The organism is Altererythrobacter sp. CAU 1778, from assembly GCF_054482795.1.
The window spans coordinates 284,257-396,137 of the sequence record NZ_JBTLRP010000002.1 but is presented as its reverse complement, the minus strand read 5'-3'; the positions used below and the strand labels follow the sequence as shown (position 1 = coordinate 396,137).

The window sequence follows — 111,881 nt, the reverse complement described above, 5'->3', positions numbered from 1 at the left end:
CGCTTCAAGTTGCCGCGCAGCTTTGCTTTCGTCGACGAACTGCCGCGTCTTCCGAACGGCAAGCTCCTGAAGCGCCAGCTGCGGGACGGCTACTGGAGGGAAACGGCGTGACCCGCGCGGTGGAAGGCAGTTTCAAAGGCGCTGGCGGTCGCAGCATCGCGACTTATCTGTGGACACCCGAAGGGCCTGCACGCGACCACCTGATTTTGTTGCACGGGCTGGCCGAACATGCCGGACGGTATGAGGATTTCGCCGCCTACATGACGCAGCGCGGCTACGCGGTCCACGCGCTTGACCATCAGGGGCACGGCAAGTCGGAAGGCGCGCGGGCGGTGATAGCCAGCTACGAAAGCGCGCGGGCGGATATCGACCATCTGGTCGGCAAGGTGCTGAGCGCGTCCGGCCTGCGAGGCGTCAAGCTGGTCGGCCATTCGATGGGCGGCTCGCTCGCGCTGGATTACGCTCTGCATCATCAGAACAAGCTGTCCGGGCTGGTCCTCAGCGGCCCCGCCATTGGCGGTGGCGTCAACCCGGTCAGCGCTGCTGTCCTCGGCTTGCTGGCAAAGGTCGCTCCGGAGGCTGGAACGGTGGAACTCGACCCGGCCTTCATCAGCCGCGACCCGGCCGTGGTTGCTGCCTATCGCGCCGATCCGCTCGTCCCGAACGGCAAGGTAAAGGCGCTGACCGCGCGCAACATGATGAAAGCGATCGATCAGTTCGCCCGCGAGGCGAACACGCTCACCGTACCCTGCCTGCTGATGCACGGCAGCGAGGACAAACTGGTTCCGCTGGCTCCGGTCAGACCAGTCTTCGATGCCATCGCATCGCCAGACAAGACCGTGCGGATATACGACGGCCTCTACCACGAGATCTTCAACGAGCCGGAGCGCGAGGAGGTTCTTCGCGAGGTATCAGACTGGCTCGGCGCGCACCCGCCGGAAGGCTAGAGCCCGAACGCCTCCGCCAGTGCAAGAGTGCGCTGCGCCGCTTTCAGATGCGGCACGTCGAACATCTTGCCGTCGATCCCGACCGTGCCCGTGCCCGGCTGCGCGGCGAATGCCTCGCTGACGCGCGCGGCGAAAGCGATCTCCTCCGCCGAGGGCGTGTAGGCCTCATTGATCGCAGCCACCTGCGCGGGATGGATCGCGAGCCGACCGCTGAACCCTTCACGGCGCGATTGGCGGCTATCGGCCAGGAGTCCGTCGGCATCGCGGAAGTCGGCGTAGAGCGTGTCGATCGCGAAAACCCCACAGGCGTGCGCGGCCATTAGCGTCAGCGAGCGGACCAGTTTGTAAGTGAACGAAAACTCGCCATCCGGACCTCGATTGCCCATCGCGCCGAGCGCCGCGGAGAGGTCTTCCGCCCCCCAGCTCATGCCGTAAAGGCTCGGCAGGTCGGCAGCGGCGTACTCCCCCAGCCGGAACGGCGCGATGGGTGTCTCCGTGACGAGGGGCAGGATCGGCGTATCGCCAAGCCCTTCATGCGCGGCCAGCCTGGACACGCAGTCCGGCCCGTTGGCCTTCGGCTGCATGATACCGTCGGGCTGCGCGCCCAGCACCGCTGCAAGATCTTCTGCCACCATTCCGCTGTCGAGGGGATTGACCCGCACCCACAGCTGCATCCCGCGCTGGCCCTTCGGACGTTCGGCGAGGAAATGGGCAACCAGTTGGCGCGCTGCTGCCTTTCGCTCCGGCGCGACGGCGTCCTCCAGGTCGAGGATTACCGCGTCCGCGCCGCAGTCGTCCGCCTTGGCGAGCTTCTTTTCGCTGTCGCCGGGTATGAAGAGGAAAGAGCGGACGGGCTTCACGCGGCGGGCCGTTTCAGTTGCAGGCCCGACCGTTTGCAGGATGCCACCAGCGTCTCGTCCTGATTGTAGGTGCGGTGGAGGAACGTGACGATCCCGGCGTTCGGGCGGGATTTGCTCTCGCGCAATTCCAGCACCTCAGTCTCGATCCGCAGCGTGTCGCCGATGAAAACCGGTGCGGGGAAGCGCACCTCGTCCCAACCGAGGTTTGCCACCGCCGTTCCCAGCGTGGTGTCGCCTACCGACACACCGACCATGAGCGACAGGGTGAAGCAGGAATTGACCAGCACGCGGCCATAATCGGTGCCCTTCATGTATTCCGCGTCGAGATGCAGAGCCGCCGGATTGTGCGACAGGGTGGTGAAAAGGACGTTGTCCGTCTCCGTGACCGTGCGCCGGATGGCGTGGTCGAATAGCTGCCCCACCTCCAGTTCGTCGAACCACACGCCTGCCATGCCCGCATCCTTGTAATTGCAATCGCAACCGCTTTGCACACAGCGCCGTGCCGGTGCAATCTCGGCAGGTGACATTTGGCCCGCGATGCCCGACAGTCCGCGCAAATGGAGAGAGGACACAGACGCCGATGAAGGAAGGCGCCATCGAGATCGCCCCGGGGCGCTACCGCGAAAGTTTCGGCCGCTGGTTCGAGGATTTCGCGGTCGGCGATATCTACGAACACCGACCGGGTCGCACCATCAGCGAAGCTGACAACACCTGGTTCACCCTGCTGACGATGAACACCCACCCGCTGCATTTCGACGCCGAATACGCGGCGCAGACAGAATTCGGAAAACCACTCGTGTGCTCCACGCTCACCGTCGCGATCATGACCGGCCAAAGCGTATCCGACGTCAGCCAGAAGGCGGTCGCCAATCTGGGCTGGAACGACATCCGGCTGACCGCGCCGCTGTTCGCAGGGGACACGTTGACCTCCGAGAGCGAGGTGCTGGCGAAGCGCGACAGCGAGAAGCGGCCGACGCAAGGCGTAGTCACCATCCGCACCACGGGGCGCAACCAGCGCGGGGAGGCGGTCTGCTCCTTCGAACGGACAATGCTCATCTGGAAGCGCGGGCACGGGCCGGAGGCGGTATCAGCGTGAATACGATCGACCGGGAGGAAGAGCAGGCTCTGCTCGACACGATCGACCGCTGGATCGCACGCGACGTTGCCCCGGTGGCGCAGCGGCACGATCACGAGGACATCTGGCCGGAAGACCTCGTCCATCAGATGGCGGAACTCGGACTGTTCGGCGCGACGATCGCGCGCGAGCATGGCGGACTCGGTCTGCCAGCGACGACCTATGCCGAGATTTGCCTGAGGATCTCGCGCCACTGGATGGCGATTTCGGGCATCTTCAATTCGCACCTGATCATGGCCGCCGCGATCGAACGGTTCGGCACGGCGGAACAGCAGGCGCAATGGCTTCCGCGCCTTGCCAGCGGCGAACTGCGCGGCGGGCTGGCGCTGACAGAGCCGACCGCAGGCACCGACCTGCAGGCCATTCGCACCACTGCGCGGCGCGAGGGCGACGGTTACGTTCTTAACGGCACGAAGACATGGATCACCAATGCCATCCACGGCGACTGCTTCGCACTGCTTGCGAAGACCGATCCCGATGCTGAGCCGCGATACAAGGGCATGAGCCTGTTCATCGTCGACAAGCGCGAAGGGGACCGCAGTTTCCGCGCAGGCGCGAAGTTCGACAAGCTGGGTTATCGCGCGGTTGAGGCGGCGGAACTCATTATGGAAGATCATCTCCTGTCCGCCGACCGGCTGATCGGCGAAGAAGAAGGACAGGGGTTCTTCCAGGCGACCGGCGGGCTGGAACTCGGGCGCATAAACGTGGCCGCGCGCGGTGCTGGCATGGCCGAAGGCGCGCTGAAGCTGGCGGGCGACTACGCCCAGACCCGCGAGACGATGGGAAAGCCCATCGCGCAGCACCAAGCCATCCAGACGAAACTCGGTGAAATGGCGACCCGCGCCCGCGCCGCGCGGCTGCTGACCATGGACGCGGCCGCTGCCTACGACCGTGGCGAGCGCTGCGACATGGAAGCCGGCATGGCAAAATATTTCGCCTCCGAAGCGGCGGTCACCAACAGCCAGGAGGCGATGCGAATTTTCGGCGGCTACTCCTACTCCAAGGAATACGAGATCGAGCGTTTCTATCGCGACGCCATGCTTTTGTGCATTGCGGAGGGCACGAACGAGATGCAGCGCATCGTCATTGCCCGCAACCACCTCCGCCGCAATCCGGCCTGACCCCACCAGAGAGACCCGCTCTTGCCCCTTTACGTCTTCCACTGCCGCGACGGCGAAAACGGCCCCGCCCTGCGCGCGCGCCATCGCGAAACGCATCTGCGACACATCGCCGACAATCCCCAACGCTTCGCGCTGGCCGGACCGCTCGAGCGCAAGGGTGAAGCGGTCGGATCGCTGGTGGTGATCGCGGCATCGGACGAGGATGACGCGCGCAAGTTCTTCGAAACCGATCCCTACTTCATCGCTGGCGTGTGGCAGGCGATCCGGGTCGACGGCTTTCGCGCCCTGGCAGGACAATGGGCAGCCAGCGCCGATGTATGACCTGCTTTCAGGCCTGTCGATCATCGAGGCGTCGTCCTTCGTCGCCTCCCCCACGGCAGGGCTGTATTGCGCGCAGATGGGCGCAGAGGTCATCCGCGTCGATCACAAGCTCGGCGGGCTGGATTACGACCGCTACCTTCTGACGCGAGAGGGGCGTTCGCTCAGTTGGGAAAACCTCAACCGCGCGAAAAAGTCCGTCGCGCTCGACCTGCGGAGCGCGGAAGGCCGCGAACTGCTCGTCGAACTATCCGCCGCGACCGGCAATCTGATCACCAATTTGCCCGAGCAGAGCTTTCTCTCCCACGCAGCGATTGCGGCGAAGCGCGCCGACCTCGTCTCGTTGCGGATCATGGGCTGGCATGACGGAAGGCAGGCGATGGATTTCACCGTCAATGCCGCTTCCGGCTATCCGCTGATGTGCGGGCCGGAGGAATGGGATCCGGCCACCGCGCCGCCGGTAAACCAAGTGCTGCCCGCATGGGACTTCATCACTGGCGCTTATTCCGCTTTTGCACTGCTCGCCGGCATCCGCCGGCGCGAGCAGACCGGGGAAGGCAGCGAACTGCGCGTTCCGCTGGGCGACGTGGCGATCGGGACCATGGCAAATAGCGGCGCATTGGCCGAAATGCTCTATCGCGGCGGCGACCGCGAGCGGCTCGGCAATGCGATCTGGGGCGCCTTTGGACGGGATTTCCGCAGCCGCGACGGCAAGCGGTTCATGGTTGCGGCCCTGACCCCCAAACAATGGGAGGGACTGATCGCGGCTTTCGATCTCGGCCCGGAAATCGCAGCGCTCGAGGACGATCTCGGCTTGCGTTTCGCCGATGGCGACCGCCCGCGTTTCGAGCATCGGCACGCTCTCTTCGAAATCTTTGCACCGCGGGCCGAAAGTCTCGACTGGGCGGAGCTGGAAGCGCGCATGACGGCGCATGGCTGCACCTTCGAACGCTATCGCACGATGCACGAAGCGGCGCAGGATCCGGTGCTGGTGGGCAGCAACCCGCTGTTCGGGCCCTCGCCCGCCAATCCCAGCGGCTTCGCCTATCCGGCGACCCGCAGCTTCGCCAATATGCCGGGCGAAGACGCAGGCGATCCCTTGCCCGCGCCAGATCTGGGACAGCACACGGAAGAAGTGCTGGCCGAGCGGCTGGGCCTCGGCTCGGGCCAGATCGGCGATCTGATCGACCGCGACGTCGCGCGCGTCAGCGGTTGAGCGGCTGGCGAGGCGCGCAGCCCCCGCCAGCCTGTCATCCTCAGGCAGCCTTAGCGTAGAGCTGCTTGCCGTCCCGCGCCATGTCGCGGAACATCTGCGGCACGTGGAACCGCTCTCCGTGGCGCTGGGCCAGACGGTCGGCGGCAGCGACGAAACTGTCCGCGCCGATGGTGTCGATGTGGCTCAGCGGCCCGCCCATGTACGGCGGGAAGCCCCAGCCCAGGATCGCCCCCAGATCCGCGCTCTGCGGGTCGTGGACCACGCCATCGGCAAAGCAGCGCGCGGCAGGCACGAGCTGTGCGTAAAGCAGACGCTCCTTGACCTCAGCCGGGGTCGGTTGATCGTCCAGCAGCGGATAATGATCCGCCATGCCCTGCCACAGGCCGAGCCGCTTGCCGTCTTCGGCGTAGTCGTAGAACCCCTTGCCGAAGCGACGGCCCGATCGGCCCAGTTCGTCCACCATAAGTTCGTAGAATGGCTCGGCCCCGCTCGGCTTGTAGGCATCGCCCAGTTCCTGCTTGGTCGCCTTCATGATGTCCGCACCCAGCTTCAGCGTGGTTTCGTCCATCAGCGCCAGCGGGCCAACGGGCATGCCCAGATCGCGCGCGCAATTCTCGATCAGCGCGGGCGCGATGCCTTCCATCACCATGTGAACGGCTTCGCCAAGATAAGGCGGAACAACCTGATTGGTGTAGAAGCCGCGCACGTCTTCGACCACGATCGGCGTCTTGCGAATGCGGCTGTTGTAATCGAACGCCGCAGCCAGCGCGGCATCTCCGGTGCCTGCGTGCGGGATGATCTCCAGCAATGGCATCCGCTCCACCGGCGAGAAGAAGTGCATTCCGATGAATTGGTCCGGGCGCGAGGAGAACCTGGCGAGGTTGCCGATCGGTATGGTCGAGGTGTTCGATGCGACGATCACGTCCTTGCCGATCACTGCCTCGATCTTCTCGATCACGTCCTTCTTGACGTCGGGCAATTCGAACACAGCCTCGATCACGAGATCCACATCCGCAAGGTCAGCATAATCGGACGTCGGCGTGATGCGGGCGAGGAAGGCGTCGGCCTTCTCCTGCGTGGTCTTGCCGCGGGCAATGTCCTTTTCGAGGATCTTGCGCGTGTAGGCGACAGCCTTGGCAGCGTCTTCGTCCGACCGGTCGAGCACGACCACGTCGATTCCGGCCTTGGCCGTGACATGGGTGATGCCAGAACCCATCAGGCCTGCGCCAAGCACGCCGACCTTGCGAAGTTCAAGCTTCGGCACCCCTTCGGGCCGCGCGGCGCCCTTCTCCAGGGCCTGCTTGTTCAGGAACAGGCTGCGGATCATGTTGCGTGAGACCGGGCCCTGCAGGAGCGTGATGAAATACTTCACCTCGACCTCGAGCGCCTTGTCGAACGGCAGCGTCATCCCTTCATAAAGGCAGGACAGGATCGCCGGGACCGCGGGGAAATTGCCCTTGGTCTGCGAAAGGCCCATCGCGTTCGCGCCGGTCATCAGCTGCGCGACCTGCGAGTTGAAGATGCCAGAGCCGCCGGGGAACTTGAAGCCGGGCTTGTCCCACGGCTGAAGCACGGCGGGATTGGCTTTCACCCATGCCTTCGCTGCGTCGATGGTCGTGCCGGGCTCGACCACTTCGTCCACCAGCCCCTGTGCCTTGGCAGCCTGCGGATTGGTCGGCTTGCCTTGCATGATCATCATGCCTGCGGCCTGCAGGCCGATCAGGCGCGGCACACGCTGGGTGCCACCCGCCCCTGGCAGCAGGCCGATCTGAACTTCCGGCAGGCCAAGCTGGATCTTTGGATTGTCGGCCACGACCCGGTAATGACACGCGAGCGCCAGCTCCAGCCCCCCGCCGAGTGCCAGACCTTCAAGCGCGCAAGCGACCGGCTTGGCCTTTTTGCCTTCCTTCGCAATGTCCTTGGCGGAGTGGCCTCCGGTTTCCAGTTTGCGGAGCAGCTTGCTGAGGCCGAACGCAGCCTCGAAAGCGTCGTCCGCATCGCCGGATTGCCGCGCACCGAGCATCTTGATGTCGGCTCCCGCAAGGAAGCCGGAGGGCTTGCCGCTGGTGATCACGGCGCCCTTCAATTCATCATTGCTCACGAAATCGTCGACGAAGGCGTTGAAATCGCTGATCAACGCCTCGTTCCAGACATTCATGCTCTCGCCCGGGACGTCGATGGTGACAGTCGCGATGCCATCGGCATCGGTGGCGACCTTGATTGCGGTATAGCTCATAGGATTTCCTTGAGTTCGTATAAGGTTGTCGGGCGAGGCTCAGACGCGCTCGATGATCGTCGCGGTTGCCATGCCGCCGCCGATGCACAGCGTGGCCAGCGCGGTGGCCTTGTCCGCACGCTCCATCTCGTCGAGCACGGTGCCCAGGATCATTGCCCCGGTCGCGCCCAGCGGGTGGCCCATCGCGATCGCGCCGCCGTTCACGTTGATCTTGTCGTGATCGATGTCGAGCGCCTGCATGAAACGCAGCACCACGCTCGCGAATGCTTCGTTGAGTTCGTACAGGTCGATGTCACCGGCGGCCATGCCCGCGCGCTTCAGCGCCTTGGCCGCGCCGAATTCCGGCCCGGTCAGCATGATCGTCGGTTCCGATCCTGTGGAAGCCATGGCCCGGATCCGCGCACGCGGTTTCAGTCCCGCGCGCTCGCCCGCTTCCTTGCTGCCGATCAGCACCGCCGCCGAACCGTCGACGATGCCGGAGCTGTTGCCGGGCGTGTGGATATGGTTGATCTTCTCGTGCTCGGGATAAACCTGCAGCGCGATGTTATCGAAGCCGTAACCTTCGCCCATCTGCGCGAAACTGGGCTTGAGCGCGCCGAGGGTCTGCATGTTGCTGTCGGGCCGTACGATCTCGTCCCGCTCCAGCAGCACCTGCCCGATACGGTCGCGCACCTTCATGACGGAACGGTCGAAACGGCCTTCGTCCCATGCACGCGACGCGCGCTTGTGGCTTTCCACGGCATAGGCATCCGCATCGTCGCGGCTTATGCCGTACTTTGTCGCGATCAGGTCAGCGCTGATGCCTTGCGGTACGAAGTAGTTGTGGAACGCACTCTGCGGGTCGGTGGCGATGGCGCCGCCATCGCTGCCCATCGGCACGCGGCTCATGCTTTCGATGCCGCCGCCGATCGTCATGTCGGCCTCGCCCGACATCACCTTCGCCGCCGCGATGTTGCAGGCTTCCAGCCCGGAGCCGCAGAAGCGGTTGACCTGAATGGCGGAGGTCGATTGCGAATAGCCCGCGTTGAGCACGGCGGTACGCGGCAACACGGCACCCTGTTCCGCCACCGGGGAAACACAGCCGAACGCGATGTCGTCGACCAGTTCGGTGTCCAGATTGTTGCGATCGCGCAACTCGCGCAGAACCTGCACGGAAAGTTCGAGCGGCGTGACTTCGTGCAGCGCACCGTCGGCGCGGCCCTTGCCGCGCGGGGTGCGCACGTGGTCGAAGATATAGGCGTCGGTCATGGGGGGCTCCCTTTGAAGTCCGAAGGTCTGAGTTTACGTTTACGTAAACAGGAACGCGCGTGCGATTGCAAACCCATTATGGATTGCAACCCATGCCGTAACGTCATCGTTCCGAATTGCCGGCCGGGGGAAACCCCCGCAGCGAATCAGCCTTCGATAGCGGCAGCCAGCGCGACCAGCCGCCTCGCCTGCTCCAGATGCAGCAGTTCCGTCATCCGGCCATTGACCGTGATGACGCCCTTCCCCGCGTTTTGCGGCTCCGCAAAGGCAGCAATGACCGCGTGGGCCTGTTCGACTTCTGCGGGATCTGGGGCGAAAACGCGATTGGCAGCTTCGATCTGCGATGGGTGAATGAGTGTTTTTCCGTCGTAGCCGAGCGTTCGCCCTTGTCGGCATTCGTTTTCCAGCCCCTCCGCATCGTCGATAGCGTTGAAGACACCGTCGATGGCGGCAAGGCCGTGGCTTCGCGCGGCCACCAGCGTGAGCGAAAGCGGGGTCAGGAAGGCCATGCGATCCGGTGTCGGCTCGGCTCCGAGGTCTTTCGCGAGGTCATTCGTACCGACGATAAAGCCGGCCAGCCTGGTGCTTGCACCTGCTGCTGCAATCTTTCGCAGGTTGAGAATGGAAAGCGGTGTCTCGATCATTGCCCAGAGCGCCATGCCCGGTCCTGCTCCCGCTTTCGCCAGCGCCGCATCGCAGGCGGCGATGTCGGCCGCATCGTTTATTTTGGGAAACAGCACGCCGTCTGGCGCGGACGGCAGCACGGCGGCAAGATCGTCCTGCACCCAATCGCTGCTGAGGCCATTGACCCGCACCATGACTTCGCGGCGGCCATAGCCTCGGCTGGCCACGGCCTGCGCTACTGTCGCCCGCGCCGCGATCTTGCCTTCAGGCGCCACCGCATCTTCAAGGTCGAAGATCAGCACATCGGCTGGCAACTCACGCGCTTTCTCATGCACGCGAGCCTTGTCGCCGGGTAAGTAGAGGCACGACCGGCGCGGGCGGATGGCGGCGGAGGACATCAGCGCATCAGCACCAGTTCTTCGGCCATGGTCGGGTGAATCGCCGTCGTCGCGTCGAAGTCGGCCTTGGTCAGCCCAGCCTTCACCGCGATGGCCGCCGCCTGCATCATTTCCGGCGCATCGGGCGCGATCATGTGAATGCCGACGATCTTGCCGCTGTCGCCGTCGCAGATCATCTTCATCAGGCTACGCTCGTTGCGGTTCGCGAGCACGTTCTTCATCGGGCGAAAGTCGCTCAGATAGACTTTCACGCTGCCAAGCTTGTTCTTCGCTTCACCCTCCGTCATCCCGACGGCGGCAATCGGCGGATGGCTGAACACGGCGCTGGGAATGCAGCTGTGATCGACTGCCACCGGCTCGCCCTTGCCGAATACCGTGTCCGCAAAGGCCTGCCCTTCCCGGATGGCGACCGGGGTCAACTGCACGCGATCGGTCACGTCACCGACCGCATAGATATGGTCGATGTTGGTCTGGCTGAAGCGGTTGACCTTGACCTCTGCGTGTTCGCCCAGTTCGACGCCCGCCTTGTCCAGACCCAGCCCCTCGGTATTGGGAATGCGACCGACGGCGAACAGCACGAGGTCTGCTTTCTCTTCGTCGCCGTCCGTCAGCTTCACGAAGTAGCCACCTTCGTCGCATGGCTTGATGTACTCGAAGGTCGTGTTGAAGCGGAACTTGATGCCCTTCATCGTGGAAATCTGCAGCAGGCGGTCGCGCACCGCTTCGTCATAGCTTCGCAGAAGCCTGTCACCGCGATTGACGATATGCACTTCGCAGCCGAATTCGTTGAAGATCCCTGCAAATTCGTTCGCGATATAGCCGCCGCCTGCAATGATGATTTTATTGGGCAGTTCGTCGAGGTGGAAGACTTCGTTCGAACTGATGGCGTGCTCGGCGCCCTGGCATTCCGGCATCCGGGGTCGCGCGCCGGTGGCGATCAGGATCTTGTCGGCAGTCACCTTCCGCCCGCTCGCCAGAGTGATTTCGTGCTCGCCCGTTATCTCGGCACGCTCGTGGAAGATCGTGACGTCGTGATTTTCGAGCGTCTCGGTGTAGGCACCCTCCAGCCGGTCGACATCAGCAAGGACATGGTCGCGCAGGGTCTTCCAGTTGAACCTCTTGCCTTCGATCTCCCAACCGAAGCGGGCGCAATCCTCCAAATCCTCGGCAAAATGCGCGCCGTACACCAGCATTTTCTTCGGCACGCAGCCGCGAATGACGCAGGTGCCGCCGACGCGGTGCTCTTCCGCGATGGCGACCTTCGCCCCGTGCGAAGCCGCCACGCGGCTGGCGCGCACGCCGCCCGATCCGGCGCCAATGGTGAAAAGGTCGAAGTCGTAAGCGGCCATGAGGGGTTTCCGTCGATCAGGGGAAGCGAATTGCAAGCGGGCTATCGCCGCACGTGGCGGGCCCTGTCAAACCCGCCACGCCCCGAGACCTAGGAAACCTACCAGCCGAAAGTAACCCCTACGCGCGCGGCGGTGTCGCCGCCCCTGTTGAAGCCCGACGAAACACCGGCATTGAGCGCCACGCTTTCGCTGACCAGCGCCCCCAGTTGCAACGCCCCCGCGTGCGCGCCTTCGTAGGTCGCGACGTTAGCGGTGAGGTTGAAGCTCTTGTCAGGAAGGAACGCCGCGCCGCCCATGGCGGTCGCGACCGCGGCGGAACTGCTGATGCGATCGTCGAACTGCTCAAGCTGGCTCTCGATCGCGCCGACCCGCCCGGTCAGCGCTGCGAATTGCGCGTCCGACACGGCGGCGAGCGAAGCGAAGTTGGTGCGGATGGAATCCATCGCCGCGACACTCGCGACCTCCTGCGTGCCGAGCGTCCCGTTGGCATCGACAGTGACGACCTTTTCCGTCCCCACCTGCGCCGCGTTGGAAGCGACGATGTCGCCAAGGCGCACCGAAGAACTGGCTCCGCCCAGCGTGACCTGGTTAGAAGCGGTGGAACTGGCCTGATAGCCGACCGCGGTCGAGTTGGCGTGCGTCACCTTTGCCTGCCGACCCACCGCCGTTCCGAACTGCGCGGTGACGCTGGCCGCCGCGCCCACCGCCGTGCCTGCACTGCCGCTGACATTCGCCTGGTATCCCATCGCCGTTGCCGAGTTGCCGCTGATCACAGTCGCTGCGCCCAGTGCCGAGGAATAGGCACCGGTCACATTGGCCGAGTTGCCGATTGCCGTCGCATTGGTCGCCTGCGCCCGCGCCACGGCACCCAAAGCTGCGGCCCCGTTCGCGCTCGCGACCGAGCGTGTGCCGATGGCGCTCGCCAGATTGCCGTTGGTCCGCGCCTTCGATCCCAGCGCGGTGCTGTCGGTGCCGACAGCGCTGGTGCCTTCGCCCAGCGCAGTCGAACCGGCCGAGGAGGCTACGCTCGATGCGCCGAGGGCCAGGGCAGCCTGATCGTTCGCGCTTGCGCCGGCGCCCAATGCAATCGCCCTGACCGCGTTCGCCCTACTCAATGCGCCGACTGCGACAGCTTGAGAGGGGATCGCCTCGGCGTCGAAGCCGATGACTGTCGCCTGCACGCCGCCATAGGTCGATGCGCCCAGCGCGACGGCTTCGAGATCGGCAATCGCCTCTTTCCCCATCGCCACGCCAGACCCGGCAACGGCGGCTGCGTTCTTGCCGATGGCGACGCCATCATCTCGGGCCACACTGAAGGAACCGACGGCGGTCGAATGTGTCGAAGCTTCCGCGCTCAGGCCCAGGGCAGTTGCATAAAGCCCGGTCGTTCGACTGTCCGAACCCAAGGCGGTCGAATATTGATTGGCGATTGCTGCCGGCCCTATCGCCACGGAATGCAGCCCGGCGCTCGCGAAATGGCCCACGGCGAGCGAATCTCTTCCGACGGCGCGTGCGCCGGCTCCAAGTGCGGTCGAGCGTTCTTCGTTCGCGAGTGCCGAAGCACCTACCGCAGTTCCGCCGGTATTGATGGCCCGCGCACCGAAGCCCATCGCCGTCGACTGTTCGCCGCTCGCCCGGCTCTTGGCTCCCACTGCGGTCGCATTGTCGGCTGCGGCAGTGGTGTAGACCGGCGATCCGAATTCAATCAGCATCCCGCCGAATGCAATGCTGCCGGTGCCCGTGGCACTGGCCCCGCGACCGATCGCAACGCTCGCTTCCGAATTGGCATTGGCCCCGTTGCCCAGCGCCGTGGCCTTCGCGCCCTCGGAACTCGCAAAAGCGCCCACCGCGCTCGACGCGTCTCCATTCGCAGACGCGTTCGCACCGACGGCGGTAGTTCCCCCGTTGCCCGACGCCACCGCCGCGCTGCCGAGGGCCGTTGCATTCTCACTGCTCGCGATAGAATCGGTTCCGCACTCCAGCGTCGTCGTATCGTAATTGACGATGTTGCAATCGGCATCTTCATCCGCCGCTGCGATCGACGGCGAGAAAACCGCGGCAACGCACATGGCAATTTGCGCGCAGTTTCTTGCGCGCACCAAATCGTTCGAACTCATGAATTCCCCCTAAACCCCGTAAAGCGAGCGAAATCAGCTAACTACATCGCGCCCGCTAAAGGCAAGCCATCTTTGCGCCGGGACACCTCCCGCGCGATATTTGCAGGGGCGGCAACTTGTGCTTAGACCCCGGTCGCTTCGGAAGCCCATGCATCCGAACGTTTTGCTATTTCAGAGGATCGAAAATGAAGAAAACCCTCCTTGCCGTCGCCGCCACCTCCGCAGCTTTCGCGCTTAGCGCTTGCGGCGGATCGGAAGCTGAAACCGATGAAAACCTGGCCGAAACGGTCGAAATGCCTGCCGAGGAAGCCGTCGCCGAAATCGACGAAGCTCCCGTGGCAGACGACGCTGCCGGCGCTCCGGCGGCAAATGCCTCGGCCAGCACCACCACCAGCGCGGCTGCCAACAACGGCGTCGACCAGGACGCCGCGGCAGAGGCTGCGTCCGCTGCCGCCGCCGACGTCGCTGCAGAAGCTGCCCGCGCAGCGGAAGCGGCCGAGGCCGACACGGCAAACTGATCTTTCGAACAGGCGAAAATTTCATGGGCGGGGAGCGATCCTCGCCCATTTCGTTTTGCGACGGAAGAGGCTAGGTCGAAACCATGCTCCGCGCACCGCTACTCCTCGCCATACCCATTCTTCTGACAGTTCAGGGGTGCCGCGATCTTTCGGGAGTCGACACGGGCGAAGCGGAGCTCACCGAACAGCAGGCGCTGGACGATGCCGAGGCAATGATCGCGCAAGGCCGTCCGGGCACCGCCGAGGGCGTCGAGCCGGCGGACAAGGACGAGACGGCGGTCCCAACCGAAAAGTAGAACGGAAAGGCACTTACGATGGCCGAGATCGGCATGGATTCCGAGATTTTCGAACAGTTCACCGAGCAGCTGTGGCGCTACGTGCGCGAACGGCTGATTCCGGCGGAAGAAGCGATCATCGAATCGAACGAGATCCCCGAAGATATCTTGGGCGAAATGCGCGAGATGGGGCTATTCGGCCTTTCCATGCCGGTCGAATACGGCGGCGCGGGGATGAGCGTGTCGCAATATGTCGAGACCATCCGCATCATCAGTTACGCGCTCCCCGCCTATCGCTCGATCATCTCGATCGGCACCGGCATGGTCTGCGCCGCGCTGAAGAACGGGGGAACCGAAGAACAGAAGGAAAAGTGGCTGACGAAGCTCGCTGCGGGCGGAATCGCCAGCTTCGGGCTGACAGAACCGGGCTCTGGCTCCGATTCCGCTGGCCTTCAGACCAGTGCGCGCATGGACGGTAACGAGTGGGTGCTCAACGGCACCAAGCGATACATCACCAATGCGCCTTTCGCCGACGTGGCGCTGATCATGGCGCGCACCAGCAAGGACAATTTGCCGAAGAACGCGCACGTCAGCGCCTTCCTGATGCCGATGGACACTCCCGGCATCACCGTCGGCAAGCCCGACAAGAAGATGGGCCAGCGCGGCAGCCAGATTGCCGACATCATCATGGACGACGTGCGCCTGCCTGCCGATGCGCTGCTGGGCGGGGAAGAAGGCAGGGGTTTCCGCACCGCGATGCAGAGCCTCGACAACGGCCGCCTTTCCGTCGCGGCGGCAGGCTGCGGCAATGCCAAGCGTATTCTCGACACCGCGCTGCGTTATGCGACGGAGCGGCAGGCCTTCGGTGAACCAATCGCGCAGTTCCAGCTTATCCAGGCGATGCTCGCGGACAGCCGAACCGAGCTTTACGCCGCAGAATGCATGTTGCGCGACGCCTGCGCCCGCGCCGATGCGAAGCAGCCGAACCTCATCCAGGCGGCGGCGACCAAGTATTTCTGCAGCGAAATGTGCAACCGCGTGGCCGACCGCTGCGTGCAGATTCACGGCGGCGCCGGCTACCTGGCGGAATATGACGCGGAACGGTTCTATCGCGACAGCCGCATCTACACGATCTACGAAGGCACCAGCCAGATCATGCAGCTGGTCATCGCCAAGAACATGCTGCGCGAATTCGCTGCCGGGACCGATTGACGTCGGTGACCGGCCACCGGGTTGAAACTGGCATTCGGCAAGCAATATGGTTACAATGGAAACCATGATCGTCGCTGCCGAACACGAGACCGATTTTGCCGAGCTGCCGGAGCTTCCGGCGGACGTATTCACCGCGCCGCTGAAGCGTCCTGCGCATCTGGGCGAAGACTGGCTTGAGCCGGCGCAAACGGTTTACGACAGCGAAGACGACGCGATCTGGAACGATCTTTTCGCGCGGCAGATGGATGTGCTGCCGGGCCGCGCGGCGAGCAGCTTTCTGGCCGGGCTGGAAAAGCTCGACCTTGGTCAGGGCGGCGTGCCCGAGTTCGCCAGACTTTCCGAAGAACTGGGCAAGCTGACGGGCTGGAGCGTCGTGCCTGTGCCCATGCTGATCCCCGATCACGTGTTCTTCTGGCACCTTGCCAACCGGCGTTTTCCCGCAGGCAATTTCATCCGCACGCGCGAGACCTTCGACTACATTCAGGAGCCGGACGTCTTCCATGACGTGTTCGGCCACGTGCCGATGCTCACCGATCCGGTCTACGCCGATTACATGCAGGAATACGGCAAGGCGGGCTGGAAGGCGATGCGTTACAACCGCCTGAAGGCGCTGGGTGCGCTCTATTGGTACACGGTCGAGTTCGGCCTGATCATGGAAGGCGGAAAAGACCTTCGCGCTTATGGCGCGGGCATCCTTTCGGGCCCGACCGAGGCGGTTTTCGCCGTCGAGGCACAGAGCCCCAATCGCATCATGCTCAATGTCGATCGGGTCATGCGCACGGACTACGTGATCAGCGACCTGCAACCGACCTATTTCGTGATCGAAAGCTTCGAAGACCTCTACCGCCAGACAGTGGAGCGGGATTTCGACCGGCTTTATCGGAACCTGTCGCCAAGCTTCACCTATGCGAACTCAGCCGTGATCGACGTCGACAACGTGCTCACCCGCGGCAGTCAGGAATATCACCTGCGCGGTGGCCGCGGCAGCGGTGCTGCTCCGGTCTGAGCCCCCGCCTGGCGCGCTTGCGCCGAAATCGACGTGCACAAACAAAAACCGGCCCGGGATCGCTCCCGAGCCGGCTTTCGAATAATCGCCTGACGGCTGATTACATGGTCGATTCGTCGACGGTTTCGCCGATCGGCTCGTCGTTCGTGCCCATGTCGGTGTCGCCTTCGGCGGCATCTTCGACGCGGTCAGCTTCTTCTTCCATCACGTCGGCTTCGGCGTCGGTGATCTGGCCAGCGTCTTCCATGGCATCAGCCTGGTCTTCCATGACTTCAGCCTGCTCTTCAGCAGCTTCTTCAGCCGGGCTGTCGCAAGCGGCCAGAGTCAGGCCGAAAGCCGCGACGGTGGCAAGCGATGCGCTCTTGAAAATGGTCTTCATTGGTAAGTTCCCCTTCTGGTATTGGGCTAGAAAAAGTGTTCGCCCTCTTGTGAAGCTTGATTCGTAACTAGGTTTGTTAATGCAACGCGCGCTGCATGAGAAGCTTGTTGATCGATAGCGCTGCCACGGAACCGGCTACGCCGAGCATCAGCGCTGTAGCACTGGCGAAGTCGCCGGAAACCCTGCTGCCGAAAATGAGCGGGGCAAAAACCGCGGCACCCGTCATCGCACCGAAGATGCCAACCGCCATGTGACGTACGATAACGCCACCCGACTGGTCGATCCCTTCGATGACAGTTGCCAGCCAGCCAAGGGCAGCGCCTGTGCAGATGATTACGAGTAAACCCATTTGATCCTGTCTTCCTTAGTCCGAGCAACGAGCCATTTCGGCATCGGTTCCGGTCAAAAAGGCAGCGCAGGTCCAATTGGGGCGAAATGAGTCAGAAAAATGCGAGAAGCGCGACACCCATCGCGATGCGGTAGAGCACGAACACCATCATCGACGCGCGCTTCAGGAAGTTCATCAGGAACGCCATCGTCGCGAAGGCCGCGATGAAGGTCAGGCCGCCGGTGATCAGCGCCTCCATCACCAGCTCGCTGCCAGCCTCCATCAGGTCAGGCACGATCAGGACCCCTGCCCCGGCCACGGCCGGGATCGAGAGGAGGAAGGAGAAGCGCGCAGCTTCGACCCGTCCGAACCCCAGCGTGCGTGCCGCCGTCATCGTGACGCCCGAGCGGCTGGTGCCGGGGATCAGAGCCAGAGCCTGGGCCGCACCGACGATGAGGCCATCGCGCCACCCCATGTCCTCGAACCGTCGGGTCGTCGCGCCGAACCTGTCTGCCAGTCCGAGCAGGATGCCGTAAACGATTAGATTGACCGCAATCAAATCCGTGAAGCGCAGCGATTCAAGCAAGTCGTCGTTCTCGACCGTCAGGCCGAACATCTGCTCCACCGCGGAATTGAACAAGCCGAGCTTGATCGACAGGCCGACAAGAACCGCGGGAATCGTGCCGAGAAGGATCCACCAGAACAGCTTGCGCTCTTCCGGCGCCTTGCCGATGCCGACGGTGGCAAAACCGCCGCGCGCCAGCGTGACCACGTCCTTGAAGAAATAGACCACGATCGCGAGCAGCGATCCGACGTGGACGGCAATGTCGAGCATCGGACCCTGATCCGCCGCCCCGGTAAAGACGGGCACCAGAATGAGGTGGCCGGAGGAGGAAATGGGCAGGAACTCAGTGACCCCCTGCACGATGGCGAGGATCAGCATCTGGGCGAAGGTCATGCGAAAAAAACGTCCTTTTGCGGGCTCCCCGCCCGGGACTTCGCGAATTTACCGGCGCGGGAGCGAAGTCAAGCGCTTCGCGTGACCCGCGCCGGGAAATCCTGCTTACCAGATGACGACGCGGTCTTCCGGCGCGATGTACAGTTCGTCGTCAGGCGTGACGTTGAACGCCTTGTACCACGCGTCCATGTTCCGCACCGGGCCGTTGACGCGGAAGGTTTCCGGGCTGTGCGGATCGGTCAGCAGCCGCTGGCGGCCTGCTTCCTCACGCTGCATGGAGCGCCACACCTGCGCCCAGGCCAGGAAGAAACGCTGGTCGCCGGTCAGACCGTCGATCACCGGTGCTTCTTCGCCGTTCAGCGACATCCTGTAGGCGCGGTAGGCCATCGAAAGGCCGCCGACGTCACCGATGTTTTCGCCCAGGGTGAAGCGCCCGTTCACGCAGGTCTTGCCGTCATCGTAGGGGCAATAGCTGTCGTATTGCGCGACCAGCTTGTCGCCCAGCTCGTCGAACTGCGCGCGGTCGGCATCCTGCCACCAGTTGCGCAGCGTGCCGGTCGCGTCATACTTCGAGCCCTGGTCGTCGAAACCATGACCCATCTCGTGGCCGATCACGGCCCCGATGCCGCCATAATTCACGGCCGCATCCGCACTCGCGCCGAAGAACGGCTGCTGCAGGATGCCAGCCGGGAAAACGATCTCGTTCATCGGCGGGTTGTAATAGGCATTCACCGTCTGCGGCAGCATGTACCACTCGGTCCGGTCGACCGGCTGGCCCAGCTTCGACTTGTTGTCGGCGACCTGCCAGGCGATCGAGCGGAGACGGTTGCCGAAGGCGTCGTCGCCGGCGATGGTCAGCCCGTCATAGGTCTCGAATTCGTCGGGATAACCGATCTTCGGAGTGAAGGAATTGAGCTTGGCCAAGGCCTGCGCCTTGGTCGGCTCGGTCATCCAGTCGATTTCGGCGATGCTGGCAGCCAGCGACTTGCGCAGGTTGGCAACCAGGTCGTCCATCGCCGCCTTGCTTTCGGGCGGGAAGTACCGCTCGACATAGGCGGCACCAAGCTGTTCGCCGAGCAGGCCTTCGGTCGAACCGATGGCGCGCTTCCAGCGCGGCCGCTGTTCTTCCTGCCCGCCGAGGAACTTGCCGAAGAACGCAAAGCGCGCGTCGTCGATATCGCTGGGCAGGACGGAGGCCGCATCGGACAGCATCTGGGCGGCCATGAAGGCCTTGAGCGTTGCGAGCGGCGTTTCGGTCAGCAGCTTCATCATCGCCGGAGTGCCGCCACCGATCTTCGCCATCGTCGCCGCATCGAGGCCGAGCTCTTCGGCCCGCTCCGCGCTCGGCGGAAGCTGGGGCAGGATGAAGGTATCGACATCGGCAAATTCTTCCGCCTGCAGGAAGCGCAGGGTCGGGAATTCGGGCGAGAGCGCAATCAGTTCGTCGCGGGTGATCTTGGTGTAGGTAAGGTCGGCATTGCGCAGGACCGTGCGATCCCATTCCAGCTCTGCCACCTGCCGTTCGAACCCGTAGACCGATTCCGCTGCTGCGGCGGCGTCGGTATAACCTGCCTTACCCAGCAGGAAGGCGAGGTAGTCCTTATACTTCGCGCGGATTTCCTCGTTGCGCTCGTTATCGACGAGGTAATAGTCGCGGTCGGGCAGGCCCATCCCGTTGAAGCCGACGCTGACGGCGTAGCTCGTCGGATCCTTCTCGTCGACGCCGACGCCGGCGGAGATGAGCGAGGGGACGCCCGGTTCACCGAACAGATCGACCAGCGCGCCGAGATCCTGCGCGCCGTAGATCTTGGCGAGGTAAGGCTGCGCCGGGGCTAGGCCCGCTGCGTTGATCGCATCGACATTCATATACGCATTGAAGGCATCGACGATGCGCGCTTCCTTCGTGCCGGGCGCCGGGTTTTCCGCCGCCAGGTCGGTCACAAGCGCGCGCACGTCCGAAGTCGATTTTTCGCCAAGGATGTTGAATGCGCCGAAGCGGCTGAATTCGGGCGGGATCGGGTTTTCGCGCACCCACTTGCCATTGGCGTAAGCGTTGAAATCGTCGCCCGGATCGACATTGGTGTCGATTGCGCCGGGATCGAAGCCCCATTCGCCGAAGTTCATTTCGGGAAGCGGCGTTTCTGCCGCGTCCTGCGCCGCGGCAGGAGCCGAAAGGGAAAGTGCCAGCGCGGATGCGCCGGTGACGAGAAGCGTCTTGAGCATGGTAAGCGTCCCCAGATTTGCGCCCCCGGTTGCGCGGAGTCGCGAAGTTTTCGTAGCGAAGTCTATCTAGCCGAACTTGCCGCAGCCAGAGTGCATTTCGTCGGTTACAGTTGCAACCTTGTCGATAAACCGCGCCTGAAGCTGGCCTGCTGACGCCGGCTCACGCCTGGCCGGTAGCGGCTTCATCGAACTGGAGCGCGGCGAGTCGCGCGTAGAGCCCGCCCTTTGCCGTCAGGCTCGCATGGTCGCCCTGCTCGACGATGCGCCCGTCCTCCATCACCACGATGCGGTCGGCCGCGCGCACGGTGGCAAGGCGGTGGGCAATGACCAGCGTGGTCCTGCTCTGCATCAGGCGGTCGAGCGCATCCTGCACCAGTCGCTCGCTCTCGGCATCGAGCGCGCTGGTCGCCTCGTCCAGCAACAGGATCGGTGCATCGCGCAGCAGCGCCCGCGCGATGGCGAGCCGCTGACGCTGGCCACCGGAAAGGCGCGCTCCGCTCTCTCCCAGAAAGGTTTCGAGTCCTTCCGGCAGGCTTTCGAGGAACTCTGCCGCATTGGCCGCTCGCGCCGCTTCCCAGATCGCGTCCTCGCTCGCGTCCCATGCGCCGTACCGCAGGTTGTCGCGCGCGCTCGCGGCGAACAGGATGCCTTCTTGCGGCACGAAAGCGATGCGGCGACGTACCTCTGCCGGGTCGACCCGCGTCAGCGGCACGCCGTCGATGCGGACCGTGCCGACCTGCGGGTCGTAGAACCGTTCCGCCAGCTGAAAGATGGTCGATTTGCCGGCGCCAGAAGGTCCGACGATGGCGACCGTTTCCCCCGGTTCGATCGCCAGCGAAAACTCGCGGATTGCTGCGCTATCGGGCCTTGTGGGGTAGCGGAAGGTCACATTGTCGAACGACAGCGAACCGCGCGGCGGGTCGGGCAGGTCGAGCGGACGTTCGGGCGCGGCGATCTCGGGTTGTTCGTACAGCAATTCGTTCAGCCGCGCCGCCGCGCCCGCTCCGCGCAGGAGATCGCCGTAAACCTCGGTCAGGGAACCGAACGCCCCCGCCACCAAGCCGCCGGTTAGCACGAAAGCGGCAATGTCGCCGCCGCTGATTGCGCCGCTCGACACGCCCAGAGCGCCACGCCACATCAGCATGGTGATCGCGCCCATCAGCAGCATGAAGCCGACCGTGGTCATCACCGCGCGCACCAGGATACGGCGCTTGGCGGTGTCGAAGGTCCGTTCCACTGCCGCGCCGAAGCGATCGAGTTCTCGGCTTTCCTGATTGAAGGCTTGCACGATCTTCATTGCGCCCAGCACCTCGGCCGTGATCGCGCCGATGTCCGCCACACGGTCCTGGCTGGACTTGCTTATGTTTCGCAGCCGCCGCCCGAACCACCCGATGGGCAGAATGATCAGCGGTATGCCGATCAGCAGGAAGCCCGTCATCTGCGGAGCAAGCGTGAAAAGGAAGGCTATGCCGCCGATCACCATGATCGAATTTCGCAGCGCGACGGAGACGGTCGTTCCGACCACCTGTTCGATGATCGCCGTATCGCTCGTCATGCGGCTGGAAATTTCCTTCGGGCTGTTCTCCTCGAAGAAACCGGGTGCGAGCCGCAGGAGATTCGCCTGCACATCGCGGCGGATATCGGCAATGACCCGTTCACCCAGCCAGCTGACGAAATAGAAGCGCAGGCCGGTCGCTACCGATAGCACGACGACAATGGCCAGCATCAGTTCGAACCAGACCCAGACATCGCCGGGGTCGCCTCCGGTACCGAAGCCTTGGTCGATGATATGCTTGAAACTCCAAGGGATTCCAAGAGTTGCCGCGGCCGAAACAAGCAGCGCGGCCATCGCGGCAGCGAGATGCAGCGGATAGTCGCCTACCTTGCGCCAGATCATCCGCAGCGGACCGAGCGAGCGCGCCTTCTTGGGCGGTTGCTCCTGCTCCGCTTCGGGGAGGATATCGGGGTCGGCTTCTGCCATGCGCGCGCCCTAACCCAAGCGGCGGCGGGTGGAAAGCGCGGGCAGGCAACCGGCAAGCCAAAGTTGACGCACTCTGGCCCAATTCAATCAATTGTGCATTGCAACATAAGGGCAGAGGGGCCACATACCCTCGAAACGAGAAAAGCAGGACGCGCCCTCTTGCGGCGCCGGGTTTCGACGGAACAGGGACAATATCAATGTTATACCACGCCTATGAAATGCAGCGCAGCCTCCTCAACGGGGCAGCCGCATGGGCCTCCGTCGGTGCGGAAATGCTCAGCAACCCGCGCAATCCGATGGGCTACATGGGCACAGGGCCGATCCTGGCTTCGGCGCTGGAAGTCTTCGCGCACGCCTATGCTCCGCGCGGCAAGCCGGACTTCGGCATCGAAACGGTCCAGGTGGACGGCAAGGCGCACACGGTCGAGGAAGCCATCGTGCTGCCGAAGCCCTTTGGCGACCTGCTGCGCTTCCGCCGCGAAGGCCTGCCGGAAGACGCGCCCAAGCTGCTGATCGTCGCGCCGATGAGCGGGCATTACGCCACGCTCCTGCGCGGCACGGTCGAGCGGATGGTGCAATCGACCGAAGTCTACATCACGGACTGGGCCGATGCGAAGAAGGTATCGATGTCGGAAGGTCGCTTCGACCTCGACGATTACATCGACTACCTGATCGAGTTCCTCGAACATATCGGTCCGGGCACGCATATGCTCGCGGTCTGCCAGCCGTCCGTCCCGGCGCTGGCGGCAACGGCGATCCTCAATCGCGACAAGCACCCTTGCGCCCCGCCGACGCTGACCATGATGGGCGGCCCGATCGACACGCGCAAATCGCCTACCACGGTTAACGACCTGGCGATGGAACGTCCGATCGAATGGTTCCGGCAGACGGTCATCGCCACGGTGCCGCTCGCCTATGCGGGCGCGGGGCGGCGTGTCTATCCCGGCTTCCTGCAGCTTGCAGGGTTCATGAGCATGAACCTGGGCAATCACATCATGAGCCATTACGAGATGTTCAAGCATCTGACCGCCGGCGACGACGAGAGCGCGCAGAACACCAAGGACTTCTACGACGAATACCTTTCGGTCTGCGACATGACGGCGGAATTCTACCTCCAGACGGTCGAGGAAGTGTTCCAGAAGCACTCGATCCCGAATGGCACTTTCACGCACCGCGGCAAGCAGGTGGATATCCACGACATCACCGAAAGCGCGATCCTCGCCATCGAAGGGGAGCGTGACGACATTTCGGGCATTGGCCAGACGCGCGCCGCGCTCGATCTCGCCACCAATCTGCCGATCAGAAAGAAGAAGTACCACCTCGCCGCAGGCGCGGGTCATTACGGCATCTTCAACGGCAGCAAGTGGCGCGACCAGATTGCACCGGTGGTCGAGGAATGGATGGCCGCGAACCCCGGCGGCAAATGAGCTAGGCCGGCGGGAGCGGCTCGGCCACCGGCCTCCTGCCCCGCCCCAGCAGCCCGCGAATGATCCGACGCGCCAGCAGCAGCAGGCCAATGGCGATGCCGAGCAGCGCCAGCGCGACGACGCCAGCCGCGACGGGATACTCGTAGACCAGCCATAAAAGCCCGACCGTCGCGATGTCTTCCGTGGTCGACACGGCGATGTTGCTCACCGGCTCTGGACTAGTGTTGACCACCGCCCGGGCGCCCGCCTTCCCGCCATGTGCGATTAGCGATGCTCCTCCGCCGAGCACGAAGGCGACGACCTGCGTTGCCGGGTCGCTCGGATCGACGATTGCCAGGGCAAGCAGCGCCCCGCCGACAGGACGGATGAAGGTGTGGACGGTGTCCCACAGGCTGTCGATCCACATCACCTTGTCGGCGAAGAATTCGCACACCGCAGCGACCCCCGCCACGCCCATCACCCATGGATTGGCGAGCACCTGCAGCGCTTCGAGGTGTTCGGGGATAGGAAGCACGCCGGTGTTCATCGCAATACCGGTGGCAAGGATTGTCAGATACAGCCTCCAGCCCGAAAGCAGGCTGGCGCTGCCAGCGACGCCGATGATTTCCATGATACCCATAGCCTGCTCTCCCCGTTTCCGCTCAGCTTACCGAGCCGACTGCGATCGGCTGGTCATTAGCACAATCGAACGCGGCTGCACTCTCATCCGCAATCCGACGTGCTTGCCGGTTGGCATCTGGTGCGCTGCCGGCGATCCGGCCAACCCGGCAGCCCGCCGAGCGGGGCGTGCCGATGGATTCGACGGCGAGTTCGGTCGGCTGCGGCCCGATTTCGTTGTGGACGATGTAGCGGAATATGACCGCGACAGGTGCGCCATCCTTCAGGCGCCATTCGACGGTCTCGCCAAGCCGATTAAACGGACTGGGCGTATCGAAGCGGTCGTTTTCTATCCCGGCATCGACATCGAACCTCAGGTCGCCTTCCTGCACGAACAGCGCCACGCCCTTGTAGCCGGGGCACCGCCAGGTAGTGCTGGCGCCCTCGTCGGGATTGGATGTCAGCACTTCGCAGCCGTCAAGATCGAGCGTAGTGTAGGCCGAACTGTAGCCATCGCCGCTGCGCGCTTCCGACTGGGGCGCGTCCATGTCGGAACCCTCGCCTTCGGGCACAACTTCGGCCGCGTCGGGAATCTGGGCGGGTGATTCCGGGGGGCCTTCCGCTTCGGCTGAGCTTTCCGGCGCGTCGGTGCACGCCGCCATGCCAAGTGCCAGAAGAGCCAGACCTGCAGTTCGCATACGAAAACTCCCGCGGTTCCGCATGAAAACGGAACCGCGGGAGTTTTGTTTCACTGTCGCCCCGTAAAGGGCGGAGGTCAGAGCACTTCGAAAAGCGTTGCCGCACCCTGCCCGCCGCCGACGCACATGGTGACGACGACGTACTTTGCCCCGCGACGCTTGCCTTCGATCAGCGCGTGCCCGGTGCAGCGCGCGCCGGTCATGCCGAAAGGGTGGCCGATGGAAATCGAGCCGCCGTTGACGTTGAGCAGCTCGTTCGGGATGCCGAGCTTGTCGCGGCAGTACAGCACCTGGACGGCGAACGCCTCGTTCAGTTCCCACAGGCCGATGTCGTCCATCTTCAGCCCACTGCGCTCGAGCAGCTTGGGGATGGCGTAGACTGGTCCGATGCCCATTTCGTCAGGCTCCGTGCCCGCTGCCGCCATGCAGACGTAGCGGCCAAGCGGCTGTAGCCCGCGCTTCTCGGCGACTTTTGCTTCCATCAGCACGCAGGCCGAGGAACCGTCCGACAGCTGGCTGGCGTTGCCTGCGGTGATCGTGTGACCTTCGCCCATCACCGGCTTCAGGCTGGCAAGGCCTTCCAGCGTGGTCTCCGGACGATTGCATTCGTCCTTGGTCGCGGTGACCTGCTGGTAGGAAACTTCCTTCGTTTCCTTGTCCATCACTGCCATGATCGCTTCGCACGGGACGATTTCGTCGTCGAACCTGCCCGCTTCCTGCGCGGCGGCGGTGCGCTGCTGCGACTGGAGCGAATATTCGTCCTGCGCTTCGCGGCTGATGTTGTAACGCTTCGCGACGACTTCCGCCGTGCCGATCATCGGCATGTAGGTGTCCTTGTGCATCGCCAGCAGCTCGGGATCGGGCTCGATGAACATCTTGTCGCCGCGGATCTTGGAGATCGATTCGACCCCGCCCGCGACGCAGATGTCCATGTTGTCGACGATGATCTGCTTCGCCGCGGTGGCGATCGACATCACGCCGGAGGAGCACTGGCGGTCCAGCGACATGGCGGGGACGGTCACTGGCAGGCCGGCGCGCAAGGCGACCAGACGTGCGATGTTTGGCGACTGCGATCCCTGCTGCATCGCCGCGCCGAACACCATGTCGTCGACCTCTCCGCCTTCGATGCCGGCCCGTTCCACCGCGGCCTTGACCGAGTGGGAGCCGAGCGTCGGCGAAGGCGTGTTGTTGAAAGCGCCGCGACCGGCCTTGGTCAGCGGCGTGCGGGCGGTGGAAACGATTACTGCGTCACGCATCGGGGGTATTCCTTGAAGTTTGAATAGTGGATTGTTCGTTTGATCAGACGAAGATCATGCTGATCCATTCGGCGATCAGGGCGGGCTTATCCTCACCCTCGATTTCGATGGTCACTTCGGCGGTGTGCTGCCACTGGCCCGGGCGTTTCTCGACGAATTCGACCAGTTTCCAGTGACCGCGAATGCGCTTGCCGGAGCGGACGGGATTGATGAAGCGCGTCTTGTTGCCGCCGTAGTTCACGCCCATTTTCACACCGTCGATCTTCGGCGTGTCGGCGGTCGACGAGAGGTACGGGATCATCGACAGCGTCAGGAAGCCGTGGGCGATGGTGCCGCCGAACGGCGTCTGTTTCGCACGCTCCGGATCGACGTGGATAAACTGGTGATCGCCGGTCGCTTCGGCGAACTGGTCGATCCGTTCCTGGCTTATTTCGACCCACTCGCTCGTACCGATGTTCTCACCGACCTTCGCGGCCATTTCCTGCGGACTCATGCTCTCTTCTCCCACTGGTTGCGGCGCTTCATGGCGCAAACCCCCAACAGGTGCAAACCGCTTCGTCCTATCGCCCTATCAAGGCGGCGTTGCTGCCCGTTTGAAGCGGGCGAATGCCGGTGCACGTGAGTTAAGCCAGCGTTGCGCGGGTTTTTCGAAGTTGTGGTACAGCATGGCCGACGCACCCAGAACGGTACCGAGATAGAGCGCCAGCCCGCCCCAGCCGATCTGCATATCGCTCCCCACGAAGGCGATCTTGAACAGCACGAACACGAAGAAGTGGGTCAGATAGGTGGCGTAACTGACGTCGCCGAGCCAGCGAAGCACGCGGCCGCCGAGAATCTGCGATATGCGTCCGGTGTCGAGCGCCAGCGAAAGCATCAGGCTGGCAAGAACAGCGGGCGCAAAAACCACTTCGGGCAAGGAAAGCTCGGTCGCGACGATGCCGAGAACTGCGAAGGCGGCGAGGCACCAGAAGGCTGCGCCCTCACGTCCGCGCCATTGCTGCCACAGGGCACAAAGGGCGATGCCGGCGGAAAATTCGGCCAGACAACGTATAAGGCCCATACGCGGTATGTCCTCGCCCAGAGTGGCATAGCCCATGGCGAGGAAACCCGTGGCCAGCACCGCAAACAGCATCGCGACGATCAGCAACAAAATGGCCGGTCGCAGACGTTCCCACGGAACAAGGCACGCCAGCACGGGGAAGATCACGTAAGCTGCCATCTCGGTGCTGATCGACCATGCGGGATGGTTCCAACTCAGCGCTCCGGTGAAGCCCCAGTTCTGCAACAGCAGAATATGCAGCGGCAACTCCTCCAGCGGATAGCCCGCCGTGTCGCGCCCAGTGCCGATCAGCGCCAGCACGAAACCGATCATGCCGAGCAGCACCAGCGCGTGCAGCGGCCAGATGCGGGCAAAGCGTTTCCACCAGAAACCGCGCACTTCGCCGAACCCGTTCGCACGGAAGCGCGGGCCGTAGTTCAACCACATGACGAAGCCCGACAACATGAAGAACAGGTCGACGGCGAGGTAACCCTTGGCGAAGATTTCTATCGCTTCGCCCGGCAGCAATTGTGTCAGGCTGCCGCGAACATGGTAAAGCACCACCATCCATGCCGCGAGACCGCGCAGGCCCGTCAGCGCGTGAAGCTGCGGCACATCGCGTCCGTCGAGCGGTGGTGCGATCATGCGGTCGCTGCCTGCATCCGTTCGCGCTGTCGGCGCAGCTTGCGCTTGCGATCGGCGCCCTTCACGCTCGCCAGCCGCCGGGCGCAGATCGTCGCGAGGCCGGTCTGCAACGAGATGATCAGGAACATGAACGGCTGGAAGGCGATACCCACGAACAGCGCGCCGACCAGCGCCACGATCTGCCCCTGCTGAAGCGCGATCGCCAGCGCCCGCAACCGGGCATCTTCGGCATCATCTGACCTTCGCAGCGCGCGTTGCAGCCGCTCCATCTGCCACAGGCCGATGACGTGAATGGCGATCCACAACCAGAATCCGGGCCAGCCCTGTTCGCCCAGCATCTCGAAATAGGCGGAGTGATAGGCCCGAGCTTCGTCCGTCACCTCGACCCGCTCGATCCTGGTGACGCCGCCCGTGTTCACCTCCGCGCGCGTGTCGTAGGTGAAGCTGTTGCCGAGATAGGCGTCGAACCCGCCGCCAAGCGGATTGTCCTTCACGTAGTCGAGCGTCCATTCCCACACCGCGACGCGGGTAGAGGCCGACGTGTCAGCCTGGAAAGTCGTGATCGTGCCCATGCGTTCGGTATAACTGGCAGGCAGGAACGGCAGCGAAATCAGCCCGAGGACTCCCGCGATTGCCCCCAGCGCGAAACGATGCCGGGCGTGGCGCATCACGAGCAGACCGAGCACGCCGATACACAGCAGCCCCGTGCGGGTCTGCGTGCCGATCGGGATCAGCAGGCAGGCGAGGATCAGAGCCATGGCGAATGTCGTCACCGCCCAGTGGCGCGGAAAGATCGAGCTATGACGCGCGCACCACCACACCAGCGGGATGATGGCGATGGCCGCCATCGACTTTGTGCTGCCTTCGTAAATGCCGGAATTGAGGTCGACCAGGGAAACGAGCGTGCCATAGCCGCCCCCGCCCGAGAAGATCGTCTTGATCCCGCCCGATATCGCGATCGCTCCGATGGAAAGCACGGCGAACAGCGCGGCCGTCTCCAGTCGCAGGCGCGTGCGCAGGGTCAGGGGCAGGAAAATGGCGAATACCATCGTCTTCCAGACCCAGTCCCACTTCGTCAGCGCCGCTTCCGGGAAGTCGGCATTCATCGTGGTGTAGGCGCACCATGCCAGCAGCAGCGCGATCAGGACCTGTCGGAAAGTGAAGCGCGTGCCCGTCTTGTCGTCCATCAACGCCCATCCGGCGAGCGCGAGGACGAAGAAGATCAGCGAGATCGGGACGATCGGCAGGATGACGTAGCCAATCTTCTGCGGCATCACGAGATCGACGTAGAGATACGCCAGCACCCAGATGAAGGGCCGCCGGAAACCGAGCAGGACCAGCCCGGCGAGGAAAGCGATGAGGACGAGCTCGGTCACTCTCGCCCCTCGTCGATGGGTCTGTCGATCGGCGTGTCGGGTGAAGGCTCGTGATCGAGATCGGCGCGCAGCATCAGGCGGACGGCGATATAGCCCATCAGCAGATGCGTTACGGCGATGGCGAAATTGTCGATCAACTCTGAACCTGCTTCACGGCGAGATTTGGCGAATTGGGACGCGGCGTAGCAGCACGCAGTTGACGGCGCGTTAAGCTTGTCGTGGCAAAGGCTCGGCCATGCGCATCCTGCACGTTCTCGACCATTCGCTGCCGCTGCACAGCGGATACACCTTTCGCACCCGCGCCATCCTGAAAGCGCAGATCGCGAACGGGGTGGAAGTGCAGGCAGTGACCGGCCAGCGCCATGTCGAGCCGGTCACCGGCGAAGCGTCTTCGCAAACCCATGACGGGCTGCTTTTTCATCGCACTGCCGGCACGGCGCAGGGGCCGGGCGGCCTCAGGGAATGGCGGGAAATCAACGCGCTCGCCGCCCGCATCGCAGAGCTGGCGAACGACTGGCGACCCGATGTCATTCACGCCCATTCACCCGCGCTTTGCGGCATGGCCGCGCTCAAGGCCGCGCGCCAGCTCGACATTCCGCTGGTCTACGAGATCCGCGCCTTCTGGGAAGATGCCGCCGTCGGCAACGGAACCGGCAGCGAAGGCTCGATCAAGTATCGCCTGACGCGGGGGCTCGAGAACCGCGTCGTCGCCGGGGCGGACGCAGTGTTCACCATCTGCAACGGCCTGCGCGACGATCTGGTTGCTCGCGGGTTCGATGCGGCGAAGATCGGCATCATGCCCAACGGCGTCGATCTGTCGCTCTTCGGGGAAACGCTCGCCCGCGACGATGCTCTGGCTTCGGAACTTGGCATCGGCGAAGGGCCGGTGCTCGGCTTTATCGGCAGCTTCTACGATTACGAGGGTCTGGACGATCTTGTCGCGGCGATGCCACGCTTACTGGAACGCGTGCCCGACGCGCGACTGCTGCTGATCGGGGGCGGACCGATGGAGGCCGCGATACGCGCGCAGGCCGCGGCCCTGCCCTGCGCAGATGCCATCGTCATGCCCGGTCGCGTGCCGCACGACGAGGTGCGCCGTTTCTATTCGCTGTGCGACGTGATGGTTTACCCCCGCAAGGCCATGCGCCTGACGGAGACGGTCACGCCGCTCAAACCCCTCGAAGCGATGGCGCAGCGCAAGCTTGTCGCTGCATCCGCGGTCGGCGGGCACCGCGAACTGCTGACCCACGGCAAGACCGGAACGCTGTTCGCGCCGGATTCTCCGCAGGAAATGGCCGATGCGCTGGCCGACCTTCTTGAAACTCGCGATGACTGGGAAAGCATACGTGCCACCGCGCTCGCCCATGTCCGCGATGCCCACGACTGGGCGACGAACGCTCGTTGTTATCAGGACGTTTACCAACTGCTGCTAGCCGGTCGGACAAGCAGAACCGTGTCGGCGGCGGCCTGAGGCCTCCTCGCCCACGGCCAGAGGGATCGATCAGGGAACGCGCGACGGTGAATGCCACGTCAGACAAGTCCAGGGGCTCTACCCCGCTGAGCGCGCATCCCGTGTTCCCGGCAATCATCGCCCTGTGGTTTGCCGCCCTGATGGGCATCGGGACGCTGATCGTACCCAATGCCCTGTTCGAACAGCTTTCGACTGCCAGCGGCCTGTCCGCAATCGTGCCGGAGGCGGCACCGCCGCTGGGCTTCAAGGCCAAGCTGCTGATCGCCCTTGCCTTCGCGCTGCTCGGCGCCATTACCGGGTTGTTCCTGGGCCTCAAGGTCGCGCGAATGCAGCGGCCACGGCGCGTCCGGCAGCGTGCGGTCAGCACCCAGCCGAAGCGTACCGTTCCGCTCGATGCGCGCCGCGATCTGGGCGAAGCCTTCGACGCTCCGCAGGTGGGAAGGCCTCCTGAAACTGCGCGCCGCCGGGCGCTTACGGTGGGTTCGGAAGAAGGCCTCAGCGAGCTTCTCCAGGCTCCTCCTGCCCCAGTCACAGTTCCGGAAGCAGATGACGCGCTGATCCTGTTCGATCAGGCACCCTTGCCCCGTATGGTCGATGAAAGTGCGTCAGCACCCTCCGCCGCCGATCGCCGCTCGCGCCAGATGTTCCAGCCAGCGGAGCCGGAGCCGCCAGCGCCGATCGCTCAGTTCATCGTCGAGGAAGCTGCCCCTGCCGCGGAGTTCGAAGAGGACGAAGCAGAAGCGCCGACACCCTTTGCCGAATTGCAGGCCGCCATGGGGAAAGTCACCGTAGCTGACGAAGGGGAGGAGCCTTCGGACCCCGCACCGCGCCAGGTGTTCCAGCCACCGATGGCGGAGGAGGCGGCAGACGCCGGACCTTTCGTGGTCGAGTCTGATGACGAGAATGACGAGAGCGAAGAGGAAGTCATCTCCTTCGCCGCGCCCTCGCTCGCGCGGCAGGTGTTCCAGCCGACCGCGGCCGAAGAAAGCGCATCCGATTCTCTCGAGTCGCCTGCAGAGGAAGAGCCGCTACCCGATTGGGAGCAGCAGGACGATCTCGAACTGAACGTCGACGATGAAGTCCACGAAGCGCCGGTTTCGCCGGTGACCGCCGCGACCGTTACGGCCAGACCCGTGACGGAACGCGATCTCGGAACGCTGGGCACGGTAGAATTGGCGGAACGCCTCGCCATAGCCATGACGCGGCGCAATCGCGCGACACAGGGGCAAACCGTACGGCAGGAACCGACGGAATTTACGCCCGCGGCGCCGATCGATGCCGCCCGATCAGAGCCTCAGCCGCAGGCGGGGTTGCGTTTTGCCCAGTCCCGTGTCGCCGATGTTCCGAAAGCGCTGCGCCCCTTCGATGCTGCCAATATCGATGAGCCCGCCGACGAAGAACCTCTGGACCTGACGCTCAGCGACCATGTCGCTGCCCATTCGGCCCCCAACTTCGCCTCCTTCCGCACCAGCTTCACGCTTCAGGATCACATTTCTCACGATCCGGACAGCGACGAGGACGAGGACGAAACCTACAGTTCGCTGCTCGCAATGCGGCCCCAGCCGCGCGTCGTGACCGAACACATCCGGATCGAGGACGAACCCGTGTCCGACGACAGCGGTGAGCCTGCCGTGACCTTCCCCGGTCAGGCACCCCGATCCGCTGCATCGGCATCGCGACTGTTCGACCGCCCGGTCGATGTCTCGGCACCCACAGGGGCCGAAAACTCCGCCGGTTCGATACCGCAACTCAACCCTGAGAACGTGCCTGCGCGCACGCAACTGGAGTCATCGGAGGCCGAACGGCAGTTGCGCTCCGCCCTCGCGACCCTGCAGAAGGTTAGCGGCGTCGCCTGAACGCCTCGCCGGAGTGCAAAGCCCGGCTTTTCCCGGCACAATCCATTGCTCGCAGCTTCGCAGTTGCAAAAATTCCATCATGTCGCCAAAAGAATGGCTCGCGACATTTTAAATCTCTCGTCGAGAGGCTGACTCGCGCTTCGTTTCGGGAAGCTGCGTTTCTCCTTTCGCCGACAGAGCGATTGATGGAGACACGATGGGCAACCGGGCGCCTCGCCAGTTCGAGAACCATGATCTGCCTGCACAGCAGGGCCTGTACGATTCGCGCAACGAGCACGATGCCTGCGGCGTCGGCCTGCTCGCGCATATCAAGGGCGAGAAAAGCCATGGTATCGTCACGCAGGCGCTCGAAATTCTCGCCAATCTCGATCATCGCGGCGCCGTCGGCTCCGACCCGCTGCTGGGCGACGGGGCTGGCATCCTGCTGCAAATTCCCGATCCGATCTTCCGCAAATGGGCCGATGCGAACGGTCACGACCTGCCCACGCCGGGCGATTACGCAGTCGCGATGTGCTTCATGCCGCAGCAGGAACCTGCTCGCGATTTCGTGACGGAGCAGTTCGAAAAGTTCATCATCAAGGAAGGCCAGCGACTGGTCGGCTGGCGCGACGTGCCCGTCAATCAGGACGGGCTCGGCGAAGCGGTGATCGAATCGATGCCGGTCATCCGCCAGTGCGTGATCGCGCGTGGCGAAAACTGCGCCGATCAGGACGCGTTCGAACGCAAGCTGATCGTCATCCGCAAGCAGACGCAGAACCCGCTCAAAAAGCTGGAGGAAAAGCACGGGCTAGAAGGCCTGTCGAAGCTCTACATTCCCAGCTTCTCCAGCCGCACCATCGTCTACAAGGGGCTGCTGCTGGCAACGCAGGTGGGCAGCTTCTACGACGACCTGCGCGATCCGGACTGCATCTCGGCGCTCGGCCTTGTCCACCAGCGCTTCAGCACCAACACCTTCCCCAGCTGGCGGCTGGCGCACCCCTATCGCTTCATGGCGCACAATGGGGAAATCAACACGGTTCGCGGCAATGTGAACTGGATGAACGCCCGTCGCCGGACGATGGAATCGGCGCTGCTCGGCCCCGATCTCGACAAGCTTTGGCCGATCATCCCGCACGGCCAGTCCGACACCGCCTGCCTCGACAATGCGCTCGAGCTGCTGCTGCTCGGCGGATACAGCCTCGCCCATGCGATGATGATGCTGATCCCCGAGGCATGGGCCAAGAATCCGCTGATGAGCCCGGCCCGCCGCGCATTTTACGAATACCACGCCGCGTTGATGGAACCGTGGGACGGCCCGGCCGCGGTGTGCTTCACCGATGGCCGCCAGGTCGGCGCCTGCCTCGACCGCAATGGCCTGCGTCCGGCGCGCTATTGCGTGACGAAGGACGACCTCGTCTGCCTGTCGTCGGAAAGCGGCGTGCTGCCCTTCGCCGAGGAAGACATCGTTCGCAAATGGCGCCTGCAGCCCGGCAGGATGCTGCTGATCGACCTGGAACAGGGCCGCATCATCGAAGACGAGGAGCTCAAAGCCGACCTCGCCGCCGCCCATCCTTATGAAAAGTGGGTCGACCGCGCACAATACAAGCTCGAAGACCTCGACGTGGTGGAGCCGGAGCTTTCCGCCCTGCCCGCACACGATACGACCTTGCTGCAACGCCAGCAGGCTTTCGGGTATACTCAGGAAGACATCACCCGCTTCCTGGAACCGATGGCCGTGGCCGGTGACGATCCGCTCGGCTCGATGGGTACCGACACCCCGCTCGCCGTGCTGAGCGACAAGGCGCGGCTGCTGTACGACTATTTCAAGCAGAACTTCGCGCAGGTCACCAATCCGCCGATCGATCCGATCCGCGAGGAACTGGTGATGAGCCTGCTTTCGATGATCGGCCCGCGCCCCAATCTTCTGGGCCGCGAGGCAGGCGGGCACAAGCGGCTCGAACTGATGCAGCCGATCCTTACCGACAACGACATCGCCAAGATCCGTTCGGTGGAAGCCGGGCTGGACGGCGCCTTCCGCACGGCGACGATCGACACGACGTGGGACGCTTCGGCAGGTCACGAGAATATCGAACTCGCCATCCGCGAAATGTGCTGGGCCGCGACCGAAGCGGTGCTTCAGGATCATAACATCCTGATCCTGTCCGACCGCGCGCAAGGGCCAGACAGGGTGGCCTTCCCCGCCCTGCTCGCCACGGCGGCGATCCACCATCATCTCGTCCGGCAGGGCCTGCGGATGCAGTGCGGCCTGGTGGTCGAGACCGGCGAAGCGCGCGAGGTGCATCATTTCTGCGTCCTGGCAGGCTACGGCGCCGAAGCGATCAATCCCTACGTCGCGCTCGAAACGCTGGAGCACGTGCGCCAGACGAAGGACCTGCCGGTCAGCGCCGAGCAGGCGCAGGCGAACTACATCAAGGCCATCGGCAAGGGCATCATGAAGGTGATGTCGAAGATGGGCATTTCGACCTACCAGTCCTATTGCGGCGCGCAGATTTTCGACGCGGTCGGCCTGTCGAGCGACTTCATCGAAGCCTACTTCACCGGAACCGCGACGACCATCGAGGGTGTCGGGCTGGCCGAAGTGGCGGAAGAAGCGCTGCGGCGCCACCACGCGGCCTATGGCAACAACCCCCTCTACCGGACGATGCTCGATGTCGGCGGCATCTACCAGTACCGCCTGCGGGGCGAGGATCATGCCTGGACCCCCGCCAACGTCGCGCACCTGCAACACGCCGTGCGCGGCGGCGATGGCAAGGGCGATCCCAAGAATTACGCCGAGTTCGCCAAGAGCGTGAACGAGCAGGCGCGACGCCTGCTGACCATTCGCGGCCTGATGCAGTTCAAGCCGGCCGAAAGCGGCGCAATTCCGCTCGAGGACGTCGAACCGGCGGAAAGCATCGTCAAGCGTTTCAGCACCGGCGCAATGAGCTTCGGCTCGATCAGCCATGAAGCGCACTCGACGCTGGCGATTGCCATGAACCGGATCGGTGGCCGCTCCAACACCGGCGAAGGCGGCGAGGAGCCGGAACGCTTCCAGCCGCTCGACAATGGCGATTCCATGCGCAGCCGGATCAAGCAGGTCGCCAGCGGACGGTTCGGTGTGACGACCGAGTATCTGGTCAATGCCGACGACATCCAGATCAAGATGGCGCAAGGCGCGAAGCCCGGCGAAGGCGGCCAGCTGCCCGGTCACAAGGTCGACAAGCGGATCGGCGCAGTGCGTCACTCGACGCCGGGCGTCGGGCTGATCTCGCCTCCGCCGCACCACGACATCTACTCGATCGAGGATCTCGCGCAGCTGATCCACGACCTCAAGAACGTCAATCCGCCCGCCCGCATCTCGGTGAAGCTGGTATCGGAAGTCGGCGTCGGCACGGTCGCGGCAGGCGTATCCAAGTGCAAGGCGGATCACGTCACCATCTCGGGCTACGAAGGCGGGACCGGCGCTTCGCCGCTCACCAGCCTGACCCATGCGGGTTCTCCGTGGGAAATCGGCCTGGCTGAAACGCAACAGACGCTGCTGCTGAACGATCTTCGCAGCCGCATCGCGGTGCAGGTCGATGGCGGCCTTCGCACCGGGCGCGACGTCGCCATCGGCGCGCTGTTGGGCGCGGACGAGTTCGGCTTTGCTACCGCTCCCCTGATCGCGGCTGGCTGCATCATGATGCGCAAGTGTCACCTCAACACCTGCCCCGTCGGCGTGGCGACGCAGAACCCGGAGCTGCGCAAGCGCTTCACCGGCCTGCCCGAACACGTCATCAATTACTTCTTCTTCGTCGCGGACGAACTGCGCGAAATCATGGCTGAGATGGGCTTCCGCACGGTCGAGGAAATGGTCGGCCGGGTCGACCGGCTCGACATGGCCGATGCGATGAGCCACTGGAAGGCGCGCGGCGTCGACCTGCGGCGTATCCTGCATCAGGTCCCGCTGGGAGAAGGCAAGGAACTGCGCCACACCCAGACGCAGGAACACGGCCTTGGCGCAGCGCTCGACAACGATCTGATCGCGGCCTGCAAACCGGCCATCGAGAACGGCGAAAGCGTCGTGATCGAACGGTCCATCCGCAACGTGAACCGCACCGTCGGCGCGATGCTTTCGGGCACGATCGCCAAGAAGTTCGGTCATCAGGGTCTCGCCCCTGACAGCATTCGCATCAATTTCACCGGCGTTGCCGGCCAGAGCTTTGGCGCATGGCTCGCACACGGTGTGACGCTCGATCTGACGGGCGATGCCAACGACTATGTCGGCAAGGGCCTGTCGGGCGGACGGATCATCGTGCAGCAGCCAGAAAGCGCGCCGCGCGATCCCGGCGAGAACATCATCGTCGGCAATACGGTGCTCTACGGCGCCATCGCGGGCGAAGCCTATTTCGAAGGCGTCGCGGGTGAACGTTTTGCCGTGCGCAACTCGGGCGCGGTCGCCGTGGTCGAGGGAACGGGCGATCACGGCTGCGAATACATGACCGGCGGCGTCGTCTGCGTGCTCGGTACCACGGGACGCAACTTTGCCGCAGGCATGAGCGGCGGCATTGCCTATGTCTTCGACGAGAGCGGCGATTTCGCGAAGATGTGCAACATGGCGCAGGTCGATCTGGAGCCGATTTCCCGTGGACCGTCGGCAGAGGACGGCACCGGCCGACCGCAGCAGCGCGGCGAAAGCGTGACCAACTTCGGCATGGGCGATCCGCTCTACCACGACGCCGAACGGCTTCGCATCCTGATCGAGCGGCACAAGCTGCACACCGGCTCCGCCAAAGCAGCCGCGCTGCTCGACGATTGGGACAATGCCATCGACAAGTTCGTGAAAGTCATGCCGAAGGATTACGCCCGCGCGCTCAAGCAGCTCGAGGCGGAACGCAACGAAGCCGCGCAAGTCGCGGCGGAATAAGGGTCAGGACAATGGGCAAGGAAACGGGCTTCCTCGAACTCGACCGTCAGGACCGGGTTTACATCGAACCGGAAAGCCGGCTGCGCAATTACAAGGAATTCGTGATTCCTCACACCGAGGAGCAGCTGCGCGCGCAAGCGAGCCGCTGCATGAATTGCGGCATTCCCTACTGTCACAACGGCTGTCCGGTGAACAACATCATCCCGGACTGGAACCACCTGGTCTACGAGAACGACTGGCGCAACGCGCTCGACGTGCTGCATTCGACCAACAACTTTCCGGAATTCACCGGCCGCGTCTGTCCCGCACCTTGCGAGGCAAGCTGCACGCTCAACATCATCGACCAGCCGGTTACGATCAAGAGCATCGAATGCGCCATCGTCGACCGCGGGTGGGAAGAAGGCTGGATCGAGCCGCAAGTGCCCGAAAAGCGCACCGGCAAGTCGATCGCGGTGGTCGGCAGCGGTCCCGCTGGCATGGCCTGCGCGCAGCAGTTGGCGCGGGTCGGCCATTCGGTCACCCTGTTCGAGAAGAACGACCGCATCGGCGGCCTGCTCCGCTATGGCATTCCCGACTTCAAGATGGAAAAGCATCTGATCAATCGGCGGGCCGTGCAGATGGAAGCCGAAGGCGTCACCTTCAAGACCAGCACGGAAGTCGGCGTCGACGTCTCGATGAATTCGCTGAAGGAGAACTTCGATGCCGTGGTTCTGTCCGGCGGCGCGGAAGACGCGCGTCCGCTGAGCATACCCGGCGCGGAACTGCCCGGCGTCCGGCTGGCGATGGAATTCCTCACCCAGCAGAACAAGCGCAACGCAGGCGATGACGAGAACCGCGCCGCACCGCGTGGAACGCTGACTGCGACGGGCAAGCACGTCGTCGTGATCGGTGGCGGCGATACCGGCAGCGACTGTGTCGGCACCTCTAACCGGCAGGGCGCGGCCAGCGTCACGCAGCTGGAAATTATGCCGCAGCCGCCGGAGAAGGAAGACAAGGCGCTGACCTGGCCCGACTGGCCGCTGAAGATGCGCACCTCTTCCAGCCACGAAGAAGGCGCGAACCGCGATTGGGCCGTTCTGACCAAGCGCGTGGTCGGCGACGGCGAGAAGGTCACCGGCCTCGAATGCGTCCGCGTCGAATGGAAAGGCGGCCAGATGCAGGAGGTCGAAGGCAGCGAATTCACCCTGCCCGCCGATCTCATTCTGCTCGCCATGGGCTTCGTCGGCCCGCGCAAGTCGGGCCTGCTCGACCAGTCGGGTGTCGAACTGACCGATCGCGGCAATGTGTCTGCCGACACGGACAGCTACGCGACGAGCGAGGAAGGCGTATGGGCGTGCGGCGACATGCGCCGCGGACAGAGCCTCGTCGTCTGGGCCATACGCGAAGGTCGGCAGTGTGCCCGCAGCGTGGACGAGGCATTGATGGGGGCAACCGAACTGCCGCGATAGCAGCCTATCTGCGCCCGCGTCGATTTTGTTCGACCGAGCCTTGCAATTCAAGTAACTAGCCGACTTTATCGGTGCAAATGGCCGTTGCGCTGCATGTTGCAGCGACCCGGTTGCGCCCGGAAAGTCTGCAATGCAGCGTCTTGCCCAGTTCGATGTCAGCCGGCAATTCCTCTCGCCAAAGGGGAAGCTCACCGCGCAAGTGGTGTTCGGCGGGCTGTGCGCCTGCGCGATGATCGGGTTGCGATCGCTGTTCGACCTGTGGGCGCCGACGTCCGGCCCCTTCGCGCTGATCTATCCGACGGTCCTGCTGGCAACCTTCTATGGTCACTGGCGCGCGGGCTTGGCGGCGTTCTTCGCCTGCTTCGCATGGGCGTGGTACTTCGTGCTTCCCGCGCCGTCTTCCTTCACGCTGGTCGATCCTTCTGATGGCGCCCGCGTGGCGCTGAATGCGTTTTGCTGCCTCGTCGTGATCGTTTTCGCGGAGGCATTCCGCCGCGCGGCTCACAGCACCATGGCGCAAATCCGCGAGGCTGCCGACCGCCGGCTTACCCTGCTTGCGGAACTGGAACACCGCACGAAGAACAATTTCGCGCTGGTTGCGAGCATGCTTGATCTCCAGCGCCGCCGGGTCGACGATCCGCAGGTGCAGGCGCCGCTGATCGATGCCGTGGGGCGTGTGCGGACCTTTGCGGAAGCCTACTCCAATCTCTCGATGGAGCAGGTGGAGGATGGCGAAGTCGACGTGAAGCTGTACCTCGACGTCATGCTCGACCGGATCGCGGAAGCCGCGTTCCCGCCAAACGTCACGCTGTTCCGCGAAATCGATCGCATGATGCTGCCCCGCGAAGTCGCGGTGGCGATCGGTCTGTATCTCAACGAAGCTGTTTCGAACTGCCTCAAATACGCCTTCCCGGACGGACGGGAAGGAACCGTCGGCATCTACTTCCATGCGCGCGGCGAAGCCTGGATGCTGAGCATCGACGACAATGGTGTCGGCAAGGCCGCACCGAAGGACGGGAACGGCGGCCTCGGCATCACGCTGATGACCGCGTTCGCGCAGCAGGCCGGTGCAACCCACTCCTCCGGTCCGGTCGCCGGCGGCTATCGCGCGCAATTGGGCACGCTGGTAACCAGCGAGGTCTGAGCCCGGTCAGAGCCGCCAGTCGATCGGCGCGCGGCCATGCTGTTCGAGGAAGGCGTTGGCGCGGCTGAACGGCCTCGAACCGAAGAAACCGCGATAGGCGGACAACGGGCTGGGATGCGCGGTCTCGATCAGGCAGTGCCGACCGCTTCGCAGGGCTGCGATCCGCTTCGCCTTTTTCTGCGCATGCGCTCCCCAGAGGATGAAGACGCTTGGCTCCTCCCGCTCCGCTACGGCAGCGACGCAGGCGTCGGTGATCGCCTCCCATCCGCGGCCCGCATGGCTGCCCGCCTTGCCTTCCTCGACGCTCAACGCAGTGTTGAGCAGCAGGACGCCCTGCCGCGCCCAGCTTTCCAGATTGCCGCGTGAAGGCACAGGCAGGCCGCAGTCTGCCTCCAACTCCCTGAATATATTCTTGAGGCTGGGCGGCGGACGCACACCGTCGGGGACAGAAAAGCTCAGACCGTGCGCCTGCCCCGGTCCGTGATACGGATCCTGGCCGAGGATCACGACCCTGACGCTGTCGAGCGGGGTCAGAGAAAGCGCGGCCAGCCTCTGACAGCGCGGCGGGAACACGGCCTTCCCTTCGGCTTCCTGCGCATTTAACCAACCGCACAGCTGCCGTGCCTCGGCGCTTTCCAGCACCGGCTCCAGCGCCGCGCGCCAGCTTTCGGGAACATCGTCGATCATCGCGGCCTTTCCTCTAACCCGCATAAAGCCTAAGGCCCATCGCATGGCAGTGCATTTCCACGAAGAAGACCTTCCCGCAGGCGTATTGCAGGGCAATACCGCGCTCGCGGTCGATACAGAGACCATGGGCCTCGTCACCCGGCGCGACCGGTTGTGCGTGGTGCAGATCAGTGACGGCGGGGAGGACGAGCATCTCGTCCGCTTCGGCCCGAACAGCACCTATGATGCGCCCAACCTCAAGGCCATTCTCGCCGATCCGTCGCGAGTGAAGCTGTACCATTTCGCCCGCTTCGATCTCGCGGCCATCGAACACTACCTCGGCGTCACCGCCGCGCCGGTCTTCTGCACGAAAATCGCCAGCAAGCTGACGCGCACCTACACCGACCGGCACGGTCTGAAATATCTGGTCGACGAATTGCTCGGCACGAACATTTCGAAGCAGCAGCAGAGCAGCGACTGGGGCGCGAAGGATATCAACGACGCGCAGCGCGATTACGCCGCCAGCGACGTTCGCTACCTCCACCGGATGCGCGACATCTTTGCCGAACGGCTTGCGCGCGAAGGCCGCACCGAAATCGCGCAGGCCTGTTTCGACTTTCTCCCCACCCGCGCCCGGCTGGACCTGATGGGCTGGGAAGATTCCGATATCTTCAGCCACAGCTAATCTGCGGCAAGGCAGTAGCACCGCATGAGCGCCGAAGCCGACCTGATGAGAAACCAGCGCCGGGTGGCGCTGCGCCCCGGCGGCGGGCACGACAAGCTCGTCCGCACGCTGGCGCTGGTCCTGCCCGCGCTTATCGGCGCGCTGGCTGCGGTAATGATCCTCGCCCCGCTTTCGCCCCGCGGTGAGATCAGCTTTCTGCTGGACCGGAACAAGGCCGACGTCGCGCCCAACCGCCTGTCGGTCGACAGCGCGATGTATCGCGGACGCGATGGCAAGGGGCGCCCCTTCTCGTTGACGGCAGGCAACGCCGTGCAACGCACGCAGGAAGACCAGACCGTCGCGATGCAGGATCTGGTCGCCCGCATGCTGCTGCCGGACGGCCCCGCCACGCTGACCGCGCAGTCGGGCCGCTATCGCCTGGACGAGGAGCTGGTGAACGTGGACGGCATCGTTCGCTTCACCGCCGCCGACGGGTACCGGCTGATGGCGCGCAACGTGAACATCGATCTGGCCAACAATTCCGTGACCGGTTCGGGCCGCATCGAGGGTGCCATTCCAGCCGGGACTTTCTCCGCCGATTCCATGCAGGCGGATTTGCCGGAGCGGCGAATTCGCTTGAGCGGAAACGTGAAGATGCGCATGGAGCCGGGCAAGTTGAGGATGCCATGAACCACACCCGCCCGCTCCTGTCCCGCTCGCTGCGCAGCTTCGCCATCGGCTTTGCGCTGGCGAGTTGCGCCGTGGCCGGTGTCGGCCACCTTTCCGCACAGGCAATCGGCGCGCACAACAGCCGCGCTCCGGTGAATTTCGATGCCGACAATCTCGACCTGCTAGACCGGCAGAACCGCCTGATCCTGTCGGGCAGCGTAGTGATCCGGCAGGCCGACCTGACGCTGCGTACCGCGCGCGCAGTGGTTGACTACACCGATGCCGGATCGCTCGACATCCAGCGGCTGACCGCGACCGGCGGGGTGACCGTCAATCGCGGCGGGGAGACGGTGAGCGGCGACGTCGGCGTGTATGACTTCAACCGCCGTATCATCACCCTGTCGGGAAACGTCCGCGTCGCACGCGGCAGCGACCGCCTGCAGGGCGGCCGGCTGGTCATCGATCTCAACAGCGGCGTTTCGAGCGTCAACGGTTCGGCGAGCGGCTCCACCCAGAGCAGCGGTGGCCGGGTCAGCGGATCGTTCAACGTTCCGGGCAACTGATCGCCCCGTGCCGCGCACGCGCCTGCCCCGGCTGCGGCGCCTGCTTCTCGAACTGATCGCGCCTGCACCGCTCGATACGTTTCCAGTCGGCCTGACGGAGCAGGAGTGGACTGCGATCGACGCGATGGCGGAGCAGCACCGGCTCCAGCCCCTGCTGCATTACCGGCGCGGTGAAGACGGACGCATACCGGCGCTCTATCGCGACGGCTGGGCCGAGGCCCGGAGAACCGCGGCCATTCATTCGCTCGCCTTTCGTGCCGAATTGCTCGCCATCACGCATCGGCTGACGGACGCAGGCATCGCCACGGTCGTGATGAAGGGCGGCGCGCTTGCGTGGTCGGTGTGGCCCGAACCGTCGCTAAGACCGATGCGCGACCTCGACCTTTTGCTGCGCGACCCGGCGCAGGCGGATGCGGCGTGGGGCGTTCTGCGCGCGTCAGGCTACACGCTCGGCAAACCGTTCCAAGGCAAGGCCGATGGCAAGGAAATGGCGGAGCTTGTCTCGCCGGTCGGGGTCGCGGTGGAACTGCACCGGAACGCATGGGCCGGGACGCCCGAGGCCCAGCGAACCATGCCTGCCGGATATGAAGGGATGGCGGCACGCGCCGTGCCATCCGCCGACGGGGTTCTTGTGCCGCAAGCGCAGGACATGCTCGCCCATCTTGTCGTGCACGCGGCCTATTCTCACTGGTTCGATTGCGGCCCTTTAGTGCTGGGCGACGTCGCTTACCTGCTGGAGCACGAAACCTTCGACTGGCCGCAAGTCCGCAATCGCGCGCGGCGGGAAGGTTGGGAAAAGGGGCTCGACCTCGTTCTCGCCATCGTGGCGCGATATTGGGGAACGGTTCCGACGCAGTTCGCCGCCCCGCCCGAACTGGTCGACGCTGCGCCCGATCTGATGTTGCAGGATCTGGACCATCGCCGCGCGAGCCTTCTTGCCGCCGAGTGGCACAGCCGCGGCGGAGCGATTGGCCGGGTCGCCGCTCACGCAGGCAATCCCGGCGAAATGATCCGCAAGGCCGTCACCCGCATGAGCGAATGGACCGATGCCGAGGTGCGACAAACCGCGCGCAGCCAGATCTCACTGCGCGACTGGCTGGCGGGCGACGCCTAAGCCGCGACGCGCTTCAGCGCGAAGCGGGTCATCTCGGACAGCTCCTGCGCCAGCAGCAGTTCGGCTGACTGGTTGTTCGACAGCAATGCCTGGTGCGTTGCCGTCAACCGCTCGACCAGGCGGGAAAGCTTGGCAGGCGGCCATCGGGTCAGTTGCATCGCGAGGTCACGTTCGTCTTTCCAGAAAATGCCGAGCTTCGCTTTTTCGTGCCGAGGCAGATCGGTCAGACGCGCCCCTGGACCGACCGCGCTCGCCAGGCGTGCCAGCTGCGCCACGCGCCGTTCGAATGCCAGCAGCAGACCCACCGGGTTGAGGCCGAGTTCGCGCATCCGGTGAAGTTCGCCGGTGAGCTTGTTGACCTCGCCCGACAGGACGACGTTGACGAGATTGGCAAAACCGTCCTCTTCCGTTTGCGCGCCGATGGCGTCCAGTGCTTCGGGATCGGCCTGCTTGGGCGATTGCGGGTCCGCGTCGAGATACAGCGCGAGCTTGTCGATTTCCGACTGCGCCAGCCTTACGTCCAGCCCGGCATTGCGGGCGATCCGCTCGGCCAGGTTGCCGCCCAATCGCACTCCCGCCATGTCGGCCATGGAGCGGACCGAGCCGGTCACCGATTGCAGATCGGGCGGGTAGAACATCGCCACCAGCGCATCGTCGCGCTTTTCCAGCAGCTTGGCGGTGCGCGACTTGTCTGTGGCGGCAGCAGCGACGACGAGAATGGGGCAGCCCTCGCTCGCAGCCTCGAAATGTGTCTCAAGCGCCAGCGCGGCATCATCGCCGTTAGCGCGCACATAAATGTGGCGAGAACCGCCGAACAGGGAATTGGACCGTGCCTCATCGCCAAGCAGCGCAGGATCGCGCTTGAGGTCGGAGCCCTGCAGATCGATACGCTCGCCCGGTTCCGGCAGAAGTTCGCAGATGCGCTCCGCCGCAGCGGCAGCGCCCGCTTCGTCCTGACCGCAGAAGAAGAACACCTGACAATCCCGCGCCGCCTTCTGGGCGATGCTGGCAAAGTTCTTCTGCGTAGCCTTCACTTCGGGATTACCGGCGCTCGCGCAGTTCGATGGCGATGCGAGCGACGATCCGATCGGCGACCTGCTCGGTTACGTTTTCGAGCGCGGTCTGCTCTGCCGCGATGGTGGCATATTCGCTGGAGACGACATCGATGCCCGCGTCCGATCCCGCAGTTGCGTCGAGGATGGTTTCACCGGTGGTGTTGTCGACCAGTTGGTAACGCGCGCGCAAAGTGCGGCGTTCGCGCGTGATGGTGTCGTCGCCGGCGAGGCCCAGCCCTTCGAGCTGATCGTCGAGCGCGACATCAAGCCGATAGCGCGCCTGCCCTTCGCCCGAACCCATCCGGTCGACCAGCGCATTGCGCATGAGCCAGCCCGCGCGGCCCGGAATGGCAGGCACCGCGACGTCGGAAAGGCCGCGCGCGACCGCACCACTCTCTCCGCCCGCATACATCGGCTGCAAGGTGCATCCGGAAAGCGCGGCGCAGAGCAGCAGAGGGACGAGCAGCGCCCTCATGTGACGATATTGACCAGTCGGTCGGGCACCACGATCACCTTGCGAATTTCCGCACCATCGATCGAACGCTGGACCTTCTCGCTGGCGAGCGCAAGAGCTTGCAGATCGTCCTTGGCCGCACCCTTCGGCGCGCTGATCGTGTCGCGCAGCTTGCCCATGTGCTGGACCGCGATGGTCACTTCGTCTTCGACCAGCAGACTTACGTCCAGCTCCGGCCATGCGGCTTCCGCCACCATCCCTGGCTGGCCCGCATTCGCCCAGAGCTCCTCCGCCAGATGCGGCATCATCGGCGCAACCATCCGGACGAGGTCGAGCATCGCCGCCCCGCGCGACGCGGAGGGCGGCGCCTTTTCTATCGCCGACGTCAATTCGTAGAGCCTTGCGACCGCCTTGTTGAACCCCAGCGCTTCGATATCGTCGGCCACGGCCGCGATGGTCTGGTGGGTCTTGCGCGCCAGAGCCTTGTCCTCGCCGTCGACCGAGCCGTCATACTGGCCGAGCAGGCGCCACACGCGCTGGACGAACTTGCCACAGCCATCGATGCCCGCTTCGGACCACGGCAGATCGCGCTCCGGCGGCGAATCCGACAGCACGAACCAGCGCACGGCATCGGCGCCATAGCGGTCAATGATCGCGTCGGGGTCGATCGTGTTCTTCTTCGATTTCGACATCTTGATGACGCGGCCGATGTCGACGGAATTCTGGTCCGCGATCAGCGTCGCGCCGTGGCCTGTGCGGTCGACCTCGTCGGGCGAAAAGTAGACTGTCCGCCCGTCGACGGCGCGCGAATAGGTTTCGTGCGTCACCATGCCTTGCGTGAACAGGCTGGCGAACGGCTCGGCAAAATCGAGCATCCCGATTTGCTTTAGCGCGCGGGTCCAGAAGCGGGCGTAGAGCAGGTGCAGGATCGCGTGTTCGATCCCGCCGATATACTGACCCACCGGCATCCACTTCGCCACTTCATCGCGGTCGAACGGCTTGTCCGCTGGCTGGCTGGCGAAGCGCAGGAAATACCACGAGCTGTTGGTGAACGTGTCGAGCGTATCCGTCTCACGCTCCGCCTTGCCGCCGCATTCGGGGCAATCGACGTGCTTCCAGGTCGGATGGCGCAGCAAAGGATTGCCCGGCGTGGTGAAGTCGACGTCTTCGGGCAGCGTGATTGGCAGGCTGTCCATCGGCGCAGGAACGACGCCGCAGGCTTCGCAATGGATGAAGGGGATCGGCGTGCCCCAGTAACGCTGGCGGGAAACGCCCCAGTCGCGCAGGCGCCAGACGGTCTTGCCTTCGCCCAGCCCCTTGTCCTCGATGCGGGCGATAATCTCGCGTTTCGCATCCTCGACGCTCATGCCGTCGAGGAAGGCGGAATTGACGAGAATTCCCTCTCCGGACTCCGCTTCTCCTGCGAACGGCTTGTCGGCATCGTCGGTGCTGCCTGCCACGACTCGCGGAATTGGCAGATCGTACTTGGTGGCGAATTCGAAATCGCGCTGGTCGTGTCCCGGCACGGCCATGATTGCGCCGGTGCCGTAGTCCATCAGCACGAAGTTCGCGATGTAAACCGGCAGCTCTTCGCCGGAGAAGGGATGCGCGACCTTGAGGCCGGTGTCGAAGCCCAGCTTCTCCGCCGTCTCCAGCTCCGCTGCCGTGGTGCCGCCGCGCTTGCAGAGGGCGATGAACTCTTCCGCTTCGCTGCTGGTATCGGCAACGGCCCGTGCGATCGGATGATCGGCAGCAACCGCGAGGAAGCTGGCGCCGAAGATCGTATCGGGGCGGGTCGTATAGACCTCGATCTCTTCGTCGAAATTGGTGCCGCAGAAATGGAATTGCAGGCCCTGCGATTTGCCGATCCAGTTTTCCTGCATCAGCCGCACCTTGTCCGGCCAGTCGTCCAGCTCGCCCAGCCCGTCGAGCAGTTCTTCCGCGAAATCGGTGATCTTCAGGAACCACTGGTTGAGCTTGCGCTTCTCGACCTCGGCGCCGCTGCGCCAGCCCTTCCCGTCGATCACCTGCTCGTTCGCGAGCACGGTCATGTCGACCGGGTCCCAGTTGACTTCGCTTTCCTTGCGATAGACCAGCCCGGCTTCGTAGAAGTCGAGGAACAGCGCCTGTTCGTGGCCGTAATATTCCGGTTCGCACGTGGCGAGTTCACGGCTCCAGTCGAGCGCGAAGCCCAGCCGCTTCAGCTGCGCCTTCATGTTGGCGATATTGTCGCGGGTCCAGCCGCCGGGGTGCACGCCCTTTTCCATGGCGGCGTTTTCCGCCGGCATGCCGAAAGCGTCCCAGCCCATGGGATGCAGAACCTCGTCCCCGCGCATGGCACGATAGCGGGCCAGCACATCACCCATGGTGTAGTTGCGGACATGGCCCATGTGGATGCGCCCGCTGGGATAGGGGAACATCTCCAGCACGTAGCTCTTGGGCTTGTCGGAATTGCTGTCAGCTTCGAAAATACGCGCTTCGTCCCACGCGCGTTGCCACCGACCGTCAGCCTGCGACGGATCGAATCTCTCGGTCATGTCCGGAACCCTTCGGGGCCGCAGCAGCCCCCGCTATGGATCGTAGGTTGTCGCCTCAACCGGCGAAGGTGGAGCGCCGCAGGTCGCGTGCGCGCGTCAGGATGATGTCTTCGAGCTTCTGCACCGTGGCTGCCGAAACCGGAGCCTCGACCCACTGGCCGCCCTGCGCGACTTGGCGGCTGGCGGCGACGCGAAGTGCGTCGGCGCGCAGATCCTGATCGAGGATGACGACGGAGATCTTGACCCGTTCCCCCGGATTGGAGGGGTTGGAGTACCAGTCGGTCACGATCACGCCGCCCGCACTGTCGGTCTGAAGAAAATTGGCGAAGGACAGCGTGTCGAGGCTGGCGCGCCACAGGTAGGAGTTCACGCCGATGGTGGTGACCTGCGAGGCCGCCATGTCCGCCCGCGCCACTTCCTTGTCGCCCCCGCGTGCGCAGGCGCCGAGCGATACGACGAGCGCCGCGACCATCGCGGTCTTGCCGAGGGTGCGGAACGATTGGGCTGTGCTGATGGACATCGTGAAACTCGAACTCCTGTACTCGGCGGGTCCCGCCGCGTGTCTGGGCCTCTATAACGCGCCGCCGCGCAGCGGCAAGTGCCAGCGCCGGACGCGCGCACAGAAGGCACGATCGCGGTTCTCTAGGCCGAGCGACGCGTGAACGATGGTTGAACCGGCAGGGCCGCAGGCGAAGGGTTGTGGGCTTAGAGCAACAGACTCGGAGAAAAGGAAAAATTGCCGTATGTTGCACTGGCGACTCGGTGGGGAACGACCTAGGCTGCAAGTCAGTTTCGGTTAAGCCGGAGCGGTGGAAAGGCCCACCAATGTAGTGCGGCCAGTGGGGTAGCAGGACTGTGAAACGACAGGGCACAGCGATTTTCGGACGGCGCGGAGTTTCCGCGCTTGCCGTCGCTTGCGCCGGTTTCGGCCTGCTTGCAATTCCCGCCAGCACGCTTGCTCTTGGCGCAGTTCCCGATGGCACGGTCTTCCTTGCCGCGCGCGGCAGCTTCGCATCGTTTACGCCCGCCACGGTCGATCCGCGGCTGGCGAAACTGGTTGCTGAACGCAGCACGGGCAAGGCGCGCCTGATGCGCTTCACTCCAGCCGTCGCAGCCAATCGCCCGGATCGCTCGGTCACTGTGGCCGTCCGCGTGGATGCGGAAACGGCCCGTGCCATCTCGGCCCGCCCGTCAAGCACGCGTGTTGCTTCCAGCGCGGTTTCCGCTGCCGCGCCGGTCGGCGTCCGCATCACTCCGACCCGCTACGACCTCGGTCTCGCGCGCGGATATCAGAGCTTCTCGCCGACCGCGAGTTTGCCGAGCGACATCCGCAAGATCGATGTGCCCGACCTCGCCGACTTCCGGCCGAGCACCGGCGCACCCGCCAAGCCGAGCCGGTTCGGCGCTCGCATCGCGCTCGAACAATCGCAGCGCGCCGGACGCGCGCCGCGCACTATCGATGGCGAAGCTGCGAAGACGGTCGACGTGGCCGGCAGCTATCGCGTGACCCGCAACCTCGATGTCACGGCAGGCGTGCGTTACTCGCAGGACCGCGACACCAGCGCTGTCATCGCAGAAGACGCGCAGGACACCGGATCGGTCTATGTCGGAACGCAATTCCGCTTCTGATCCTTTCCGTCATGAGGAATTCGTATGAGCCCCGCCCTCCAGCGGGGTTTTTCTTTGCCTGCCTCCCGCGCGAACGCTACGTTTCCCGACGGGAATGAGAGAGGGTAGAAGAAAGGAATTTGCATGGCGCGCGTAGCGATTGTCACCGGGGGCACCCGGGGTATCGGCGAGGCAATCTGCCAAAGGCTAAAGAAGCAGGGTCACACGGTCATCGCCAATTACGGTGGCAATGACGATGCGGCGAAGAAGTTTTCCGAGGACACGGGCATCCCCTCCGTCAAATGGGATGTGGGCGATCACGAAGCGTGCCTCGAAGGTTGCGCGCGAATTGAGGCTGAGCATGGCCCGATCGACATCGTGATCAACAACGCGGGCATCACCCGCGACGGAACGCTGCACCGCATGAGCTTTGACGACTGGAACGACGTCATGCGGGTCAACCTGGGCGGCTGTTTCAACATGGCCAAGGCGACCTTCCCCGGAATGCGCGAACGCCAGTGGGGCCGGATCGTCAACATCGGCTCGATCAACGGGCAGGCCGGCCAGTACGGGCAGGTCAACTACGCCGCGGCCAAGTCCGGCATTCACGGCTTCACCAAGGCGCTGGCGCAGGAAGGCGCGAAATTCGGCGTCACCGTCAACGCCATCGCGCCGGGTTATATCGACACGGACATGGTCGCCGCCGTGCCGGAACCCGTGCTGGAGAAGATCGTCGCGAAGATTCCAGTCGGCCGTCTCGGCCACGCGGAAGAAATCGCGCGCGGCGTCGCATTTCTGACCAGCGACAACGGCGGCTTCGTGACCGGCTCGACCATGAGCATCAACGGCGGACAGCACATGTATTGACGCTCGGCGGGGCAGCGCCGGTGGTGCCGCCCCGCCCGTCGAAACCATCAGTCCAGTACGACGCTGACTGGCTTCCAGATGCCGTCTTCGTGTTCCAGGACAACGGTTTCCTTCACGTCCGGCCTGTTCGCAAACTGCGATTGGAAGACGACTTCCATGAAGCCGTGCGGCGGCGCATTCACGAAGCGCGCCGAGGTCACCTCGCGCGAAATCTGCTTCCCGAACGAACCATGCGCGCCGGTTGCCGCAGCGCTCCAGCCTGCAAGCGTGTTCGCCTCGCGAAAGGTTTTGCCGGTCGCATCGTAGCTCGCCTGCCAGTCGCGATCGTCGATCATGTTGAGCCAGTCGAAAGCGGCTCTCGTCGCTTCCGCGTTGGACTCGATCTCCTCCGCCACGGCGTCGATCGGCGCCTCGGCAACGGAGGGTACGGGATGGGAGGACAAGGCGAGCGTGGCTAGGATGGCAAGCATCAGGGCAACTCCTGCAAGGATGAGAGCGACCGGACCGGTCACCCGCCGACTGGCAGCCGGCACGCCATCCTTGTCGAGGTCTCTACCATCCGCCTCATCCCCCAAATCATTGTCTACGAGCGTTTCGTAAGTTCCGCCTTCGCTTTCGAACAAGGTTCGCGCAGCCTCACGGCTGCTCGTCGTCTCCAGCTTGCGCCGCGCGCTGCGGAGCCTTTCGTTGATCGTGTGCACCGACAGGTCGAGCGCGTTCGCCATCGACTTGGCATCGTGACCGAGCACGATGAGGCGAAGGGTCTGCTTCTCCTTCTCCGTCAGCTCGGCAATCGCGTTTCTCATGCCGATCGGATTAAATCAGCCGCGAATGAGCGCTACCCCAAAAAATTCGTGTGCCCGCTCCGCCGGTTTTGTAAGCGTAGCAGCGATGCCCGCTCCCTATCATCCACCCGTCAAACGCTCGATCCGCATCGAGGGGCACAGCACCTCGATCAGCCTGGAGCCGATGTTCTGGCAAATGCTGAAGGGCGAGGCGGAGCGCGCGGACACTACTATCAACGGCCTGGTCGCACGTATCGACGAAGAACGTATCCGGGCGGAAAATCCATGCGGCCTTGCAGTTGCGATCCGCATCTGGCTGGTGCACCGGCTGCGCGATCAGTGAACCGGCGCCGGCTCTCCGGCAGCATCGCCATTCGCCTCGATGTCAGCGATCAGCCCTTCCATCTCGTCGATCTCGCGCAGCTGCGCATCGATGATGCTGTTGGCAAGTTCGCGCACACGCGGGTCGGAAATGTCGGCGCGGCGGCTGGTCAGAACTGCGATCGAATGGTGCGGGATCATCGCCTTCATCCATGCCACATCGCTCACCGTTTCCTGGCTGCGGACCAGCCAGAGCGTTCCGGCAAAGGTCGCTACGGCAAGTCCCAGGATCAGCAGGTTGCGCTGAACATTGCGGTACATACCCCACATGAAAAGCAGCATGATCACTGCCATCACGGCGCCCATCAGCAATGCCATCCAGAACCGCGTCTGGCTGAACCAGATGTGGTCCCAGCTGTAGGTGTTGAAATACATCAGGCCATACATGACGGCCGTAGATGTCGCGATCATGGCGAAGAACCGGCCGTAACCCATTCCGCCAGTCTGTTCTTGTGAATGCCCCTTCATACAGGAACAGCGCGCCGCGGCGCGGCTGGTTCCGGCAGACGGGGCTCAGTCGTCGCCCACGCGCTCGACATCCGCGCCCACCAGTTGCAGCTTTTCTTCCAGCCGCTCGTAACCGCGATCGAGGTGGTAGAGGCGCCGCACGGTCGTCTCGCCCTTGGCGGCGAGCCCGGCGATGACGAGGCTCATCGAGGCGCGCAGATCGGTCGCCATCACTTCGGCGCCGGTCAGTTCGACCGGCCCGCGCACGATGGCCGTCCGGCCTTCGGTTTCGATATCCGCACCCATCCGCGCGAGTTCCGGCACGTGCATGAACCGGTTTTCGAAAATCGTTTCCTTCAGCACGCTCGTGCCTTCCGCCTTGCACAGGAGGCTCATCAGCTGCGCCTGCATATCCGTGGCAAGACCGGGGAACGGCGCGGTGGTGAGATTGAAGGCGGTCAGCTTGCCTTCCGCTGCGACGGTAATGCCGCGCTTGTCGCTTTCGACGCTGACGCCGATATTGCGGAGCGCATGGATGGTGGAGCCCATGTCGTCGGCTTCCGCCCCTTCCAGCCGCACTTCACCGCCGGTGATCGCGGCAGCACAGGCGTAGGAGCCCGCCTCGATCCGGTCGGGCATGACGCGATACGTCGCCCCGTGCAGCTTCTTCACGCCGTGGATGGTCAGTTCGCTGGTGCCCACGCCCTCGATCTCCGCCCCCATGGCCGTCAGAAGGTTGCACAGGTCCACGATCTCCGGCTCCCGCGCGGCGTTGCGCAGGATGCTGGTGCCGTTGCACAGAACCGCCGTCATCACGGCATTCTCTGTCGCGCCGACGCTGACGACGGGGAAGTCGAACTCGCCGCCGGGCAGGCCGCCATCAGGGGCGGATGCCTTCACATAGCCTTGCGCCAGCTCGATTTCCGCACCGAAGGCTTCCATCGCCTTGAGGTGAAGATCGATGGGACGGTTGCCGATGGCGCAGCCACCGGGAAGCGAAACCGTTGCCTCACCCGTACGCGCCAGCAGCGGGCCGAGCACGAGAATGGAGGCGCGCATCTTCCGCACGAGGTCATATGGCGCGACGGAGCTCGTGATCCGCATCGCTTCCAGCGTCACGTTGCGGCCGAATTCCTCCGGCCGCTTGCCGGGAATGGTGTGGCTGACGCCGAACTGCGTCATCAGGTGCTGAAACCCGTCGATGTCGGCCAGCCGCGGCAGATTGCGCAGCGTCACCGCTTCCTCGGTCAGCAGCGCACAGGGGATCAGCGTGAGCGCGGCATTCTTCGCGCCGGAAATGGGAATGGTGCCCGACAGGCGATTGCCGCCGCGAATGATCAATTTGTCCATGGCCAGCGTTTAGCGTGAATCGCGCCTGCTTCAAGGTGGTGCATGGTTGACGCGGCAAGGCATCGCTTCGTATCGCTGGCAGGCATGAGCGCATTCAAACCGATCCGCAAAGCCGTCTTCCCCGTCGCCGGGCTCGGCACCCGCTTCCTCCCCGCGACCAAGGCCATCCCCAAGGAACTGTTGCCGATCGTCGATCGCCCGCTGATCCAGTACGCAGTGGACGAGGCGCGCGATGCGGGGATCGAGCAGATGATCTTCGTCACCGGGCGCGGCAAGACCGCCATCGTCGAACATTTCGACATGGCTTACGAGCTGGAAACCACCATGGCGGAACGGGGCAAGGACATGAGCGTGCTCGACCCGACGCGCGCCACGCCCGGCGACATCATCACCGTGCGCCAGCAGGTTCCGCTGGGCCTCGGCCATGCGATCTGGTGCGCGCGCGCGATTGTCGGCGACGAACCTTTTGCCATCTTCCTGCCCGACGAACTGATGATCGCGCGCGATGGCGGGACCGGCTGCATGAAGCAGATGGTCGACGCCTACGAGAAGGTCGGCGGCAACCTGATCTCGGTTCTCGAAGTCCCGCAGGACGAGGTGTCCAGCTACGGTGTCATCGATCCCGGCACGGCGAGCGGCGCGCTGACCGAAGTGCGCGGGCTGGTGGAAAAGCCCCCGGTCGATCAGGCGCCCTCGAACAAGATCATCTCGGGCCGCTACATCCTCCAGCCCGAGGTCATGCGGACGCTAGAACACCAGGGAAAGGGCGCCGGCGGCGAGATCCAGCTGACCGACGCGATGGCCAAGATGATCGGCGACCAGCCGTTCCACGCCGTGACGTTCGACGGCAATCGCTACGATTGCGGCAGCAAACTCGGTTTCATCGAGGCGACGCTGGCGCTCGCGATGGCGCGTGAAGACATGGGCGAAGACGTGCGCGTCATCGCAAGGCGCTTGCTCGACGGCTAGTTCAGCGCGTTCATTCCGGCGCGGGTGCGCGCCTCGATCTCGTCACGCGGCAGCCCGGCAGGGATCGCCTCGGTGAAGCGAACGATGATGGTGCCGGGCCGCTTCAGCCAGCGATGGTAGAGCGGCCCGCTGTAGACCGCGACCGGAACAACCGGCAGCTTCGCTTGCTTGTACAGACCCGCAAAGCCCGACCGCAGTTCTGGCGAGGCACCGTGCGGCACGCGGGTGCCTTCCGGAAAAATCACGACGGACCGGCCTTCCTTGGTGAACCCGCGCAACGCTGTGAACATGGCGCGCAGCGCGCTCGCCCCGGCAGTACGCGATACCGGGATGATGCCGTAATGCCGCGCCGCGCGGCCCCAGCCGGGGATGCGAAACAGCTCTTCCTTGGCGAAAATCACCGGTTTTTCGATCAGCAACGGCACGTCGATCGCCTCGAAGAAGCTCTCGTGCTTGAAGGCGTAGAAGGCCGGCTCGTCGAGGGGCTGTCCCTCTATTCGCAAGTTAATGCCGATAATGTGCTTGAGACAGGTCCGCTGCCAGCGCGGCCATGCCTTGATTACCTCGTACAAGGTATGCGGCGCGATCAGCAGGGCGATGACCGACCGGCTCACCAGCACCACGCTGCCTAGATAGAAGGCCAGATAGAAGGCGATATTGCGCAGCAGGATCACAGCAGCCCCACCTTTTCGGCCAGCCGCGACAGGGCGGTCGCGAGCAGCTTGTTGTATTCGATGAACAGCGTGACGAACTTCGGGTCCGTCGGGACGCCATCCTCGATCACGGTAACGCCTTCGGGCAGGCGCGAATCCATCTCGAACGCGGCGCGTGGCATATGCCAGTCGCTGGTGACGAGTCGGACGGTTTTCACCTCGTTCGCCTCCAGCCAGTCCGCCGCCTCGCGCGCGTTGCCACGGGTGTCGGCGGCCGCGAAGCCCAGCGTCACACAACATTCCATCAGCTGCGGGGGGACTTCGTACTGCGCTTCGAATTCTTCGGGCCGCACTTCAGGGTCCACACCCGTGACCAGCATCTTTTCCGCACGCCCGTTGCGCAGCACCATGAGCCCGCGATCGATCCGCCCTGCCCCGCCCGTCGGCACGACTACGGCATCGGTCGTCATATTCCCCGCAGGCGGCGTCAGGAACAGGCCGAACCACAGGAAGCCGAGCGCCCAGAGAAGGACGATAGCGGAGAAAACGCGCCTGATCATAGCATCCGCCTGACAGCTACCATTACGGTCGAACGCGCCGTTATCATCGCGAGCAATACGCCCACGACAGGAATGGCGGCGATCGCGAGCCAATCGAGCCATTCCAGCCCCCCGCCCGACACCACGCCCGAATTGAGGGCGTTGAACTGGCTGCCCAAGGCCAGCACCACCGCCCCGCCCAGCAGCAGGCCGACCACGCCGCCGATGATGGCATCAATTGCGATTGAGCGCCCGAAAACGCGCGCGATCTGGCTGTCCGTTCCGCCCAGAAGGTGAACGATCTCGATCGTGTCGCGATTCCCGCCGAGCGCGCTGCGGGCCGAAAGCAGCACCGCCGCCACCGTCGTCAAACCCAGCAGCACGACCAGGCCCATTGCCAGCCAACGCAGCGAGCTGACCGTCTCGAACACAGGTTCGAGCCAGCTGGCCTGCGCGTCGATTCGCGCAGCCGGAGCCACGCCGTCGAGGCTGTCGCGCAGCAATTCGAGCCTGCGCTCCCCCGCTTCGCCGGAGAAACGCACGTCGATGATTGCGGGGACAGGAATCGCTTCCTCGCCCTGCTGCACATCACCGAGCCACGGCTCGATAAGGTCGTTGAGTTCATCGTCCGGCACGCGCACGGCCTCTGCCACGCCGGGCAGCCGCTTTACCGTGGCGAGCGCCAGCCGCGCCTGCCGGTCGCGTTCGGTCTTTTCCGCCTCGATGATCTGCACGGTCGCGCCGTTTTCGATCTCGGCGCGGGCGCTGGCCGCGAGATTTCCCAATGCGAGCCCACCAGCCGTGGCGATCACCGTCAGTGCGATCATGATTGCCATGACCCAGGGCATCGGCCCACGCAGCCGCGCGCGCGGGATCAGTTCCGAACGGCCGCGCCGTCCGAACAGCCGCCGTGTGGGCGGCATCGCCCGTTCGAGTTCGACGTCCTCGTTCACACGCTCGCCTTTTCCCGCCGGGGCGGGAATTTCAGCGCGCCGGTAGGATCGTTCAGCCGCCCCTTGTCGAGCCGCATGATCAGCGAATCCGGCACCTTCTTGAGCAAATGTACATCGTGGGTCGCCACCACCACCGTCGTGCCGAGGCGGTTGAGCGCCTCGAACAGCCGCAGGAGCTTCAGGGCCATGTCGGGATCGACGTTGCCGGTCGGCTCGTCCGCGACCAGCATATCGGGCCGCCCGATCACCGCGCGCGCGATGGCGACGCGCTGCTGCTCCCCGCCGGAAAGCGTTGCTGGCCGCGCGTCGGAGCGATGACCCAGCCCCACCCAGTCGAGCATATCGGCAACGGGACGCGCCAATTCGTTCTCGCTTACGCCCGCCACGCGCAGGGGCAATGCGACGTTGTCGAAAGCGGACAGGTGGGAAACCAGCCGGAAATCCTGAAACACCACGCCCAGCCGCCGCCGGAAATCGGGCAGACGCCGCCGCGGCAAGGTAATGACATCGGTGCCGAACATCCGGATCGCGCCGCGCGAGGGGCGCTGGGCGAGGTAAAGCAGCCGCAGGAGCGAGGTCTTGCCCGCGCCGCTCGCCCCGGTGAGGAAATAGAAACTGCCAGGATAGAGCGTGAACGACACATCGCTCAGCACCTCGCGATCGGCTCCGTAACGCAGTCCGACATTGTCGAACTGCACGATCTGCTCGCTGCTATCGCTCACGCCGGCGCCTTCACCTTGGCGGGAAACAGGGTCGGTTGGCCGGTCATCAGCGGGCCTATAGCGGGCGATGGTCGTGGAAAAAAGCGTTTGCGCAGCGCTGTCCCGTCCTTGCGCCCCTTGTTGCGCGGGCCGCCAAGTGCTTAACCGAGGGGCAATGATCATCGCCTGCCCCGCCTGCGCGACACGCTACGTCGTACCCGACAGCGCCATCGGGGTGGAAGGGCGCACCGTGCGTTGCGCCAAGTGCAAGCACAGCTGGTACCAGGATGGCCCCGAATTGCCGGATCGGCCTGCACCGACGGCCGAACCTGCACCGACGCCCGAACCAGTGACGCCTCCGCCAGAGCCTGCGCCGACGCCTGAACCTGCTCCGATCGAAGATCGGGCGCCTCCGCCGCCTGCGCCGAAGCCTGCACCCGCTGCGGTGCCACGTGCGACCGCCACGGCCGCGCCCGCGGTCGCCCCGACGACGGCCACGCCAAACGTCACCTATCGCGATGCGCCGCCCACGGCCACCGAACCCCAGCCTGTGCCAGAGCCGGTCGAGGCAGCGCCCGAACTGGTCGAAAACGTGCCCGAAACCATAGTGCCCGCAAGGCGCCATTGGGACGACGATCCGATTGACGACGATCAGATCTCGCATTTCGACCGCTCGCCCCCGTTCCGTCCGCGCCGCAACTGGCTGAAGGTTTGGAGCTGGGCAGCCGGACTCTTCGCGATTGTCGCGTTCGGGACGATATTCGCCGCGAGCTACTACGGTCTTCCGGACTGGATCCCCGTCAGCCGCCCGACCTTCGCCCAGGCGCAGACGGACCTCGTGCTCGAATTCCCGCCGGACGAGCAGGATCGCCGCACGTTGCCCAATGGCTCTGAATATTTCGGCGTCAGTGGGTCCGTCACCAACACGGGCAGCGAAGCGCGCCGGATGCCGCCGCTGCTGATCGTGCTGCGCGACGAGCGCGAACGGAACGTCTACGAGTGGGAAATTGCGCCGCCGAAATCAACGCTCGCGCCCGGCGAAACGGTCGCCATTCGCGAGGCCGTCACCGATGTCCCCAAGGGCGCGCGCTCAGCCGAATTCGGCTGGAAACCGGAATAGGCCTCGAACACCCGCAAAGCGTGCTTGCGATGGTTGTAGCGCTTTGCTAGGGGGCCGCTCCTACCCGAGGGGCTTCGGCGACAGGCCAGCATCCCTCGAAGATCAGGTGCGGTCGTGGCGGAATTGGTAGACGCGCAACGTTGAGGTCGTTGTGGACGAAAGTCCGTGGAAGTTCGAGTCTTCTCGACCGCACCAAAATTTACCCTGACATCACTCCCACTGCGCCGTTAACGCGCGACGTACGGGCGTCTCGCTGCGGGACGCGCGTGTCGTTGGGGGTGGAAACTGACGTCGCTAACGGTCATATCAGCGGCATGAGCGAGAAGCGCACAGTGCTGGCCTGGATCGGCGGAGCGACGGCTTTCGTGTTGCTGTTCTTCGGCTCGGCTGCGCTCGCCGGCTATGCGATCGAAGGCGAGCCGGCATTCGCGAACGAGGGCTCCGCGCCCGAAATCGTCGCGGAGCCGGTCCTCGAGACCGCAGAAGCCGAGCGTGCTACTGCCGCGCCCGCCTCCCCCCAAGACACCTCGGCGGCCAATGTTTTCGCGATCAAGCGCGTGTTGCCGATCGACGGACCGATCAAATACGGCGAATGGCACTGGGATACCGAGGGTGTCCCCGATGGCCCGCTGGTGGTGACCGTTGACCTAGAAGCGCGCGTCATTTCGGTTTTTCGCGAGGGCTACGAAATCGGTGCCGCCGCTGCGCTGCTCGGCACGGAAGAACACCCCACCCCGCTCGGCACCTTTCCGATTCTGACCAAGGAACGCCACAACGTCTCCGAGAAGTACGGCAATGCGCCGATGCCGTGGACTCTGCGGCTGACGTGGGATGGTGTCGCCATCCACGGCGGGTCGCAGGTGGAGAACGGCTACGCCAGCCACGGATGCATCGGCGTGCCGGACGAGTTCGCCTCCCGCCTGTTCGAACTTGCCAAGAAAGGCGATCGGGTGATCATAACGCGCGGGGCTCGCATCGGCTTGGGCGATACGATCGGCTGACGGCCCGTCAGTTTCGGCGTGGAGGCTCGCGGCGCAGCAGGTACCCCTGCCCGATCCGCTCGATCAGCACTCCGCCCAGATTGGCCCGCATTCCCGGGCCCGTCAGTTTCTGCGACACCAGCGAAGCGATGTCGGCAGGCGAAGCCTGACCTGCGAAATGCGCTATACCGCGTTGCAGGAGTAGAATGTCGATTTCCGCCAGCTCGCTGGTGTAGACCCTTACTTCCTCCGTCCCGATCGACGCCTCTCGCCAGTGGCTCTCCGCAATGGCGGTCAAGGTCGCATCGGCTTCGGCCAGCAGTCGCGCGGAGCGCGCCAGGGCGACGACGTCGAGCCAACCAGCGTCTGCCAGGCCCTTGCGCACCCGGACACGGTCGTAGGTGTCGTCAAGATTGCTCGGATCCTGTGCAGCCGTAATGCCACTGCTGGCGAGCCTTTCCGCCAGCTCGATCCGACGTATTGCGAGCAGGGGGCGGAGCACGGGCACCGGACAAGGTGCGATCATCGTAGAAGCGCGGATCGCTGCCAGCCCTCCCAGCCCGCTCCCCCGGTTGAGGCGCATCAGCAGCGTCTCGGCCTGATCGTCGGCGTGATGCGCGGTCAGGATGGCGGCGACGCCGCGCTCTGCCGCCCAAGCCCCAAGAGCTGCGTAGCGCGCCTTGCGCGCATTCGCCTGCGTGTTGCCCGGCTGGACCGTGATGGTGAGGGTCGTGCAGTCCACACCCTTCTGAGTGCATACGCGCTCGACCAGCGCGCATTCTTCCGCCGCTTCGGGTCGCAAGCCGTGATCGACGGTCGCGACGTCGAAGTCGGTCATGCAGTCGCAGGCGAGCAGCAGCATCGCCATGCTGTCGGGGCCGCCCGAAACCGCCAGTCCCAGCTTGCCGCCGGCAGGCGCAAGCTGCTCGACCGCCTCAGCGAATCGGCGGGTCAGGTCGCTGTCGGACGCCCGGTCAATTGCAGGTCACCTTCTTGCGATTGGCCTCGTACGCGCTCTGCAGGCGACCGGCGGCAAGAGCGGGGTAGGTATCGCCGAACTCGGCCAGTGCGATGCAGGCGCGGCGCGTGTCGTCCATCGCGATCATCGATTCGGCGAGGTACAGCAGGCTGTCGCCAGCCCGTTCCGCACCCTTGTTCGCCTGGTAGTTCTGCAGGAACCAGGGCGCGGCTTCGCGCGGCTTGCCATCGTCGAGATAGGCGCGGCCCAGCAGGTTGCGACCATAGGTCGCCCGCCAGTGCGAGGGGTATTTTTCCACGAACATTTGCAACTGCTGCTGCGCTTCGGGGAAAAGGCCCGCTTCCCACAGGCGGAAGCCGTAACTGTATTCGTCGTCAGCGGCGTCGTCGGTCTGCGGCTTGGCGATCGCCTGCACGCGCGCGATCCGCTCTGCCGAAGGACCGGCCACGGGTGGCGGCGGCGGCGGAGTAGCAGTGGTGGTCGTGACCGTCGCGGCAGGCGTCGACGAGGTCGCGGGCGTCACCGTGGTGGTCGTGGTGGTAGCCGGACCGACGGCAGGCACGCTGCCGCTGAAGCCCGTCGATCCACCCAGCTGCGCCTGCAACTGAGCGATCGCGTTGGTGTTCTGCTCGGTCTGCGAGGTCAATTGCGCGATCTGCCCTTCAAGCGCGTCGAGACGCAGAAGGATGTCGGTGACGGCGGTCGACGACGGGGTGGTCACCGTGGTCGGCTGCGTCGGCTGGGCGGAGGTCACCTCCGGCTCGAAATAGCGACCGTCGGAGCCGGGGAAGACGCGGCGCTGCAGGGCGCGGACCTCGGCTTCGATCTTGCGCAACCGGGCCTCGTCAGTTTCCTGCGCCAGCGCCGGAACGCTTCCCATAACGCAGGCACCGGCTGCCAACGCCAGCGCGGTTCCGCGAGCGGCCTTGCGCCATGTCGATCGAGCGGTGACCATCGAAAACCTCCTCTTAATGCCTTGCGGGCGCTCTGCCCCGCGGCAACTGAACCTTGCGCGAATGGGTTGGTTAATGCCCCAGCGTCCGCCGCCTTGTCGAGCGGCGCGCGGCGCTTATCCCGCGTCTTGCGCCACAGGTGACGTAGCGGCCGGTGCGCTGGGATCCGGCGCGGATGCCCCCTGCCGTGCCGTCAGCGCTGCGGCCGTGACGGGCACGTCCTTCATGATGCGGTCTTCCTCCGCCAGCTTGGGTACCGCCTTGCCGCCCACCGTGATCGTCAGCGCATCCGGGCGCCCGGTCCACAACTGCGGACCTTCTGCATCGGCAGGCACGGTGTAGCTTTCGCCCTTCGCCATCTGCTTCTGCATCAGCTGGTCGCCATTGGCGTCGTAGAACTTGACCCAGATGCCGTCTTCCACGGCAGTGAAGACGACCGGCCCGCTGGCCGGTGCATTGGCCGGTGCGCTGGCCGCAGCAGTGCTTGGCTGATTGGCGGGCGCGACTTCCTGCTCGGCCATTTGCGGCGGCAGGTCCACTGCGGGGGAGAAGAAGCTGCGATAGAAGGCGAAGCCGCCCGCCAGCAGCAGCACGACCGCTGCGAGCGAAAGCCACACCAGGCCGCCCGATGGCACGCGGGCGGGATCGCCGGGCTCGTAGGTCGCGGCGCGTGCAGGCTGGCGATCGCTGGTGCGGGCCAGCTGTTCGCGCACTTCGCCGACGATCTCAGTTTCGTCGAGGCCGACGTGCTTCGCATAGGTGCGCGAGAAGCCGAACGCATAGGTGCGGCCGGGCAATTCGTCGAACGCGCCCGCTTCGATCAATTCCAGATTGCGCTGCGGAATGCGGGTGTCCGATGCGACCTGTTCCAGCGAAAGACCTTTCGCCTCGCGCGCCTGCCGCAGCTTGTCGCCCGGCCCGAACGCGAGTTCGGGGGCCGCCTGCGGTTCGTCGGTGAATTCTTTGTCCATGCGCGCTCCGAATGTCCCAGGAAGCGTTTACGTCGCGACCTTTGTGTTTTGCCGCAAAAGACGGGTCAGCGCCAGCGAAGTCAAGGGATGTCCGCCGCAGATTTCAGGGATTCAGCGCTACTCGAGCTCGATTCCCCGCTCTTCGACCCAGCGCACGAGTTCGGCACGCATGTCGCGCGGAGGAGATGACAGCCAGCCATCCATGGCGGAGCGGATTTCCGCCAGATCGATCTTGCGGATCAGTTCCTTGATCGGGCCCACCGCGGCGGGCGTGATCGAGAATCGTTCGATGCCGATGCCGAGCAGCGCGATGGCCTCCAGTCGGCGTCCGCCCATTTCGCCGCAAATACCAAGATCGACCGGATAGCTGCGGCTCGTTTCGACCACTCGTTTCAGGAATCGCAGGATCGACGGACTGATCCAGTCGTAGCGTTCCGCCAGCGATGGATTGGCGCGATCCGCGGCGAACAGGAATTGCGTGAGGTCGTTGGTGCCAACCGATAGGAAAGAGACGTTCGGCAGCAGGAGGTCCAGCTGCTCCGCCAGCGCAGGCACTTCCAGCATGGCACCGTAGCGAATCTGCTTGGGCACAGCCTTCTTCGTCTTGCGAAGATATTCGAGCTGGCCTTCGAACAGAGCGCGCGCCTCCTCGAACTCCCAGGCTTCGGACACCATCGGGAACATGACGTTGAGCTGGCGCCCCGCGGCGGCCTCGATCAGCGCGCGGGCCTGCACCTTGAGCAAGCCTTCGCGTTCGAGAGCGAGGCGAAGCGCCCGCCAGCCCATCGCAGGGTTTTCGTCCGCATCGCTGCTTTCGCTGCGCAGATAAGGCAGCGCCTTGTCGCCGCCGATGTCGACCGTGCGGAAGATCACCGGCTTCTCGCCTGCCGACTCGAGTACGTCGCGATACAGCCGCAGCTGGCGCTCGCGCGATGGCATGGTTGCGGCAACGAGGAACTGAAACTCCGTGCGGAACAGCCCGATGCCGTCTGCGCCGGTCAGGCTGAGCAGCGGAATATCGTCGCGCAGGCCCGCGTTGATCATCACCTGTATGCGCGTGCCGCAGCGGGTGAACGGCTCCACATCGCGGAGCGCGGCGTAGGCAGCCTGACGCTCCTTCGACTTGGCGAAGCGGGCCTGGAAAGCCTCTATCGCGTGCGGCTGCGGGCGAACGGTCAGTCCTGCCGCACCGGCATCGAGCAACAGGGTGTCGCCTTCGTTCACCAGTGCCCGGACATTCCGCACACGGCCCAGCACCGGCACGCCCATCGCCCGCGCCACGATGACGACGTGCGCGGTGAGCGAGCCTTCCTCCAGCACCACGCCCTTCAGGCGGCGCTTGTCGTATTCCAGCAGCTCTGCCGGGCCGAGATTGCGCGCGACGAGAATGGTGTCGCGGCGCAGGCCCTGCGTGGCCGCCGTGCCCAGCTGGCCAGAAACGATCCTGAGCAACCGGTTCGCCAGATCTTCCAGATCGTGCATCCGGTCCGCGAGCAGAGGGTCGTCGATCTCGCGCATCCGCATCCGCGTGCGCTGCTGCACCCGCTCGATCGCGGCTTCTGCCGTGAGGCCCGAATCGATCGCCTCGTTGATCCGGCGGCTCCAGCCTTCGTCATAGGCGAACATCTTGTAGGTCTGGAGGACCTCTTCATGTTCTCCGCCGGTGCCGAATTCGGCCTGGCTCGCCATCTGGTCGATCTGCTCGCGCATACGGTCGAAGGCGAGGTAGACGCGCTGGCGTTCCGCTTCGACGTCTTCCGCGACGATGTGTTCGATCTGGATGCGCGGCTGATGGAACACCGCCTCGCCTAACGCCAGCCCCTTGACCAGCGTGAGGCCGCCGAGCTGTTCCATCTCGGTGCGATTGGCGCCCGCCGCGGCCATTTCCACCGGATCGACCAGCCCGGCATTGTCGATCAGTTCGGCAAGGACCATCGCGACCGTCTGCAGCGCCTCGATCTCGACATCGTCGTAGCGGCGCGGTTCGGTATGCTGGACGCAGACGGTGCCGATGGCGCGTTCGCGCCGCACGATCGGCACCCCGGCGAAGGAGTGAAACTTTTCCTCCCCCGTTTCCGGGCGATAGGCGAAGTCTGGATGCGCGCGCGCTTCCGCGAGGTTCAGCGTCTCGACATTGGCGGCTATCGCGCCGTTCAGGCCTTCACCGATCCCCAGCCGGGTAACGTGAACCGCGGACTGTTCCAGCCCGCGTGTGGCGAAGAGTTCGAGCATCCCGTCGCGCAGCAGATAGATCGAGCAGACCTCGCTATTGAGGCTCTGGCCGATCACATCCACCACGCGGTCGAGCTTCGCCTGCGCGTTCAGCAGCGAGGCCATGACCTCGTGCAATTCTGTCAGTATCTGTCGGGCTGCGGCAACGGCGGTCATCGCCGCAGAGGTCTATCGCAATTCGCCGTCAATGGGAACGCCGCCTTTCGAAGTGCGAAACAGAACGCGACGGCCTAGGCCTGCGCCAGTTCCTGCTTGATAAGCAATTTGCGCTTCTTGAGGATCTGGATCTGCGTCTCGTCAGGCATGGGACGATTTTGTTCTTCGCGGATCCGGGCTTCGAGACCTGCGTGCTTGGACTGTAATGCGCTGACGTGAGACGTTTGCATCGGCTACCTCCGTTAGAGTTTCCGTTCGGCCGAGACGACTCGCCGGCAGGCGGCGCCGCGGCAGAACCCAACAAAACACAATTTTTCCACTTTGCGAAGGGTCATGGCTACAAAAGCGGTCAGGCAACGTGCATACGCGGCAGCCGGTTGACCCACAGGAGGGCGTGAGGGGTGGACGAAGAACAGATGCGCAAGCGGCTGGCAGCGCTGCAGGTCGAACATCGCGACCTCGACGCCGCCATCGCTGCGCTGACGGATGCTGGCCAGCAGGCGGGCTTCGTCGACCAGTTGCAGATCGCGCGCCTCAAGAAGCGCAAGCTGCTGCTGAAGGACCAGATCGCGCATATCGAGGATTATCTCCTCCCCGATATCATCGCCTGAAGACCGGCCGGGCGCAATTCGGTGCCGCTTTGGCACTATGGTTAATTTGCCAAGAAAATCGGCCCCGCGAAGTGGCGCGCACCGCGCGCCTCCGCTAGCCACCTATGCTTGGAATGACCACGCCCGCTGACATAAACCGGCCGATCCTCGAGGCGCTGTACATGGACGGGCTGGTCCTGGCCGACGAAATTCGCAACGCCTTCGACCTGTCGGGTCGACTGACCGAGGCCAGCGAGAATGCCGATCTGGCGCGGATCGCCTTGTCGGGCGCGTCGCTGCGGACGACCACGCGCATCATGCACGCGCTGGCCTGGCTGGTGAACCACCGCGCCTATCTGGATGGCGACATCAGCGAATTCCAGCTGAGGCGTTATGGCCGCCTTCCCGCGCGGCCTGCCACCGTCACGACGGAACAGGATGCGCTGCTGTCCGACCGGATGCGTTCGCTGGTGGGCGAGAGCGAGCGGTTCTACGACCGCGTCGAACGGCTCGACCGTGCCTGGCGCGACCGTTTCACGATGGAGCCGAGCGCCCTGGAACGTATCCGCGCCCGGCTCGAAGGCAGCCTCGCCCGCGCCTGAACCTCACGCCGCGCCGAGCGCTTGCTGCCAGCGCGACAAGCGTTCTTCGCGCACTGCGTCGTCCATCGCCGGATCGAACTGCCTCCGCCCGCCACCCATGGCCTCGGCAGCTTCCCGTAGATCGGCAAACAGCCCTGCCCCGACACTCGCCAGCATCGCCGCGCCAAGCGCCGTGGTCTCGACGAAATCAGGCCGTTCCACCGGGATGCTCAGGACATTCGCGATATCCTGCGTCATCCAGTCGTTGGCGCTCATCCCGCCATCGACGCGCAGGTTGGCCCACGGCGCGCCATCGGCGGCAAAGGCCTGCGCCAGGTCGTGCGTCTGGTTCGCCATCGCCTCCAGCGCCGCGCGCACGACATGGGCTTTGCCCGCAGCGAAGCTCAACCCCGTAATGGCGCCGCGCGCTTCGGGCCGCCAGTGCGGTGCGCCCAGACCGGAGAGCGCGGGGACGATGGTAACGCCCGCCGTATCCCCGACCGAGCGGGCCAGCGCCTCCGTCTCGCTAGCGCTTGCGATCAGACCGAGGGAATCGCGCAGCCATTTGATCAGGCTGCCGGCCACGAAGACCGATCCTTCCAGCGCATAGGTCCGCTCGCCCCCCGCCTGCGACAGCACCGTACCGAGCAGGCGATGATCCGATTGCGGCACCGCACTGCCCGTGTTCGCGAGCACGAAGGCACCGGTGCCATAGGTCGCCTTGACCATTCCGGGCGCGAGGCACCCCTGCCCGATCGTCGCCGCCTGCTGGTCGCCTGCCATCCCGCACAGCGGTATGCGCGATCCGAGCAATTCGCTGCGGGTTTCGCCAAAACGGCCCGACGTATCGACAACTTCGGGCAGGCTATCCCGGGGCACGCCGAACAGGTCGCAAAGCCCCTCGTCCCAGTCCGGCTCGGCCAGCGGCAGCAACAGCGTGCGACTGGCGTTCGTCGCGTCGCTTACGTGCAGTCCGCCGGCCAGCTTGAACACCAGCCAGCTTTCGACCGTGCCGAAGGCCAGCGTGCGGCTCTCCTTCGCCGCTGCGACGGCGGGCTCGTTGTCGAGCATCCAGCGCATTTTCGTAGCGGAGAAATAGGGATCTAGCAGGAGGCCGGTGTCGCGGTGGATGCGTTCTTCGTGGCCCTGCGCTTTCAGCTCTTCGCAGAGCGGCGCGGTGCGCCGGTCTTGCCAGACGATTGCGCGCGTCAGTGGTTCTCCCGTGTTCCGGTCCCACGCCACCACCGTCTCGCGCTGGTTGGTGATGCCGATCGCGGCGACATGGGCCTCACCCTCCGCCCGCTCTTCGCATTCCTGCGCGCAGGCGAGTGTCTTGCGCCAGATTTCCGCCGCGTCATGTTCCACCCAGCCGGACCGGGGGTAGTGCTGCGTCAGTTCGAGCTGCGCGACGTGATGCACGCGCCCATCCAGCCCGAACAGCATGGCCCGCGTCGATGTGGTCCCGGCGTCGAGCACCAATATGGCTTCGTTCGGCATTTGCACTCCTCTCTCAGGAGGGGTTTTACTCGACAAGGACAGGCGCGCCACCCATATCGCACCCCATGCAGGCACCACCGAAACCCTGGCCCACCGGGAAGGTCGAGACGCTCGAGCCGCTGGTGCGCCGCGTGCTCGCGCCCAATCCCTCGCCCTTCACCTTCACGGGGACGCAGACTTATCTTGTCGGCGGAGACGAGGGGCTGGCAGTGATCGATCCCGGCCCGGATGACGACCGCCATCTCGCAGCGCTCCGGGAAATCATCGGAGATGCGCGGATCGTCGCGATCATGTGCACGCACACCCATCGCGACCACTCGCCAGCCGCCGCACCACTTTCGAAAGCTACCGGCGCGCCCGTGATCGGCTGCGCGCCGCTGGCCATCGAAAGCGACGCCCCACGCGCCGATGCGCCGTTCGACCGGACCTACGCACCTGACCGCGTGCTGGCGCATGGTGAAGACATGTCCGGACCCGGCTGGACACTGCGCGCCGTCCACACGCCCGGCCACACCTCCAACCACCTCTGCTTCGAGCTGGTCGAAACCGGCGCGCTGTTCACCGGCGACCATGTGATGGGCTGGTCGACCAGCGTGGTCGTTCCGCCCGACGGCGACATGGCCGACTATATGGCAAGCCTGAAGCTGCTCCACGACCGGGCGGACCGCGTCTACTATCCCGCCCACGGCCCCCAGGTGGACAAGCCGCAACAGCTCGTTCGCGGTATGATCGGACACCGCCGTCAGCGCGAACGGCAGATCCTGCGGCAGTTGGAAGGAGAGCCCCAGCCGATCGCGGCGATGGTGCCGAAGATGTACAAGGGCATCGACGAACGGCTCTACCCTGCTGCGGGGCAATCGGTGCTCGCCCATCTCGTCGATCTGGAACGACGCGGCGAAGTCGCGCGTTCGGGTGACACATGGCAGATAACATAGAAACGCAACCCCGCCCCGTGGCAGAGGAACACTCCGTCGCCGCAAGCTCGAAATCGCTCGCCCGTGTGCAGGCGGTGCCGTGGCTCATCGTGATCGGTCTGATCGCGCTCTCGGCCTTTCTCGGCTGGCGGGCCTTTTTCTATCAGGAAGAAGGCAACCCCGTGGCCAGCGCCATGCTCGCGTTCGAAAAGCAGAACTCCCTCACGGTATTTTCCAGTCGCTTCGAAGTCGTGGCTGAAAGCGTCGATTCGCGCGGGATCGCCGGGATTGACCTCCTGAAGTCGCGGCAGGCATCGATCATTCCTGCGACGGTGGAATACCGCCTCGACCTCGCCACGATGGATCGGGATCGGTTCGCATGGAATGCCGAGACCGAGACGCTGGATGTCGTGCTGCCGCAACTGCGCATTTCGCGCCCCAATCTCGACGAGGCGCAGGCACGCGTCTTCACCGAAGGCACTTGGGTGACACGGGATGCATCGCGCGATCTTTCCCGCAACAATTCCCTCCAGGCCGAACGCAAGGCTGCCGCCTTCGCCAAGAACCCCGAAATCCTTGAGATGGCGCGACAGGCGGCAACGGAGGCGGTGCGGCAGAACCTTGCCATTCCGATGCAGATTGCCGGATATGGGGATGTCACCGTGCGCGTCCGGTTCGACGGACAAGCCGCGCCCGAATAGCACCTAAGGCGGCAACCATTTCGCGACGAGGGTGGCCGAGCGCTGATAGCGGGGGACTCCCATTGCCGCACTTCCAGTTGAAGCCTGATGGCAGGAACGCCCTCGCCAATGCGCCCGTTGCAGCTATAAGCGCCAGCGAACGCAAGATACGGGACAAGACATGACCGCCGAGACACGCCTGCCCACCGGAGCCGACCTGCTTTCCGAGATCGACCGCCTCCGCAAGGAGAAGAACGCGGTGATCCTGGCGCATTACTATCAACGCCCGGAAATTCAGGACCTCGCCGATTTCGTGGGGGATTCGCTCCAGCTCAGCCAGCAGGCGGCGGAAACCGATGCGGATGTCATCGCGTTCTGCGGCGTGAAGTTCATGGCCGACACGGCCAAGATCCTCAGCCCCGAAAAGATCGTGGTGTTGCCCGACATGGATGCCGGCTGCAGCTTGGAAGACAGCTGCCCGCCCGAGAAGTTCAAGGCCTTCCGCGAAGCGCACCCCGATCACATTGCGCTGACCTACATCAACTGCTCGACCGAAGTTAAGGCGCTGTCGGACGTGATCGTCACCAGTTCCAGCGCGGAGACGATCCTGCAACAGATCCCGAAGGACCAGAAGATCATCTTCGGGCCGGACCGCCATCTCGGTGGCTACCTCAGCCGCAAGTTCGACCGCGAAATGCTGCTGTGGCCGGGCGTCTGCATCGTGCACGAAGCCTTCAGCGAGACAGAGCTGCTGAAGCTCAAGGCGCAGCATCCCGGCGCGCCGATCGCCGCGCATCCTGAATGCCCGCCCGCGATCATTGAGCACGCCGATTACGTGGGTTCGACCAGCGGCATCCTGAAGTTCGCCGAGAATTTCGAAGGCGACACGCTGATCGTCGCGACCGAACCGCATATCATGCACCAGATGGAAAAGGCGCTGCCGGGCAAGACCTTCATCGGCGCGCCGGGGGCGGACGGCAACTGCAACTGCAATATCTGCCCCTACATGGCGCTCAACACGCTGGAGAAGCTCTACACCTGCCTGCGCGATCTCGAACCTCGCATCGAGATCGAGGAAGGCCTGCGGATCGCTGCCAAGAAGAGCCTCGACCGGATGCTCGAAATGGCGAGCAGCACGGTGGGCAAGGGCGATATCGGGCAGGTCCAGATCGAGGATATGCCGGAAAGCGAAGTGCCGAGCGGCGACTGACGCGCCGCACGCAAGGGGGCAGAATTCATGGGCAAGACAGTGCGATGGGAAGGCCCGTCGCGGCGCGGCTGGCTGCGGCGCCTGCGCGCGCGCCAGTGGAACGAGCGCGCCGGCTGGCATTTCGCCGGATCGTTCACGGACAGGGAACCGGGTACGGATTGGCCGGTCGATTTCTGGCAGTATGACTGGGTGAAGATCGGCACCATGGCCGAATTGCGCGACCCCCTTTACGGCCAGCGCCGGATGGTTCCGCTGTGGTTCGTCGAGGTGGACGGCAAGCGCCACGGCTTCGCTGCTGAGGAATTTTCCAGCGGCGTGTGGGTGTTCTTCCTGCCGGTTTGAACAGGCATCAACGCTCCAGCCGCTCCGTCAGCATGTGCGGCGTGGCTAGCCCGAAGGCGAGCGCGATGGCGATTTCCAGCGTCAGCAAGCCAGCGCCCACCGCTACGATCAAGCCAACGGCCCCGACCGTTGCGACCGCGGTAGGCAAGGCGACCGCGCGCCAGACCGCACTTACGCCGTAACGGGCAATCTGCCGCCGCTGCACGGGCAGGGCATGGCCGACGAGGAATATCGTTCCAACCGCCAGCACCGGCTCGAACGCCAGCACGGCAAGCGCGGCCAGCGCTGCCTCGCCGCAGCCACGCTGGTTCTTCCAGAGGGATGCCACCGCCAGCACCAGCCCCAGACCGCCCGCAATTGCGAGCGTGGCGATCATAGCTTCGGGCACATGGCCGCCGGTCACCAGTTCGAAGGTCTCCCGCGTACCGCGGGGGCGGAAAAGGGCGCTCCCGCCAACCGCCAGAGCGGCGATGGCAGCGCGTGCAAACTGGCCGAAACTGCCGTCGCTGTGCGTGAAGTGCCAAGCGGACAGCGCCAGGAACAGCGCCAGCCCCGCCAGGGGAGCCGCGAGGAACAGCGCAGCGACGGCCGCGCCTACCACGAGGTATGCGCCGACCAGCACCGGCGACAGCGAAGCGATGCGGCCATCCTCCTCCTCCCCGGCGCCATGGGCCAGTCCGGCCAGGAACATGGCAAGTCCCAATATCACCGGCAAGGCGCCACCCGCGATCTGTGCCAATGCCGCCAGCACGAGCGCGCCCCACGCGAAAAGGGCCCCGGCATCGCGCCAGGGCCCTCTCGATTTAGCGGATGTGGCCCGCAGCAAGTGGCTCAATCGCCCCGTGCCGAGGCAACCTGGCTGCCGAGCGGGCTCGTTTCCAGCGCTTCGGCTGCCGGGACATAACCTTCCAACGCGCTGCGGCGCAGGAGGTAGCGGCTCAGGATCAGACCGTAGAGCAGCTTCGAGGTGATGTCGGCGATGGAGAACAGCAGCTGGCGCGTTACCACGATGTCGCCGGTGATGCCGAGCTGCGGCAGGGCATAGGCGATCGGATAAAGACCCCAGGTGGCAAGGAAATACCACCAGATGTTCTTCGGCCATGCCTTCAGTTCCGCCGGGCTGTTGGCGATGCCCGCAGTGATGACACCGCGAACTTCAACGATCAACCACACGAAGAAGACGGTCGAGATCACGCCCCACAGGTTCAGCCGGGCAAAATCGCCGGTTTCGCCGAACTGGCCGATCAGGCCGGTCCAGATCATCAGCAAGGCGGGGATCGCCATGCGGATGACTTTTTTGTGCGTGAAGCCATGCGACAGGCCGAAAGCGATCGGCAGCTGCGCGAGCAGGATGGGCACTGTGATGGTCCAGTTGCCATAGCGGAAGGCGTTGGTGAAACTGTCACCGTCGGTCACCGGTTGGTAGGCATTGCCGACCAGCGTGTAGGCATCCTGCCAGGTCGAAAATTCGCGCAGCAGGCTGAGGCCGGCTGAAGCCATCACGACAGCGGAGAGGATGGGCACGATGCGATAACGCGGCGCCAACTGGCGCGACATCATCGCGAAATAGATAATGAACGCGAAATGCGCGCCATAGCTGACCATCAGAATCAGCGACCCCATGGTGTACTGCCCCGCCGTCAATGTGACGAGGTTCTCAATATTGCCGAACGTTGCGGCGTCTGTCCCTGTAGTCATGATCGCAGTCCTTCCAACATGACGATTGCTCCGGCCCGCCGGGACCCTCCAGTTACGGAACAGGCCGGATTGCAACCAAATGTCGGTGCGAATGTTTAGTTCCTTGCAACAGGGCATCACACCGGGGAACTAACCTTTGTCAAATCGTGGAAAATCGCCGGTGCGCGGACGGCTGGGCTGGCTGTGGCATCGTATCTTTGCAAGCTACTGGTCGCTGCCCGTGCTCGCGGTTCTATCCGCCCTCCCCATTGCCGTCGGGACAGTGTTGTGGGACCGCGACAGTCTGACTTCGTGGATCATCGACCGCGATCTCGATCCGGTCATTACCGCTGACACGGCGAAGGATCTGGTCGGCGTCGCAGTCGGCATCAACGCCGCGTTCCTGACGCTGTATTTTTCGATCACGCTACTGGTGCTGACCGTGGCGAGCAGCAATCTCGGCGTCCGCCTGGTCGACCGCTGGCTCGACAAGGGGCTGGTGCGCGTGTCGCTGTCGGGCCTCGCCTTCACGCTGGTCTATTCGCTGGCCGTGATGAGCGCGATCGACGCAGATGCCGCGATCGCGGATACGCCGCTGGGTTCGGTCGCCGCAGTGATCGGCTTCCAGGCGCTAAACGTCGCCATGCTGTCCGTCGCGCTGCACGATCTGGGTCGCACGATCTTCGTCGATCGTTCCATCCACTACCTCGGCCGCGAGGCGGCAAGCGGTCCCGCGATCATCAATTCGGCAGAGCCCTTGCACCCGCAGTGGAGCACCACGTTCCGCGCCCGGCAGGAAGGCTACGTCGAAGGAAACGACACCGACACGCTGGGCAAGCTCATGTCCGGTTCGCAAGCCTACGCCCGTATCTGCGCCGCGCCCGGCCAGCACGTCATGGAAGGCGACCCGCTCGTCCAAGTGACCGGATGCGAGCTGGAGGCCGACAAACTGCACGACATCGTTCCCATCGGGAACTTTCGTTCCGACGGTCAGGGCACGGTTTTTCAGGTGCGCCTGCTGGTGGAGATCGCGGCCCGCGCGCTGTCCCCCGCAGTCAACGATTTCTACACTGCCATTGCCTGTGCCGATCGGCTCGCCGCGGCAATGGACGGCCAGTTCGGCAGCTGGATCGACCGCGGCAAGGTTGCCGTGTATGCCCACGACACCCGCATCGAATTGCCCGGACAGGACTTCCACGGGCTGTTCGCCGATCCCCTCGCAGCTTTCCGACAGGCGGCCTGCCAGTATCCGAGCGTTTCCATCCGTATGATCGACAATTACGCGCGCCTGATTGAACGCGCCCGCGCCGCGGGTCATTCGGCGGAACTCGTCGAGTTCCTGATGCGAAGAGCGCGTGAGCTGGGCGATCACGCCCGCGATGTCACGCAGTTCGAAGGTGACAAGACCGACATTGCAGAGGCTATCGCTCGCTGCGAGGACGCAACACAGGCATGATCGATCTCCGCTTCCTGTGGGCGCGCCTCAATGCCAACTACTGGTTCTATCCGGCTGTCTTCGCACTCTTCGCCGCGATCCTCGCGCTGTTCATGGTCTGGGTCGACCGCAGCGGCTCCGCCGACTGGCTCAATTCCGTGACGTGGGTGGTTCCTGCCCGACCGAAGGGCGCCGCCGATATGCTGACGGTCATGGCCGGCAGCATGATCGGTGTCGCCTCGACCGTCTTCTCGATCACCATCGCCGCAGTCGCCTACGCCAGCGGGAATTACGGGCCGCGCCTGCTGACCAATTTCATGGAGGATCGCGGCAACCAGCTGAGCCTCGCTACGTTCATCGGCAGCTTCGTCTATGCACTGGTGGTGCTGCGCGCAGTCAGGACGGAGAACGAGACCCCCGCCTCCACTGCCGACGCGGCGGCGACCGCCCTGCCCGGTTTCGTGCCGCAACTGTCACTGCTGGTCGCCTACGGACTGATGGCGCTCAGCATCGCCGTGCTGGTCTATTTCCTCAATCACATCCCATCCAGCATCCGGATCAACAAGGTGCTCGAAGGGATCGGGACGCGCCTGCTGGAAATGATCCGCGAGGAATTTCCCGCGGAAGACGCCTTCCCCGATGCGCGCGACCAGCCGCAAGGTACCCCTGTCGTGGCGCAAAAGACCGGCTACGTGCAGATGACCGATTTCGCGGAACTCGCGCGCATATCGAAGGAACGGGACTGCGCCATCGCGCTGAAGGTGCGAACCGGCGATTTCGTGCATCGCGATATTCCGCTCGTCGAAGTCGCCGGGTGCGACGCAGAGGAATGCGAGAGCGAAGTTCGGGCCTGCTTCGCCCTTGGCGCGACACGCACGCCGGAACAGGATCCGCAGTTCCTGATCGACGAGCTTGTCGAAATCGGACTGCGCGCGCTGTCTCCGGGGATCAACGATCCTTTCACCGCGATCACGGCGCTGCACTGGCTGGGCGCATCCACTTCGGAAGTGGGTCGCCGCGATTTGCGTAAGAACATCTGCGACGCCGAAGGGGAGACGTGCGAGGTGTTTCCCCTGCCCGACGACTTCCAGCACTACGTCGATCGCGGCTTTGGCGCGATCCGCAGTGCGGTGGCGGCCAGCCCCACGGCCTCGGCGGTGATGCTCGACACGCTGGACAATGCCGCCCGGCCGATCCTCGACAAGCGCAGGCAGGAATTGCTGCGCAAGGAAGGCGCGTTCCTGATCGAGCAGGCGCGCCACATTCTGAAGGGGCCCGACCTGGAATTGGTCGAGGCGCGCCATGCCAGCTTCCAGCGCAGGTTCTGGAACTAGTCCGCGGCTGCAATCACTCGATGGGCAGGTCGAAAACCAGCTGGCGCGCGTATTTCACCGGCGGAGAGCCATGGCTGAGGACCGCGTCGTGGTATCGGCGCAGAGTAAACTCGCTGCCCCAGCGCCGCTCCGCCTCGCGCCGCATACCGAGATGCTCTTCGTAGCCGGTGAAGTAGGATAGCAACTGCACCGACGACAGGTTGGCGCGGACCCACTTGCCCGCTGCCTCGCGCTCCTGCTGGAAGGCGCCCTGCGTCATCATCGTCATTGCCGCCTCGCGGTCCATGCCTTCGGTATGAATGCCGATATCAAGCAGCGTGTTGGCGATAGAGCGCAGGCGGAACTTGAGGCCCGACAGGATGAAAAGCTTGCCTGCCTCGGTTTCCATGCCGCCGAGATAGTCCGCTTCCGCCATCACCCGTTCGGTATAAACGGCCCAGCCCTCTACGAATGGCCCGCTGCCCAGCACAGCGCGCAGGACGCCGGGAAACGTGTTCGCGTGATCGAGTTGCAGGTAATGCCCCGGCACGCCTTCGTGGATCGAAAGCAGGTGCAACATAGAAATGTTGTATTCCGAGAGGAAGCTGGTCGCCTGTTCGTCAGTCCAGTCGTTCGGCACGGGCGACACGGCGTAGAACGCAGGCTGATCCCGGTCGAGCGGGCCGGGCGCGTCGAGATAGGCAACCGAATTGCCCTGCGCGAATTCGGGCATGGTGATGATCTGCACCGCCCCTTCCGGCATTCGCACGATGTCATGTTCCGCCGTAAATGCGGTCGCCTCGGCAAGTGTTTCGCGGGCGCGCTGCTCCAGCGTATCGCGCGTCGCGCGGTCGGCATAAGTCCTGGCAAGCCCGCATTCGATCGCCGCCTGCTGGCCCGCGATGTCGCAGCCCGGCAGGGTGCGGCTGACCTCCTCCATCTTTGAACGGGTTTCCGCAAAGGCGGCTTCCGCCTTGGACTTGAGTTCGGCCACGCTCATGTCGGTGACGAGGGCGAAACGCATCTTCCTTGCGTACTTCTCTTCGCCCAGCCGGAATTCGCCCTTGGCTCCGGGGACGACCACGTCGTCGAGCCAGCGCTGGTGCTCCGCCACGGCGTCCTTCAGATTGCCGAGTGCGGCATCGAAGCGCGTGCGCTCGATTCCGTGCTGCTCCACTTCGGGCAGCAGCACGGAATCGACGATCCCCATCAGCCCTGCGTTCTGTTTCGCCACCGTTTCCGCATGGACTTTCGGCACGCGCGCCACGTCAATCTGCTGGCGCGCGGTGGCAAGGAAGGCGGGCAGCTTCTCCATGCGCTCGACGATGCTCTCGAACCGCTCCGGCCACGGCGCGAAATCGCGCGCGACGAGGCCGTAGAGCGCATAGCTGGCGGTGTTGTGATAGTATTGCGGGTTCCACGCCCACTCCTGCTCAACCTCGGTCGACCAGATCGCGTAGTCGAGCGTATTGGCGAGCAGCTTGTAATCGACCTGATTTTCGCGGCTCAGCTGCGCGATGTCGATGGTTTTCATCGCGGCGCGGGTCGCCTTCATCTGGGCAAGATCGCGCTGGCGCCCCTGCGCTGAGACATCAGGCAGTTCGCCGTCATAGGCATGGTTGCCGAGGCCTGTCGCAAAGACCGGGTTCTGTTCGGCCATGCGGTCGAGGTAATGGCGACCGAGGGTTTCGAATGCAGCATTCTGGCCCGCTTCGCTCAGCTGCGAAACAGACTGCGGCGTGTTCTCGCCCGCCTGCGGAACGGCGCATCCCGCCATCGCCAACGCCAGCACGCTCGCGCTCAACCGAAATACCTTCATGCCCCGTCCCCTTTCAATTCCGTTGCAGCCCCCGGACGCACGGTCCGTGCCTCGACCAGCTTTGCAATAACCAGTGCTCCGGCAAGCAGTATCATTCCCAGCACATCGGCCCAAGCCAGCGTTTCCCCGAACGCCAGCCAGCCCACAAGACTGGCAAGCGCGGGCTGGGTCAGCAACGCCAGGCCGATGATCAGCGCGGGGAAATGGCGGAGGGAATAGACCAGCAGCCCCTGCCCGATGATCTGGCTGCTGAACGCCAGACCGACGACAGGACGCCAGTCACCCGGCCAGAACGGCTCTCCTCGCGCCGTGGCGATGGCCAGCAGCACGGCGATCGCGGCAATGCCCGACCATGCAAGCAGGCTCCACATTCCGGCAAAGTCGCGCGCCTTCTGCATCGGCAAGAGATAGACCGCATAGAACAGCCCTGCGAGGAGGCAGAACAGATCGCCGATCAGGGTCTGGGCGGAAATTTCCGCGCTCCGCCCCAGCAGGATAACCGATCCGGCAAGGGCCGCGATGATTGCAAGCCATTCGCGCCCGGCGGGCAGGCGGCGCAGCAGCACGAAGCTCCAGATCATCAGCACGATGCTGCCCGCATTGCCGAACAGCGTCGCGTTGCCGAGCCGCGTCCATTCGATCCCGATATGCCAGCTCGCGATGTCGGCCCCGAAGAATGCGCCCGCGATCAGCGCCAGCACGATTCCCCGCCTCGGAACGGACGTCGCACGGTCGCCCGTCAGAAAGCCGAGCGCGAGGATGACCGGGAAAGCCAGCGTCAGCCGCCAGAAGCCCGCCGAAACCGGCCCGGTATCGGCAAGCCGAACCAGCCACGGCCCGAGCGCGAGCGCGGCATTGCCGATAATCAGCGCCGCGAACGGCCAGCCCCGCCAGTCGCGTGTTATTCGGAAGCGTCCTCTTCCGAAGCTGCCAGCGCTTCGTCGGCTGGCGATCCGGCGGCGTCAGCTTCTGCATCGGTTTCTCCGGCATCGTCGGAAGCGGAAGTCGCGGTCTCACCGTCTTCGTCGGCGCTCTCAGTATCGGTTTCGTCCGACGGATCTTCGACCGGAGCCTGCGTCCGCACCCGGTCCAGCGGGAGCATGGCGTCGCTGATGGTGCCTTCCAGCACCTCGCCCTCGGCCCCCGCACCCTGGCTGTCCGCCGGGGCGGGCGTGTCGTCGCAACCGCCTGCCAACAGGGCGAGCGCGACCACGCCCGGAAGCACGCGCTGAACTGTCTGTCGCATCCTTATCCTCCGCTAGCCCCGACTTCGGCGAGAAACGCGGGCAGCGCCCGATCCAGTGCCGCGTCGAGATCGGCCATCCCCGCGCCACTGCCAAGCTTTTCGAGGCTCGTCACGCCATATTCGGCAATCCCGCAAGGCACGATGCCGGTGAAATGGGCCAGATCGGGCGCGACGTTGACGGAGAAGCCGTGCATCGTCACCCAGCGTCGCACGCGCACGCCGATTGCTCCGATCTTCGCCTCGCGGCCATCGGTATCCCGCGTCCAGATGCCGACGCGGCCCTCAGCCCTCCAGCTTTCGACGCCAAGATCCGCCAGCGCGGCGATCACCCAGCCCTCGATAGCATGGACGAAACGGCGCACGTCCTTGCCGCGCCGCTCGAGGTCGAGCAGCACGTACCCGATGCGCTGGCCCGGCCCGTGATAGGTGTAGCGCCCGCCTCGCCCCGCCTTCACCACCTCGAAGCGGGGATCGATCAATTCATCCTGCGCGGCGCTGGTTCCGGCGGTGTAGACTGGCGGGTGCTCGAGCAGCCAGACCACCTCGCTCGCGTCGCCGGCGGCTATGGCGGCATTTCGCCGCTCCATCTCGGCCAGAGCGTCCGCATAGGGGACGAGCCCCTGCGATACCCGCCATTCGGGTCTGGATTGTTGGTTCATGCCCATCGCGCAATTGCGTGGCGACGGGCAATGCGCTTATCAAGGGTTTAGAAAAGATAGCAGGGATGGTGACATGAAATTCGACATGAATGCGGCATGGCAGGACGCGATCCGCATGATCACGTCAAGCCGCGATGTGGTCGTCGTGGTGGCAGGGTTGTTCTTCTTCCTGCCGAGCGTCGCCGTCACCCTGCTCGCGCCTGGGCTTCAGCAAATGCCGCAGGGGGTCGAGGGTGAAGAAGCCCTCGCGGTCTTGCAGGCGGCGGTCATCGATGCATGGCCGATCCTGCTGGTTTCGACGATTGCGACGACGGTCGGGATGCTCACGCTGCTTGCGCTTTTGCGCGATTCGACACGCCCCACGGTCGGAGAAGCGATCGGGATCGGGGCGAAATCGCTCATCCCGTATATCGCGGCCCAGCTGCTGGTCGGCCTCGCGCTCGGCCTCGTGATCGTGCTCGGCGTCAGCATCGGAACCGCGACCGGAATGTCCGCGCTGGCTTTCGTGCTCGTGATCGTCGGTATCGTTCTGGCGATCTATGTGTACGTCAAAGTATCGCTGACCGCGCCGGTCATCGCGATCGAGAAGCAGTTCAATCCGATACAGGCAGTGCAGCGCTCGTGGAAACTGACCAAGGGCAACAGCCTGCGACTGTTCGGTTTCTATTTGCTGCTGGGCCTCGCTGTGCTGGTGTTCTCGATCCTCGTCGGCCTGCTGACGGCGGGCATCACCGCGGCGCTTGGCACGGACACGGCGGGCCAGCTGGCGGCGGGAATCGTCAACGGCCTTTTCACCGCCGGTTACACGACGCTGTTCTACGCCATCACCGCGGCGATCCATCGCCAGCTTTCGGGGCCGAGCACGGAGCGCACGGCGGAAACCTTCGAATAGGAGAGGTTCAGGCCTTCCAGCCCCATGCCAGACGGCAGGGCAGGATGTTGAGCCATTCGAACCCGTCGTCGACCTTGGGGAAATGTTCCGCCGTCAGATCGCGCGCGGATTTGCTGAACTGATAGGTCATGAAGGCCCCGCCCTTGCGGATGATGCGGTGAGTCGCCGCCGCGATCTGCGGGCCAACGCCCTCTGGCAAGGTTGAGAACGGCAGACCCGACAGGATGTAGTCGGCGTGCTCTGCCCCGTGCGCGCGCACGATCGCCTCGACGTCGGCTGCCGATCCCAGCACCGGCTTGAACCGGCTGTCGCCGATCGTACGGCGCAGGTAGTCGATATAGAGCGGGTTGGTATCGATCGCGATCAGCATCCCGTCGCGCGGCAGGCGGTCGAGCACCGGGCGGCAAAACGTACCGACGCCGGGGCCGTATTCGACGAACACCTTGCAGTTGCCCCAGTCCACCTTCGACAGCATCTTGCGGATGGTGAAGCGCGAGGACGGGATGATCGAACCGACCATCACCGGATGCTTGACGAAACCTTCGAAGAAAACGCCCCACGGACCCAGTGCGTGCTTGATCCGGCGGCCGAGCGTGCGCGCAGGCTGCTGCTCGGTCATTTCATGGCCTGACATGATGGAATTGCGGCTCCCGCGGTATGGCCGGGAGTTCCGGCTGGATGTCCAACAGTTTACCCGACCGCGTTGGCATTTTCGCAGCCCGATTGCAAGTTGGCGCCGATTGCAAAACTGAGGTCACCGGCCTAGCGGTTCGGCACCATGGCGGAACACGATCCCACAACGGTGCCTGCACGGTCCAAGGCGACGCCGAAGCCCAGCGCCATTTCGCGCGGGCGAATGATCCTGCTTTTCATGGTCATGCTGGTCACCGCTGCGGGCAACACCGCGATGCAGTCGGTCATGCCGTCCATCGGCACGGCATTGCAGGTCAACGACGTGTGGATCAGCCTTGCCTACACCTGGTCCGCCTTGCTGTGGGTGATCTGCGCCCCGCTGTGGGCGCGCCGTTCAGACCAGCGTGGCCGCAAGGCGATGATGGCGGTGGGGCTGATGGGCTTCATCGTGTCGATGGGTCTTTGCGGCATGGTGCTGTGGTTCGGCCTGAAGGGTTTGATCCCGGCCGCCGCGACCCTGATCATGTTCGCGCTCGCGCGGAGCCTTTACGGCGGTTTCGGCTCTGCTGCGCCGCCTGCCGTGCAGGCCTATGTCGCGGCGCGCACCGACCGGACGGAGCGGACGCGCGCGATGTCGCTGATCGCGTCGAGCTTCGGCCTAGGCACGGTGATCGGCCCGGCCGTCGCGCCGCTGCTGGTGTTCCCAGCGCTCGGGCTGACCGGCCCTTTCATAGCGTTCGCCGCGGTCGGCATTGCCACGCTGATCGCGCTGCGCCTGCGCCTGCCCAACGACACCCCGCAGTTTCCCGCGCGCGGCAGCGCCTATGCCGCCCCGTACTCCACGACCTCGCCCGAGCAGGGAGATTCCGGCGACGACACCGATGCCGTGTCGCTGACCGAACCTGGCAAGCGCATGTCCGGTTGGCGCGATCCGCGAACGCGGCCCTGGGTCGTCTCCGGGCTGATCGGCGGTCACGCCCAGGCGATGGTTCTGGGCATTTCGGGCTTCCTGGTGCTCGACCGGCTGGGCTTGCGCGAAACGCCCGAACTGGGTGCAGGCCCGGTCGGCATCGTGCTGATGTGCGGGGCAATCGCCACGCTGCTGGCGCAGTGGGGTATCATTCCGAACTTCCACCTCGGCCCGCGGGCCGCGTCGATGTCGGGCATCGTCATCTCGGCGATTGGCACCGCGTTTCTCGCCATAGCGGACGACCTGCACTCCATCGCGCTGGCCTATTCGATCGCGACATTGGGCTTCGGCCTCTTCCGGCCAGGTAACAACGCCGGTGCCTCGCTCGCGGTCGACACGCACGAACAGGGCGAGGTTGCCGGTGTCATGGCATCAATCGCGGGCGCGGCCTTCATCGTCGCTCCGGCGCTCGGCGTGTGGCTCTACAACACGCACGAAAGCTTCGCCTTCGGCTCCATCATCGGATTATGCGCCATCGTCGTGTTCTATGGCTGGTCGCGGCTGGGCAATGACGACGAAATGACCAGCGAGAACTGAGGCGCGATCGCGCCCCACCTGCGAGCTTCAGAGAATCTCCAGCACCTTTTCCTGCGGCCGACACAGCCGCACGCCCTTGTCGGTTTCCACCAGCGGACGCTCGATCAGGATCGGATCGCTCGTCATGGCCGAGAGCACTTCGGCATCGCCGGCGTCGGGCAGTCCACGCTCCTGCGCATCGGTACCGCGTAGGCGCAGGCCCTGCGCTGGCGTGATCCCCGCATCCCCATAGAGCTGCGCGAGCTTCTCCTCACTCGGCGGGTTCTTGAGATACTCGACGACTTCGACTTCGACGCCCTCCGCCTCTTCGAGAATGGCCAGCGTCTTGCGCGAAGTACCGCAATTCGGGTTGTGCCAGATGGTCGCTTTCATTTCGGTCTCCTCAAGAACTGTAACCGCGCAATACGCGCCGCAGCGGCAGCTTCCAAGAAAGAGAACGATGTTTCGCGTCTGGGGTGTTGCAATTGAGAATAACTCGCAATAGCAGGCCTCATATCGCGAATCATTCGCAGATCCGGAGGAACCATCTTGTACCGTTTTAACCGTCGGCTGAGCGCCACGCTGCTCGCCGCAACCGCCCTCGTTCCCGCCCTTCCCGCTATGGCCGAAGACGCACCTGAGCGCGAATACCTGCCCGGAACGATCATCGTCACGGGAGAGCGCGATGGCTATGGAACGGACGATGGGTCGACCGGTACGAAGACACCGACTCCGCTGATCGACGTGCCGCAGGCGATCACATCGATCACGCGCGACCAGCTGGACGACCAGAACGTCACTTCGCTCAACGAAGCGCTGCGGTTCGTGCCGGGCGTCAGCCTCGAAACCGGTGAAGGGCAGCGCGATGAAGTCTTTATTCGCGGGCAGGAAACCACCGCCGATTTCTACATTGACGGCCTGCGTGACGACGCCGAATACTACCGCCCGCTCTACAATATCGAGCGCATCGAAGTGCTGAAGGGCTCCAACGCGCTGATTTTCGGGCGCGGTGCTGGCGGCGGTGCAATCAACCGGGTCAGCAAGACCGCCGGCTTCGGCGCTCCCCGCGTTGCCGGATCGGCCACTGTCGACACGCATGGCGCGTTTAGCATCGCCGCAGACCTCGGCGTGGCGGCGTCCGACAATGTCGCACTGCGCCTAAACACCACTTACGAGGAATTCGCCAACCATCGCGATTTCTACGAAGGCCGCTTCATTGGCGTCAGCCCCACGGCAACGATCGCGGTAGGCCCGGCCACGCAGATCGTCGCAAGCTATACTTACGACGATGACGAGCGCGTCACCGATCGGGGGATTCCCTCCTTCGATAACCGTCCGCTGCAAGGGGCAGAAGAAACGTTCTTCGGCGTTAGGGATTACAATCTCAGCCAGGTCGAAGCGCACATTGCGCGCAGCCGGATCGATCACGCGTTCTCCGATGGGCTGAGCGCCAACGCGACGGTTCAATACGCCCATTATGACAAGTTCTATTCGAACATCGTGCCATCAGGTGCGATCGACAGCGACAATGATGGCGTTGCCGACCAGGTCCGGCTCGGCGGATATGAAGCCGGGACTATTCGCGAAAACCTGATCGGACAGGCCAATCTCGTCTGGCAGGGCAATACCGGCACCATTGGTCACACGCTGCTGATCGGTGCCGAAGCCATGAAGCAGGATACGGATGCCAACCGCGACCAGGCGCGCTTCGGCGGGCTGACCAGCGTTGTCGTCGACCTCGCGGATGTGATCGCGGTGCCGGGCTTCACCCTCTCTCCACAGCGAGCTTCCACCTCGGAGCTCACCACGCTGTCGATCTACATTCAGGATCAGATCGACCTGACCGACTGGCTTCAGGTCGTCGTTGGTGCGCGCTACGAGGAATTCGACCTGGATAGCTACAATATCCGGGAAGACTTCGCCGCCTCGCGCAAGGACGACAAGTTGAGCCCGCGGCTCGGCGTGATCGTGAAGCCGCAGGACAATGTTTCGCTTTACGCGAGTTATGCGGAAAGCTTCCTTCCCGCCTCCGGCAACCAGTTCACCGTTCTGAGCGAAGGCAGCGTCGTTCTGGATCCGGAGGAATTCGAATCGCTTGAAGCCGGAATCAAATATGCGCCGAGCAACGATCTCCTGCTGACGGCAGCGGTGTTCCGCCTTGACCGGTCAAATACTCCTGCAACCGATTCGGCCACCAATCTCACGGTTCTGACCGGCGAGAGCCGGGTGCAGGGGTTCGAGGCCAGCGTTGCCGGTTCGCTGACCGAGGCGCTACACGTCAATCTCGGCTACACGTACCTCGACGGGGAAATCCGGTCCGCCACGGACGCCGCCAGCGTTGGCACAGAATTGCAGCAACTGCCCGAACACCAGATCGGGGCATGGGGCCGGTACGACGTGACGGACAGTCTCGGCTTCGGGCTGGGCGTGGTGCACCAGTCGAGCCAGTATGCGAGCTTCACCAATGACGTGAAACTGCCCAGCTACACCCGCGTGGACGCGGCGGCGTTCTACACGATCGATGACCGCATCAGCTTGCAGTTCAACATCGAGAATCTCTTCGACGAGGAATATTACCCCAGCGCCCACGGCGACAACAACATTCAGCCGGGCAAGCCCTTCACCGCGAAGGCGGGTGTTCGCTTCGCACTGTAGGTCTAGTTTGCTCCGTCCGGTTCGTCCGCGCTGCCAATGGCGGGGACGGATCGGGCGGCGTCGCGCGTCAGGATACCCGGAGCAGGTGCGGCGCTGATGCGCTCCTGACCGCGCGAAACCCGCCCTGCCCGCTCGATCGCGCGGACCAGCCGCGGATAGACACCACAGCGGCACAGATTCGGGATGGCCGCCTTGATCTCATCCTCGCCCGGCGCGGCATTGCGCGCGAGCAGCGCTGCCCCGGCAATGACGATCCCCGGCGTGCAGAAACCGCACTGTATCGCCTGCTCCGCGACCAGCGCCTGCTGAACGGGATTCGAACGGTCGCGGCTCAGCCCCTCGATCGTCGTGATGAAGCGGCCCTCCGCCTCAGCGATAGTGATCAGGCAACTGCGCAGCGCCTCTCCGTCGACGAGCACCATGCATGCGCCGCAATCGCCATTGCCGCAGCCGTATTTCGTACCGGTAAGATTGGCGGCATCACGCAGCGCAAACAGCAGCGGCGTCTCCGGCGCCATGTCGAAGAACACTGGCCGGCCATTGACCGTCATACGGGACATAGCGGATCACCCGATGCCTGGCGTCAGTCGCGCCAGCTCGGATCGATCCGGTCGATCTTGCGCTTCCAGGCTTCGAAGTCGAGCACCCCCGCCTCGCTCTGGCTCGCCATGACCGAAAGGTCGCGCTGGTGCACGGAAACGACGTCGTTCTCGACATGCGCCGGATTGCCCATGCCGAGCGTCGCGACCTGGATTTCGCACGCCCTCTGGAGCGACCACATCTGGACGAACATCTGCTGGATTGTGCGGCCCATCACGACGGGGCCGTGATTGCGCAGCATCAGGATATTGCCCTTGCCCAGGTTCTCAAGCAGGCGCTCGCCTTCTTCAGGCCTAACGGTAACGCCCTCGAAATCGTGGTAGCCGATCCTGCCGACGAAATTGCAGGCGTAGAAGTTCGTCGGCAACAGCCCGTCCTTGTGACTGCACACGGCCATGGTCGCAGTGGTATGCACATGGCATATGGCCGTCGCGCGCTCACCGCCGTGTTTGTGGAAGTAGCTGTGCTGAGTGAAACCGGCCTTGTTCACCGGATATTGCGACGAGCCGAAATTGTTACCATCGACATCGATCTTGACGAGGTTGGATGCGGTCACCTCGTCATACAGGAGGCCGAACGGGTTGATGAGGAAGGTGTCTTCTTCCTCCGGCACGGCCACCGAAATATGGTTGTAGATGGACTCGCCCCAGCCGAGGTGGTCGAAGATACGGTAACAGGCGGCAAGGTCCTGACGAACCTTCCACTCTTCGGCTGACATTTCTTGCGATGGGCGGATCTGCGTAGCCATTTCGTACTCCTCTTCGAAAAGCTATCGCACGGCATGGCGGTGCTACGCAATGCCCGCAACTTCTCCCGACAGGACACGAAAAAGGGCCCCCGCTTGCGCGGGGACCCCGTAATTCGGCTATTGGGTTAGCTTAACGGTGTCCAGAACCGATAAACCAATCCCAGAAGCCACGGCCTGCGGGCCGCTTCACGTTACGTGAGGTCATAGTGGGCCTCCTGTTGGTAGGCCTTAATAATGCGTTAAACACTCAAGTAAGTAAAGCTTTAACCAACATCTATCGCCGCGGGCCTCGTAACTAGTTCAGCTTGTTGAAATTGCGAGAACTTTTTCTCGTCGAGCGGATGGGAAATGCCATAGCCCTGCACCATGTGGCAGCCCGAATCGCGCAGTACGGCAAGAATTTCTTCGTTCTCCGCGCCTTCCGCAACGATGGTGATTCCCGTATCGATGCCGAAAGTAATCAGCATCTGTGCGATAGCTTTTGCCTTGGCACTGCGCGTGATTTGCGCAGTAAAAGCCCGGTCGATCTTCAATTCGTCGAATGGCAGGCGCAGCAGAGTTTCCAAACTTGCTGCTCCCACTCCGAAATCATCGATCGAAAGCCGCACGCCGATCAGACGCAATCGCTCCATCACGCTACGCGCCACCTCGTAATCGGCAATGCGCGATGTCTCTGTAATCTCGAGCACGAGTTTCCGAGGATCATATCCACTCTCCGCCAGCGCGCGTTCCACCATATCGGTCAGGCGGAAGTCCCGAAGCAAAGTGGCGGAGATGTTCACCGACATCGTGAATTCGGAATTGTGCCGGACAAACAGTTTCGCGGCTTCGAGCGAGCGTTCAAGCACGTGCTGGGTAAGGTGATCCATCCGCCCTGCGTGCTCGCACTGCTCGACGAAATAGGACGGCGAAACCGAGCCGCGCTCCGGATCATTCCAGCGAACCAAGGCTTCTGCGCCCATGACTTTGCCAGTCGCCAGATCGATCTGCGGCTGGAAAACGGGAAAGATATGACCGTTGGCCAGAGCTTCGTCGATCTTCGCCTGTAGCGAGATACTCCACCACATGTCGCCTTCGGAAGCGACCTCGGCGAAAAGAACTGGCTCGTGGGCTTCCGTTGTGCGTTCCAGCGTCGAACTGGCGCCAGCCATCTTGCGGGCCGCATCCCGCTCGCCGGTATTATCGCACGCGAACGTAATGCCGACATCGACCGCGCTGCCTCGCACCAAAAGCGGGTGCGCAAAGATAGCACGCAAACCACGCAGGTGGCTTTCCAGCATCGCTGGATCAGCCGCCGGTGCCAGCCAGCCGAGGTATTTGCCGCCATTGCTATAAACGACCAATTCCTGATCAGCGATGCGGAACCGGCTAGCGATTTGCTGTACGTACTCTCCGATTGCACCTGCTCCGAGCGTCGTCGTGACCTCGTCAAAGCGGTGGATCTTGGCCATGACGACTGCAGTTGCACCGGGATTGGGGGACTTGGCGAGCGCTGCCTTCATTGCAGCGAACGTCGGCAGCCCGATCACTTCATCATGCATTTTTTGCTGAAGTTTTCGACGTGCCACGTGCCGCTGCACTGAGTAGAGGGCTAGGAACACCAGTGACGGTGCAAGCAGCGGCAGAATTCGCAGCTCCGAGAATACTGGGATCAAGACGATCGGCGAAAGCCCGATCGCGATATATGCGATCTTGCGGACCTTACGATTTTTGAGCCACCAGATAGTGCTGAGAATAGCCAAAAGATAGAGTGCCAGCAGCGCTTCCGCTGGCACCCAAGGCCCTTGACCGCGCTTGAGCGTCTCCGCTGCATAGATCGAGGTGAAGGAGCGTGGAAGCAGGATCTGGCCAGGCGCAGCTGCCGCGCTTTCCGAAGACCATTCAGGTCCAATCAGAACCTGCTTTCCCGCAAATTGAGCAATCTGATCAGGCGAATTGCTGTCTCTTTCCCAATCAATGGCGGAAAGCTTTACCGATGGGATGCTGCTGACATCAAAATTGTACGCGATTGGAAACGACGCTTCAGGCTGTTCCGCGTCACCGGCCATCCGGACCGCCAGGGAATCGAAGACCTCGCCTTGCCACGAGCGGCGCGGCTCCATGAACCAGGAGATGCCAGAGAAATCGACGAAATTGTCGCTGAACAATTCATCCGCTTTTCCTCGGATTTGCGGGCGCGAACGAACCAATTTGGGCTGGCGCCCGGGCATGTTCCGCATGCGGGTTGTCAGCGAAACGTCTTCCCCCAAGTCAGCGACCGCTTGGCCGAGTTTCGCATCCGCCGCCGCCATCGATGGGCTTTCAAACACGAAATCCAGGTAGACGTGGTCGGCGCCGGCCGCCTTGAGCGCCGTCATCGTTTCGGCAAGCTGCATTCGATCCTGCGGCCGCGAGGCTGCCGCGAAGTCGCTTCGGGTTTCGATAAATACGATCTCGCCCGAGACGGGTTGCAGATCGATCCGCGACTTCCACATCCAGACAAACCGATCGAGCGGGTCGAGCAGGGTCGACAGGCCCAGGACGAGCGCGATCACCGCGGCGATCAGGGCGTGCCGGGTACGTTCGTAAGGAAGGATTCGCGCAAGACGTTTCATCGGTTGGACGTTTCGCTCCCCTGCATTGGCAGGGCATCTTCTCCATTGCCTAGGTTCGACCGTCTCCCCTACGCATGAAGCGTAAAGATAGTATTTACCATCGACCCCGCGCATTTCCCCGACCTGCGCCGGCACGGCGCTTTCACGGGCACGCCCGCCATGCAATAGGTCCGGACATGGCCCACGACAGAACCGACAGCGAAGAGCGCATCGATCTTCTGGTCGTGGGTGGCGGGATCAACGGATGCGGCATTGCGCGCGACGCGGCCGGGCGCGGCCTCAAGGTCCTGCTTTGCGAGAAGGACGACCTCGCGCAGCACACGTCCTCGGCAAGCACGAAGCTGATCCACGGTGGCCTGCGCTACCTCGAGCACTACGAGTTCCGCCTGGTGCGCGAGGCGCTGACCGAGCGGGAGGTGTTGTGGCAGATGGCGCCGCACATTATCTGGCCGATGCGCTTCGTCTTGCCTTACGACCGGGGTCTGCGCCCGGCATGGATGTTGCGGCTCGGGCTGTTTCTCTACGATCATATCGGCGGTCGCAAGCGGCTGCCCGCCACCCGGCGCGTCGATCTTCACGCGCAGCCCTTCGGCGGCGTCTTGCAGGACCGCCTGACCAAGGGTTTCGAATATTCGGACTGCTGGGTCGAGGATGCGCGGCTCGTCGCGCTCAATGCAATGGATGCACGGGATCGCGGTGCCACCGTCCTCACCCGCACGGCCTGCACCAGGCTGGAACGGCGCAGCGACCATTGGCGCGCCACGCTCGCCGAACGCGATGGCAGTGAGCGCGTCGTGCTGGCGCGTGCCGTGGCCAATGCCGCTGGCCCGTGGGTCGACGATGTCGCCGGTCTCACCGGCGATGGAACGCGGCAGAAGCACGTGCGACTGGTGCAGGGCAGCCACATCATCATCCGATGCAAATATCCCGGCGGACAAGCCTTCATCTTCCAGAACGGCGATGGCCGGATCGTCTTCGCCATCCCGTATGAGCGCGATTTCACCCTGATCGGTACGACCGACCGGCTGTACACCGAAGACCTCGATGCGGTGCGGATCAGCGAGGACGAGACCGACTACCTGCTTTCTGCCGCGTCGGAGTATTTTGCGGAGCCCGTTTCCCGGGCAGACATCGTATCGACCTATTCCGGTGTGCGGCCATTGTTCGAGGATCATTCGAGCGACAACGCGCATGTGACGCGAGACTACGTTCTCGACGTCGACGCAGGCCACCGCCAGCCGCCGATCCTGTCTGTCTATGGCGGGAAGATCACGACTTACCGGCGCCTTGCCGAACACGCGATGGACGATCTTGCGAAATATCTGCCCAAAGCCAGCGGTGCCTGGACACGTGGGGTAGTTCTCCCAGGCGGCGATATACCGCATGGCGATTTTCCGCTGTTCGAGCGCGTGATGCAGGAGGCCCATCCCTCTGTCGAAAGGCAGACCCTGCATCGCCTGCTGCGCGCATACGGTACGCGGGCCGAGCCGCTCCTCGCAGCGCCGGGTCCGACAATCGCCGATGATGTCACCGAGGCTGAATTGACATACCTCGCGGCGCAGGAGTTTGCTCGCACCGGCGAGGACGTTCTGTGGCGACGCAGCAAGCTGGGGCTCCATCTGGATGCTGCCGCGCAACAGGCGATCACCGACTGGATGACAAGGAACGCCTAGGTTTCCAGCCAGCGCTCCAGCTGCTTCAGCCATGTCCGGGGTGCTGCGCGATTGCCGACATCGGCCACGAATTCCTGCCCCCGCGCGACGCTTTGCAGACGATTGCCCGGCAGCCAGCGCTCGGCGCGGTCGTGATAGCTCAGCCCAACGCGCTTGAGCCATGGGGGAACGTTCCACAGGCTGACCGGCCCGCCCGGCACTGTCAGTCGTAATTCGCGGCGGTCGCTTCGTGCAAGGCGGGAGTGTCCGCGATAGATCGTGTCATTGGCCGCGTGCATGGCAAGTGCGTGCGGGTGGCCGTGCGAAACGAGTTCTGCGTGAGGTGCAGCGGGGTCGAGCCGAGTAACCTCCTCCACTGTCATCATGCCGAAAATCCGGTGATGCCGTTCCTTGCTCGCTTCTTCAGCGAACAGTCCGAAGAACACGAAAACATCGCCCCGGTCCACGCCGCGGTTGGACAGATGGGTCTGCGCCGCACCGCACTGGCCGAACAGGCACACGCCAATGTCGAGGAACATCGGATCGTGATGGCACAGGTCCTCGCCCCCAAGTTGGCCCCGGCTTGCCTGCGCGACGTATGGCGCAAGACCCAGATCGGCGTAACTCGTACTTGAGGCTACGCCCGCCGGGATCGGCAGGCTGATGGGTACGCCGTTCACGATCGGCGAAGGCCCGCCGCCTGATCCGCTGTCGAAACCCTTGCGAGAAAACACGATGCGCATGGCCCTGTCGCTAGCCAGCCGCCGTGCGCCGACGCAACGCTTGATTGCAGATGTAACCGGGTGCAGGGGGCCGCCATGACTCTAGACCGCTCCGCGATCCGCACTGCCTACCGCCTGAACGAACACGACTGCATCGACGCACGCCTGAAACAGGCCGCACCCGTCTCGCGCCTTCACGGCAGCGCGCAGTCCATTGCCGCCCGCCTGATCGATGGCGCCCGCGCACAGAAGGCCAGTGGCATCGATGCCTTCCTGCATACCTACGGCCTCGCAACGGAGGAAGGCATCGCGCTGATGTGCCTTGCCGAAGCGCTCCTGCGTGTGCCCGATTCCCGAACCGCCGACGCCCTGATCCACGATAAACTGTCCGGCATCGACTGGGCCGAGCATCTGGGCGAAAGCCCTTCCACCTTCGTCAATGCGGCGACCTTCTCGCTCATGCTGACAGGCGAAGTGCTCGACGCACCGCAGGAAGCGCAGCGCGGCATGGGCGCGACCCTTCGCCGCACCGCCAACCGCCTCGGAGAGCCGGTGATCCGCAAGGCCACCTTGCAGGCGATGCGCATCCTCGGCGGGCAGTTCGTGTTCGGTCGCACGATGAAGGAAGCGCTGAAACGCGCCGCGCCGGAACGGGCAAAGGGCCTGACACACAGCTTCGACATGCTCGGTGAAGCGGCAATGACCTTTGCCGACGCCGCGCGATACGAACGCGCCTATGAGGATGCGATCGATCGGCTGGCGAGCGAAGCGACAGGCAGCATCACGACGTCTCCGGGCATTTCGGTCAAACTGTCCGCCCTGCACCCGAAATACACCTTCCTCCATCAGCAGCAGGCGGTCGACGAACTGTTCCCGATCGTCCACCGCCTCGCCAGCAAGGCGCGCGATGCGGGTGTCCACTTTACCATCGATGCGGAAGAGGCCGACCGGCTGGAGCCGTCGCTCGACCTGTTCGAGGAACTGGTGAAGCAGGATGACCTGTTCGCCGGTGGCTGGACCGGATTCGGCCTTGCCGTGCAGGCATATCAGAAACGCGCCGCGCCGCTGTGCGACTGGGTGGTGAAGCTGGCGCGCAAGCACGACCGCAAGCTGATGGTCCGGCTGGTCAAGGGCGCCTATTGGGATACCGAGATCAAGCTAAGCCAGGTGGGCGGGTTTACCGATTACCCGGTGTTCACGCGCAAGATCGCGACCGACGTGTCCTACCTCGCCTGCGCGGCAAAGCTGATCGCCGCGACCGAAGCGGTCTACCCAGCCTTTGCCACGCACAACGCCTACACCATCGGTGCAATCAAAGCCTTGGCAGCGGAGCATGGTGCTGACGGCGCCTTCGAGTTCCAGCGTCTCCACGGCATGGGAGAGGACGTCTACGGCGCCCTCGCCCGCGAGGAAGAACGGCAGGGCCAGCCGCGCACGGCGGTGCGGATCTATGCGCCGGTCGGCAATCACAAGGACCTTCTGGCCTACCTCGTGCGCCGCCTGCTGGAGAACGGGGCGAACAGTTCTTTCGTCAATCGCATGGCCGATGCCGACGTGCCGGTCGAAGACCTCACCACCGACCCGGTGGCCGAGCTTGCCGCGCTTCAGCCCAGGCGCAATCCCGCCATTCCCCTGCCGACAGAGATCTTTCCGGGTCGCGAGAACAGCGCCGGTATCGACCTCTCCGACCCGCTGGTGCGCGAGCCTCTGATCAAACGGATCGAGGCGCTGCATCACGTGCAATGGCACGCCGCGCCGACCTTCCCATCCACCGCCGAACAGGGCGAGATCGCGCCGATCACCATGCCGCAGAACCTCGGCATCGAGATCGGAACACGGCGGGATTCGCTGGCATCAGAAGTCGCCGATGCCATCGGCCGTGCTTCGGTCATGCAGCCGGGCTGGAACGCGCTGGGCGGCGAGAAGCGCGCCGTGCTGCTCGACGAATGCGCCAACCATTTCGAGGCGCATACGGACGAGATCCTCTCGCTGTGCATTCGCGAAGCGGGCAAGACGCTGCCCGACGCGGTCCTCGAACTGCGCGAGGCGGTCGATTTCCTGCGCTATTACGCGAACGAGGCGCGCCGTATGTTCGCGGGCAGCTTCGCCCTCCCCGGCCCAACGGGCGAGGAGAACCGCATCACCATGGCCGGGCGCGGGGTTTTCGCGACCATCAGCCCGTGGAACTTCCCGCTGGCGATTTTCATCGGGCCTGCCGCAGCCGCACTTGCCGCCGGCAACACGGTCATCGCCAAGCCTGCCGAACAGACGCCGCTGATCGCTGCACTGGCAGTGAAGCTGTGCCACGATGCAGGCATCCCGCCGGAAGCATTCCAGCTGGTGCCTGGCGCCGGCGATGTTGGACAGATGATAACCTCCGACCCGCGCCTTGCAGGGGTCGCATTCACAGGATCGACGGAAACGGCGCAGGCGATCAATCGTACGCTGGCTGCGCGCGAAGGGCCGATCGCGACCTTCATCGCGGAAACCGGCGGACAGAACGCCATGATCGTCGACAGTTCCGCCCTGCCGGAACAGGTCACGCGCGACGTGGTGGCAAGCGCTTTTCAGAGCGCGGGCCAGCGCTGCTCGGCGCAGCGGATGCTCTATCTGCAAGAAGACGTTGCGGACGAGATGCTGACCATGATCCGCGGCGCCTTCGACGCACTGACGGTGGGTGATCCCGCGAAACTTTCCACCGATGTCGGACCGGTGATCGATCCCGATGCCAAGGCCGCGCTGGAACGCCACGTCGCCCGCCGCAAGAAAGCCGGGCGGCAGGTCTGGCGGCAGAAGCTGCCGCGCGGAACGGGCGATGGCTGCTTCGTCGCGCCGACCATAATCGAACTCGATTCGATCCTCGATCTGAAGCGGGAGAACTTCGGACCCGTGCTGCACGTTGCGCGGTACAAGGCCAAGGATCTCGACAAGGTGCTGCAAGACATCGGCGCGACCGGCTACGGCCTGACGCTGGGCCTTCACAGCCGGATCGAGGCAACCTGGCGCTTCGTCGAGGCACGCGCGCGGGTGGGCAATCTCTACATCAACCGCAACCAGATCGGCGCGGTGGTGGAAAGCCAGCCGTTCGGCGGCGAGGGTCTTTCCGGGACCGGGCCCAAGGCCGGCGGCCCGCACTACGTCGCACGCTTCGCGACGGAGCGCGTCGTTTGCATCGACACGACCGCAGCGGGCGGCAACGCCACCTTGCTGGCGCAATAAGTCACGTCCATGATTTCATTGCACGTTCAGCCGACGGTCCGCTAACAGCGCGGCCATGTTCCGCTATCTCGCGATCCTTTTCGCCAGTCTCGCCGCGCTTATCGCCAGTCCGGCGATGGCTGATGTCGACGTGCACTTCCACAGCTTCAACGGCTCGCTGTTCGGCGGCCGCTATCCGCACACCTTCGTGGTGTTCGAAGGCGAGCTGGAGGATGGCAGGAAGGTCATGGAAAACTACGGCTTCAGCGCGAAAACGGCATCTCCTGCCGTGCTCGCGGGGCCCGTCACGCACATGGTGATCAGCGAGAAGCCGAAGTATCTCAAGACCACCAACCGGCATTTCACCATTACGGTCAGCGACGCGAAATTTCGCGAGATGCGTGCCGAGGTGTTCCGCTGGCGTGATGCGCCGGGCAAGTATTACGATCTCAAGACGCGCAACTGCATCCACTTCGTCGGAAAGATGGCGCAAATGGCGGGCTTGTCGGTAGACTACCCCGAGAACATGCTGCGCAAGCCCAAGGCGTGGCTCAATCACATCACGGCGCGCAATCCGTCGCTGGGGGCGAAGCAAATAGACTAGGCTGCCGCTGGCGGCAGCAAACGGGGGTTAGATGGGAATTCTGGTAACGGGGGCAGCCGGCTTCATAGGCTCGGCGCTGGCGCAAGTTCTGCTGGCGCGGGGTGAGGACGTCATCGGCGTCGACAATCTCAACGACTATTACCAGGTTTCGCTGAAGCAGACGCGCCGCGACCGGCTGCGCACGGCAGGCGGCGATCGCTTCACTTTCTACGACCTCGATTTCTCCGACATGGACCGGCTGCACGAACGGCTCGTGCGGCATGACATCGACCGCATCGTTCACTTGGGTGCGCAGGCGGGCGTGCGGTACTCGATCGAAAACCCGCACGCCTATGTGCGCGCCAACCTGGCGGGCCACCTGAACATGCTCGAGCTGGCGCGGCAGCGTTCGGTGCGGCACATGGTCTATGCCTCGTCCAGTTCGGTCTACGGCGGCAACGAGAAGATGCCGTTCGCTGTCGGAGACCGCGTGGATCACCCCGTCTCGCTCTACGCCGCGACCAAGCGCGCGGACGAACTGATGAGCGAAACCTACGCTCACCTCTACCGCCAGCCGCTGACGGGTTTGCGCTTCTTCACCGTCTACGGTCCGTGGGGGCGACCGGACATGGCCTACTGGATGTTCACCGACAGCATCCTGCGCGGCGAGACGATCCAGGTATTCAACGGCGGCGACATGTACCGCGACTTCACCTACATCGATGACATCATCGCGGGCGTGGTCGCCTGCCTCGATGGCCCGCCGCAGGACAATGGCGCGGAAAAGCCCGGTGGCAGCGTCGCACCGCACGCGCTCTACAACATCGGCAATTCCCGCTCCGAACACCTGATGAAAGTCATCCAGATCATCGAGGAAGCCTGCGGGCGCGAAGCCTCGATCAAGATGCTGCCGATGCAGGCCGGCGACGTACATCGGACCTACGCCGACATCAGCGACATCCAGCGCGACTTTGGGTACGAGCCGAGCACGTCGATCGAGGTCGGTCTGCCGAAATTCGTGGATTGGTTCCGCGAATACCACGGCAGATGACGCCGCGCACCTTGCCCCGCCCCTCCGCTTGGGGAACAAGCGGCACATGGCGATTCTCAGCGACAAGTGGATACGGCAGAAAGCGACTGCCGAAAGCATGATCGAACCCTTCGTGGAGGCGCAGCGGCGGGAGGGGTGCATCTCCTACGGCCTGTCCTCCTACGGTTACGATGCGCGGGTGGCGGACGAATTCAAGATCTTCACCAATGTCGACAGCGCGGTGGTCGACCCCAAGGATTTCGCCGCCAACAGCTTCGTCGACCGCCAGACCGATGTTTGCGTGATCCCGCCCAACAGCTTCGCCCTCGCCCGCACGGTCGAATATTTCCGCGTGCCCGAAGACGTGCTGGTCATCTGTTTGGGCAAGAGCACCTATGCGCGCTGCGGCATCATCGTGAATGTCACCCCGCTGGAACCCGGCTGGGAAGGTCATGTGACGCTGGAGTTTTCGAACACCACGCCGCTGCCTGCGAAAATCTACGCGAACGAAGGTGCGTGCCAGTTCCTGTTCCTGCAAGGGAACGAGCGGTGCGAGACGAGCTATCGCGACCGCGCGGGCAAGTACATGGGCCAGCAGGGCGTCACGCTGCCGCGGCTCTGACATTCTCCCCCCGGCACTTAAAGCGCCGTGAGGAGTTGATGCTGCAAGAACGGGCGCAATGCCCGCGATGCAGGGAGCCGTAGCCATGTCATTTCTCGCCGCACTCATCGGTCGCATCATGCTGGCCGTAATCTTCATTCTCGCCGGCATTCAAAAGCTGTTCGATCCGTCCGGCGCGGCGCAGATGCTGGCCAACGTGAACCTGCCGCCCGCGCTTGCCCTGCCCACCGGGGTGTTCGAGCTTGTCGCGGGGCTGCTGCTGGCGATCGGGCTGATGACGCGGCTGACGGCGATCGTGCTGGCGGCCTTCACCCTGCTGACAATCTTCTTCTTCCACAACCAGTTCGGCGATCCGCTTCAGGGTGCGATGGCGCTGAAGAACCTCGCAATTACGGGCGGTCTGCTGATGGTCTTCGCCTACGGCCAGGTGCGCGGCACCTATGATTCCTTCCGGGCCGACCGGCGCGCCCACAAGGCGGAACTGCGCGCCGCCCATGCGGAAGGCAAAGCCGAAGGCGCTGCCCACCGCACGGTCGTCGACTGACGCTAGAAGCTGCTGCGCAAGCTCAGCTTGAAGTTGCGGCCGGCCAGCGGAACGAAATCCTTGGTGAAGCTGGCGTGGCGGCGACCGTTGACGTCGAAGATATTGTCGACCTTGGCCAGCACCGTCAGGCTGTTGTTGCCGCGCAGGGGTTTCCAGGCAAGCGAGGCGTTGACCATGGTAAAGTCCTCAGTCGCAGTCTCTTCCGGCGCGATCCGGTCCTGCTTCGCGAACCACTCGACCTCCGCGCGGGCATCGAACTGCTCGCCCTGCCATTCCAGCCCGCCGAGCAGGCTGAGCGGAGGGATGCGGGGGATCGGCGTTCCGTCATCGAGCGTAGCGCGGACGTAGTCTCCGCTGACATCCGCCACGATCCGGCCTGAGGAAAGATCGGCCAGCGGCAGCGTCACCTCGCCTTCCACCCCGAAATACTGCGCGTCCTGTTGCAGGTAGGAGTAAACCGGCAGGCCGTCCTCTTCCGCACCTGTCGCGTTGAGGTAGATGTAGTCGTCGAACCAGTTCTTGTAGACTGCCACGCTGATCTCCGCCGGTCCGACCGCGCCGCGCAGATAACCTTCCGCGCCCCACGCCGATTCCTCGCGCAGATCGGTGTCGCCGATCTCGAATGCCTGCGTCGCGATATGCGGGCCGTTGGCGAACAGTTCCTCGGCGCTGGGCGCACGGGTGGCTCGCGTCAGGTTCGCGCCGAGCGCCAGACCGTCGGCGATGTCGTAGGACCCGCCCAGCGCGCCCGAGAAGGTGTCGAACCGGCGATCCACGCCCAGCGTGTCGGCAGCGACCTCGGTGTGCTCCCACCGCGCCGCCGCTTCCACGCCGAAACCGCCGAAGTCGAGTTCCTGCAGGGTGAACAGAGCGAACTGGTCGGTGGTGTTGGGCGCGATGTATGCCTCGGCCCCGACGGCCTGGAAATCGCGCGTGTAGAACTGGCCGCCCAGCGACCCGCCCCAGTTGCCACGCCGACGCTGCGCCAGCTCTGCGCGCGCTTCGAAGCCAGTGACGTCGAACACCGTGCCAACTTCGTCGCCTTCGAACTCCGTATGGGTGTAGTCGCTATATCCAGCGCGCACGCGCAATTCTTCGAACGCCGAACCTTCGAAGTGTGCGGTCGCGCGGAAATCGCCGCGGTACTGGCGCAGGCCGATGGAGACGTTCTCCTCGCCTTCTTCCTCCGCCTCGTCGCCCGGCTCGTCCTCGCCTTCCGCGTGGTGATGACCGACGCCGGGGCGCCCCGGAATGCCGTAGGCAGTGTCGAACACGCTGAAGGATGCGCCCACTTCCAGCTTGTCGCCGATAAAGGCGAGCCCGGCACCGGTGCTCCAGGTCTCGGTCGCCGTGTTGGGCACGAAACCGCGTTGATTTGCCGCCTCGCGCAATTCGTTCGCTTCGTCGAACTCGCCCTCGGCTTCCTCGATGGCCGAGTCGGCGAGCAGGTCGGCCCGCAATGCCGGTGCGACGGCGTAACCGGGAACCTCGACATCGTTGGTCGTGCGATACGAACCATCGACATGGGCGACGAAATTGCCGCCGATCGGCACGTCGAGCGACCCGCCGATCTCGGCAAGGTCATAGGCCGTGTCCATGCCAGCCAGCACGTCGACATGAAAAGGCTCGTTCAGCGCCGTACGCGGGATACGCTTGTCGATGATGTTCACCGCGCCGCCGATCGCGCTGCTGCCATAGAGCAGCACGGCGGGGCCGCGCAGGACGTCGATGCGTTCCGCCGTCAGCGGGTCGAGGCTGACGGCGTGATCGGCCGATACGTTGGACGCGTCTATGCCGCCGATCCCGTCGGTCAGCACCCGCACACGCTCGCCGGAAAAGCCGCGCAGCACGGGACGCGACGCGCCGGGGGAGAAGCTGGTTGCCGATACGCCGGGGAGTTTCGCGAGCACTTCGCCAACCTGCCCCGCCATGTTGCGCTGCAATTCCTCGCCACTCATCACCGAGGTTCCGGCAAGAATATCCAGTCGTTCGAGACCCGCAGCGGTGACGACGATCTCTCCGTGATAGTCGTCATCCGCAGCCTGAACGCGCGAGGTCTGCCGCGCACCCGTCTCCCTTTCCTGATCCTGCGCGGCCGCAGGCACTCCGACGAGAAGCGAAAGCGATGCCGCGGCGATGGAAAGCGAGCTGGTCTTGGAAAGAAAGGTCATGCAACGTCCGTGAATGTTATAATGTCACGCGGACGTCTACACGAGGCATGTTGCATTGCAACAGCGCTGGTCGCGCCGGCAAGGCCGTTCGTCGGATGTCGGAAAAATGGAGCGGGCGAGGCGATTCGAACGCCCGACCCTCACCTTGGCAAGGTGATGCTCTACCCCTGAGCTACGCCCGCTCACTGACGTTCCCGAAGCCAAGGCTTCGTGGGGAGGCGCGCGGTTAGCACCGCCCCGCATACCTAGCAAGGCAAAAATCGCACCCTTCAAAAAGCTGTGCTAGATCCCACATTGCTGCGGGGCTTTCCGCCCGCCTTATATATTCACGACAGGAGCACACCTTGGCCAGCATGGGTCTCAATATAGACGAACAGAAAGCCGTGGACCGGTTCCGGACCGATGTGGTCGAACCTTCCATGAGCAAGCTGGTGATCCTCGATTTCTGGGCCGAGTGGTGCGGACCGTGCAAGGCATTGACCCCGGTGCTCGAAAAGGTCGCGGCAGAATACGCCGACAAGGGCGTGGTGCTTGCCAAGGTCAATGTCGACGAAGAACAGTTCATCGCCTCGCAGTTCCAGGTGCGCTCGATCCCGACGGTCTATGCGATGTTTCAGGGACAGCCGGTCGCCGACCTCACCAATGCGCGCAGCGAAGGACAGCTCAAGCAGATGCTGGACCAGTTGCTTGAGCAGCTGCCGCTCGATCCCGATGCGCAAGGCGGTGCCGCGGGTGAACCGCAGCAGGACGTGCAGCAGTTCCTCGACATGGGGGAGCAGGTGCTGGCCGATGGCGATACGCAGCGCGCTGCCAGCGTCTTCGCACAGGTCGTGCAGATGGACCCGGACAACGCGGCCGCCCATGCCGGGCTGATCCGCGCGATGGCTGCGGCGGACCAAGTCGATCAGGCGCAGGCGGCATTCGATGCCCTCCCGCCGGAGCTGGCGTCCGACCCGGCGCTCGATGCTGCCAGAAGCGCGATCGAACTCGCGCGCGAAAAGCCCGACGATGCCCAGCTTGTCGCTCTGCGCGACGCCGCAGCGGCCGATCGCTCGAACCAGCAGGCGCAGCTCGATTTCGCGACCGCGGCCTTTGCCGCGGGACAGCGTGAAGACGCCGCCGACACGCTCCTCGCCCAGATCGAGCGCGATCCGGAATGGCAGGAAGGCGCGGCCAAGGCCAAGCTGTTGCAGATCTTCGAAGCAGTGGGGCTGGAAGACCCCTGGGTCTCCGCCACGCGTCGCCGCCTCTCGATCCTGTTGTTCGGGTAAGCGCATGAGCCAGCGGCTGTCGATTTTCCCCCTTACCGGCGCGATCCTTTTTCCGGGTCTGCAATTGCCGCTCCACATCTTCGAGCCGCGCTATCGCGCCATGGTGTCCGACGCACTTGCGCGCGACCGGCGGATCGGCATGATCCAGCCCATCGGCCCGGACAGCGGAGACGAGCTGTTCAAGATCGGCTGCGTCGGCCGCATCGGCGATGTCGAAGCGCTCGACGACGGGCGTTACAACATCATCCTCGAAGGCGAATCCCGCTTCCGTATGATTGGGGAGCGGAACGTCACCACGGCCTTTCGCCAGATTGACGCGGAACTGATCGACGATACCGACGACGAAGTGCTCAGCGCAGTCGAACGTGCAGGGTTCGAGAGCGAGGCGCGGACCTTTGCCGATATGCAAGGCTATGCCGTGGACTGGGATTCGGTCGAGCGGCTCGACGATCTGACGCTGATTAACGGCGTTTCCCAGATCGCTCCGTTCGACGGGGCGGCGAAGCAGGCCTTGCTCGAAGCGCCGACCTTGCGCGAGCGTTGCGAAATGCTGATCCAGCTGATGCAGTTCTTCGGGCGCAGCGATCCGGACGAGGAACGCGTCACGCTGCAATAGCGGGTCAGATGCCGAAGCTGTTGCGCAGCCCGTCGATCACATATTGCGCCGCCAGCGCGGCAAGCAGAACTCCGAGCAACCGCGTCACCACCGCCTCCACGCGGTCGCCGAACACGCGCATCAGCGGGCCGGCCGCGATCAGCGCCAGCATGGTCAGCACCAGCACCGCGGCGAGAGCGGCGAGCACGATGAACGTCGCCTCGGTCCCCTGCGCCTCGTTCTGAAGGAGCATGATTGCAGCGATTGCCCCAGGACCGGCCAGCATCGGCATGGCCATGGGGAACACGGACACGTCCTCGACCTGTTCGGCCACGACTTTCTCCGCGCGCTCCTCCCTTCGCTGGGTCCGCTTCTCGAAGACCATCTCGAAGGCGATCCAGAACAGCATCAGCCCGCCTGCGATACGGAAGCTGTCGAGTTCGATATGCAGGGCGGCGAGCAATTGTTCGCCGAACAGCGCGAAAATGACCAGGATGATGGCCGCGATCACGCAGGCACGGACCGCCATGACGCGCGACTGCGCCGGTGTCGCGCCTTTCGTCAGCCCGGCATAGATCGGGGCGCAGCCCGGCGGGTCGATCACCACGAACAGAGTGATGAAGGCGGAGACGAAGAGTTCGCTCACGCGCGGGTCAGTTCGACGTTGCCGGGGCGAAGCGCTGGTCAAGCGCGGTCTGCCATTCGCCATCGCGCAGCCAGGTCGCGACGAAGTGCCGCTCCCCCGTTTGCGAGTGCGCCCAGGTATAGGACAGCGTGCCGTCCCGCGAACTGTACTCCGGATTTGTCGAGCGCGCGGCTGCGAGCGCTGGGGGCATGGCCGCAACATCCTCTCTGGCGCGCGCGCAATCTGCGGTGCGGCCTTCGATCGAATCGATCCCGGTCACCACGATGTCGAACTCGCCGCGCGGTGCCTCGGGAGGCGGAGCGGGGGGTTGCGGATTGTCGGGTGCGCCGACGTCGTAAACCCATTTGTAGCTGCGGTCAGGCTGCTGTTGCCACACGGTGACGAAGGTGCCGACCTTCCGGTTGGGATCGAGAAAGCGCCCCTGGCTGACCGCCAGCGAGCCGTCGCAGCTCATCCAGACCGCGCGGGGCGCCCATTGCACGGCCTCTGCCGGGTCGGATTGCGCGGCGAGCCAGCCTGCCGCCGCGATGCCGCCGCCGCGGCCATGCAGGATCGCTCCGGGCGCCGCATATTCCGCAAAGGCCGTCCATTGCCCCTCGTCCCGCGCGGCGCGGGCAAAGGCCTTTTCCACCGCGACGATCTGCCCCGGCTGCGCGGCACCCGGCGCACTTTGCAGGGCGCGGTCGATCTGGGTTCTGGTGAACCGCGGGGCCTGCTGGGAACAGCCTGCCAGCGCTAGCGCGATCAGGGCGATGACGTATTTCAAAGCGCACCCTCGGGCAGATCCAGCCCTTCGTTCCGATAGGCGGCGACGATGGTGTTCCGCAGCAGGACCGCGATGGTCGTAGCGCCGACGCCGCCCGGCACGGGCGTGATCGCGCGCACGTGGGGCGTCGCCTCGTCATAGGCAACGTCGCCGACGATGCGCCCCTTGTCCTCGCCCGGTTCCGGCTCCAGCCGGTTGATGCCACCGTCGAGCACGATCGCGCCGGGTTTCAGCCAGTCACCGCGAATGAGGTTCGGCACGCCCACGGCTGCCACCACGATATCCGCGCGGCGCAGCACATCGGGCAGGTCGCGAGTGCGGCTGTGCGCCATGGTGACGGTGCAATTCTCGGCAAGCAACAGCTGGGCCATCGGCTTTCCGAAGAGGATCGAGCGGCCGACCACCACGGCGTCCATGCCGGACAGGTCGCCAACCAGAGCGCGCAGGATCATGATGCAGCCCAGCGGCGTGCAGGACACCAGCGCATCCATCCCCAGCACCAGTCGGCCCGCGTTGGCAGGCGTGATGCCGTCCACGTCCTTGTCGGGGTCGATTTCCGCGATGACCGCCTTTTCGTCGAGGTGCCTGGGCAGCGGAAGCTGCACGAGGATGCCGTCGACATTGGGATCGGTGTTCAGTTTCCGCACCAGATCGACGAGTTCGTCCTGCGGCGTTTCGGCGGGCAGGCGATATTCGAAGCTTTCCATGCCGGCAGCGAGTGTCGCCTTGCCCTTGGCACGAACGTAGACCTGGCTCGCGGCATCCTCGCCCACCAGCACGACGGCAAGGCCCGCCTTGCGCTCCGCTTGCCGTTCGAAGGCAGCGGCGTGAGTCGCGACCTTCTCGCGCAGGCCGGCAGCGAATGCCTTCCCGTCGATCATCTGCGCACTCATGCGTAGCTATACGCCAGATTGGTCAGGATGATCTGCAGGATGGTCAGCCCGATGATCAGCACCAGCGGCGAAAAGTCGATTGCGCCGGCATTGGGCATGATCCGTCGGATCGGATTGAGTACCGGCCGCAGCAGCGCGTCGATCGAGGTGTAGACCTGCGTGATGAACTGGTTGCTCGCATTGATCACATTGAACGCGAACAGCAGGCCGATCACGAACTGGATGATGATCAGCATCACCAGCACGTTGATCAGGACGTCCAGTATCTGGACCAGGGTAACGAGTAACACGGGCGAAGTGCCTTTCCTTTGCGAGCGGTGTTCCGACTGGCGGACCGCCCCGTTTGCCTGTTCTCTAGCGGATGAAGCGAAACTGTATCAACAGCGCTGCAAACGTCCTCAACGACGCGCTTGTTCGAGCGGTTCGACGAAGCTGGAAGACTGGATCGTCCACTGCAACTGCTCCTCGCTCGCGCCGTCGACATCATTGACCCGGCGCAGCACGATTTCGCCGTCCTGCGGGTCGCTGTCACCGTCGCCGTCGGTCAACGTGCCGGTGACCGTGCAATAGAGCGAGCCTGCCGCGCCCTCCTCGCGGACGTCGGTTAGCGCGAGGCGTGGCGAATTGTAATCGGCGAACAGCGCATCCAGCCGCGCGTCGTCGATCACCGGATCGCGCCAGAATTCTGCCGCGAAGGCGAATTGTCGCATCTGCAGGGCGCCGGAATAGGCCTGCACCACGGTGCGACAGTCGCGACTGACGCGCGCTGCCATCTGCTCCGCCGTCGGGCCGACCGGCTGCGGCGGCCGGGGCGTTTCCGTTCCGACGGGATCGTCCTGTGCCGTTGTCACCTGATCGCCGGGCGCCTGATTGCAGGCGAACAGCGCGAGAGCCGGAAGAAGCAGGCCAGTGCGACGCATCACGCGCCTTCCGCCCGGATAAGAGTGCCCGCACCGCGCGCGGTGAAGAACTCGAGCAGCATGGCATGCGGCACTCGCCCGTCGAGCACGACCGCTGCGTCGCACCCAGCCTCCACCGCATGGGTGCAGGTTTCGAGCTTGGGGATCATGCCGCCGCTGATCGTGCCGTCTTCGCGCAGCCGCGCAACATCGGCGGGCGTCAGGTCGCTCAGCAATTCGCCCTGCTTGTCCAGCACGCCGGTCACGTCGGTCAGCAGGAACAGCCGCGCTGCGCCCAGCGCCGCCGCAATCGCGCCGGCCATCGTATCGGCATTGATATTGTACGTCTGGCCATCCGCGCCCGCTCCGATGGGCGCGACCACAGGGATCATGCCCGATGCGCTGGCGGTCTCCAGGATCGTGGTATCGACCATCGCCGGCTCACCGACGAAGCCGAGGTCCACCGCCTGCTCGATCTGGCTGTCCGGGTCCTTCATGGTGCGCTGCACCTTGGTGGCGGTGACGAGGCCGCCATCCTTTCCGGAAATGCCGATCGCCTTGCCGCCCGCCTGAGCGATCCAGCCGACCAGTTCCTTGTTGATCGCGCCCGACAGCACCATTTCGGCAATCTTGGCCGTTTCGGCGTCGGTGACGCGCAGACCATCGACGAACGTGCTTTCGACACCCAGTTTCTTCAGCATGTCACCGATCTGCGGGCCGCCGCCGTGCACAACCACCGGATTGATCCCGACCGCCTTCAGCAGCACGATGTCTTCGGCAAATTCGCGAGCGGCCTTGGGGTCGCCCATCGCGTGGCCGCCGTATTTCACGACGAAGGTGCGTCCGGCGTAGCGCTGAAAATAGGGCAGCGCCTCGATCAGGGTCTCGGCCTTGGCCAGCGTGGTGGTGTCGGTGCTCATACGCGCGGCGCTTTAGCGGCTCGGCGGCGCGAGGGAAAGCGGAGTCGCTCTTGCGTCCGCGCTTGGGCGAGATAGAGTGCCGGCCATGCGCATCGCCCGTCTTGCACCGCTGATGGCAGCCTTTCTCGCCACCAATGCGTGCGTCACCCGGCCCGGCCCGCCCGATTGCCCGGCGAGCGACAACTGGCGCGCGGCGATCGCCCCTGCCCCGGATGCCGCCAACGGCAGCGTGCTCACCGTCGTCGGAGAGGTCGCGGTGCCGCCCGGCCACACCGCACGGCTCCGCCCTGGCCTGACCGACCGGATGATGCCGCCGGGCCAGCGCTTCGAACTGCTGGTATTCAACGACCCCGGCCAGCGTGGCGGTTGGCAGGAAGTTCGCGGTACCCTTGCGCCTGCACTTCCCGCCTACGGGCGCGTGATCATCGGCTGCGGCGGCGAAACCGTGGCTACCATCGACATGACGGCACCGTCGGACTGACGCGACGCATGGCGAAGCCGCCGCGCTTCCACACCCGCCCATTCCCGCGCCGAAAACGGCGGAGGCGCTTGTGGCCGCGATTGCGGCCCTTGCTGACGTTCGTCCTGCTGCTTGGTGCGTTCCTTGTGTTCCGCCAGTTCACCCTCGTGCCGGAGCAGTGGGCACCTGCGCCGCGCGGACTTTCCATCTGCGGATCGGGCCCCAGTGCGGCGGGCTGCGTAATCGATGGCGATACCATCGCGATCGGCCAGCGTCGCATCCGCCTGACCGGCTACAATGCGCCCGAACTGGCGGGCGAATGCGCGGCGGAGACGGCCCTCGCCCTTCGCGCGCGCGACGAACTGCACCGCTGGATCAATGCCGGGCCGGTCAGTTTCGATGGTGGGACGCAGCCGCCTTATGACAAGTACGGGCGCGAACTGCGCGCAGCGCGCCGCGTCGCAGCTAATGGCCGAACCGAAGACCTCGCCACCCACATGATCGATGCCGGGCTCGCGCGATCCACCGGATGGGGTGCGGTGCGCGGCGGGTGGTGCTAGGCTGGCGCGATGAAAAGCGTAACTTACGAAGAATTGCTCGAGCCGCTCGAGCTGGAACTCGTCGCCATGGCCCGCTGGGCGAAGCACACCGGCGCGCGGATCGCCGTCCTGTTGGAAGGGCGCGACACGGCTGGCAAGGGCGGCACGATCAAAGCCATTCGCGAACGGATCAATCCGCGCCAATGCCGCACGGTCGCCCTGTCCAAGCCGACCGAGGCGGAGAGCACGCAGTGGTATTTCCAGCGCTACGTCCCGCACCTTCCTGCGGCAGGGGAAATCGTGCTGTTCGACCGCAGCTGGTACAATCGCGCGGGTGTGGAGCGGGTCATGGGCTTCGCTTCGCCCGAGCAGGTCGATGCTTTCCTTCGCGACGTGCCGGTGTTCGAGAAACTGCTGACCGACGACGGCATCCACCTGTTCAAATACTGGCTCAGCTGCGACCAGGCGCACCAGGAAGAACGCTTCGCGGAACGGTTGGACGATCCGCTCAAGCGCTGGAAGCTCTCGCCCATCGACATCGAGGCGCGCAGCCGCTTCGCCGACTACACCGCCGCGCGCGAGGCGATGTTCGCGGCGACGCACACGGGCCACGCGCCGTGGACCGTGGTCGATTACAACGACCAGAAGCACGGGCGGCTGACGCTGATCCGCGACCTGCTGGACCGGCTGCCCGATTTCGACGTGCCGGCGCCGCCGCTCGACTGGCCTGCGCTGGACCATCCGCCGCTGGACGAGGACTTCTCCGCGCTGCGCCCGATACCGCCCTACCCGCTTCCGTGACTCCGACGCGGCGCTCCGCTACGTTGTGCGGCAGGGACCAGACGAGGGAAAGGCAGCATGAGTGATCCGCGCAACAATGGCGACCTGTCCGGACAGCGAGCCGACCTGACCGGACAGCGGGATGCCGATCTCGGCCAGGCCCCGCCGCCCCATGACCCGCTGCGCACCGAACCACCCGCCAACAGCGGCGGTTTCGAGGCGAACCAGCCGACCATCGTCACGCTTCTGTACCTCGCCGGGGTGATCACCGGAATCACGGCAATCGTCGGCGTGGTGCTGGCCTATATCTGGAAGTCCAATCCCCATGCGGAATGGGAGACGAGCCATTACGACTACCTCATCCGCACGTTCTGGATCGGGCTGATCGGATCGATCGTCGGCGCGGTACTGACGGTGGTGCTGATCGGCGTGCTGATCCTCGTCGCGGTGGCGGTGCAGGTGCTGATTCGCACGATCTTCTCCCTCATCGCGGCGCAGAAACGCGCACCGATGCCCAATCCAGACAGCTGGACGATCTGATTTCTGCGCTCGATCGCGGCCCGATCACGGTCCGAAAAGTGAACCGCGGATAAACCTGCGCTAAACCGCAAATGAACGGCCTCATCCGGTCGTTTTTCGGCGCTCGTTTCGTCGCTAAGCGTGGAGCCAGCCGCCGTTTTGCGCGTCATCACTGTCCCTGCCCCGCAATTACGGGGCGACGAATTGGGATTGTGAATATGAAGACCATCGTACTCCTCGGCGCCGCCGCCCTCGCCATGAGCGCCACCGCTGCGCAGGCCCAGCTGGTCGGCAAGGTGACCGGCCAGGCACAGGCCACGACGAACGCCGCGGCAGGCCCGCTGGCCGCTGGCACCGACACCACTGTCGCAGCGGATGTCGAGACGGAAGCCGCGACCGACCGCGCGACCACCGGGACCACTGCCGCCGCAGAACGCGTCGCGGGCACTGCGGAAGTCGCCGCCGACACCGCGGCGACCACGGTCGACAGCTCCACCGCCCGCGCGATCGACGCGCTGGACGCGGCGACCGACAACACCGCCAACGCAAACCTCGGCGCCAGCGCCACGGCACCGGGCAAAAGCGTCTCTGCCGATGCCAGGGTGAAGGCCGAGACGCGGGCTGACACGGAAGCAGGCTCCGACCCCGAATAACCCGATCCGTCCGGCAGGAGCGTGACGATTCCCTCCCCCTCCTGACCTCCTGACCGGACGCAAAGGGCGCGCTGCTCCCCCTCCCCTTGGCAGCGCCCCGGACCCGAGAGAGGCGGCACTCATTTTCCGAGTGTCGCCTCTTTTCGTGTGCATAAGCGGTTTGCACGACATTAGCGGCTTGCGCGGTGGTTCGCGTTTTGTTCTATGAGCGGCATGACCAAGATTCGGCTCAACACCCTGCTCGACTTCCTGAATCACGGTTACATGGTGCAGATCTTCTGCACCGCCTGCGGGCACAAGCTGGAGGTGCAGCCGATGCGCCTGATCCGGCGCTGTCAGCGCAGCGGCCAGCCGATGCACATCCACAAGCTGCAACGCCACCTGCGCTGCTCGAAATGCCGGGAGAAACGGGCCGAGATCTACCCCGGCGGCTACGTCATTTCCGAATGAGCCGACCCGCGCGCCAGCGTAGGACGACCCCGGCGGCAATCCTGCATTGGGAACACAGGATAGCGGCGGAGCGGGGCTGTAGGACAGTCGGGAGGGGCGCTAGCGGATCGGCTCGCAAGCCACGCCATCGCCGTCCCCGTCCATGTCGCTGCGATAGCCCGGCTCGCCATAGTGGAGCGGAGCCTTGCCCAGCGCGCGGACCTCGTTGCAGCCGGAGTAGGTAACGCTGCCCATCACGGCCTGCATCTGCGCCCGCGCCTCCGGGTCCATCGGTTTCAGCGGCGGAGCGAAAAACCACACCACTGCGCCGAAGAGGGGCACGGCCACTGCGCCGGAGAGCATCCGTTCGAGGAAGCCGGGCTTGCGCGTCTTGTGCCGAAACAGTGTCCGCCCTGCGAGCGCGCCCACGATCCCGCCGACACTGGCAAGCAGCACCAGCGTGTTCTCCCGCACCCGCCAGCCGCCGCTCTCCGCCTGCGCCTTGTCCCAACCAAACGCCGCAAAGGCGAGGAAGTTGACCGCGATCAGGTAGTAGGTGGCGATCTCGAGAAAAGAAATTTGCAAATGGAAATTCTACAAAGAAATTTGGATTAACAAGTACTCAAGCTAATTAATTATTAGAGAACGGATCATCGCCCCAAAGTACTTCAAGAAGTTCGAGCGATTTTCCCGCCCCCTTTTGCTCGTTGATTGTGCACAACGCGATACCAGATATCACTGCATCCGACGAAAAATTACGGTCTCTAGTTGTAAGATATTTCGAGACTGACCGGAGTTTGGAAGTTTCATCGGTTTCTGGTAAAATTTCGCGCAACTGAATCCCGATCTTTGAGAGCGCAATGACTGGAGCCGACAGATTTCCCATCTTTGAGACTTTCCCGACAAGACCATAACATCTGCCAGCGAGCGTAAATAATCCTCGATCATCTATGTTAGGCGTCCAACTAAGATATCCAGAAACACCAGATATCATTCCCGCGGCTTCTAGCTCGAGGAGTTCGTCTACGTTTTCTTTTTCGTACGAAGTATCTGCCAGAAAGATCGTATTTGCCAAACTATGTTGCAAGACTTTCTCAAAAGAGACTGCCAAACTTTGATCGAGTTCGGATATAAGGCGTATCGCAGTTTTACTGAAGGCGCCTGGCTTTGCCACTTCACCAGCCAGTACTCGCCCCCAAAGCTGCCTCATCTTCTCTGAACTGGCATCTTCACAGTAGCGTTCGAAAGAGTTCAGCCAGTCACTTTCTATATCTCGATCCTTGGCTGGCGTTGCGCCATTCTCTAGCAAAGCTTGGTTTTCCTGATTCTCTAACAGAGCTTGAGTGGCCTGCTCTATAACCGCCGCCTTGTTCTCTTGTTTACGAAATTCCTTGGGAAGCCAAGCTTGGACAGCGGCCTCAACCAATTCGGGATCTGAAGCCGCCTTTTCCGCCGCAGCCCTAGCGATGGCTTTTACCACTTCTGACTTGGCGTCTGTCTTATCATTTACAGCCTGCGTGGGTCGACGCGTCCAAGCTGTTAGGTAATTAGTGAGCCCACCAAAGAGGTGGTTGATCGCTTTTATCAAACCTACGGCTGCGTCACCCTGGACCACGGCCAGCGCGTCTTGGACACTTGCCGGGAGATTGTCATCAGGTGGAACCGGCGGCAAAGTTCTAACTCACTCCGCCGCCTGCACCCCGGCTCCGCTGTCGTCGCCGAACATGTCCGGGCCTTCGTCGACCAGTTCTTCCTCGTTGGCGGCCTTGGCCTTGCGGCGCTTGTCGAAGCTCGACCACACGTCGTTCCAGTTGCCCTTGGTCGCGGCCTTGGAATATTCGGTCGCGCGGGTTTCGAAGAAGTTGGCGTGCTCCACCCCGTTCAGCAGCGGGGCGAGCCAGGGCAGCGGGTGGTCTTCCACCATGTAGATCGGCTGCAGGCCGAGCTGGCCCAGCCGCCAGTCCGCGATGTAGCGGATGTACTTCTTGATCTCCTTCGCCGTCATGCCGGGCACCGGGCCCATTTCGAAGGCGAGGTCGATGAAGTTGTCTTCCAGCCGCACCGACTTCTGGCAGATGTCGATGATGTCTTCCTTCACCGCCTTGGTGTAGCAGTCCCGCTCCTTCACGAATTCGTGGAACAGGCGCACGATGCCTTCGCAGTGCAGGCTCTCGTCGCGGACGGACCAGCTGACGATCTGCCCCATGCCCTTCATCTTGTTGAAGCGCGGGAAGTTCATCAGCATGGCGAAGCTGGCGAACAGCTGCATCCCTTCGGTGAAGCCGCCGAACACGGCCAGCGTGCGGGCGATATCCTCGTCCGTGTCGACGCCGAACAGCTGCAGGTAATCGTGCTTGTCCTTCATCTCCTCGTATTCGAGGAAGGCGCTGTATTCCGCCTCGGGCATGCCGATGGTGTCAAGCAGGTGGCTGTAGGCGGCGATGTGCACCGTCTCCATGTTGGAGAAGGCGGTCAGCATCATCTTGACCTCGGTCGGCTTGAACACGCGGCCGTACTTGTCGTGGTAGCAATCCTGCACCTCGACATCGGCCTGGGTGAAGAAGCGGAAGATCTGGGTGAGCAGATTGCGCTCGTGCTCGGAGATCTTCTGCGCCCAGTCGCGGCAGTCCTCGCCCAGCGGCACTTCCTCCGGCATCCAGTGGATCTGCTGCTGGCGTTTCCAGAATTCGTACGCCCACGGGTATTCGAAGGGCTTGTAGGTCTTTCTGGCTTCGAGCAACGACATCTTGTGGTCCCCTGGCTGGGTGCGGATTGCGGGCGAATGGTCAATATAGGGAATCATGCCTGCGATTCGATAGCAAGGGGGATGATTCATGCGGGGATAAAACGGGCACGAAAACCGGTCGAATTGCGGCCTCGCGGCCACGGTTCCGGCATAATTGCAGGCATCGGCGGGCGTATATTGCCATCGTGCCAACGAGTCGCTGCGAACCGGCGGACCGGCGGCGACACGGCGCGGACTGCGGATGCACCTGCCCTCCCGCCACTTGCCGGCCCTGTCTTCCTGACATGCCGGCAGCGGCGGAAGCTCCGGTGACACGGCACGTGCCCTTGCGAGGCGGGAAGAGCAGCAAGGCCTCCCACCCTGCCCTCGCCCATGACGCCCCTCTTCGCGCGCTCGCGGGAGGGGCGTTTTCGCTGGGCCGGAGGGAATGCCCAACCGTTCGTCGCAAGCGAAAAGCGGAATGGCTCAGGCCGCGCGAATTGGCGGGAACCGTCAGGGATTCCCGGCGGTTGATTGCTTGCCCGGCCGGTGGCTCCCCCCTCCCCCACATGGCCGGGCACACCCAACCAGAGCCGCCCGATCAACGCGGCCTTCGAGAGAAGCCTGACCGATGACGATGCACAGCACCATCGCAGCCCCCGACCGCACCAGAGGCGTCGTGCAACCGCAGCGCCTTTCGCGCCGCGCGGGACTGCGCGCCAGCCCGCTGACGCCCGAAGGCCCCGCGCCGGACATTCACGGCGACGAGGAAGACGCTTTCCTCCAGCACATGACCGACGGCGAGCATCCCGGCCAGCTGGGCTGACGGCGCGGGCAAACACGCGCTACCTCCAGAACCAGCCGTCCTTCGCCCCGCGGCGCGCGCCGCAGCGGCGTGGTGCAAACCCGATCTCGTCGGATTTTCCCAAAGGCGAACCCCTTGCAATCGAAGGCTTGGCAACACCGCGATTGAAATGCGAGATGTCATGCGCTTCAGGCGAAAGCGCCACAGGGGGATTGCGTGACACAGCAGGAT

The 111,881-nt window shown here is 64.2% G+C and carries 112 protein-coding genes and 2 tRNA genes (2 of these 114 only partly in view); 54 read left to right on the top strand and 60 right to left on the bottom strand.

The features are described 5' to 3' along the window. Window positions 1-111 carry the 3' portion of an AMP-binding protein gene (locus ACXYN8_RS09985; protein ID WP_458889287.1) on the top strand. Its footprint begins 1,416 nt before the window's first position, so 111 of the gene's 1,527 nt are visible here — the last part of the coding sequence; its start codon lies off the left edge, out of view; its stop codon occupies window positions 109-111. Beyond that, the gene (locus ACXYN8_RS09980; RefSeq protein WP_458889286.1) at window positions 108-947 is read left to right on the top strand and encodes an alpha/beta hydrolase; all 840 of its coding nucleotides are present in this window, start codon (window positions 108-110) and stop codon (window positions 945-947) included. Before ACXYN8_RS09985 ends, ACXYN8_RS09980 begins: the two co-directional genes overlap by 4 nt. Here the strand turns inward: ACXYN8_RS09980 and ACXYN8_RS09975 are convergent. Together ACXYN8_RS09975 and ACXYN8_RS09970 are read right to left on the bottom strand one after the other, a co-directional pair. Further along, the gene (locus ACXYN8_RS09975) at window positions 944-1,807 is read right to left on the bottom strand and encodes an HpcH/HpaI aldolase/citrate lyase family protein (RefSeq protein WP_458889285.1); all 864 of its coding nucleotides are present in this window, start codon (window positions 1,805-1,807) and stop codon (window positions 944-946) included. The genes ACXYN8_RS09980 and ACXYN8_RS09975 overlap by 4 nt on opposite strands. Further along, on the bottom strand, window positions 1,804-2,259 hold the full coding sequence (locus tag ACXYN8_RS09970) for a MaoC family dehydratase (RefSeq protein WP_458889284.1): 456 nt from the start codon (window positions 2,257-2,259) through the stop codon (window positions 1,804-1,806). The genes ACXYN8_RS09975 and ACXYN8_RS09970 overlap by 4 nt, the downstream gene beginning before the upstream one ends. Window positions 2,260-2,387: 128 nt before the next feature. Here ACXYN8_RS09970 and ACXYN8_RS09965 point away from each other — a divergent pair, with 128 nt between their 5' ends. The 4 genes from ACXYN8_RS09965 to ACXYN8_RS09950 are packed head-to-tail and all read left to right on the top strand — an operon-like array spanning window position 2,388 to window position 5,597. Beyond that, the gene (locus ACXYN8_RS09965; protein WP_458889283.1) at window positions 2,388-2,903 is read left to right on the top strand and encodes a MaoC family dehydratase; all 516 of its coding nucleotides are present in this window, start codon (window positions 2,388-2,390) and stop codon (window positions 2,901-2,903) included. Then, a complete protein-coding gene (locus ACXYN8_RS09960) occupies window positions 2,900-4,063 on the top strand; it encodes an acyl-CoA dehydrogenase family protein (RefSeq protein ID WP_458889282.1) in 1,164 nt (387 codons plus the stop codon). The genes ACXYN8_RS09965 and ACXYN8_RS09960 overlap by 4 nt, the downstream gene beginning before the upstream one ends. Before the next feature lie 21 nt (window positions 4,064-4,084). Further along, complete coding sequence (locus ACXYN8_RS09955; protein ID WP_458889281.1) at window positions 4,085-4,384, top strand: YciI family protein; 300 nt, start codon at window positions 4,085-4,087, stop codon at window positions 4,382-4,384. Next, window positions 4,377-5,597, top strand: coding sequence for a CoA transferase (locus ACXYN8_RS09950; RefSeq protein ID WP_458889280.1), 1,221 nt, complete (start codon window positions 4,377-4,379; stop codon window positions 5,595-5,597). The genes ACXYN8_RS09955 and ACXYN8_RS09950 overlap by 8 nt, the downstream gene beginning before the upstream one ends. Before the next feature lie 40 nt (window positions 5,598-5,637). Here ACXYN8_RS09950 and ACXYN8_RS09945 read toward each other — a convergent pair whose 3' ends face one another. The 5 genes from ACXYN8_RS09945 to ACXYN8_RS09925 all read right to left on the bottom strand — a co-directional run bounded on the left by ACXYN8_RS09945 (window position 5,638) and on the right by ACXYN8_RS09925 (window position 13,569). Next, entirely contained in the window at window positions 5,638-7,833 is a 2,196-nt protein-coding gene (locus ACXYN8_RS09945) for a 3-hydroxyacyl-CoA dehydrogenase NAD-binding domain-containing protein (protein ID WP_458889279.1), read from the bottom strand. Window positions 7,834-7,872: 39 nt separating this feature from the next. Continuing rightward, a complete protein-coding gene (locus tag ACXYN8_RS09940) occupies window positions 7,873-9,081 on the bottom strand; it encodes an acetyl-CoA C-acetyltransferase (protein WP_458889278.1) in 1,209 nt (402 codons plus the stop codon). A 146-nt stretch (window positions 9,082-9,227) separates the two neighbouring features. Continuing rightward, entirely contained in the window at window positions 9,228-10,103 is an 876-nt protein-coding gene (locus ACXYN8_RS09935; RefSeq protein WP_458889276.1) for an HpcH/HpaI aldolase/citrate lyase family protein, read from the bottom strand. Then, window positions 10,103-11,452: a glutathione-disulfide reductase gene (gene gorA / locus ACXYN8_RS09930; RefSeq protein ID WP_458889275.1), complete on the bottom strand. Its 1,350-nt coding sequence runs from the start codon at window positions 11,450-11,452 to the stop codon at window positions 10,103-10,105. Before gorA ends, ACXYN8_RS09935 begins: the two co-directional genes overlap by 1 nt. Window positions 11,453-11,550: 98 nt before the next feature. Next, window positions 11,551-13,569: a YadA-like family protein gene (locus ACXYN8_RS09925; RefSeq protein WP_458889274.1), complete on the bottom strand. Its 2,019-nt coding sequence runs from the start codon at window positions 13,567-13,569 to the stop codon at window positions 11,551-11,553. A 185-nt stretch (window positions 13,570-13,754) separates the two neighbouring features. Between ACXYN8_RS09925 and ACXYN8_RS09920 the strand changes: the two genes are divergently transcribed. The 4 genes from ACXYN8_RS09920 to phhA all read left to right on the top strand — a co-directional run bounded on the left by ACXYN8_RS09920 (window position 13,755) and on the right by phhA (window position 16,580). Further along, complete coding sequence (locus tag ACXYN8_RS09920; RefSeq protein ID WP_458889273.1) at window positions 13,755-14,087, top strand: hypothetical protein; 333 nt, start codon at window positions 13,755-13,757, stop codon at window positions 14,085-14,087. Between the two features lie 83 nt (window positions 14,088-14,170). Further along, window positions 14,171-14,383 carry a hypothetical protein gene (locus ACXYN8_RS09915; RefSeq protein ID WP_458889272.1) on the top strand — a complete coding sequence of 71 codons (213 nt, stop codon included), beginning with the start codon at window positions 14,171-14,173 and terminating at the stop codon, window positions 14,381-14,383. An 18-nt stretch (window positions 14,384-14,401) separates the two neighbouring features. Continuing rightward, window positions 14,402-15,574, top strand: coding sequence for an acyl-CoA dehydrogenase family protein (locus ACXYN8_RS09910; RefSeq protein ID WP_458889270.1), 1,173 nt, complete (start codon window positions 14,402-14,404; stop codon window positions 15,572-15,574). Between the two features lie 64 nt (window positions 15,575-15,638). Further along, a complete protein-coding gene (gene phhA / locus ACXYN8_RS09905) occupies window positions 15,639-16,580 on the top strand; it encodes a phenylalanine 4-monooxygenase (protein WP_458889598.1) in 942 nt (313 codons plus the stop codon). Window positions 16,581-16,680: 100 nt separating this feature from the next. Here phhA and ACXYN8_RS09900 read toward each other — a convergent pair whose 3' ends face one another. The 5 genes from ACXYN8_RS09900 to ACXYN8_RS09880 form a co-directional block, all read right to left on the bottom strand. Beyond that, on the bottom strand, window positions 16,681-16,959 hold the full coding sequence (locus tag ACXYN8_RS09900; protein ID WP_458889269.1) for a hypothetical protein: 279 nt from the start codon (window positions 16,957-16,959) through the stop codon (window positions 16,681-16,683). Window positions 16,960-17,035: 76 nt separating this feature from the next. After that, complete coding sequence (locus tag ACXYN8_RS09895; protein ID WP_458889268.1) at window positions 17,036-17,308, bottom strand: hypothetical protein; 273 nt, start codon at window positions 17,306-17,308, stop codon at window positions 17,036-17,038. Window positions 17,309-17,399: 91 nt separating this feature from the next. After that, window positions 17,400-18,245, bottom strand: coding sequence for an undecaprenyl-diphosphate phosphatase (locus tag ACXYN8_RS09890; RefSeq protein ID WP_458889267.1), 846 nt, complete (start codon window positions 18,243-18,245; stop codon window positions 17,400-17,402). Window positions 18,246-18,350: 105 nt separating this feature from the next. Then, window positions 18,351-20,468, bottom strand: a complete 2,118-nt coding sequence (locus ACXYN8_RS09885) for a M13 family metallopeptidase (RefSeq protein WP_458889266.1) — start codon at window positions 20,466-20,468, stop codon at window positions 18,351-18,353. A 160-nt stretch (window positions 20,469-20,628) separates the two neighbouring features. After that, complete coding sequence (locus ACXYN8_RS09880) at window positions 20,629-22,449, bottom strand: ABC transporter transmembrane domain-containing protein (RefSeq protein ID WP_458889265.1); 1,821 nt, start codon at window positions 22,447-22,449, stop codon at window positions 20,629-20,631. Between the two features lie 197 nt (window positions 22,450-22,646). Between ACXYN8_RS09880 and ACXYN8_RS09875 the strand changes: the two genes are divergently transcribed. Continuing rightward, window positions 22,647-23,876, top strand: a complete 1,230-nt coding sequence (locus tag ACXYN8_RS09875; protein ID WP_458889264.1) for a polyhydroxyalkanoate depolymerase — start codon at window positions 22,647-22,649, stop codon at window positions 23,874-23,876. Window position 23,877: 1 nt separating this feature from the next. Here the strand turns inward: ACXYN8_RS09875 and ACXYN8_RS09870 are convergent, their stop codons facing one another. The 7 genes from ACXYN8_RS09870 to ACXYN8_RS09840 form a co-directional block, all read right to left on the bottom strand. Then, window positions 23,878-24,495 (bottom strand): DUF4126 domain-containing protein, encoded by a 618-nt coding sequence (locus tag ACXYN8_RS09870; RefSeq protein WP_458889263.1) that lies wholly within the window; start codon window positions 24,493-24,495, stop codon window positions 23,878-23,880. 22 nt (window positions 24,496-24,517) lie between these two features. Next, on the bottom strand, window positions 24,518-25,171 hold the full coding sequence (locus ACXYN8_RS09865) for a hypothetical protein (protein WP_458889262.1): 654 nt from the start codon (window positions 25,169-25,171) through the stop codon (window positions 24,518-24,520). 77 nt (window positions 25,172-25,248) lie between these two features. After that, entirely contained in the window at window positions 25,249-26,427 is a 1,179-nt protein-coding gene (locus ACXYN8_RS09860; protein ID WP_458889261.1) for an acetyl-CoA C-acyltransferase, read from the bottom strand. Between the two features lie 43 nt (window positions 26,428-26,470). After that, a complete protein-coding gene (locus ACXYN8_RS09855) occupies window positions 26,471-26,920 on the bottom strand; it encodes a MaoC family dehydratase (RefSeq protein ID WP_458889260.1) in 450 nt (149 codons plus the stop codon). A 78-nt stretch (window positions 26,921-26,998) separates the two neighbouring features. Further along, entirely contained in the window at window positions 26,999-28,111 is a 1,113-nt protein-coding gene (locus ACXYN8_RS09850; protein ID WP_458889259.1) for an acyltransferase family protein, read from the bottom strand. Then, entirely contained in the window at window positions 28,108-29,487 is a 1,380-nt protein-coding gene (locus ACXYN8_RS09845) for a DUF5935 domain-containing protein (RefSeq protein WP_458889258.1), read from the bottom strand. The genes ACXYN8_RS09850 and ACXYN8_RS09845 overlap by 4 nt, the downstream gene beginning before the upstream one ends. Next, window positions 29,484-29,624: a hypothetical protein gene (locus tag ACXYN8_RS09840; RefSeq protein ID WP_458889257.1), complete on the bottom strand. Its 141-nt coding sequence runs from the start codon at window positions 29,622-29,624 to the stop codon at window positions 29,484-29,486. The genes ACXYN8_RS09845 and ACXYN8_RS09840 overlap by 4 nt, the downstream gene beginning before the upstream one ends. 98 nt (window positions 29,625-29,722) lie before the next feature. On the opposite strand from ACXYN8_RS09840, the gene ACXYN8_RS09835 reads away from it, so the two are divergent. The 5 genes from ACXYN8_RS09835 (at window position 29,723) to ACXYN8_RS09815 (ending at window position 40,291) form a co-directional block, all read left to right on the top strand. After that, window positions 29,723-30,958, top strand: a complete 1,236-nt coding sequence (locus ACXYN8_RS09835; RefSeq protein ID WP_458889256.1) for a TIGR04063 family PEP-CTERM/XrtA system glycosyltransferase — start codon at window positions 29,723-29,725, stop codon at window positions 30,956-30,958. A gap of 47 nt (window positions 30,959-31,005) precedes the next feature. Further along, the gene (locus ACXYN8_RS09830; RefSeq protein WP_458889255.1) at window positions 31,006-32,814 is read left to right on the top strand and encodes a hypothetical protein; all 1,809 of its coding nucleotides are present in this window, start codon (window positions 31,006-31,008) and stop codon (window positions 32,812-32,814) included. Window positions 32,815-33,010: 196 nt separating this feature from the next. After that, window positions 33,011-37,699, top strand: a complete 4,689-nt coding sequence (gene gltB, locus ACXYN8_RS09825; RefSeq protein ID WP_458889254.1) for a glutamate synthase large subunit — start codon at window positions 33,011-33,013, stop codon at window positions 37,697-37,699. An 11-nt stretch (window positions 37,700-37,710) separates the two neighbouring features. Further along, window positions 37,711-39,147 (top strand): glutamate synthase subunit beta, encoded by a 1,437-nt coding sequence (locus ACXYN8_RS09820; protein ID WP_458889253.1) that lies wholly within the window; start codon window positions 37,711-37,713, stop codon window positions 39,145-39,147. A gap of 130 nt (window positions 39,148-39,277) precedes the next feature. Further along, window positions 39,278-40,291 carry a sensor histidine kinase gene (locus ACXYN8_RS09815; RefSeq protein ID WP_458889252.1) on the top strand — a complete coding sequence of 338 codons (1,014 nt, stop codon included), beginning with the start codon at window positions 39,278-39,280 and terminating at the stop codon, window positions 40,289-40,291. 6 nt (window positions 40,292-40,297) lie between these two features. Here the strand turns inward: ACXYN8_RS09815 and ACXYN8_RS09810 are convergent, their stop codons facing one another. Continuing rightward, window positions 40,298-40,978 (bottom strand): uracil-DNA glycosylase, encoded by a 681-nt coding sequence (locus ACXYN8_RS09810; RefSeq protein ID WP_458889251.1) that lies wholly within the window; start codon window positions 40,976-40,978, stop codon window positions 40,298-40,300. 43 nt (window positions 40,979-41,021) lie between these two features. Here ACXYN8_RS09810 and ACXYN8_RS09805 point away from each other — a divergent pair, with 43 nt between their 5' ends. The 4 genes from ACXYN8_RS09805 to ACXYN8_RS09790 are packed head-to-tail and all read left to right on the top strand — an operon-like array spanning window position 41,022 to window position 43,967. Next, on the top strand, window positions 41,022-41,642 hold the full coding sequence (locus tag ACXYN8_RS09805) for a ribonuclease D (protein WP_458889250.1): 621 nt from the start codon (window positions 41,022-41,024) through the stop codon (window positions 41,640-41,642). Between the two features lie 24 nt (window positions 41,643-41,666). After that, window positions 41,667-42,311 (top strand): LPS export ABC transporter periplasmic protein LptC, encoded by a 645-nt coding sequence (lptC, locus tag ACXYN8_RS09800; protein WP_458889249.1) that lies wholly within the window; start codon window positions 41,667-41,669, stop codon window positions 42,309-42,311. Beyond that, entirely contained in the window at window positions 42,308-42,853 is a 546-nt protein-coding gene (locus ACXYN8_RS09795; protein ID WP_458889248.1) for an LptA/OstA family protein, read from the top strand. The genes lptC and ACXYN8_RS09795 overlap by 4 nt, the downstream gene beginning before the upstream one ends. Window positions 42,854-42,860: 7 nt before the next feature. Continuing rightward, a complete protein-coding gene (locus ACXYN8_RS09790) occupies window positions 42,861-43,967 on the top strand; it encodes a nucleotidyltransferase domain-containing protein (protein ID WP_458889247.1) in 1,107 nt (368 codons plus the stop codon). Here the strand turns inward: ACXYN8_RS09790 and holA are convergent. Genes holA through ACXYN8_RS09770 form a run of 4 tightly spaced genes read right to left on the bottom strand, consistent with a single transcriptional unit; the run spans window position 43,964 to window position 48,485 of the window. After that, window positions 43,964-45,001, bottom strand: a complete 1,038-nt coding sequence (gene holA, locus ACXYN8_RS09785) for a DNA polymerase III subunit delta (protein WP_458889246.1) — start codon at window positions 44,999-45,001, stop codon at window positions 43,964-43,966. The two genes, ACXYN8_RS09790 and holA, sit on opposite strands and share 4 nt — an antisense overlap. 7 nt (window positions 45,002-45,008) lie before the next feature. Then, complete coding sequence (lptE, locus tag ACXYN8_RS09780; RefSeq protein WP_458889245.1) at window positions 45,009-45,497, bottom strand: LPS assembly lipoprotein LptE; 489 nt, start codon at window positions 45,495-45,497, stop codon at window positions 45,009-45,011. Beyond that, entirely contained in the window at window positions 45,494-48,013 is a 2,520-nt protein-coding gene (gene leuS, locus ACXYN8_RS09775; protein WP_458889244.1) for a leucine--tRNA ligase, read from the bottom strand. Before leuS ends, lptE begins: the two co-directional genes overlap by 4 nt. Window positions 48,014-48,068: 55 nt before the next feature. Next, window positions 48,069-48,485, bottom strand: coding sequence for a DUF3576 domain-containing protein (locus ACXYN8_RS09770; protein ID WP_458889597.1), 417 nt, complete (start codon window positions 48,483-48,485; stop codon window positions 48,069-48,071). A 383-nt stretch (window positions 48,486-48,868) separates the two neighbouring features. Here ACXYN8_RS09770 and ACXYN8_RS09765 point away from each other — a divergent pair, with 383 nt between their 5' ends. Further along, the gene (locus ACXYN8_RS09765) at window positions 48,869-49,642 is read left to right on the top strand and encodes a hypothetical protein (RefSeq protein ID WP_458889243.1); all 774 of its coding nucleotides are present in this window, start codon (window positions 48,869-48,871) and stop codon (window positions 49,640-49,642) included. Window positions 49,643-49,765: 123 nt separating this feature from the next. Next, entirely contained in the window at window positions 49,766-50,488 is a 723-nt protein-coding gene (gene phbB, locus ACXYN8_RS09760; protein ID WP_458889242.1) for an acetoacetyl-CoA reductase, read from the top strand. A gap of 47 nt (window positions 50,489-50,535) precedes the next feature. On the opposite strand, the gene ACXYN8_RS09755 is transcribed toward phbB, so the two are convergent. Next, window positions 50,536-51,294 (bottom strand): helix-turn-helix domain-containing protein, encoded by a 759-nt coding sequence (locus tag ACXYN8_RS09755; RefSeq protein WP_458889241.1) that lies wholly within the window; start codon window positions 51,292-51,294, stop codon window positions 50,536-50,538. An 85-nt stretch (window positions 51,295-51,379) separates the two neighbouring features. Between ACXYN8_RS09755 and ACXYN8_RS09750 the strand changes: the two genes are divergently transcribed. Then, complete coding sequence (locus ACXYN8_RS09750) at window positions 51,380-51,616, top strand: ribbon-helix-helix domain-containing protein (protein ID WP_458889239.1); 237 nt, start codon at window positions 51,380-51,382, stop codon at window positions 51,614-51,616. On the opposite strand, the gene ACXYN8_RS09745 is transcribed toward ACXYN8_RS09750, so the two are convergent. Then, complete coding sequence (locus ACXYN8_RS09745) at window positions 51,610-52,089, bottom strand: DUF305 domain-containing protein (protein ID WP_458889238.1); 480 nt, start codon at window positions 52,087-52,089, stop codon at window positions 51,610-51,612. The two genes, ACXYN8_RS09750 and ACXYN8_RS09745, sit on opposite strands and share 7 nt — an antisense overlap. 78 nt (window positions 52,090-52,167) lie before the next feature. Next, the gene (gene murA, locus ACXYN8_RS09740; RefSeq protein ID WP_458889237.1) at window positions 52,168-53,451 is read right to left on the bottom strand and encodes a UDP-N-acetylglucosamine 1-carboxyvinyltransferase; all 1,284 of its coding nucleotides are present in this window, start codon (window positions 53,449-53,451) and stop codon (window positions 52,168-52,170) included. Window positions 53,452-53,535: 84 nt separating this feature from the next. Here murA and galU point away from each other — a divergent pair, with 84 nt between their 5' ends. Next, the gene (gene galU, locus ACXYN8_RS09735; protein WP_458889236.1) at window positions 53,536-54,420 is read left to right on the top strand and encodes a UTP--glucose-1-phosphate uridylyltransferase GalU; all 885 of its coding nucleotides are present in this window, start codon (window positions 53,536-53,538) and stop codon (window positions 54,418-54,420) included. Here galU and ACXYN8_RS09730 read toward each other — a convergent pair. From ACXYN8_RS09730 to ftsE, 4 genes are read right to left on the bottom strand one after another with little or no spacing between them, the layout of a single operon-like run. Beyond that, complete coding sequence (locus ACXYN8_RS09730; RefSeq protein WP_458889234.1) at window positions 54,417-55,094, bottom strand: lysophospholipid acyltransferase family protein; 678 nt, start codon at window positions 55,092-55,094, stop codon at window positions 54,417-54,419. The genes galU and ACXYN8_RS09730 overlap by 4 nt on opposite strands. Then, window positions 55,091-55,633, bottom strand: a complete 543-nt coding sequence (locus ACXYN8_RS09725) for a YdcF family protein (protein ID WP_458889233.1) — start codon at window positions 55,631-55,633, stop codon at window positions 55,091-55,093. The genes ACXYN8_RS09730 and ACXYN8_RS09725 overlap by 4 nt, the downstream gene beginning before the upstream one ends. Then, a complete protein-coding gene (locus ACXYN8_RS09720) occupies window positions 55,630-56,565 on the bottom strand; it encodes a cell division protein FtsX (protein ID WP_458889232.1) in 936 nt (311 codons plus the stop codon). The genes ACXYN8_RS09725 and ACXYN8_RS09720 overlap by 4 nt, the downstream gene beginning before the upstream one ends. Further along, on the bottom strand, window positions 56,562-57,287 hold the full coding sequence (gene ftsE / locus ACXYN8_RS09715; protein WP_458889231.1) for a cell division ATP-binding protein FtsE: 726 nt from the start codon (window positions 57,285-57,287) through the stop codon (window positions 56,562-56,564). Before ftsE ends, ACXYN8_RS09720 begins: the two co-directional genes overlap by 4 nt. A 154-nt stretch (window positions 57,288-57,441) precedes the next feature. Between ftsE and ACXYN8_RS09710 the strand changes: the two genes are divergently transcribed. The 3 genes from ACXYN8_RS09710 (at window position 57,442) to ACXYN8_RS09700 (ending at window position 59,387) form a co-directional block, all read left to right on the top strand. Next, the gene (locus tag ACXYN8_RS09710; protein ID WP_458889230.1) at window positions 57,442-58,386 is read left to right on the top strand and encodes an MJ0042-type zinc finger domain-containing protein; all 945 of its coding nucleotides are present in this window, start codon (window positions 57,442-57,444) and stop codon (window positions 58,384-58,386) included. A 108-nt stretch (window positions 58,387-58,494) separates the two neighbouring features. Beyond that, window positions 58,495-58,581 (top strand) — tRNA-Leu (locus ACXYN8_RS09705). A 119-nt stretch (window positions 58,582-58,700) separates the two neighbouring features. After that, window positions 58,701-59,387, top strand: a complete 687-nt coding sequence (locus ACXYN8_RS09700) for a L,D-transpeptidase family protein (RefSeq protein ID WP_458889229.1) — start codon at window positions 58,701-58,703, stop codon at window positions 59,385-59,387. Between the two features lie 7 nt (window positions 59,388-59,394). On the opposite strand, the gene tilS is transcribed toward ACXYN8_RS09700, so the two are convergent. The 5 genes from tilS to ACXYN8_RS09675 all read right to left on the bottom strand — a co-directional run bounded on the left by tilS (window position 59,395) and on the right by ACXYN8_RS09675 (window position 64,887). Beyond that, complete coding sequence (tilS, locus tag ACXYN8_RS09695; protein ID WP_458889596.1) at window positions 59,395-60,321, bottom strand: tRNA lysidine(34) synthetase TilS; 927 nt, start codon at window positions 60,319-60,321, stop codon at window positions 59,395-59,397. Window positions 60,322-60,340: 19 nt separating this feature from the next. Continuing rightward, window positions 60,341-61,300, bottom strand: a complete 960-nt coding sequence (locus tag ACXYN8_RS09690; RefSeq protein ID WP_458889228.1) for a tetratricopeptide repeat protein — start codon at window positions 61,298-61,300, stop codon at window positions 60,341-60,343. Window positions 61,301-61,414: 114 nt separating this feature from the next. Continuing rightward, window positions 61,415-62,269, bottom strand: coding sequence for a helix-turn-helix domain-containing protein (locus ACXYN8_RS09685; protein WP_458889227.1), 855 nt, complete (start codon window positions 62,267-62,269; stop codon window positions 61,415-61,417). Between the two features lie 117 nt (window positions 62,270-62,386). After that, window positions 62,387-64,657: a phosphoenolpyruvate--protein phosphotransferase gene (ptsP, locus tag ACXYN8_RS09680; protein WP_458889226.1), complete on the bottom strand. Its 2,271-nt coding sequence runs from the start codon at window positions 64,655-64,657 to the stop codon at window positions 62,387-62,389. Between the two features lie 74 nt (window positions 64,658-64,731). After that, complete coding sequence (locus tag ACXYN8_RS09675) at window positions 64,732-64,887, bottom strand: YdcH family protein (protein WP_458889225.1); 156 nt, start codon at window positions 64,885-64,887, stop codon at window positions 64,732-64,734. 171 nt (window positions 64,888-65,058) lie between these two features. On the opposite strand from ACXYN8_RS09675, the gene ACXYN8_RS09670 reads away from it, so the two are divergent. Together ACXYN8_RS09670 and ACXYN8_RS09665 are read left to right on the top strand one after the other, a co-directional pair. Next, window positions 65,059-65,268 (top strand): YdcH family protein, encoded by a 210-nt coding sequence (locus ACXYN8_RS09670; RefSeq protein WP_458889223.1) that lies wholly within the window; start codon window positions 65,059-65,061, stop codon window positions 65,266-65,268. 113 nt (window positions 65,269-65,381) lie between these two features. Then, window positions 65,382-65,849, top strand: a complete 468-nt coding sequence (locus tag ACXYN8_RS09665) for a DUF1465 family protein (protein ID WP_458889222.1) — start codon at window positions 65,382-65,384, stop codon at window positions 65,847-65,849. 3 nt (window positions 65,850-65,852) lie between these two features. Here the strand turns inward: ACXYN8_RS09665 and glpK are convergent, their stop codons facing one another. Then, window positions 65,853-67,325 (bottom strand): glycerol kinase GlpK, encoded by a 1,473-nt coding sequence (gene glpK, locus ACXYN8_RS09660; RefSeq protein ID WP_458889221.1) that lies wholly within the window; start codon window positions 67,323-67,325, stop codon window positions 65,853-65,855. A 65-nt stretch (window positions 67,326-67,390) separates the two neighbouring features. Between glpK and ACXYN8_RS09655 the strand changes: the two genes are divergently transcribed. The 4 genes from ACXYN8_RS09655 to ACXYN8_RS09640 all read left to right on the top strand — a co-directional run bounded on the left by ACXYN8_RS09655 (window position 67,391) and on the right by ACXYN8_RS09640 (window position 70,471). Continuing rightward, entirely contained in the window at window positions 67,391-68,260 is an 870-nt protein-coding gene (locus ACXYN8_RS09655; RefSeq protein WP_458889220.1) for an MBL fold metallo-hydrolase, read from the top strand. Next, entirely contained in the window at window positions 68,245-68,940 is a 696-nt protein-coding gene (locus tag ACXYN8_RS09650; protein WP_458889219.1) for a DUF4230 domain-containing protein, read from the top strand. Before ACXYN8_RS09655 ends, ACXYN8_RS09650 begins: the two co-directional genes overlap by 16 nt. A gap of 160 nt (window positions 68,941-69,100) precedes the next feature. Continuing rightward, window positions 69,101-70,129: a quinolinate synthase NadA gene (gene nadA, locus ACXYN8_RS09645; protein WP_458889218.1), complete on the top strand. Its 1,029-nt coding sequence runs from the start codon at window positions 69,101-69,103 to the stop codon at window positions 70,127-70,129. Window positions 70,130-70,156: 27 nt separating this feature from the next. Next, entirely contained in the window at window positions 70,157-70,471 is a 315-nt protein-coding gene (locus ACXYN8_RS09640) for a hypothetical protein (RefSeq protein WP_458889216.1), read from the top strand. Window positions 70,472-70,478: 7 nt separating this feature from the next. Here the strand turns inward: ACXYN8_RS09640 and ACXYN8_RS09635 are convergent, their stop codons facing one another. Together ACXYN8_RS09635 and ACXYN8_RS09630 are read right to left on the bottom strand one after the other, a co-directional pair. Beyond that, entirely contained in the window at window positions 70,479-71,210 is a 732-nt protein-coding gene (locus ACXYN8_RS09635) for a Brp/Blh family beta-carotene 15,15'-dioxygenase (protein ID WP_458889215.1), read from the bottom strand. Window positions 71,211-71,302: 92 nt separating this feature from the next. After that, window positions 71,303-72,169, bottom strand: a complete 867-nt coding sequence (locus tag ACXYN8_RS09630) for a bacteriorhodopsin (RefSeq protein WP_458889214.1) — start codon at window positions 72,167-72,169, stop codon at window positions 71,303-71,305. Between the two features lie 160 nt (window positions 72,170-72,329). Here ACXYN8_RS09630 and ACXYN8_RS09625 point away from each other — a divergent pair, with 160 nt between their 5' ends. Together ACXYN8_RS09625 and ACXYN8_RS09620 are read left to right on the top strand one after the other, a co-directional pair. Further along, window positions 72,330-73,604, top strand: coding sequence for a DUF2254 family protein (locus tag ACXYN8_RS09625; protein WP_458889213.1), 1,275 nt, complete (start codon window positions 72,330-72,332; stop codon window positions 73,602-73,604). Next, window positions 73,601-74,917 (top strand): DUF2254 domain-containing protein, encoded by a 1,317-nt coding sequence (locus ACXYN8_RS09620; protein ID WP_458889212.1) that lies wholly within the window; start codon window positions 73,601-73,603, stop codon window positions 74,915-74,917. The genes ACXYN8_RS09625 and ACXYN8_RS09620 overlap by 4 nt, the downstream gene beginning before the upstream one ends. Window positions 74,918-74,930: 13 nt before the next feature. Here ACXYN8_RS09620 and ACXYN8_RS09615 read toward each other — a convergent pair whose 3' ends face one another. The 4 genes from ACXYN8_RS09615 to lipB are packed head-to-tail and all read right to left on the bottom strand — an operon-like array spanning window position 74,931 to window position 78,620. Further along, window positions 74,931-76,715 (bottom strand): DUF885 domain-containing protein, encoded by a 1,785-nt coding sequence (locus ACXYN8_RS09615; protein ID WP_458889211.1) that lies wholly within the window; start codon window positions 76,713-76,715, stop codon window positions 74,931-74,933. Next, complete coding sequence (locus tag ACXYN8_RS09610) at window positions 76,712-77,578, bottom strand: DMT family transporter (protein ID WP_458889595.1); 867 nt, start codon at window positions 77,576-77,578, stop codon at window positions 76,712-76,714. Before ACXYN8_RS09610 ends, ACXYN8_RS09615 begins: the two co-directional genes overlap by 4 nt. 38 nt (window positions 77,579-77,616) lie before the next feature. After that, window positions 77,617-77,961, bottom strand: coding sequence for a hypothetical protein (locus tag ACXYN8_RS09605; RefSeq protein WP_458889210.1), 345 nt, complete (start codon window positions 77,959-77,961; stop codon window positions 77,617-77,619). A gap of 2 nt (window positions 77,962-77,963) precedes the next feature. Beyond that, window positions 77,964-78,620 (bottom strand): lipoyl(octanoyl) transferase LipB, encoded by a 657-nt coding sequence (gene lipB, locus ACXYN8_RS09600; RefSeq protein ID WP_458889209.1) that lies wholly within the window; start codon window positions 78,618-78,620, stop codon window positions 77,964-77,966. Between the two features lie 73 nt (window positions 78,621-78,693). Here lipB and ACXYN8_RS09595 point away from each other — a divergent pair, with 73 nt between their 5' ends. Continuing rightward, on the top strand, window positions 78,694-79,512 hold the full coding sequence (locus ACXYN8_RS09595) for a glycerophosphoryl diester phosphodiesterase membrane domain-containing protein (protein WP_458889208.1): 819 nt from the start codon (window positions 78,694-78,696) through the stop codon (window positions 79,510-79,512). A 7-nt stretch (window positions 79,513-79,519) separates the two neighbouring features. On the opposite strand, the gene ACXYN8_RS09590 is transcribed toward ACXYN8_RS09595, so the two are convergent. Beyond that, complete coding sequence (locus ACXYN8_RS09590; RefSeq protein WP_458889206.1) at window positions 79,520-80,131, bottom strand: class I SAM-dependent methyltransferase; 612 nt, start codon at window positions 80,129-80,131, stop codon at window positions 79,520-79,522. Between the two features lie 159 nt (window positions 80,132-80,290). Here ACXYN8_RS09590 and ACXYN8_RS09585 point away from each other — a divergent pair, with 159 nt between their 5' ends. Beyond that, window positions 80,291-81,652 carry an MFS transporter gene (locus tag ACXYN8_RS09585; RefSeq protein ID WP_458889205.1) on the top strand — a complete coding sequence of 454 codons (1,362 nt, stop codon included), beginning with the start codon at window positions 80,291-80,293 and terminating at the stop codon, window positions 81,650-81,652. Window positions 81,653-81,679: 27 nt separating this feature from the next. Here ACXYN8_RS09585 and arsC read toward each other — a convergent pair whose 3' ends face one another. Further along, window positions 81,680-82,024 carry an arsenate reductase (glutaredoxin) gene (arsC, locus tag ACXYN8_RS09580; protein WP_458889204.1) on the bottom strand — a complete coding sequence of 115 codons (345 nt, stop codon included), beginning with the start codon at window positions 82,022-82,024 and terminating at the stop codon, window positions 81,680-81,682. Between the two features lie 156 nt (window positions 82,025-82,180). Here arsC and ACXYN8_RS09575 point away from each other — a divergent pair, with 156 nt between their 5' ends. Next, complete coding sequence (locus ACXYN8_RS09575) at window positions 82,181-84,286, top strand: TonB-dependent receptor (RefSeq protein ID WP_458889203.1); 2,106 nt, start codon at window positions 82,181-82,183, stop codon at window positions 84,284-84,286. 2 nt (window positions 84,287-84,288) lie between these two features. On the opposite strand, the gene ACXYN8_RS09570 is transcribed toward ACXYN8_RS09575, so the two are convergent. The 3 genes from ACXYN8_RS09570 to ACXYN8_RS09560 all read right to left on the bottom strand — a co-directional run bounded on the left by ACXYN8_RS09570 (window position 84,289) and on the right by ACXYN8_RS09560 (window position 88,228). Continuing rightward, complete coding sequence (locus ACXYN8_RS09570; protein WP_458889202.1) at window positions 84,289-84,846, bottom strand: (2Fe-2S)-binding protein; 558 nt, start codon at window positions 84,844-84,846, stop codon at window positions 84,289-84,291. 23 nt (window positions 84,847-84,869) lie between these two features. Further along, window positions 84,870-85,634, bottom strand: coding sequence for a class II aldolase/adducin family protein (locus tag ACXYN8_RS09565; RefSeq protein WP_458889201.1), 765 nt, complete (start codon window positions 85,632-85,634; stop codon window positions 84,870-84,872). A 263-nt stretch (window positions 85,635-85,897) separates the two neighbouring features. Next, window positions 85,898-88,228 (bottom strand): EAL domain-containing protein, encoded by a 2,331-nt coding sequence (locus ACXYN8_RS09560; RefSeq protein WP_458889200.1) that lies wholly within the window; start codon window positions 88,226-88,228, stop codon window positions 85,898-85,900. A 176-nt stretch (window positions 88,229-88,404) separates the two neighbouring features. Between ACXYN8_RS09560 and glpD the strand changes: the two genes are divergently transcribed. Continuing rightward, on the top strand, window positions 88,405-89,901 hold the full coding sequence (gene glpD / locus ACXYN8_RS09555) for a glycerol-3-phosphate dehydrogenase (protein ID WP_458889199.1): 1,497 nt from the start codon (window positions 88,405-88,407) through the stop codon (window positions 89,899-89,901). Here glpD and ACXYN8_RS09550 read toward each other — a convergent pair. Then, window positions 89,898-90,623, bottom strand: a complete 726-nt coding sequence (locus ACXYN8_RS09550; RefSeq protein ID WP_458889198.1) for an Nmad3 family putative nucleotide modification protein — start codon at window positions 90,621-90,623, stop codon at window positions 89,898-89,900. The genes glpD and ACXYN8_RS09550 overlap by 4 nt on opposite strands. Window positions 90,624-90,698: 75 nt before the next feature. Between ACXYN8_RS09550 and putA the strand changes: the two genes are divergently transcribed. The 5 genes from putA (at window position 90,699) to ACXYN8_RS09525 (ending at window position 96,579) form a co-directional block, all read left to right on the top strand. Continuing rightward, window positions 90,699-93,821 (top strand): bifunctional proline dehydrogenase/L-glutamate gamma-semialdehyde dehydrogenase PutA, encoded by a 3,123-nt coding sequence (gene putA / locus ACXYN8_RS09545; protein ID WP_458889197.1) that lies wholly within the window; start codon window positions 90,699-90,701, stop codon window positions 93,819-93,821. A 55-nt stretch (window positions 93,822-93,876) separates the two neighbouring features. Further along, a complete protein-coding gene (locus ACXYN8_RS09540; protein WP_458889196.1) occupies window positions 93,877-94,404 on the top strand; it encodes a hypothetical protein in 528 nt (175 codons plus the stop codon). A gap of 31 nt (window positions 94,405-94,435) precedes the next feature. After that, complete coding sequence (locus ACXYN8_RS09535) at window positions 94,436-95,434, top strand: NAD-dependent epimerase/dehydratase family protein (protein WP_458889195.1); 999 nt, start codon at window positions 94,436-94,438, stop codon at window positions 95,432-95,434. Window positions 95,435-95,480: 46 nt separating this feature from the next. After that, window positions 95,481-96,035: a dCTP deaminase gene (gene dcd / locus ACXYN8_RS09530; RefSeq protein ID WP_458889194.1), complete on the top strand. Its 555-nt coding sequence runs from the start codon at window positions 95,481-95,483 to the stop codon at window positions 96,033-96,035. An 85-nt stretch (window positions 96,036-96,120) separates the two neighbouring features. Next, window positions 96,121-96,579, top strand: coding sequence for a DoxX family protein (locus ACXYN8_RS09525; RefSeq protein ID WP_458889193.1), 459 nt, complete (start codon window positions 96,121-96,123; stop codon window positions 96,577-96,579). 2 nt (window positions 96,580-96,581) lie between these two features. Here ACXYN8_RS09525 and ACXYN8_RS09520 read toward each other — a convergent pair whose 3' ends face one another. Both ACXYN8_RS09520 and ACXYN8_RS09515 read right to left on the bottom strand, forming a co-directional pair. After that, the gene (locus tag ACXYN8_RS09520; RefSeq protein ID WP_458889192.1) at window positions 96,582-98,750 is read right to left on the bottom strand and encodes a TonB-dependent receptor; all 2,169 of its coding nucleotides are present in this window, start codon (window positions 98,748-98,750) and stop codon (window positions 96,582-96,584) included. A gap of 107 nt (window positions 98,751-98,857) precedes the next feature. Further along, window positions 98,858-98,932, bottom strand: a tRNA-Gly gene (locus tag ACXYN8_RS09515). A gap of 171 nt (window positions 98,933-99,103) precedes the next feature. On the opposite strand from ACXYN8_RS09515, the gene ACXYN8_RS09510 reads away from it, so the two are divergent. Continuing rightward, entirely contained in the window at window positions 99,104-100,021 is a 918-nt protein-coding gene (locus ACXYN8_RS09510; RefSeq protein WP_458889191.1) for a tetratricopeptide repeat protein, read from the top strand. Between the two features lie 4 nt (window positions 100,022-100,025). Next, window positions 100,026-100,637, top strand: coding sequence for an LON peptidase substrate-binding domain-containing protein (locus ACXYN8_RS09505; protein WP_458889190.1), 612 nt, complete (start codon window positions 100,026-100,028; stop codon window positions 100,635-100,637). A gap of 4 nt (window positions 100,638-100,641) precedes the next feature. On the opposite strand, the gene ACXYN8_RS09500 is transcribed toward ACXYN8_RS09505, so the two are convergent. From ACXYN8_RS09500 to argB, 6 genes are all read right to left on the bottom strand, one after another. After that, entirely contained in the window at window positions 100,642-101,262 is a 621-nt protein-coding gene (locus tag ACXYN8_RS09500) for a MarC family protein (protein WP_458889189.1), read from the bottom strand. A gap of 7 nt (window positions 101,263-101,269) precedes the next feature. After that, on the bottom strand, window positions 101,270-102,028 hold the full coding sequence (locus ACXYN8_RS09495) for a hypothetical protein (RefSeq protein ID WP_458889188.1): 759 nt from the start codon (window positions 102,026-102,028) through the stop codon (window positions 101,270-101,272). Next, entirely contained in the window at window positions 102,025-102,921 is an 897-nt protein-coding gene (gene folD, locus ACXYN8_RS09490; protein ID WP_458889187.1) for a bifunctional methylenetetrahydrofolate dehydrogenase/methenyltetrahydrofolate cyclohydrolase FolD, read from the bottom strand. The genes ACXYN8_RS09495 and folD overlap by 4 nt, the downstream gene beginning before the upstream one ends. Next, window positions 102,918-103,211 carry a YggT family protein gene (locus ACXYN8_RS09485; protein WP_458889186.1) on the bottom strand — a complete coding sequence of 98 codons (294 nt, stop codon included), beginning with the start codon at window positions 103,209-103,211 and terminating at the stop codon, window positions 102,918-102,920. Before ACXYN8_RS09485 ends, folD begins: the two co-directional genes overlap by 4 nt. A 108-nt stretch (window positions 103,212-103,319) precedes the next feature. Next, window positions 103,320-103,844, bottom strand: coding sequence for a hypothetical protein (locus ACXYN8_RS09480; protein ID WP_458889184.1), 525 nt, complete (start codon window positions 103,842-103,844; stop codon window positions 103,320-103,322). Next, window positions 103,841-104,740 carry an acetylglutamate kinase gene (gene argB / locus ACXYN8_RS09475; protein WP_458889183.1) on the bottom strand — a complete coding sequence of 300 codons (900 nt, stop codon included), beginning with the start codon at window positions 104,738-104,740 and terminating at the stop codon, window positions 103,841-103,843. The genes ACXYN8_RS09480 and argB overlap by 4 nt, the downstream gene beginning before the upstream one ends. Window positions 104,741-104,825: 85 nt before the next feature. Here argB and ACXYN8_RS09470 point away from each other — a divergent pair, with 85 nt between their 5' ends. The 6 genes from ACXYN8_RS09470 (at window position 104,826) to ACXYN8_RS09445 (ending at window position 108,141) form a co-directional block, all read left to right on the top strand. After that, a complete protein-coding gene (locus ACXYN8_RS09470) occupies window positions 104,826-105,221 on the top strand; it encodes a hypothetical protein (protein ID WP_458889182.1) in 396 nt (131 codons plus the stop codon). 89 nt (window positions 105,222-105,310) lie between these two features. Next, window positions 105,311-105,760, top strand: a complete 450-nt coding sequence (locus ACXYN8_RS09465) for a thermonuclease family protein (protein WP_458889181.1) — start codon at window positions 105,311-105,313, stop codon at window positions 105,758-105,760. Between the two features lie 9 nt (window positions 105,761-105,769). Further along, the gene (gene ppk2, locus ACXYN8_RS09460; RefSeq protein WP_458889180.1) at window positions 105,770-106,540 is read left to right on the top strand and encodes a polyphosphate kinase 2; all 771 of its coding nucleotides are present in this window, start codon (window positions 105,770-105,772) and stop codon (window positions 106,538-106,540) included. A gap of 57 nt (window positions 106,541-106,597) precedes the next feature. Next, window positions 106,598-107,059 (top strand): DUF4870 family protein, encoded by a 462-nt coding sequence (locus ACXYN8_RS09455; RefSeq protein WP_458889179.1) that lies wholly within the window; start codon window positions 106,598-106,600, stop codon window positions 107,057-107,059. 197 nt (window positions 107,060-107,256) lie between these two features. Further along, the gene (locus ACXYN8_RS09450) at window positions 107,257-107,691 is read left to right on the top strand and encodes a hypothetical protein (RefSeq protein ID WP_458889178.1); all 435 of its coding nucleotides are present in this window, start codon (window positions 107,257-107,259) and stop codon (window positions 107,689-107,691) included. A gap of 213 nt (window positions 107,692-107,904) precedes the next feature. Further along, window positions 107,905-108,141 carry a hypothetical protein gene (locus tag ACXYN8_RS09445; RefSeq protein WP_458889177.1) on the top strand — a complete coding sequence of 79 codons (237 nt, stop codon included), beginning with the start codon at window positions 107,905-107,907 and terminating at the stop codon, window positions 108,139-108,141. A 99-nt stretch (window positions 108,142-108,240) separates the two neighbouring features. Here the strand turns inward: ACXYN8_RS09445 and ACXYN8_RS09440 are convergent, their stop codons facing one another. The 3 genes from ACXYN8_RS09440 to ACXYN8_RS09430 all read right to left on the bottom strand — a co-directional run bounded on the left by ACXYN8_RS09440 (window position 108,241) and on the right by ACXYN8_RS09430 (window position 110,866). Next, window positions 108,241-108,705, bottom strand: coding sequence for a DUF1294 domain-containing protein (locus tag ACXYN8_RS09440; protein ID WP_458889176.1), 465 nt, complete (start codon window positions 108,703-108,705; stop codon window positions 108,241-108,243). 46 nt (window positions 108,706-108,751) lie between these two features. After that, complete coding sequence (locus ACXYN8_RS09435) at window positions 108,752-109,735, bottom strand: DUF2806 domain-containing protein (RefSeq protein ID WP_458889175.1); 984 nt, start codon at window positions 109,733-109,735, stop codon at window positions 108,752-108,754. Window positions 109,736-109,801: 66 nt separating this feature from the next. Further along, complete coding sequence (locus ACXYN8_RS09430) at window positions 109,802-110,866, bottom strand: ribonucleotide-diphosphate reductase subunit beta (RefSeq protein ID WP_458889593.1); 1,065 nt, start codon at window positions 110,864-110,866, stop codon at window positions 109,802-109,804. Window positions 110,867-111,476: 610 nt separating this feature from the next. Here ACXYN8_RS09430 and ACXYN8_RS09425 point away from each other — a divergent pair. Beyond that, window positions 111,477-111,671, top strand: coding sequence for a hypothetical protein (locus tag ACXYN8_RS09425; RefSeq protein WP_458889174.1), 195 nt, complete (start codon window positions 111,477-111,479; stop codon window positions 111,669-111,671). A gap of 195 nt (window positions 111,672-111,866) precedes the next feature. Next, window positions 111,867-111,881, top strand: partial view of a CDP-alcohol phosphatidyltransferase family protein gene (locus tag ACXYN8_RS09420; RefSeq protein WP_458889173.1) — the 5' end (the start) only. It continues 624 nt past the right edge of the window; 15 of the gene's 639 nt are visible here — the first part of the coding sequence; its start codon is at window positions 111,867-111,869; its stop codon lies beyond the right edge, outside the window.

Excerpts from the sequence above, each read along its gene's own strand:
- arsC (WP_458889204.1), bottom strand. The coding sequence starts at position 82,024 with ATGAAAGCGACCATCTGGCACAACCCGAATTGCGGTACTTCGCGCAAG.
- ACXYN8_RS09425 (WP_458889174.1), top strand. The coding sequence starts at position 111,477 with ATGACGATGCACAGCACCATCGCAGCCCCCGACCGCACCAGAGGCGTC.
- ACXYN8_RS09550 (WP_458889198.1), bottom strand. The coding sequence starts at position 90,623 with ATGCGCATCGTGTTTTCTCGCAAGGGTTTCGACAGCGGATCAGGCGGC.
- ACXYN8_RS09650 (WP_458889219.1), top strand. The coding sequence starts at position 68,245 with ATGGCAGATAACATAGAAACGCAACCCCGCCCCGTGGCAGAGGAACAC.
- ACXYN8_RS09750 (WP_458889239.1), top strand. The coding sequence starts at position 51,380 with ATGCCCGCTCCCTATCATCCACCCGTCAAACGCTCGATCCGCATCGAG.
- nadA (WP_458889218.1), top strand. The coding sequence starts at position 69,101 with ATGACCGCCGAGACACGCCTGCCCACCGGAGCCGACCTGCTTTCCGAG.
- ACXYN8_RS09805 (WP_458889250.1), top strand. The coding sequence starts at position 41,022 with ATGGCAGTGCATTTCCACGAAGAAGACCTTCCCGCAGGCGTATTGCAG.
- ACXYN8_RS09455 (WP_458889179.1), top strand. The coding sequence starts at position 106,598 with ATGAGTGATCCGCGCAACAATGGCGACCTGTCCGGACAGCGAGCCGAC.
- ACXYN8_RS09745 (WP_458889238.1), bottom strand. The coding sequence starts at position 52,089 with ATGGGTTACGGCCGGTTCTTCGCCATGATCGCGACATCTACGGCCGTC.
- ACXYN8_RS09540 (WP_458889196.1), top strand. The coding sequence starts at position 93,877 with ATGTTCCGCTATCTCGCGATCCTTTTCGCCAGTCTCGCCGCGCTTATC.
- ACXYN8_RS09970 (WP_458889284.1), bottom strand. The coding sequence starts at position 2,259 with ATGGCAGGCGTGTGGTTCGACGAACTGGAGGTGGGGCAGCTATTCGAC.
- ACXYN8_RS09940 (WP_458889278.1), bottom strand. The coding sequence starts at position 9,081 with ATGACCGACGCCTATATCTTCGACCACGTGCGCACCCCGCGCGGCAAG.
- ACXYN8_RS09925 (WP_458889274.1), bottom strand. The coding sequence starts at position 13,569 with ATGAGTTCGAACGATTTGGTGCGCGCAAGAAACTGCGCGCAAATTGCC.
- ACXYN8_RS09525 (WP_458889193.1), top strand. The coding sequence starts at position 96,121 with ATGTCATTTCTCGCCGCACTCATCGGTCGCATCATGCTGGCCGTAATC.
- ACXYN8_RS09895 (WP_458889268.1), bottom strand. The coding sequence starts at position 17,308 with ATGGGTTTACTCGTAATCATCTGCACAGGCGCTGCCCTTGGCTGGCTG.
- ACXYN8_RS09860 (WP_458889261.1), bottom strand. The coding sequence starts at position 26,427 with ATGCGTGACGCAGTAATCGTTTCCACCGCCCGCACGCCGCTGACCAAG.
- ppk2 (WP_458889180.1), top strand. The coding sequence starts at position 105,770 with ATGAAAAGCGTAACTTACGAAGAATTGCTCGAGCCGCTCGAGCTGGAA.
- ACXYN8_RS09920 (WP_458889273.1), top strand. The coding sequence starts at position 13,755 with ATGAAGAAAACCCTCCTTGCCGTCGCCGCCACCTCCGCAGCTTTCGCG.
- ACXYN8_RS09595 (WP_458889208.1), top strand. The coding sequence starts at position 78,694 with ATGAAATTCGACATGAATGCGGCATGGCAGGACGCGATCCGCATGATC.
- ACXYN8_RS09615 (WP_458889211.1), bottom strand. The coding sequence starts at position 76,715 with ATGAAGGTATTTCGGTTGAGCGCGAGCGTGCTGGCGTTGGCGATGGCG.
- argB (WP_458889183.1), bottom strand. The coding sequence starts at position 104,740 with ATGAGCACCGACACCACCACGCTGGCCAAGGCCGAGACCCTGATCGAG.
- dcd (WP_458889194.1), top strand. The coding sequence starts at position 95,481 with ATGGCGATTCTCAGCGACAAGTGGATACGGCAGAAAGCGACTGCCGAA.
- ACXYN8_RS09870 (WP_458889263.1), bottom strand. The coding sequence starts at position 24,495 with ATGGGTATCATGGAAATCATCGGCGTCGCTGGCAGCGCCAGCCTGCTT.
- ACXYN8_RS09685 (WP_458889227.1), bottom strand. The coding sequence starts at position 62,269 with ATGGACAAAGAATTCACCGACGAACCGCAGGCGGCCCCCGAACTCGCG.
- ptsP (WP_458889226.1), bottom strand. The coding sequence starts at position 64,657 with ATGACCGCCGTTGCCGCAGCCCGACAGATACTGACAGAATTGCACGAG.
- ACXYN8_RS09675 (WP_458889225.1), bottom strand. The coding sequence starts at position 64,887 with ATGCAAACGTCTCACGTCAGCGCATTACAGTCCAAGCACGCAGGTCTC.
- murA (WP_458889237.1), bottom strand. The coding sequence starts at position 53,451 with ATGGACAAATTGATCATTCGCGGCGGCAATCGCCTGTCGGGCACCATT.
- ACXYN8_RS09590 (WP_458889206.1), bottom strand. The coding sequence starts at position 80,131 with ATGACCGAGCAGCAGCCTGCGCGCACGCTCGGCCGCCGGATCAAGCAC.
- ACXYN8_RS09910 (WP_458889270.1), top strand. The coding sequence starts at position 14,402 with ATGGCCGAGATCGGCATGGATTCCGAGATTTTCGAACAGTTCACCGAG.
- putA (WP_458889197.1), top strand. The coding sequence starts at position 90,699 with ATGACTCTAGACCGCTCCGCGATCCGCACTGCCTACCGCCTGAACGAA.
- lipB (WP_458889209.1), bottom strand. The coding sequence starts at position 78,620 with ATGAACCAACAATCCAGACCCGAATGGCGGGTATCGCAGGGGCTCGTC.
- ACXYN8_RS09945 (WP_458889279.1), bottom strand. The coding sequence starts at position 7,833 with ATGAGCTATACCGCAATCAAGGTCGCCACCGATGCCGATGGCATCGCG.
- ACXYN8_RS09885 (WP_458889266.1), bottom strand. The coding sequence starts at position 20,468 with ATGCTCAAGACGCTTCTCGTCACCGGCGCATCCGCGCTGGCACTTTCC.
- ACXYN8_RS09850 (WP_458889259.1), bottom strand. The coding sequence starts at position 28,111 with ATGATCGCACCACCGCTCGACGGACGCGATGTGCCGCAGCTTCACGCG.
- phhA (WP_458889598.1), top strand. The coding sequence starts at position 15,639 with ATGATCGTCGCTGCCGAACACGAGACCGATTTTGCCGAGCTGCCGGAG.
- galU (WP_458889236.1), top strand. The coding sequence starts at position 53,536 with ATGAGCGCATTCAAACCGATCCGCAAAGCCGTCTTCCCCGTCGCCGGG.
- ACXYN8_RS09880 (WP_458889265.1), bottom strand. The coding sequence starts at position 22,449 with ATGGCAGAAGCCGACCCCGATATCCTCCCCGAAGCGGAGCAGGAGCAA.
- ACXYN8_RS09655 (WP_458889220.1), top strand. The coding sequence starts at position 67,391 with ATGCAGGCACCACCGAAACCCTGGCCCACCGGGAAGGTCGAGACGCTC.
- ACXYN8_RS09835 (WP_458889256.1), top strand. The coding sequence starts at position 29,723 with ATGCGCATCCTGCACGTTCTCGACCATTCGCTGCCGCTGCACAGCGGA.
- ACXYN8_RS09755 (WP_458889241.1), bottom strand. The coding sequence starts at position 51,294 with ATGAGAAACGCGATTGCCGAGCTGACGGAGAAGGAGAAGCAGACCCTT.
- ACXYN8_RS09770 (WP_458889597.1), bottom strand. The coding sequence starts at position 48,485 with ATGGTCGCGGCGCTCGTCGTATCGCTCGGCGCCTGCGCACGCGGGGGC.
- ACXYN8_RS09710 (WP_458889230.1), top strand. The coding sequence starts at position 57,442 with ATGATCATCGCCTGCCCCGCCTGCGCGACACGCTACGTCGTACCCGAC.
- folD (WP_458889187.1), bottom strand. The coding sequence starts at position 102,921 with ATGAGTGCGCAGATGATCGACGGGAAGGCATTCGCTGCCGGCCTGCGC.
- ACXYN8_RS09535 (WP_458889195.1), top strand. The coding sequence starts at position 94,436 with ATGGGAATTCTGGTAACGGGGGCAGCCGGCTTCATAGGCTCGGCGCTG.
- ACXYN8_RS09470 (WP_458889182.1), top strand. The coding sequence starts at position 104,826 with ATGCGCATCGCCCGTCTTGCACCGCTGATGGCAGCCTTTCTCGCCACC.
- ACXYN8_RS09935 (WP_458889276.1), bottom strand. The coding sequence starts at position 10,103 with ATGTCCTCCGCCGCCATCCGCCCGCGCCGGTCGTGCCTCTACTTACCC.
- gorA (WP_458889275.1), bottom strand. The coding sequence starts at position 11,452 with ATGGCCGCTTACGACTTCGACCTTTTCACCATTGGCGCCGGATCGGGC.
- ACXYN8_RS09865 (WP_458889262.1), bottom strand. The coding sequence starts at position 25,171 with ATGCGAACTGCAGGTCTGGCTCTTCTGGCACTTGGCATGGCGGCGTGC.
- ACXYN8_RS09915 (WP_458889272.1), top strand. The coding sequence starts at position 14,171 with ATGCTCCGCGCACCGCTACTCCTCGCCATACCCATTCTTCTGACAGTT.
- ACXYN8_RS09570 (WP_458889202.1), bottom strand. The coding sequence starts at position 84,846 with ATGTCCCGTATGACGGTCAATGGCCGGCCAGTGTTCTTCGACATGGCG.
- ACXYN8_RS09565 (WP_458889201.1), bottom strand. The coding sequence starts at position 85,634 with ATGGCTACGCAGATCCGCCCATCGCAAGAAATGTCAGCCGAAGAGTGG.
- glpD (WP_458889199.1), top strand. The coding sequence starts at position 88,405 with ATGGCCCACGACAGAACCGACAGCGAAGAGCGCATCGATCTTCTGGTC.
- ACXYN8_RS09560 (WP_458889200.1), bottom strand. The coding sequence starts at position 88,228 with ATGAAACGTCTTGCGCGAATCCTTCCTTACGAACGTACCCGGCACGCC.
- ACXYN8_RS09950 (WP_458889280.1), top strand. The coding sequence starts at position 4,377 with ATGTATGACCTGCTTTCAGGCCTGTCGATCATCGAGGCGTCGTCCTTC.
- ACXYN8_RS09520 (WP_458889192.1), bottom strand. The coding sequence starts at position 98,750 with ATGACCTTTCTTTCCAAGACCAGCTCGCTTTCCATCGCCGCGGCATCG.
- ACXYN8_RS09605 (WP_458889210.1), bottom strand. The coding sequence starts at position 77,961 with ATGCGACAGACAGTTCAGCGCGTGCTTCCGGGCGTGGTCGCGCTCGCC.
- ACXYN8_RS09505 (WP_458889190.1), top strand. The coding sequence starts at position 100,026 with ATGAGCCAGCGGCTGTCGATTTTCCCCCTTACCGGCGCGATCCTTTTT.
- ACXYN8_RS09725 (WP_458889233.1), bottom strand. The coding sequence starts at position 55,633 with ATGATCAGGCGCGTTTTCTCCGCTATCGTCCTTCTCTGGGCGCTCGGC.
- ACXYN8_RS09700 (WP_458889229.1), top strand. The coding sequence starts at position 58,701 with ATGAGCGAGAAGCGCACAGTGCTGGCCTGGATCGGCGGAGCGACGGCT.
- ACXYN8_RS09665 (WP_458889222.1), top strand. The coding sequence starts at position 65,382 with ATGACCACGCCCGCTGACATAAACCGGCCGATCCTCGAGGCGCTGTAC.
- ACXYN8_RS09795 (WP_458889248.1), top strand. The coding sequence starts at position 42,308 with ATGAACCACACCCGCCCGCTCCTGTCCCGCTCGCTGCGCAGCTTCGCC.
- ACXYN8_RS09690 (WP_458889228.1), bottom strand. The coding sequence starts at position 61,300 with ATGGTCACCGCTCGATCGACATGGCGCAAGGCCGCTCGCGGAACCGCG.
- gltB (WP_458889254.1), top strand. The coding sequence starts at position 33,011 with ATGGGCAACCGGGCGCCTCGCCAGTTCGAGAACCATGATCTGCCTGCA.
- glpK (WP_458889221.1), bottom strand. The coding sequence starts at position 67,325 with ATGCCGAACGAAGCCATATTGGTGCTCGACGCCGGGACCACATCGACG.
- phbB (WP_458889242.1), top strand. The coding sequence starts at position 49,766 with ATGGCGCGCGTAGCGATTGTCACCGGGGGCACCCGGGGTATCGGCGAG.
- ACXYN8_RS09510 (WP_458889191.1), top strand. The coding sequence starts at position 99,104 with ATGGGTCTCAATATAGACGAACAGAAAGCCGTGGACCGGTTCCGGACC.
- ACXYN8_RS09620 (WP_458889212.1), top strand. The coding sequence starts at position 73,601 with ATGATCGATCTCCGCTTCCTGTGGGCGCGCCTCAATGCCAACTACTGG.
- ACXYN8_RS09965 (WP_458889283.1), top strand. The coding sequence starts at position 2,388 with ATGAAGGAAGGCGCCATCGAGATCGCCCCGGGGCGCTACCGCGAAAGT.
- ACXYN8_RS09810 (WP_458889251.1), bottom strand. The coding sequence starts at position 40,978 with ATGATCGACGATGTTCCCGAAAGCTGGCGCGCGGCGCTGGAGCCGGTG.
- ACXYN8_RS09875 (WP_458889264.1), top strand. The coding sequence starts at position 22,647 with ATGTTATACCACGCCTATGAAATGCAGCGCAGCCTCCTCAACGGGGCA.
- ACXYN8_RS09855 (WP_458889260.1), bottom strand. The coding sequence starts at position 26,920 with ATGAGTCCGCAGGAAATGGCCGCGAAGGTCGGTGAGAACATCGGTACG.
- lptE (WP_458889245.1), bottom strand. The coding sequence starts at position 45,497 with ATGAGGGCGCTGCTCGTCCCTCTGCTGCTCTGCGCCGCGCTTTCCGGA.
- ACXYN8_RS09585 (WP_458889205.1), top strand. The coding sequence starts at position 80,291 with ATGGCGGAACACGATCCCACAACGGTGCCTGCACGGTCCAAGGCGACG.
- lptC (WP_458889249.1), top strand. The coding sequence starts at position 41,667 with ATGAGCGCCGAAGCCGACCTGATGAGAAACCAGCGCCGGGTGGCGCTG.
- ACXYN8_RS09430 (WP_458889593.1), bottom strand. The coding sequence starts at position 110,866 with ATGTCGTTGCTCGAAGCCAGAAAGACCTACAAGCCCTTCGAATACCCG.
- leuS (WP_458889244.1), bottom strand. The coding sequence starts at position 48,013 with ATGACCGAGAGATTCGATCCGTCGCAGGCTGACGGTCGGTGGCAACGC.
- ACXYN8_RS09445 (WP_458889177.1), top strand. The coding sequence starts at position 107,905 with ATGACCAAGATTCGGCTCAACACCCTGCTCGACTTCCTGAATCACGGT.
- ACXYN8_RS09815 (WP_458889252.1), top strand. The coding sequence starts at position 39,278 with ATGCAGCGTCTTGCCCAGTTCGATGTCAGCCGGCAATTCCTCTCGCCA.
- ACXYN8_RS09890 (WP_458889267.1), bottom strand. The coding sequence starts at position 18,245 with ATGACCTTCGCCCAGATGCTGATCCTCGCCATCGTGCAGGGGGTCACT.
- ACXYN8_RS09630 (WP_458889214.1), bottom strand. The coding sequence starts at position 72,169 with ATGACTACAGGGACAGACGCCGCAACGTTCGGCAATATTGAGAACCTC.
- ACXYN8_RS09450 (WP_458889178.1), top strand. The coding sequence starts at position 107,257 with ATGAAGACCATCGTACTCCTCGGCGCCGCCGCCCTCGCCATGAGCGCC.
- ACXYN8_RS09820 (WP_458889253.1), top strand. The coding sequence starts at position 37,711 with ATGGGCAAGGAAACGGGCTTCCTCGAACTCGACCGTCAGGACCGGGTT.
- ACXYN8_RS09640 (WP_458889216.1), top strand. The coding sequence starts at position 70,157 with ATGGGCAAGACAGTGCGATGGGAAGGCCCGTCGCGGCGCGGCTGGCTG.
- ACXYN8_RS09900 (WP_458889269.1), bottom strand. The coding sequence starts at position 16,959 with ATGAAGACCATTTTCAAGAGCGCATCGCTTGCCACCGTCGCGGCTTTC.